Here is a 112355-nt window from a genome sequence, read left to right as displayed (position 1 = left end):
GCGCTGAAGAGCGCAGCAGCGGTAAGCGCCGCGGCCAGCGCAATGGAGGTTGGGGTCTTGGTCAGCATGAGCGTTCTGATTGGCTTGGGTCAGGAATGAGCATCAATGATGCGGCGCAGATCGTGGGCGATAACGTCCGGCGAATCGTGATCGGTCGCGAGCAGACGCGCATGGCCATCTGCATCGAATACATAGACGGCGGAGCTGTGGGTGACTTCGTAATTGCCCTTCGGGTCGCGCTTTTCCATCTGGTACGCGACACGATAGCGTTTTGCGAGCGCTTCGATCTGCCCGTCGCTGCCGGTCAGGCCGAACGCGTGTTTCGAATCGAAAGCGCCGATGTAATCGTGCAGTGCCTGAGCCGAGTCGCGGGCGGGATCGACGGTGATGAACAGGATGCGCACGTGCTGCGCATCCGGGCCGAGTGCGTCGACGACCTGCATCAGCCGGCCCATCGTCTCGGGACAGACATCCGGACAGTGCGTATAACCAAAGTACACAAGCGACGTGCGGCCTTTGAAGGTGTCGCCGGTGGCGGGTTTGCCGTCGTCGCCGGTGAGGGCGAACTGCAGATCGGGCAGGTGGCCGGTCACGTTCGTCAACTGCCACGGCGCGTCGTCGTGCGAGCAGGCGGTAAGCGCAGTTGCAGCGAACACGCCGGTTGTGATCACAGTGAGCAACGCCCGCAGGCCGCGCGACGCGATGCGTATCCTTCGCAGGCCGGTTGCGGCACCGAGCGACGAGTTACGCTGAGTCTTGCGGCTAGACGGGGCGGGCGGGAACAAATGCAATCTCGATGACTCGATTAAACAGGGGAGACGCGAGGGCAGACGCGACGGCAGGCGCTGTTGCAGATTCCGGTGAAACGGCTTGAATCCGGACACGGCGCGATGGCTGCGACTGTATCGCAATTTGTCCGACGATGTGCCCGCGCGCCAGGCCTGACGCGGCGACCGGGGCAAAATGTCACACGTGACTGAAAGCTGCATGAAGCCTGATTGTTCTGTTTTTGAACGAAATCCGGTTGGCCGACGTGCGTTGAAGCCAGGCCAGCCCATGCGCCAGCCTTACTTCCTCGAAAAATTGGCGGATGCGCGGTAAGATGCGCACACTTTTCCGGCTGCAAACGGCTGAAAGGCAAGACAAGACGATGCGAGCACTTCCGGCTGTTCTGTCTCCCAGCGAGACGGCTTTTTTCTTCGACTTCGACGGCACCCTCGTCGAGCTGGCGCCGACGCCCGATGGCGTGCTGGTGCAACCCCGGGTCATCGAACTGCTGACCGAGCTGCGGCGCCTCACGAATGGCGCGGTGGCGATCGTGTCCGGTCGCGGCATCGACAGCATCGATTCGTTTCTCGGCATGCCTGACATGCCGATCGCGGGCCTGCACGGCGCCGAGCGGCGCGATGCGAACGGCGACACGCAGCGCACGGGTTTCAACGACGACCGGCTGCTGCGTATGGAGCAGGACCTCGCGGAAATCGTGCGTACGAATCCGGGCATGTTGCTGGAGATCAAGGGCGCCGCGGTCGCACTGCACTATCGCAATGCGCCTGAGCGCGAACCGGTTGCCCGCGAAGCGACGAGCCGCCTTGTCGCTGAATATCCCGATGCGTACGTGTTGCAGCCCGGCAAGATGGTCTACGAAATCAAGCCGAAGGACGTCGACAAGGGCCGCGCGCTGCGCGCCTTCCTCGACGAGCCGCCGTTCACCGGCCGCACGCCCGTATTCGCCGGGGACGACCTCACCGACGAGAAAGGCTTCGCTGTCGTCAACGAGCGCGGCGGCGTGTCGATCAAGGTTGGCGGCGGAGATTCGGTCGCAAAAACGCGACTCGATTCGGTCGGCGCGCTGATCGACTGGCTGGCGTCTGTCGTCGCGGCTGCGGGCAAGGCGTGACATTCATGCGGCACTTCCGTCGCAGTGACAACTTCTTTCAGCGTGAGAATTGTGCTTCATGAGTCGACTGATCATCGTATCGAACCGGGTCGCGCCGATCTCGGAAGGCGGCCCCGCGGCGGGCGGGCTGGCAGTCGGCGTCTATGACGCACTGAAGGAAACCGGCGGCATGTGGTTCGGCTGGAGCGGCGATGTGCTGTCGTCCGGCCAGCCGCAGATCAGCGTCGAAGAGCGCGGCCCGGTGACTTTCGCGACCATCGGCCTCGTGCGGCGCGATTACGACCAGTATTACCGCGGCTTTTCGAACGCGACGCTGTGGCCCGCGTTCCACTATCGCGCGGACCTCGTTCAGTACGACCGGCACGATTTCGAAGGCTATTGCCGCGTGAATACCTGGCTCGCGCAGCAACTCGTGCCGCTGCTGCGCCCCGACGACGTCATCTGGGTTCACGACTATCACCTGATTCCGTTCGCGAAAGCGCTGCGCGCCGCGGGCGTGAAGAACCGTATCGGGTTTTTCCTGCACATTCCGTTTCCCGCTTCGCAGGTGCTGCTCGCGGTGCCGCCGCATCGCGAACTGGTCGAGGCGCTGTGTTCGTTCGATCTGATCGGCTTCCAGACGGAGCCCGACCTGCGTTCGTTCTGCGACTACATCGTGCATGAGGGCAACGGCTCGGTCGACGCACCCGTGAGCGGCCGCCCGACGACCGTTCGCGCGTTCGGCCGGACGCTGCATGCGGCGGCGTATCCGATCGGCGTGTATCCGGATGAAATCGCCGAACTCGCAAAAGCAGGCGAGGGCGGCAAGCCCGTGCGCACGATGCGGGCGACGCTGCATTCGCGCAAGCTGATCATGAGCGTCGACCGGCTCGATTATTCGAAGGGGTTGGTCGAGCGTTTTCGCGCGTTCGAGCGGCTGCTGGAGCATGCGCCGGCGCAACGCAACAAGGTGTCGTTCGTGCAGATTGCGCCGCCGACGCGCGCCGACATGCACGCCTATCAGGACATCCGTCTTCAGCTCGAGGGCGAATCGGGCCGCATCAACGGACGGTTCGCGGAGCTGGACTGGACACCGATCCGCTACATCCATCGTCAGTACGAGCGTCCGGTGCTGGCGGCGCTGTTTCGCGCGTCGCACGTCGGTTATGTGACGCCGCTGCGCGACGGCATGAACCTCGTCGCGAAGGAGTATGTGTCGGCGCAGGATCCGGACGATCCGGGCGTACTGGTGTTGTCGCGGTTCGCAGGCGCGGCGCAGGAGCTGAACGGCGCGCTGATCGTGAATCCGGTCGATATCGACGGCATGGCTGAAGCACTCGCCACCGCGCTCGCGATGCCACTTGCAGAGCGTCAGGCGCGCTATCGGGAGATGATGGCGCAGCTGCGCGAGAACAACGTCTCCGTGTGGCGCGACAATTTCATGCGCGATCTTCAGGCGGCCGGCCCTCTACAACGTACACGGAAGCGGGCAGGGGTTTCGTTCGCGGAATGAAGGCCCGGTCTGGCTGCTATCGACTCATCGCATTGCACGTAAAAAAGCCGCTTCGATTCAAAGCGGCTTTTTCTTTTAACGCTCGCGCAGCGCGGTTGAACGGCGGCGCGTTGCTCAGGCCACGTGCTGCTCGTCGACCTTTTTCCCGCCGACGTGCAGCGTCGTTCCCTTGCCATACTGCTTCGACAGTAGATCGCGATACAGCCCCGGCCGGTTGCGCAGTTCTTCCGGCGTGCCGTCGTCGATGACCTTGCCCGCGCTCATTACGATGATGCGATCGAAGTTGTGCAGCGTCGACAGACGGTGCGCAATCGCGATCACCGTACGGCCGACCATCAGCCGGTCGAGCGCCTTCTGGATCGCTTCTTCCGATGCGCTGTCCAGCGCCGACGTCGCTTCGTCGAGCAACAGGATCGGCGCGTTCTTGAGGATGGCCCGCGCGATCGCGATCCGCTGACGTTGTCCACCCGAAAGCTTCACGCCACGATCGCCGACGATCGTGTCATAGCCTTCCGGCATCGCCTCGATGAAATCCGAGCAGCGCGCTTCACGCGCAGCGGCCAGCACTTCGTCGCGTGTCGCTTCGGGGCGCCCGTACGCAATGTTCTCGTACACCGTGCGATGGAACAGCGAAATATCCTGCGGCACGAGCGCGATCGAATGGCGCAGGCTGTCCTGCGTGATGGCGCCGATGTCCTGCCCGTCGATCTTGATCTGGCCGCCCTGCGTGTCATAGAAACGCTGCAGCAGCGCGAGCACGGTGGATTTGCCCGCGCCTGACTTGCCGATCAGGCCCACGCGCTGACCCGCTTCGATATGCAGCTCGAAGTGGTCGAGAATCGGCCGGCGGCGCGGATACGCGAACGTGACGCTTTCGAAGTCGACGCGGCCGCCCTGCGGCACGAGTTCACCCGCGTCCTTGCGATCCGGCATGCCGTGCGGTTCCAGCAGCGTCTTGACGGCTTCAGCGAGCCGCGCCACGTGCTGCGTCACATCGACGAGCGCGACGGCCAGATCGCGCGTGCCGTGCAGGATCGTGAAACCGAGCGAGCTGACGAGAACGATGTCGCCGGATGTCGCGCGGCCCTGATCCCACAGCCACAACGCCCAGCCGAGCAGCCCGGCTGACAGCAGCGCGGTGATGACCGCGTGTAGCAGACGCAGTTTCTCGAGGTAGAGCAGACTTTGCTGGCGCGCGTCCATCTCGGCTTTCACCGTGTCGCCGAAGCGCTTCTGCTCGCGCAGCGTCATGCCGAAGGCGCGCACGAGGCCCATGTTGCTGATCACGTCGACGAGTTCGCCGTCGACGGAGGCGGCCTTCGATGCAAAGTGATGGTGACGCGCCGAGCCGCGGCCCGCGAGCTTGTAGAGCACGATCGACAGGATCGCGGAGCAGAGCATCAGGCCGCCGGCCATCAGCGGGTTGACCGCGGTGATCATCACGATCGCGCCCAGCACGGCGATGCACGGCGGCAGCACGTTCCAGGCGGTGGTGTTTTCGGCGGTATAGACCGCGTTCGACGTGGCCGTGATCCGGCTTGCCAGCATGCCCGGCTGCTTTTCCGAGTAATACGTGGGCGAATGGCCGCTCAGGTACTGGAACAGATCGCGCCTCAGGTCGCCCGTGACGGCGACGAACGTGTGCGCGGCGACCCAGCCGCCGATCCGCCACAGCAGGTTGTCGGCGGCAATCAGGCCGACCAGGATCGCAAAGGCGCCCCACAGCGGGCCTGGATGATGACGGCCTTCGCCAAGCACGTCGATGAGATGCTTGATCGCGTATTGCGACGCGAGCGCACACCCCACGGCCGCGAACACGCTGCACAGGACGATCGCATGCGCGAGCGGGTGGCGGCGAATGAAGCGGAAAAGGAACGCAAGCGGCCGGTGCGCATAGCTCGCAAGCTTTGCGTTGTGGGCATTACGCTGGGCGATGGTGAGATGTTCCAATGTGTTCGTGTGTTGGTGGTCGGTAAGTGACGGCGGGGTTGCAGGCCGTCGGTGCATGTCGCCGCATAGCGACAAAAAAGCGCACGTTCTCGCATTGTAAACATGCAAAGAACTTTCGGAGACTGCAAAAAAGGAAACGGCGGGCAATGACGGGCAACGAAGAGGCATCGCGTGCCCGCCTTCGCGCAATAAAGATTCGCCACCTATGTGTTGCGAGACCCGCCTGCGCAACGCTGGTTCATCCCGGCGGCGGAAAAATTTCGAGATATAATTACAAACTGCATTCAGTCGCGTCGCTGCGCGATGGCAGACGGTTCAAAGACCCGGTAAAACTGCGCTGAAAAAGCGTCGGCCCTGGCGTTGACCGTGCGTTCAAACGCAGCTGTCACCACGGGCCTTTCAATGTAAAACTGGCTTGTAAAACAAGGGTTTGCAAAGTGTTTCGCCTTTGTAACAACCTAAAGACTTTGAAAGGTTTTGCGTCGCGCGTGCCTCCCGGCACTGATAATGCATGCTCGGTTTGGCCCACTAAAATCTGACAGTTTGTCAACGAGTGCGCGGCCCGTGCGTTTTAAGCCGGATGCACAACCTGGTGACGATGACCAGTCTGGGCATTCCAACCAGCGTTCAATCGCAGAATTTCCCGAATGAAACAGGCCAGCGCCTCCGGTGCGAGCCGCACCGGGTGGGCGGGCGAGTCGCTTTTAACAAACTTGTAGTCTTGATCTTTACCAGGAGTTCACCATTATGCGAATCGCTCAAATCGCTCCGTTACACGAGGCGGTTCCTCCCAAGCTCTATGGCGGCACGGAACGCGTGGTTTCGTACCTGACCGAAGCACTGGTCGAGCTGGGACATGACGTCACGCTCTTCGCGAGCGGCGATTCGCAGACTTCGGCGAAACTCGAAGCCTTCTGGCCGCAGGCGCTGCGCCTCGACCCGACAATCCGCGACACGATGGCGCCGCACATGCTGCTGCTCGAAGAAGTGCGCCGCCGCGCGGACGAATTCGATGTGCTGCACTTCCACATCGACTACTACCCGTTCTCGCTGTTCTCGCGCCAGCCCACGCCGCATCTGACGACACTGCACGGCCGTCTCGACCTGCCGGAACTGCAACCGGTCTTCAACACGTTCAACGACGTGCCGGTCGTCTCGATTTCGGACAACCAGCGCTCGCCGCTGCAACAGGCGAACTGGCTATCGACGGTGTATCACGGCCTGCCGGAAAACCTGCTGAAGCCGATCCCCAATGTGAAGCCGGGCTATCTTGCGTTCCTCGGCCGCATTTCGCCGGAAAAGCGTCTCGACACGGCCATCCGCATCGCCGAACAGGCCGGCATGCCGATCAAGATTGCCGCGAAGCTCGACAAGGCTGACCGCGCGTACTACGAAGAAGTCATCAAGCCGCTGATGTCGCTGCCGCACGTCGAGTACATCGGCGAAATCAGCGAAGCTGAAAAGACCGAATTCCTCGGCAACGCGCACGCGCTGCTCTTCCCGATCGACTGGCCGGAGCCGTTTGGTCTCGTGATGATCGAAGCCATGGCATGCGGTACGCCGGTGATCGCGTTCAAGCGCGGCTCGGTGCCGGAAGTGATCGAAAACGGCGTGTCGGGCTTCGTCGTCGAAGACGAAATCAGCGCGGTCGCCGCCGTGAAGCGTCTGCACACGCTGCCGCGCGAAAACGTGCGCAAGGCGTTCGAGTCGCGCTTCTCGTCGAAAGTGATGGCGCAGAACTACCTCGCCTCGTATGAAGAGCTGCTTCGTGGCAAGCGCCGCACCGTGCTGCGCGAAGTCAACGCGAACTGAAACGGCTGAAGGCGGGTTTCACCAGTCCGTCATGGAGCCCGTCGGCAGGCGCGTCGCATAGCGCGTGTGACACCAGCAACGCCCCGCATGCAACCTGCATGCGGGGCGTTGTTGCATGTGCGCCGCGTCTGACGCCGCGAAGCACAGTTTCGGTGCTGTGAAGCGTGAGGCGCGGTAGCAATATCCCTATAATGGCCGTGCCGCAAAATTCCCCCGCGGCGCTGCCGACGACTGGAGGATGCCTTGGCGAGAACGAACGAAACGCGTGCGAACGCGGCGCCTGGCGCCGGGACGGTTTTCGCGCTGCGCGCCATCGGTCTCGTGATCCTGGCGCGCTGGCTGTTTTCGATGTCGGACATGGGTTTCAGCCTCGCCACGTTGACGGCGATGGCATCGTCGCCCTGGGTCTGCATCAACCTCGTTTTTCTGTTCCTGATCATTTTCCTGCCGGGCGCGCGCGCCCGCGCCGAGCGTCCGTTCCATCCGCTGCCGCAATGGCTGCGTCAGGCGCTGCGGCTCTTTGCGCTCCTCGGTTTTGTGTTTGCGGTCTGGTCGGTTGGCGCCTTCGTGTGGGCGGCCGGGTGGCGGCGCGCGGTTACCACCATCGCCGCGACGAACGGCTGGCTGGTGGCCGCGCCGGCGCTGTATGCCGCCGTGATGTGGATCTGCCGGCCGCGCGCGTTGTGGCGCACGAACACCGCCGCGCGACGCTATGCGATCGGGCGATACGCGGTTGCGCTCGATCTGGTGACGCGCACCGCCATCGTCTGGGCCGAAAGCCGGAAGCTCGGCCAGTACGATTCGCGCGAATTGTCAGTGCGCTGGCCCGATGTCCCGGCGATCCGTAGCGGCATGCCGAAGGCGGCGGCTGCAACGCTCGTGACCGAGCCGCCTGTTGCGGGCGTCACGCACGCTTCAGTGGCCGCTGCGGCGCCTCGCGCCAGCCTTGCGGCGTGGTGGCATCGTCCGAAAGTCGAGTTGCTATGGGATTCGCCTGCCGCAGCCGGACATAACCGGCAGACGGTGTTCCGCGCGCCGCTCGTTACCGAAGGCGATCGCGTCGCCGCCCGCGCGCTCGACGCAATGCTGCAGCAAGCCTGATCTCGCTGGAAACACGCCGCCTGGATCGAACGGGCGAGTCGCACGGAAGGAGTCGCCATGCTGTTTCGCTGGTTGCTTGCCGCTATCCACCTGCTCGCGTTCGGTTATGCACTCGCGTCCATTGTTGGGCGGTCGAGGTTGTTGCGCCGCTGCACGACGACAGCTGAATTGCCCGCCGTGTTTCGCGCCGACGCCGGCTGGGGTCTTTCGGCGCTGGTGCTCATCCTCACCGGCGGCATGCGCGCTTTCGGCGGCTTCGAAAAGGGCGGGGACTACTACCTTCACGCGTCGCTGTTTCACCTCAAGATGGGGGCGCTCATATTGATCCTGCTGCTCGAAATCGCGCCGATGATGGCGCTCATCCGCTGGCGTATCGCGCTGAGGGACGGTACGACGCCGGACCTGACCCGCGCAGCCCATTTCGCGCGTATCGGCACGCTGCAGACTGTCCTTCTGGTCGTGATGGTGTTCGCGGCGTCGGGCATGGCGAGGGGAATCGCGTTGGCCGCCGGAGCAGGGTAGGCGGTTTCTAACCGCACGGCGACTGGCGCTTTGGAAAATCAAGAAAACGATTAACTTCTTCGAGATGCGGTCGCGGTTGCCTCGTCATGAGGACACGTTAATGCCGGCTGCTCGCAGAAAGAGTCCGAGGTCGCGGGCTACATGAACACCAGGCTCTTCTGACCCCTTCTGTGCGTGCATTCGTGCACACTCACCTTACCAGCATCTCCCCGGAATTCCGCCCGCCGGATCGGTTGGTTCGCGCTCCTGGGGTTTTGCCTGGAATCCCGTTTTTTTTGCACACGAGGTGCCTGATTGAGCTATAAAATAGCCACCAAGGAAAACGTTTAACTCTTTCCGGAGCGCGACTTTTCCCGCTGCCCGCGTCATACGCGTCCGGGTCGGCGCCCGGTGCTCGTACTGGACATCAATTACACAAGCGCGGCATGGCGAGCCAGGTCGCGCAGGAGACAACCATGCAATCTGCCGTTATAGGCGTGGTGCGCGTCGCCAGCCGCTATCGCTGGACCGTGTGCGCGCTGCTCTTTTTCGCGACGGTCATCAACTACATGGACCGGCAGATTCTCGGCCTGCTCGCGCCGGTCCTGCAGCACGACATCGGCTGGAGCCAGGTGCAGTACGGTCGCATCGTGATCGCGTTTTCGGCCTTCTATGCGGTCGGGTTGCTGGGGTTCGGGCGCGTGGTCGACTGGATCGGCACACGCGTGTCGTATGCGGCGGCAATGCTGATCTGGAGCGTCGCGGCGATGCTGCATGCGGCCGTCGGCTCGGTCACGGGTTTCGCCGCGGTGCGCGCGCTGCTCGGCATTGGCGAAGGCGGCAATTTTCCGGCTGCTATCAAGGCCACAGCGGAATGGTTTCCGCGTCGTGAGCGGGCGCTCGCCACCGGCATCTTCAACTCAGGCGCGAACATCGGCGCGGTCTTCGCTCCCGCGATCATTCCGCCGCTCGCGATCGCGGTGGGGTGGCGCGCGGCATTTGTCGTCATCGGCGCGCTCGGTCTTGTCTGGATTGTCGTGTGGATGACGATCTACAAGCCGGCCGACCAGAACCGCGCGGAATCCCTCGACGGCGCCGATGCGCTCGAAGACGGAGAAGAAGCCGACACAGGCGCCGGCGCGCCGGGCTGGGGCTCGCTGCTGAAAATGCGCGAGACGTGGGCGTTCATCATCGGCAAGTTCCTGACTGATCCGGTGTGGTGGTTCTACCTGTTCTGGCTGCCGAAGTGGCTCAACGAAGCGCGCGGTATGGATCTGCAGCACATTGGACCGCCGCTCGTCTGCATCTATGCGCTGACGACGGTCGGTAGTATTGGCGGCGGCTGGATTTCGTCGGCGCTGCTGAAAGGCGGCTGGAGCGTGAACCGCGCCCGCAAGACCGCGATGCTGATCTGCGCATGCTGCGTCCTGCCGATCGCGTTCGTGTCGCAGGTGGACAATCTCTGGCTCGCGGTGCTGATCATTGGGCTCGCGGCGGCTGCGCATCAGGGCTGGTCGGCGAATCTTTTCACAACGGCGTCCGATATGTTCCCGCGACGCGCGGTGGGCGCGGTGGTCGGGATCGGCGGCATGGCGGGGTCGATCGGCGGCGTGCTGTTCTCTGAAGTCATTGGTCAGGTGTTGCAGCGGACCGGCCAGTACTGGGTGCTGTTCGCGATTGGCGCGTGCGGTTATCTGGTTGCGCTGGGCATCATGCATCTGCTCGTGCCGAATATGAAGACGGCGTCGCTTAAAGCCTGATTTCGCTTCGGACGCTCACGCAAAAAAGAGCCGATATCCGTTGAGGGGATATCGGCTCTTTTATATGCGGCGGAAAGCGTATGGCGGGGCGTGGTTACGGCGTGTCGCCGCGCCGGATCGTCGAGTCGCGCACAATAAGGCGCGGCTCGAGTGTGACATGACCCGTGTCGGGTTTGTCGGAGAGTGCGTCGATCAGCTTCAGCATCGCGGTCTCGCCCATTTTTTCGCTTTGCAGATCGACGGTGGTGAGCGCGGGAACCGCATATTCGCCGTAAGGCACGTTGTCGAAGCCCGTCACCGACAGGTCCTGCGGCAGCTTGAACCCGAGCGCCATGGCTTCCTTCATGAAGCCGAGCGCGATCAGGTCGTTGTAGCAGATCAGCGCTTCGGGGCGGCCCGGGCCCAGCATGATCGATGAGCAGGCGCTTTTCCCGGCCAGCGTCGACGGCGCGTGCGCATCGTGCACGTCGAGCGTCAAACCGGCTTCCGCGAGACACGTGCGCGCGCCGCGAATCCGCTCGGCGTCCCAGCGCGAGCCGGCGAAACCGAGGTAGCCGATACGCCGGTGCCCCTGGTTCAGCAGGTGTCGCGCCAGCATGTACCCTGCGAGATAGCTGTCGTTGCTGACGCTCGGAATGGGGAACTGCTGGTTGCGCCCAAGCAGGACAACGGGTTTATTCAGCTTCGTCATCCATTCCATTGAGTCTTCCTGCATCCGCGAACTGATGATGACGCCGTCCACACGCCGCGCCAGCGCCTCGATGAGCGGCTGCTCGCGCTCCTGGTTCTCTTCGGTATCGACCAGTAGCAGCGTGTAGTCGTGTCGCAGCGCGATGCGGTTCGCGCCCTTCACGATGTTGGTGAAGTACGGATTCCGGATATCGAGGATCGCAAGGCCGATGGTGCGCGTTTCCCCGGTGATCATCGAGCGGGCGAGTGGATTGGAGCGGTAGCCGAGCTGCGCGATCGCTTCTTTCAGACGGGCTTCGACGGGCGCGGAGAAACGCTGCGCGCCGTTCATGTACTTCGATACCGTTGCCACTGAGACACCCGCTGCAGCGGCGACATCGCGAATCGTAGGCGTATTTTTTTTCATTTTCTTGGAGTAAACGTTTTCTTTTTGTATGGTCTGGTCCGGATACCGGTCAAGTCAATTGACGCAAGCGTGCCTGAAAATATATAGTTAGGAAAACGTTTTCTCTCGCCGTTTTTTCGGCCTGACTACCGATCATACGCAATCAGGGACACTGCCACATGAGCAACGAAGCATCAGCATCACGCAAGCCCTTCCACCGTATTCTCCTGACGGGCGCCGCGGGCAATCTGGGCGCCCAGTTGCGTACTCGGCTCGCCGACTGGGCCGACATCGTGCGCGTCAGCGACATCGCGCCCCTGGGCGAGGCGGCGCCGCATGAAGAACTCGCGGTACTGGATCTCGCTGACCGGGCGGGCGTCGATGCCCTGGTCGAAGGCGTCGATGCCATCGTGCATCTGGGTGGCATTTCGGTCGACGCCCCGTTCGACGATCTGATCGAAGCCAATATCCGCGGACTCTACAACCTGTACTCGGCGGCGCACAAGCATCGCGTGAAGCGCATCGTGTTCGCGAGCTCGAATCACACGATCGGTTTTCACCCGACCACCTCGGTGATCGACGCCGATTCGCCGATGCGGCCTGACAGCCTCTACGGCGTGACGAAATGCTTCGGCGAATCGCTGTCGCGTTATTACTACGACCGTTTCGGGCTGGAAACCGTGTGCGTGCGGATCGGCTCGTCGTTCGAGGAACCGAAGAATCCGCGCATGCTCGTCACGTATCTCAGCTACCGCGATTTCATCGAACTGGTGCGCTGCTCGCTGTTCACGAACCGTGTCGGGCACGCGATCGTGTACGGCGCGTCGAACAATCCGGTGAAGTGGTGGGATAACACGAAGGCCGGGTTCCTCGGCTTTAACCCGCAGGACAGCTCGGCGAAGTTCGACGGTCTTTTTCCGCTGACTGCGCCGACCGACAATCGCGACGATCCCGCGCAGTTGTACCAGGGCGGCCCGTTCGTGCTGGGCGAGCCGATGGAGCGTAAGCGATGACCATGGGTGTATCTGTCGAGCGGATTGACGCGGCAGGGCAGGCGTCGGTCGGCGAGAGTCCGGTGTGGCGCGCAGCGGAAGAGGCGCTTTACTGGGTCGATATTCCCGCGCAGAAGATTGTGCGGCTCCATGTGGCTTCGGGCGCGCGGTCGGAATGGACGCTGCCGGAGAAGGTCGCGTGCATCGCGTTCAACCGGGCTGGCATCGTGCTCGCGGGGATGGAGACGGGGTTGTTCGCGGTGACCTTGCCGGAGCCTGAGAGTGCGACGGGCGGGAATCTGAGTCCATCGCAGATGCGGCAACTGGCGGCGCCGGTGTTTCCCTCGAAGGACATGCGTTTCAACGATGGCCGTTGCGATCGGCAGGGGCATTTCTGGTCGGGGACGATGGTGCAGGACATGTCGCTGGCCAGTCCGGCGGGTGCATTGTTCCGGTTCGACGCGCAGGGCGTGCTATCGGCGCCGGTGATCGACGGCCTGATCACGCAGAACGGTCTGGCGTGGTCGCCGGATGGCATGACGATGTACCTGTCGGACTCCCATCCATCGAAGCGCCTCGTGTGGGCGTTCGATTTCGATGTCGATAGCGGGACGCCTCGAAACCGTCGCGTGTTCGTCGATCTTCACCATCACGCAGGCCGTCCGGACGGCGCGGCCGTGGACGCCGACGGCTGCTACTGGACCTGTGCGAACGATGCCGGACTGCTTCTGCGTTTCACGCCACAAGGTGTTCTCGACCGGAAGATCGAGGTGCCGGCGGTGAAGCCATCGATGTGTGCCTTTGGCGGGCGCGATCTCGATACGCTGTTCGTCACGTCGATCCGTCCAGCCAGTGAGGCGACGGAGGATGACGGCGGCGTCTTCGCGATTCGGGCTGGCGTGCGGGGGTTGCCGGAGCCGGAGTATGCGGGCGCGTTGTGAACCTGGGCGCGGCTCACCGCGCCTTGTTGCAACCGATGCGGAAGCCGGGTTTTGCACGGTTAACGGAAAAAGCCCAGGTCGTGAGACCTGGGCTTTTCGCGCACATTCTGGTGGGTAGTACTGGGATCGAACCAGTGACCCCTGCCGTGTGAAGGCAGTGCTCTACCGCTGAGCTAACCACCCGAAGAGAGCCGAATTATGTCAGACGACTGAAGACCCGTAAAGCATTTTTTAAGCAGGCTGCGCATCGGCCGCGGTATCGGCCGCCGGCGCCGGTTCGAGACGCCAGATGCTCGTGCCCTTGACTGCCTTGTCGAGGCCATCGAGCACGGACTGATGCTCGGCGAGTTCTTCATCGCTGGCCGCCAGCACGACCAGTTCGAGCGAGTCGATTTTCACGCGCGGCGCGTGCGCATCGCCGCCGCCGGACGTTTCGCCCATCATGTCGATGACGAGGCTTTCCTGGCCGCGCGTCATCGCAAGAAACACTTCCGCGAGCAGTTCCGAGTCGAGCAATGCGCCGTGCAGTGTTCGGTGCGCGTTGCTGATGCCGAAGCGATCGCACAGCGCGTCGAGTGAATTTCGCTTGCCCGGGAAAATCGACTTCGCCCGCACCAGCGTGTCGATCACCTCGCCGCAGTGCTGGCTGAACGGCGGCAGCCCGAGCAACGCGAACTCGGCGTCAAGAAAACCGATGTCGAACGGTGCGTTGTGGATGATCAGTTCCGCGTCCTGTACGAAATCGCGCAGCGTATTGGCGATTTCAGCGAACTTCGGTTTGTCGCGGAGGAACTCGGTTGTCAGCCCGTGGACGGCAAGGGCGCCCGGATCGCTGTCGCGTTCCGGGTTGACGTAAAAGTGCAGGTTATTGCCCGTCAGCCGGCGGTTGACCAGTTCGACACAACCGATTTCGATGATGCGGTCGCCCGTGCGCGCATTGAGGCCAGTGGTTTCGGTGTCGAGAACAATTTGACGCATGTCGGATCAGCCTGCGTTGGAAAAAGCGATAAAAAAGGAGTGCGACCGTATTCAGATCGAAGCGAGCGAAGCGACGCCGCGATTCGCCAGCGCGTCGGCGCGTTCATTTTCAGGGTGCCCTGCGTGGCCTTTCACCCAGCGCCATTCGATCTCATGCTGCTGAACCAGTGCGTCTAACCGCTTCCACAGGTCGGCGTTCTTCACCGGCGTTTTTGCGGCCGTCATCCAGCCCTTCTTTTTCCAGCCGTGGATCCATTCGCTGATGCCTTTCTGCACATATTGCGAATCGGTGTGCACGACAACCTTGCATGGACGCTTCAACGCTTCGAGCGCTGCGATCACGCCCATCAGTTCCATGCGGTTGTTGGTGGTGAGCGCTTCACCGCCGAACAGTTCCTTTTCCTGCGTGCCGAAGCGCAGCAGCGCACCCCAGCCGCCGGGGCCGGGGTTACCTTTGCAGGCGCCGTCGGTGAAAATTTCGATGATGTCTTGGGTCATTTGCGGTGATTGCGGGTATTCGGGGTGGCGGCGGGCGCGAGCCCGGCGGCGAGAACGGGCTTTTTCACCTTCAATGGGCCGACGAGCCGCATGCCGCGCACGCGCTTGATCGCCGTCACCATGTAGGCCGCGCCGAAGATGGGCCACCAGCGGTCACCGGCGGCTTCCATGAAGGCATAGCGTGCGAGCCACTGATCGCTGACGAGGGGCGGACGATAGCAGCCGAAGCGTCCGCGTTCAAGGTCGAAGCCTAACAGCTTGATCCAGTCCTTCAGACGCGTGAAGGCGATCAGGTCATGCTGGGCGGGCACGAACGGCCTGCCGGTGACCTTGCCGAGCGACTGCCGCGCGCCCCACAGCGACAGCGAATTGAAGCCAAGAATGATCAGCTGGCCTTCCGGCATCAGCACGCGCTCGGCTTCACGCAACAGACGGTGTGGGTCGCTCGTGAATTCGAGCGTGTGCGGCATCACGATCAGGTCGACGCTCTGCGCTTCGAACGGCAGGTCGAGCAGATCGCACCAGACCGTGCTGCGTCCCGCAGGCGCGTGGCGCTCGGCGAGGCTGTGCACGGGGCCGGGCGTGGGTCCGCGCGGGAAGATGTAGGGCGCGCTGCTGCCGCTGGCGGCGTCCAGCACGAGGCCGCGGCAGGGCATGCGGTTCTCGCGCAGCGCGTCGAGCTGCGGCAGGCCAAGCTGCAGCGCGTGGTAGCCGAATATGTCCGACACCACGCGGTCGAGCTGTGCCTGCTCCCACTCGAGCACGTAGCGTCCGGGCGGCGAATCGGTCCAGGCGGGCCAGTCTATAATCGATCGGTCAGACATGTTAAAGAATGCGTCGCCCATGAATTCGCTTGAACTTGAATACGTCCCGGTCCCGGCGTTTGAAGACAATTACATCTGGCTCGTGTCGGACGGCCGCCATGCGGTGGTCGTCGATCCGGGTGAGGCCGAGCCCGTTCGCGCGTATCTGGCGAAACGGGGGTGGCAACTGAGCGCTATTTTACTCACGCACCATCATCGCGACCACGTCGGCGGAGTGGCCGATCTGCTGAACGGCCAGGCGCTGCCCGTCTACGGCCCGGCCGGCGAAGCGATCGAGCATCTCACGCATCGTCTGAAAAACGGTGATCGCGTGAGCATTGCCGAACCTGCACTCGAATTCGCCGTGCTCGACGTACCCGGCCACACGAGCGGCCACATCGCGTATTTCCAGGCCGCCGACCCGCGCGGCACGCCGCACGTATTCTGCGGCGACACGCTGTTTGCATGTGGCTGCGGCCGGCTTTTCGAAGGCACGCCCGCACAGATGCTCGACTCGCTCGATTCGCTTGCCGCGCTGCCCGGTTCAACTGAAGTGCACTGCGCGCACGAATATACGCTGTCGAACATCCGCTTTGCGCTCGCCTGCGACCCGGACAACCGCGCGCTGCAAGCCTGGCGCGACGAAGCGACCGGGCTGCGGGCCCGCAAGGTGCCTACGCTGCCTACGACGATTGCCCACGAAAAAGCTGTGAATCCGTTCCTGCGGGCCGGCGATCAGGCCATCCAGGCCACGCTCGCGGATCAATTGCACGAATCGGTGCCCGACCGGCTTGCAGCGTTCACATTGATGCGCGAATGGAAAAACCGGTTCCGTTGACCCGCCCCTCAGCACGGTTTTGCTCATGCCAAAAATAGAAAAAATTCGCCAAGCCTAGGATTTGCCAAGGTTTTCCTATATTTCTGATTGACGGAAACAATGCGGTTTCGTACTATCGGCTGCAAATTCCAGTCCTATGGAAGCCGAGATCTTCATGCGATTTATCCTAAGTGCGCTGTTGGTCCTGACGCTCGCCGCATGTGCGAGCTCGGGGCCAACAGCGAATAGCCCGACCACCGCAACGAACCCCGCCACGCAGCAGGCAGTAGCTGACGCCCTCCGCAAGACCGCATCCGCAAAGGAAATCATCAACGTCGATCAAGGCTCCGTCAATCAGTTGACGAGCGCCGATGCCGACCTGTGGGGCCGCATTCGTCGTGGTTATCAAATGCCCGACCTGCAGACCGATCTGGTCGATATGCAGGTCAACTGGTACGCACAGCGTCCCGACTACGTCGAACGCATGACCGTCCGGTCGCAAAAATACCTGTATCACATCGTCGAAGAGCTCGAAGCGCGTCACATGCCGACCGAGCTTGCACTGCTGCCGTTCATCGAATCCGCGTACAGCCCGCAGGCGCTGTCGGTCGCGAAGGCCGCGGGCATGTGGCAGTTCATGCCTGGCACGGGCCGCACGTACAACCTCAAGCAGAACATGTGGCAGGACGAGCGTCGCGACGTGCTCGCGTCGACGAGCGCCGCGCTCGACTATCTGTCGCGTCTGCACGACATGTTCGGCGACTGGTATCTCGCGCTCGCCGCGTACAACTGGGGCGAGGGCAACGTGCAGCGCGCGATTGCGCGCAACGAGGCGGCCGGTCTGCCGACCGACTACCAGAGCCTGCGCATGCCGAACGAGACGCGTAACTACGTGCCGAAGCTGCAGGCTGTGAAGAATATCGTCGCGAATCCGCAGATGTATGGCCTGTCGCTGCCGACCATTCCGAATCACCCGTACTTCGTGACGGTCACGACGTCGCACGACATCGACGTCGACACGGCGGCGAAGCTCGCGAACATGTCGACCGACGAGTTCCGCTCGCTGAATCCGTCGTTCAGAAAGCCGGTGATTCTCGGCGCGACGCAACCGCAGATCCTGCTGCCGTTCGATAACGCCAGCGCCTTCGAAACGAACCTCAAGTCGTACAGCGGCTCGCTGTCGTCGTGGACCACGTACACGGTCACCGAGCGCGCGGGCCCGGCTGCGATTGCGCAGAAGATCGGCGTTGACGCGGACACGCTGATGGAAGTCAACAAGATTCCGGCGGGCATGCGTCTGAAGCCGGGCTCGACAATCGTCGTGCCGCGCGGTAACGATGACGACGAAGACATCAGCGCCGACGTCGCCGAAAGCGCTGTGCTCGCGATGGAGCCGGACGTTCCCGATACGCGCAAGATGCTGATCCGGGTGCGCCGCTCGCAGTCGATGGCTTCGCTCGCAGACCGTTATGGCGTTTCCGTCGGGCAGCTGAAGGCCTGGAACCGTACGCACCGCAACCAGGTATCGCCTGGGCAGGTGATCGTGCTGCATGTGCCGGTTGGCAAGGCGCTGCCTGCTGAGCCGGGCCCTGTGCTGCGCGCCAGCGCATCCGCGGACGATAGCGGCGGGGTCCAGAAGATCGGCACCGGCGTCGCAGACACGAAGGCCGAATCGCGCTACGATAAGAAGAAGGGTCGTAGCCAGGGCAAGGTCGTCAAGGCTTCGGACCCGGTGAAGACCAGCGCGTCGACGGGAGCCAGCAGGAGCAAAACGTCGAAGGCGGCAGTTTCATCGGGTGCACCCAGCAAGGCGTCGAAGGCTGCGGGTAGCCGCCCGAAGGCCACAGCCAACGCGCAGAAAGTCAAGTAAATAACAGCGGCACCTGCAGGGGTGACCACATGCGCTGCGGGGGCAGCGCATGAATTGCGCTCCGATCACCTCCAGCTTTTAAAACGCCGTCACCCGTGGTGACGGCGTTTTCATTTCTGCAGACGTTTCAGCGCGCTTCGCCCGTTTGTCTTATCGTTCGGGTTCCTGCTTTCGCGGTTACTTCGTTGCGCGCCATGTCGTCGATCCAGTTTCGTGTGTTCCTCCTGTTCTCGCTCGGTTACTTCGTTTCCTATCTGTTTCGCGGCGTCAATCTCGGCTTTGCGCCGCTGATTACCCATGACCTCGGCCTCTCCGCCGCCGATCTCGGACTGCTGACGAGTCTCTATTTTCTCGGCTTCGCGGGCGCACAGATTCCCGCCGGCGTGCTGCTCGATCACTTCGGCCCACGACGTGTGACGGCCGCGCTGCTGCTGTTCGCGGCGGCGGGCATCTGGGTCTTCGGTGCGGCGCACAGCGTTGGCATGATGATGCTGGGGCGGCTGCTGATCGGCGTCGGTGTATCGGCGTGCCTCGGCGCCGCGTTCAAGGCGCTGACGCAACACTTCGTCGTGACACGGCTGCCGCTCGTCAACGGGCTCGTCATGGCGGTCGGCGGGCTGGGTGGCGTCGCGGTCGGCTCGCCACTCACGTGGGTGTTGGGTTTCGCGGGATGGCGGTCCGTTTGCGTCGCGCTCGGCTTGCTGACTGTCGCGGTCTCGACGGCGATCTGGACCATGGCGCCGGACAGGCGCGAAACGCATCATCAGGCCGGCCTTGTCAGCCAGTTCAAGGGCACATGGCACATCCTGAAGAGCGCCGCCTTCTGGAAGATTGCATCCTTCTCCGTGATGACGCAGGGCGTGTTTTACGCGATGCAGTCACTGTGGGTCGGCGCGTGGCTGCGTGATGTCGCCGGTTTGCAGCCAGGTTCGGCGGCGGCACTGGTATCGATTCTCGGCGTCGCGATGATGGCGGGCAGCGTGGGTTTCGGTGCGGCGGCGCGCACGCTGGAGAAGCGCGGCGTGTCGCTCTATGCGCTTAGTGGCATTGGCATGGCGCTCTTTGTTGTCACGCAGGTGCTGATCATGCTGCGCGTGCCGTTGCCCGCAGGGCTGTTGTGGGGCGCGTACGGGATATTTGGCGGAACGGGCATTCTCAGTTATGCCGTGCTCGCAAGGCATTTTCCGCCGCATATGACGGGCCGTTGCAATACCACGCTCACGCTGATCATTTTTCTGCTGATTTTCAGCTTCCAGATTGGCGTCGGCGCGGTTCTGTCGCGCTGGCCGGCAACCGAAGGTCACTATCCGACGGCGGCGCATCTCACCGCATGGGGCATCCTGGTCGCTCTGGAGATCGCGAGCGCGATCTGGTACGTGCTGCCGGGCCGCGTGCCCGCAAAACCGGCGCATCTTCAGGCCGAGCATCTGTCATAGCGCGCAACCATGCGAGCCGTCCCGATTTTCGCGGCACGGCGACTGCTGAACGGCCCCAAAGCCTTTGCCAGAAGGGCTCGCAGCGTGATGGCGAGTGCTCAGGCACGCGTCGGAAGCTATCCTGGATTTGAAGGGAAGGGTACTTTCGGGCTATAATTGCAAGGTTTGAGCTTATCAACCCGCACCCTAGCGCCTACCTCTCCCACACCGTTCATCCGCCGCGCCGCGAGCGTCCCGCCTCCAGCCGATCCGTCCACACAATGGACCCATCGCGCCCAACACGACGTGACGTCAGCCGCGATACGCGAGCGGGCCTGCGCGCGCATCCTGTCGATGCGCCTCGCCGCGGCCCGCACGGTCGGATAGACAGGTCGGCAACAGGGTGTTCCCCAAGGAGTCTCCCGTGTTGCCGTCTTTTTCTCCTGCTTTGCTCGCACTCGCCGACGGCACGGTCTTTCGTGGGTACTCGATCGGCGCGCCCGGTCATACGATCGGCGAAGTTGTCTTCAATACGGCCATCACGGGCTATCAGGAAATCCTGACTGACCCGAGCTACGCCCGCCAGATCGTCACCCTGACGTATCCGCATATCGGCAACGTCGGCGTCAACGCCGAAGACGTCGAAGCCACGAAAGTCCATGCCGCCGGCCTCATCATCCGCGATCTGCCCATCCTCGCGTCGAACTTCCGCATGGAGCGCACGCTCCCGCAGTATCTGCAGGACGAAGGCGTCGTCGCCATCGCCGGCATCGACACCCGCATGCTGACGCGCGTGTTGCGCGACAAGGGCGCTCAGAATGGCGCCATCCTCGCTGGTTCCGATGACGAAGTGAAGGCAATCGAACTTGCGCGTTCGTTTCCGGGCCTCGCCGGCATGGACCTCGCGAAGGTCGTGTCGACGAAGGAATCGTATGAATGGACGCAGCGCGAATGGCGTCTCGGCAGCGGCTACGGCACACAGGATGCGCCGAAGTACCGCGTCGTCGCATTCGACTACGGCGTGAAGTACAACATCCTGCGCATGCTGGCTGAGCGCGGCTGTCACGTCACCGTACTGCCGGCACAGGCCACCGCAGCCGAGGCGCTCGCGCTCAATCCGGACGGCGTGTTCCTGTCGAACGGCCCCGGCGACCCGGAACCGTGCGACTACGCGATCGCGGCCACGAAGGCATTCATCGAGCGCGGCATTCCGACGTTCGGTATCTGCCTCGGCCACCAGATCATGGGTCTCGCAGTCGGCGCGAAGACGATGAAGATGAAGACGGGCCACCACGGCGCGAATCATCCGGTGAAGGATCTCGAAGACGGCCGCGTGATCATCACGTCGCAGAACCACGGCTTTGCGGTCGACGCGGCCACGCTGCCGTCGAATGCGAAGGTCACGCACACGTCGCTCTTCGACGGCACGCTGCAAGGCTTCGCGCTGACCGACAAGCCCGCGTTCTGCTTCCAGGGCCACCCGGAAGCGTCGCCTGGCCCGCACGACATCGCTTACCTGTTCGACCGCTTCACTGCGTTGATGGACAAGCGGAAAGCGGGCAGCACGGCAACGGCCGCGATCGCGTAAGCGAAGCTCGCGCAAGGCGAAAGAGTAGAGCGCGCGCGAGGTGAAACGCGGCGGGCGAACAGCGCGAGCCGGAAAGGCTGGCGCGCAGTAGTCCAAAGCAGACGCCAGGACGCAGCGCGCCACGGCAAGAACACAGGAATACATTAGCGAGAGCGTTATGCCCAAGCGGACAGACATCAAGAGCATCCTCATCATCGGCGCGGGTCCGATCATCATCGGCCAGGCGTGCGAGTTCGATTACTCGGGCGCGCAGGCGTGCAAGGCGCTGCGTGAGGAAGGCTACAAGGTCATTCTCGTCAACAGCAATCCCGCGACGATCATGACCGACCCGAACACGGCCGACGTCACCTACATCGAGCCGATCACGTGGGAAGTGGTCGAGCGCATCATCGCGAAGGAGCGCCCGGACGCGATCCTGCCGACGATGGGCGGCCAGACCGCGCTCAACTGCGCGCTCGACCTGCATCACCACGGCGTGCTGGAAAAGTACAAGGTCGAGCTGATCGGCGCGTCGCCGGAAGCGATCGACAAGGCCGAAGACCGTCAGAAGTTCAAGGACGCGATGACGAAGATCGGCCTCGGCTCGGCCAAGTCGGGCACCGCGCATTCGATGGAAGAAGCGCTGACGGTGCAGGCGCAGATTGCCGCGGCAACGGGCAGCGGCGGCTATCCGGTCGTGATCCGTCCGTCGTTCACGCTCGGTGGTTCGGGCGGCGGCATCGCGTACAACCGCGACGAATTCGAAGAGATCTGCAAGCGTGGTCTCGACCTGTCGCCGACGCGCGAACTGCTGATCGAAGAATCGCTGCTCGGCTGGAAAGAGTATGAGATGGAAGTGGTCCGCGACACGAAGGACAACTGCATCATCGTCTGCTCGATCGAAAACCTGGACCCGATGGGCATCCACACCGGCGACTCGATCACCGTCGCGCCGGCGCAGACGCTCACCGACAAGGAATACCAGATCCTGCGTAACGCATCGCTTGCGGTGCTGCGCGAAATCGGCGTCGATACAGGCGGCTCGAACGTGCAGTTCTCGATCAATCCGAAAGACGGCCGGATGATCGTGATCGAAATGAATCCGCGTGTGTCGCGTTCGTCGGCGCTGGCTTCGAAGGCCACGGGCTTCCCGATCGCGAAGGTCGCAGCGAAGCTCGCTGTCGGCTACACGCTCGATGAGCTGAAGAACGAAATCACCGGCGGTCAGACGCCGGCCTCGTTTGAACCGACGATCGATTACGTCGTCACCAAGATTCCGCGTTTCGCGTTCGAAAAATTCCGCGAAGCCGATCCGCGCCTGACGACGCAGATGAAGTCGGTCGGCGAAGTGATGGCGATCGGCCGCACGTTCCAGGAATCGTTCCAGAAAGCGCTGCGCGGCCTCGAAGTGGGCGTCGACGGTCTCGATGAAAAGACCACGAGCCGCGACGAAATCATCCGCGAGATCGGCGAAGCCGGTCCGGACCGGATCTGGTACGTCGGCGACGCGTTCCGTGTGGGCATGACGCAGCAGGAAATCTTCGATGAGACGTCGATCGATCCGTGGTTCCTCGCGCAGATCGAACAGATCGTCCTGAAGGAAAAGGCGCTGGCCGGCCGCACGCTCGTGAGCCTCTCTAAGGAAGAACTGAAGTATCTGAAGCAGAGCGGTTTCTCGGACCGTCGTCTTGCGAAACTGCTTGGCGCCACGCAAACCGACGTGCGCCGCCGTCGTATCGAACTGAACGTGCGCCCGGTGTACAAGCGCGTCGATACGTGCGCGGCCGAGTTCGCGACGAAAACCGCGTACATGTACTCGACCTACGAGGAAGAGTGCGAAGCTCATCCTACGAACAACAGGAAGATCATGGTGCTGGGTGGCGGCCCGAACCGGATCGGCCAGGGCATCGAGTTCGACTACTGCTGCGTGCACGCCGCGCTCGCGATGCGCGAAGACGGCTACGAAACGATCATGGTCAACTGCAACCCTGAAACCGTTTCGACCGACTACGACACGTCCGACCGTCTGTACTTCGAATCATTGACGCTCGAAGACGTGCTCGAAATCGTCGACAAGGAAAAGCCGGTCGGCGTGATTGTCCAGTACGGCGGCCAGACGCCGCTGAAGCTTGCGCTCGACCTCGAAGCGAACGGTGTGCCGATCATCGGCACGTCGCCGGACATGATCGACGCCGCCGAAGACCGCGAGCGCTTCCAGAAGTTGCTGCAGGACCTCGGTCTGCGTCAGCCGCCGAACCGCACCGCACGCGCCGAAGACGAAGCGCTCAAGCTCGCCGACGAAATCGGCTATCCGCTCGTCGTGCGTCCGTCCTACGTGCTGGGCGGCCGCGCAATGGAAATCGTCCACGAGCCGCGCGATCTCGAGCGCTACATGCGCGAGGCCGTGAAGGTGTCGAACGATTCGCCGGTGCTGCTCGACCGCTTCCTGAACGACGCGATCGAATGCGACGTCGACTGCATTTCCGATGGCGAAGCCGTGTTCATCGGCGGCGTGATGGAGCACATCGAGCAGGCAGGCGTGCACTCGGGCGACTCGGCATGCTCGCTGCCGCCGTACTCGCTGTCGAAGGCAACGATCGCCGAACTGAAGCGCCAGACCGGCGCGATGGCGAAGGCGCTGAACGTGGTCGGCCTGATGAACGTGCAGTTCGCGATCCAGCAGGTGCCGCAGGCGGACGGCTCGAAAGAGGACGTGATCTACGTGCTCGAAGTGAACCCGCGTGCGTCGCGTACGGTGCCGTATGTGTCGAAGGCGACGAGCCTGCCGCTCGCGAAGATCGCCGCGCGCGCGATGGTCGGTCAGAAGCTGGCGGAGCAGGGCGTGACGAAGGAAATCGATCCACCGTACTTCAGCGTGAAGGAGGCGGTGTTCCCGTTCGTCAAGTTCCCGACCGTCGATCCGGTGCTCGGACCCGAAATGCGTTCGACCGGCGAGGTGATGGGCGTTGGCCAGACTTTCGGCGAAGCGCTGTTCAAATCGCAGCTCGCGGCAGGTTCGCGTCTGCCGGAGTCGGGCACGGTGCTGCTCACGGTGATGGACGCCGACAAGCCGAAGGCCGTCGAAGTCGCTCGCATGCTGCATGAACTCGGCTACCCAATCGTCGCCACGAAGGGCACGGCTGCCGCGATCGAAGCGGCCGGCGTGCCGGTGAAGGTCGTCAACAAGGTGAAGGACGGCCGTCCGCACATCGTCGACATGATCAAGAACGGCGAGATCGCACTCGTCTTCACGACCGTCGACGAAACGCGCGCCGCGATCGCCGATTCGCGCTCGATCCGCATGAGTGCGCAGGCGAACAAGGTCACGTACTACACGACGATGTCGGGTGCGCGGGCCGCGGTGGAAGGTTTGCGCTATCTTCGGAACCTGGAAGTCTATGATTTACAAGGACTCCATGCTCGCCTAAACTAAGGCTTCGATTCTGAGTCAAAGATGTAAGTGCCGCGGTTAAGCGGCGTCCCACTAGGCACCGGCCCCAGTTCCGGCCAGGTTCCTCCGGGATGCACTTAACCGCGGCGATTTTTTTACGGCCGTTTTTTGCCACTAGAGTTGTTTATGAGCACTATTCCATTGACGAAGCGCGGCGCAGAAATGTTGCGCGACGAACTGCAGCGCCTGAAATCGGTTGAACGTCCGGCGGTCATTAATTCGATCGCGGAAGCGCGTGCCCAAGGCGATCTGTCGGAAAACGCCGAGTACGACGCTGCAAAAGAAAAGCAGGGCTTTATTGAAGGCCGTATCGCCGACATCGAGTCGAAACTCGCTGGCGCACAGGTCATCGATCCGGCCGTCGTCGAGGCGGATGGCCGCATCGTGTTCGGCGCAACCGTCGAGCTCGAAGACCTGGATTCGAGCGCTACGGTCACTTACCAGATCGTCGGCGACGATGAGGCTGATATTGACCACGGCCTGATCTCGATCAGCTCGCCGATCGCGCGCGCGCTGATCGGCAAGTCGGAAGGCGACGTTGCGTCGGTGCAGGCACCGAGCGGCGTGCGCGAGTACGAAATCATTGTGGTTCGCTACGTTTGACGAAGGGCGCGTCGTGTCGCTAATGCCTCATCGCGTGTTCCGGTTGCTGACCGTTGCGTGGGTTGGCAGCCTCTTCACGATTGGCTATGCCGTCGCGCCGGTGCTGTTTGCATCGCTCGATCGCACGACGGCCGGCTCGGTCGCGGCGCAGCTGTTTCGCATTGAGGCGGTGCTGGGCGCGGTGTGCGGCGTGTTGCTGCTCGCGCTCGGCAATGTGCTGGTGCGCCGTGGTGGCGACGCATACCGTCGGCTGCGATGGTTAACCGCCGCGATGCTGGTCTGCGTGCTGGTGGGATATTTCGCGCTGCAACCGTTCATGGAGGCATTGCGTGTGGCCGCGTTGAACGCGGGCACGGATGTCGGGCACTCCGCGTATGCAGCGCGCTTCGGCATGTTGCACGGCGTGTCGAGCCTGTTCTATCTCGTCGAAAGCCTGCTTGGCCTCGCGCTTGTCTGGATGTTGCCGGTCGGCGCGGGTGTGTCGTCAGCGCAGGGCGGGCGCAGTGATGTGGGGGCAGGCAAGGTTGCGGGCTGATTTCAACCGCTGATTTCAAGCGCTGACTTCGACCCGGCAGGAACACCTGGAACGTTGGGTGCAGCCGTTGGGTGCAGTACGAATCCGGGACTCGGGCGAATGCCTTGGCGGACCGGCCTCGCTCACGCAACCGGTGAAGTCGCCGAAAGGAGACGCGCGTATTTCCGCGCGCCGTCACAAACTGTTACTTCGACGTCTGATGTTGCCGTTTCGCGCTGGTCTGGCGTTTCTTGGCGCGTTTGATATTGCCGCCCTGAGTCACGCGTTCGTTGCCGCGCACCACAACCGCCTTCGCCTTCGGCTTGCGCATCGGGATTTCAGAAGGCTTCACCACCTTCACGACGCGCGGGGCACGGCCCTTGCCCGGTTTCGCTTCTTCAGCGGCTTCGCGGGCGCTCGGCAGGGCGCCACGCTTCGCTTTCGCGGCCGGCTGGGTGGATTCGGGCTTCCAGATCACCAGCAGCTTGCCGATATGCTGGATCGGCGCGGCGTTCAGCTGGTCGCAGATCTGTTCGTAGATCGCGAGCCGCGCCTCGCGTTCGTCGCCGAACACGCGGATCTTGATCAGCTGGTGCGCCTTCAGGTGAACCTTGATCTCGGTCAGCACAGCGTCGGTCAGCCCTTCGGCGCCGACGAGCACGACCGGTTTGAGCGCGTGAGCCTGGGAGCGCAGTTCGGCGCGTTGGTCGGAGGAAACTTTGAGGGCGGGCATGGGAAGTGGGAGACTCGACTAAAATGACGGCGCCCGCATTCCCGATTGCTTCGGTTTTCGCGCAGGACAACGCGTCGTCAGAACAACATAGAAGCGCGGAACACTGCTCAACGAGCGGCAGCCGCGCGAATTAAACGCGTATTATCCGCTAAAAGCACCGCATCACGCAGCAAGAGATCAACGTTTAATGGCAAAAAACAAGTTCAACACGTCGTGGTTGCACGATCACATCAACGATCCGTACGTGAAAATGGCGCAGCGGGAGGGTTACCGTGCCCGCGCGGCCTACAAGCTGAAGGAAATCGATGAGCAGGACAAGCTGATCCGTCCCGGCCAGGTCATTGTCGACCTGGGCTCGGCGCCGGGCAGCTGGAGCCAGTACGCGCGCAACAAGCTTGCGAAGGGCGCGAAGCGCGACGAGGAGCGTCAGGGCGGCATCGACGGCACGATCATCGCGCTCGATCTGCTGCCGATGGAGCCCGTCTCCGACGTCCACTTCATTCAGGGCGATTTCCGCGAGGACAGCGTGCTCGCGCAACTCGAGGAAATGGTGGGCGCGCGCCAGGTGGACCTTGTAATTTCCGATATGGCGCCCAACCTGTCGGGAGTGGCGCTGGCGGACGCCGCGCGGATCGAGCATGTGTGCGATCTCGCGCTGGAATTCTCCCAGAACCATCTGAAGCCGGATGGCGCCCTTTTAGTCAAATGCTTTCACGGCAGTGGTTACAGCCAGATTGTTGAAAAGTTCAAGCAGCAGTTTAAAACCGTGGCTGCCCGCAAACCGAAGGCGTCCCGGGATAAATCATCCGAAACGTTTATTTTGGGTAAGCATCTGAAGCGTCCGAACTGACCGCCAGAAAGGGGAGTGCAGCGTGAGAGCGCCGTATCTTCCGGTGGCCGGAACCCGCCGCCGGCTTGCGCGATGCGCTATTTGTGCGGTAGTGAATGGTTATGGCAGGGGTCTGCGGACTGGATTAGAATGCCTTAGTGGTGCCGCAAGGCAAATGTAGGCGCCCGTCTATGAGTGAAGGAGTGGTGCTTTGAACAACAATATGTTTTCGAAGGCAGCAGTGTGGCTGGTTATCGCACTGGTGCTGTTTACGGTGTTCAAGCAGTTCGACAAGCCCCGTGTCCAGGAAGGCGTTTCCTATTCGCAGTTCATGGACGACGCAAAGAACGGCAAGGTCAAGAACGTCATTGTCCAGGGGCGGAACCTCACGGTCACTCCAGCAGACGGCCAGAAATACCAGATCGTGTCGCCCGGCGACATCTGGATGGTCGGCGATCTGATGAAGTACGGCGTTCAGGTGAGCGGCAAGGCTGACGAAGAACCGAACGCGCTCGTCTCGGCGCTGTATTACCTTGGGCCCACGATCCTCATCATCGGCTTCTGGTTCTACATGATGCGACAGATGCAGGGGGGCGGGAAAGGCGGTGCCTTCTCGTTCGGCAAATCCCGCGCGCGTCTGATCGACGAGAACAATAACGCCATCAATTTCACTGACGTCGCCGGTTGCGACGAAGCCAAGGAAGAAGTCTCCGAACTCGTCGACTTCCTGCGCGATCCGCAGAAGTTCCAGAAGCTGGGCGGGCGCATTCCGCGCGGCGTGCTGCTCGTCGGCCCTCCCGGCACGGGTAAGACGCTGCTGGCGCGCGCTATCGCCGGTGAGGCGAAAGTGCCGTTCTTCAGCATTTCGGGTTCTGACTTCGTCGAAATGTTCGTCGGCGTGGGCGCGGCCCGCGTGCGTGACATGTTCGAACAGGCGAAGAAGCACGCGCCGTGCATTGTGTTCATCGACGAAATCGACGCGGTCGGCCGTCATCGTGGCGCCGGCATGGGCGGCGGTAACGACGAACGCGAACAGACGCTGAACCAGATGCTCGTCGAGATGGACGGCTTCGAAGCGAATTCCGGCGTGATCGTCATTGCTGCGACGAACCGTTCGGACGTGCTCGACAAGGCGCTGCTGCGTCCGGGCCGTTTCGACCGTCAGGTGTACGTCGGTCTGCCGGACATCCGCGGTCGCGAACACATCATGAAGGTCCACCTGCGCAAGGTGCCGATCTCGAACGACGTTGACGCAGCGGTGATCGCGCGCGGCACGCCGGGTTTCTCGGGCGCCGATCTGGCGAACCTCGTGAACGAAGCGGCGTTGTTTGCTGCGCGTCGAGGCAAGCGCATCGTCGAAATGACCGACTTCGAGGACGCGAAGGACAAGATCTTCATGGGTCCGGAGCGCAAGTCGGCGGTGATTCGCGAAGAATCGAAGCGCGCCACGGCGTATCACGAGTCGGGTCACGCGGTGATCGCCAAGCTGTTGCCGAAGGCCGATCCGGTGCACAAGGTCACGATCATCCCGCGCGGCCGGGCGCTGGGCGTGACGTGGCAGTTGCCGGAGCACGACAACGAAACGTATTCGAAGGACTATCTGCTCGACCGTCTGGCCATTCTGTTCGGTGGCCGTGTCGCGGAAGAGCTGTTCCTGAACCTGATCAGCACCGGCGCATCGGACGACTTCAACAAGGCAACTGCCACCGCCCGTGCAATGGTCGCGCGTTTCGGTATGACGGATGCGCTTGGACCGATGGTCTACGTCGATGACGAGAACGACGCTTCGCCGTTTGGCCGCGGCTTCACGCGCACCATCTCCGAAGCGACGCAGCAGAAGGTCGACGCCGAAATCCGTCGCGTGCTGGACGAGCAGTACACCCTTGCGAAGCGTCTGCTCGGCGAGAATCGCGACAAGGTCGAAGCCATGACCGCCGCGCTGATGGAGTGGGAAACGATCGACGCCGATCAGATCAACGACATCATGGCCGGCCGTCCACCGCGCTCGCCGAAGAGCTCGACGCCGCCGGCAGGCGATGCGTCGGGTGGCAGCACGGGCACTGAAGTCAAGCCCGGCGCAACCGCACCGGCGTGATCGGAGCCGCAACACGCTACGGGCCGGTGTGATTCCACACCGGCCCGTTTTGCATTTTCTTTCCCCTTCCTGACCCGTTTCCGCAGTGTCGAATACCGATCTCCTGATGCATGCCGAACCCGAGCCGCTGCAATGTGGCAGGTTCACGCTGACCTTCGAGCGCCCGCTGGTCATGGGCATTCTGAACGTCACGCCTGATTCCTTTTCCGATGGCGGACTTTTCGTCGCGCACGCCGACGCATTGCGTCAGGCTGAGCGCATGCTGCTCGACGGAGCGGACATCATCGATATCGGCGGCGAATCGACGCGCCCGGGCGCACCGCCCGTGCCGCTCGATGAGGAACTCGAGCGCGTGATTCCTTTGATCGAGCAGTTGCGCGGCGCGAATGTGCCGCTGTCGGTGGATACGTACAAGCCTGAGGTCATGCGGCAAGCATTGGTGGCCGGTGCGGACCTGGTCAACGATGTATGGGGCTTTCGTATGCCCGGCGCTATCGACGCCGTACGCGACAGCCAGTGCGGTCTATGCGTGATGCATATGCTCGGTGCGCCGCAGACGATGCAAACGGGCGAGCCCACTTATGACGACGTGGTCCGCGAGGTGCGCGAGTTTCTCGAAGAGCGAGTCAGTGCGTTGACGGCGGCCGGGGTCGCAAAGGCGCGGATCAGCGTCGATCCGGGCTTTGGCTTTGGCAAGACAGTCGTGGAACACAACTACGCGCTGCTTGCGCACCTGCGCGATACGGCGCCGCGCAGCGAATCGCCGTTCCCGATTCTGGCCGGCATGTCGCGCAAGTCGATGCTCGGCGCAGTGACTGGCCGCGCCACGCGTGAGCGGGTCGTGGCGAGCGTCGCGGCGGCCGTCTGCGCAGCGGAGCGGGGCGCGGCGATCGTGCGGGTACACGATGTCGCTCCGACCGTCGACGCCTTGAAAGTATGGTCGGCCATGCGCGACGCCGCGCGTCGCAACTAACTGGCCGCGCGTCACAACTCACCACGCAACACACAGAGTACGAAGAGAGGGCATCAGGCAATGGCACGTCGCTATTTTGGGACTGACGGTATTCGAGGTAAGGTCGGCGACGCGCCGATCACGCCGGATTTTGTATTGCGGCTCGGTTATGCGGCCGGGAAAGTGCTCGCGGGTGCGGACCGCTGGGCGAAAACGGGTGCCCGGCCCACCGTGCTGATCGGCAAGGACACGCGTGTTTCCGGTTATATGCTCGAGGCGGCGCTCGAGGCGGGTTTTTCGGCTGCTGGCGTCGACGTGATGCTGGCCGGCCCGATGCCCACGCCGGGCATCGCCTACCTGACGCGGGCATTGCGTCTGGCTGCGGGCGTCGTGATCAGCGCCTCGCACAATCCGTATTACGACAACGGCATCAAGTTTTTCTCCGCCGACGGCAACAAGCTGCCGGACGAAGTCGAGTCGCAGATCGAGGAGCAACTCGACCAGCCGATGGACTGCGCGGCGTCCGAGCAGCTCGGCAAGGCACGCCGGCTGGATGACGCCGCCGGTCGCTACATCGAATTCTGCAAGAGCACGTTCCCGGCGGCGTACGACCTGCGCGGGATGAAGCTCGTCATCGACTGCGCGCACGGCGCCGCCTATGACGTCGCGCCGCACGTGTTCCATGAACTCGGCGCCGACGTGATCCCGATCGGCGTCGCGCCGAACGGCTTCAACATTAACGACGGCGTCGGCGCAACCGCACCGGACGCGCTGGTGCGCGCCGTGCGGGCGAATCGCGCCGACCTCGGCATCGCGCTCGACGGCGACGCTGACCGTCTGCAGGTGGTCGATGCGGCGGGTCGGCTCTACAACGGCGACGAACTGCTCTACGTGCTGGTGCAGGACCGGATCGCAACCGACGGCAAGGTCGAAGGCGCGGTCGGCACGCTGATGACCAACCTCGCGATCGAGGTTGCCTTGAAAAAGACGGGCGTCAGGTTTGTCCGCGCGGCGGTGGGCGACCGTTATGTGCTGGAGCAGTTGCGCGAGCACGGCTGGCAGCTTGGCGCGGAAGGGTCGGGGCACATCCTGTCGCTGGATCGCCATTCGACGGGCGACGGCATCGTGTCCGCGCTGCTCGTGCTGGCGGCGATGAAGCGCAGCGACAAGACGCTCGCCGAGTTGCTCGACGGCGTGAAGCTGTTCCCCCAGAAACTGATCAATGTGCGGATGAAGCCCGGCGCCGACTGGAAGGGCAACGAGGCGATCCAGCGCGCCATCCAGGAAGCGGAAGGCGCGCTGGACGGCACCGGCCGCGTGCTGATCCGTGCGTCCGGCACCGAGCCGGTACTACGTGTGATGGTCGAGGCGGCCCGGCAGCAGGACGCGGTCCAGCATGCCGAAGCCATCGCAGAAGTCGTGAGACAGGCGACAACCTGATCTGAACCATCGGCCCGACGTGTTCGGGCTGGCACCACAAAAGCGGGGAACGGCAAACCATGTCGTTTCCCCGCGCATCGAATCCGTCCGCAAGAGACGCGAAACGCGAACCGTCCCTGTTTCCGGCGTACGTTCCCTCCCCAAAATTTTCGGCGGTCCCGAGAAGCCGAAAACGGCCGACAGCCGCGCCGGCCTTACACCTTTCATCGCAGTAATGAGACTGTCACACGAGTTTCACGATCAGTCACGTTACTGTCACAAAGAGACCCTATTCTTCGCGGTGTCGTGTAATCCGCTCACACCACTGGAGGTCTCATGAAATTGATGCAAACCGCGTTTGCTGGCATGGCTGGCGCACTTTTCGCGATCGCAGCGCACGCCACAGACATCACCGGCGCGGGCAGCACCTTCGCAGCACCGATCTACACGAAGTGGGCTGACGCCTACGCGAAGACGGGCGGCGGCAAGGTCAACTATCAAGGTATCGGTTCGTCGGGCGGCGTGAAGCAGATCGTCGCGAAGACGGTCGATTTCGCCGGTTCGGACGCGCCGCTGAAGGACGAAGACCTCGCGAAGGAAGGCCTGTTCCAGTTTCCGACGGTGGTGGGCGGCGTGGTGCCGGTCATCAACGTGCCGGGCGTGAAGCCGTCTGAATTGACGCTGTCGGGCGAAGTGCTCGGCGACATCTACCTTGGCAAGATCAAGAAGTGGAACGATCCGGCCATCGTCGCGCTGAACCCGAAGGCAAAGCTGCCGGATACCGACATCGCCGTGGTTCGCCGCGCGGACGGTTCGGGCACGAGCTTCATCTGGACGAACTACCTGTCGAAGGTCAACGCAGACTGGAAGGCGAAGGTCGGCGAAGGTTCGACGGTCAACTGGCCGACGGGCACGGGTGGCAAGGGTAACGATGGCGTCGCAGCCTTCGTGCAACGTCTGCCGGGCGCAATCGGCTACGTGGAATGGGCGTACGCCAAGCAAAACCACATGACGTATGTCGCCCTGAAGAACTCGGCTGGCACGATCGTCGAGCCGCAAACGGAAACCTTCAAGGCCGCAGCCGCTGGCGCAGACTGGTCGAAGTCGTTCTACCAGATCCTGACGAACGAGCCGGGCAAGAACGCATGGCCGATCGTCGGCGCAACGTTCGTGCTGGTGCATACGACGCAGGAAAAGGCGCCGCAAGGCACCGAGACGCTGAAGTTCTTCGACTGGGCGTTCAAGAACGGCTCGCAGGCTGCGAACGATCTGGACTACATTACGTTGCCGGAATCGGTTGTGTCGGAAATCCGCACGCAGTGGAAGTCGAAGGTCAAGGACGCTTCGGGCAAGTCGCTCGCGGAGTAAGCTGTATCGTCTGACGATGTTGCCGCCCGGCCTCGCGTGAGGCCGGGCGGTTTGCAGTACCAGCTGTCGCGGCATCGTGCCGTGCAGCTTCAGGAATCACAGGCTCTCAAGGCTGACATGTCCGACCTTCCTATCGCACCTGGCGCGGCACCGGCCAGCCCGCCCCGTTCGAACCCGCCTGGCAGCGCAGGGCAGCAGAAAGCGCCCAGTCGCGTCGGCGATGTCATTTTTGGCGGCCTCACGCGTGCGGCCGCGATCGTTACCTTATTGCTGCTCGGTGGCATTATCGTGTCGCTGATCGTGGCCTCGATGCCCACGATCCAGAAGTTCGGCGTGAGCTTTCTCTGGACCTCCGAGTGGGATCCACCCAGCGAAAAGTTCGGCGCGCTCGTCCCCATTTACGGCACGATCGCCACGTCGATCATCGCCCTGATCATCGCGGTGCCTGTGAGCTTCGGCATCGCACTGTTCCTGACTGAACTCTCGCCCACGTGGCTGCGCCGGCCGCTCGGCGTCGCGATCGAACTGCTCGCTGCGATTCCGTCGATCGTGTACGGCATGTGGGGTCTGCTCGTTTTCTCACCGATCTTCGCGCAATATTTCGAGAAGCCGCTTGGTCATCTGCTGAGCGGCGTGCCGTATGTCGGTGCGCTCTTCAGCGGGCCGCCGATCGGCATCGGCATCCTGTGCGCCGGCGTGATTCTCGCGATCATGATCATCCCGTACATCGCTTCGGTGATGCGCGACGTATTCGAAGTCACGCCCGTGCTGCTGAAAGAATCCGCATACGGTATCGGCTGCACGACGTGGGAAGTGATGTGGAAGATCGTGCTGCCGTTCACGAAGAGTGGTGTGATCGGCGGCGTGATGCTCGGCCTCGGCCGCGCGCTCGGCGAAACGATGGCTGTCACGTTCGTGATCGGCAACACCAATCTGCTCGACAACGTCTCGCTCTTTTCGCCCGGGAACAGCATCACGTCGGCGCTCGCCAACGAGTTTGCGGAAGCGAGTCCGGGCCTGCACACGGCGGCGTTGATGGAACTCGGCCTCATTCTGTTCGTGATCACGTTCATCGTGCTCGCGATCTCGAAGCTGATGCTGCTTCGCCTCGAAAAAGCGGAGGGCGCAAAGTGAGCCAGCCTCTCATGAACATGCCCGGTTCGACCGACAGTGCTGTGCTCGAAGCGATGCGCAACCGTCTGCAGCGGCGCCGCCGCGCGACCAATGCGGTCGCGCTGACGCTTTCGCTGGCTGCGATGGCCTTCGGCCTGCTGTGGCTGATCTGGATTCTGTACACGACGCTGCATCTGGGCGTCGGTGGTCTTTCAGTCGAGCTGTTTACGCAGTCGACGCCGCCGCCGAACACCGATGGCGGCGGTCTCGCGAACGCGATCGTCGGCAGCCTGATGCTGGTGCTGCTCGCGACGTTTATCGGCACGCCGATCGGCATTCTCGCCGGCGTCTATCTCGCGGAATACGGCCAGAAGGGCTGGCTCGCCAGCATCACACGCTTTATCAACGACATCCTGCTGTCGGCGCCGTCGATCGTTGTGGGTCTGTTCGTCTACGCGCTGGTTGTCGCGAAGATGGGTCACTTCAGCGGCTGGGCGGGTGTGATCGGTCTCGCGCTGCTGCAGATTCCAATCGTGATCCGCACGACCGAAAACATGCTGAAGCTGGTGCCGAACGCGCTGCGTGAAGCCGCTTTTGCACTCGGTACGCCGAAGTGGAAGATGGTGATGTCGATCACGCTGAAGGCGTCGATTGCGGGCATCGTGACGGGCGTGCTGCTCGGCGTCGCGCGGATTGCCGGCGAAACGGCGCCGTTGCTGTTCACCGCGCTGTCGAACCAGTTCTTTACGTGGAACATGAACCAGCCGGTCGCCAACCTGCCCGTCACGATCTTCAAGTTCGCGATGAGTCCGTTTTCGCAATGGCAATCGCTCGCGTGGGCGGGCGTGTTCCTGATCACGCTCGGGGTGCTCGGTCTGAACATCCTCGCGCGCACGATCTTCTCGAACAAGTAATGAGTTACGGCGGAGTCATCCGATGAATATGGCAGAAAGTCACCTCAACACGGCCGCGCGTCCTGCGGCGCCCGCCGGTTTCGATCCCGCCCAGGGCGACAGCGCGCTCGCGCCGTCGGCGCCGAAGATCGAGGTCAACGACCTCAACTTCTTCTACGGCAAATATCACGCGCTGAAGAACATCAACCTGCGTATTCCCGAAGGCAAGGTGACCGCGTTCATCGGCCCGTCGGGTTGCGGCAAGTCCACGCTGCTGCGCACGTTCAACAGGATGTATGCCCTGTATCCGGAGCAGCGCGCCGAAGGCGAAATTCTGATGGACGGCGAAAACCTGCTGACGTCGAAGCGCGATATTTCGCTGCTGCGCGCACGTATCGGCATGGTGTTCCAGAAGCCGACGCCGTTCCCGATGTCGATCTACGACAACATCGCGTTCGGCGTGAAGATGTTCGAAACGCTGGCGCGCTCCGAAATGGACGACCGCGTCGAGTGGGCGTTGACGAAAGCCGCGCTGTGGAATGAGGTGAAGGACAAGCTGGGCCAGAGCGGCTACGGCCTGTCCGGCGGCCAGCAGCAGCGTCTGTGTATCGCGCGCGGTATTGCGATCCGCCCGGAAGTGCTGCTGCTCGACGAACCGTGCTCGGCGCTCGACCCGATTTCGACGGGCCGGATCGAAGAGCTGATCGCCGAATTGAAGAGCGACTACACGGTGGTGATCGTCACGCACAACATGCAACAGGCTGCGCGTTGTTCGGACTACACTGCCTATATGTACCTTGGCGAACTGATCGAATTCGGCGACACGGAAAAGATCTTCATCAAGCCGGTCCGCAAGGAAACGGAAGACTACATTACCGGTCGCTTCGGCTGATCGGCCGCGCGAGGCCAACGCTCACCTACAAGCGAAGCACAAAAGAGCAACGCAGAGAGCACCAGGAGCAAGACATGACCGACAAACACCTCTCCAGCCAGTTCGACGCCGACCTGAATCTTGTTTCATCGAAGGTCCTCGAAATGGGCGGCCTCGTTGAGTCGCAGATCGTCAAGGCGATGGAAGCGCTGAACAACTTCGACCTCGACATCGCCGAACAGGTGATCGCCGCCGAAGACCGTCTGAACCAGATGGAAGTCGATATCGACGAAGAATGCAGCAATATCATCGCGCGCCGTCAGCCGGCTGCGCGTGACCTGCGTCTGTTGATCGCGATTTCGAAGACGATCACGAATCTCGAACGCGCCGGCGACGAAGCCGAAAAGATCGCAAAGCGTACGAAGCGCCTGATGGAAGACGGCGCATCGCGCACGATCAATATCGCCGAGATCAAGCTGTCAGGCGAGATGGCCGTCACGATCTTGCGCCGCGCGCTCGATGCGTTCGCGCGTCTCGACACGGTGGCCGCCGCGCAGATCGTGCGCGACGACAAGGCGATCGACGAGGAATTCCGCGCGTTCGTGCGCAAGCTGATTTCGTACATGACGGAAGATCCGCGCTCGATTTCGGTCGGCCTCGATTTTCTGTTCATCGCGAAGGCCATCGAGCGGATCGGCGACCACGCGAAGAACATCGCCGAATTCATCATTTACATCGTGAAGGGCACGGACGTTCGGCACAAGTCGCGCGACGCGCTCGAACGCGAAGCACTTAGTTAACCCCGTCACAAGGATACAGAGGTGCCGATGCCCAGCAGCATTCTTGTCATTGAGGACGAGCCCGCTATTTCCGAGCTGATTTCGGTCAATCTTCAGCATGCGGGACATTGTCCGATTCGCGCGTACAACGCTGAGCAGGCGCAGAACCTGATCAGTGACGTGCTGCCCGATCTCGTTCTGCTCGACTGGATGTTGCCGGGCAAGTCGGGCATCGCCTTTGCCCGCGACCTGCGCAACAACGAGCGCACGAAGCACATCCCGATCATCATGTTGACTGCGCGTGGCGACGAGCAGGACAAGGTGCTCGGCCTCGAAATCGGCGCCGACGATTACGTGACGAAGCCGTTCTCGCCGAAAGAACTGATGGCGCGGATCAAGGCGGTGTTGCGCCGTCGCGCGCCGCAGTTGACCGAAGACCTCGTCGCGATCAACGGCCTGAAACTCGATCCGGCGACGCATCGTGTGGCCGCGCACGCGGAAGGCAGCGAGATCAAGCTCGATCTCGGTCCGACCGAGTTCCGTCTGCTGCATTTCTTCATGACGCATCCGGAGCGCGTGCATAGCCGCACGCAACTGCTCGATCAGGTGTGGGGCGATCACGTGTTTGTCGAAGAGCGTACGGTCGATGTCCACATCAAGCGTCTGCGTGCCGCTCTAAAGCCGGCAGGGTGCGATGCTATGATTGAAACGGTGCGTGGCAGCGGTTACCGGCTCGCGAAAAGCGCCTGACGTTTGCGCGCATGGTGCAACAACGGCAATGACCGCAGCGTGGCGATGGTCCCGTCCCGTCGCGGCGCGCATGAATCCCTCTTCGACCGATAGAACATGAACGTCATCTGGGCGCGGTCCATCGTGTCGCTCGTGCTGCTCGCGATCGCGTGTGCGGGCGTCGGCATACTTGTGAACGTCAAGGCTGCCCTCATCCTCGCGATCGTCGTGCTGGCCGCGCAGACCTGCTTCAGCACGTTCCACAAGCAGCGTCTGTGGCGTCTGCTCGACGCGCCTGTCTATGGCGAGGTGCCGAGCGCACCGGGCGTCTGGGGTGAAATCTACTATCGGTTGCACAAGCTCGCGAAGCGCTGGCACGCACAGGTGCGCCAGGTCGAGCAGCAGCACTCGCGTTTCATTCAGGCCATTCAGGCGTCGCCGAACGGCGTCGCGATGCTCGACGACCACGATCAGATCGAGTGGTGCAATGCGATCTCCGAAGTGCATTTCGGGCTCGACGCGAAGCGCGATCTGCGTCAGCACATCACCCATCTTGTCCGTCAGCCGGACTTCGTCAAATACCTGAACTCGCATCTCTATGACGAGATGCTGATCATGCGCGGCATGGGCGAAAAACGGCAGAACGTGCTCTCGGTGCAGGTGTTTCCTTACGGCGAAAATCGCAAGCTCGTGCTGTCGCAGGACATCACCGAACTCGAACGCACTGACGCAATGCGACGCGATTTCGTGGCCAACGTCTCGCACGAACTGAAGACGCCGCTCACGGTGCTGTCAGGTTTTCTCGAGACGATGCGCGAATTGCCGCTCTCTGAAGCGGAGCGCTCGCGATATCTCGAACTGATGGAGCAGCAGGCGGGGCGCATGCGGCATATCGTGAGCGACCTGCTGGTGCTGGCGACGCTCGAAGGCGACAACAAGCCGCCGAGCGAACAGATGGTCGATATGCGCGCGGTGATGCGCCATCTTAAGGACGACGCGGAAAATCTGTCAGGCGAGCGGCATGCCTTCACGTTCGATATCGATGAAGGTCTGACGGTGACGGGTGTCGAAACGGAGATACTGAGCGCGCTTGGCAATCTGGTGACGAACGCAATCCGCTACACGCCCGACGGCGGCAAGATTCACGTCGACTGGCATGCGAACGGCGGCAGTGCGCTGTTTTCGGTAACCGATAGCGGCCTTGGTATTCCGGCCGCCGATATTCCGCGTTTGACGGAGCGGTTCTATCGCGTGGACCGTAGCCGCTCGCGCGACACGGGCGGGACAGGTCTGGGGCTCGCAATCGTCAAGCACGTGTTGCAACGGCACGATGCGCAACTGGAAGTGAAAAGCGAAGTGGGGCGCGGCAGTACGTTCACTGTGCGGTTCCCGGCTTCGCGTACTGCAAGGCGGCAACCGGCACCGGCTTGAGCCGCCAGTGTGATCAGGACGGCGACACGATGATTGATGTCGCCGTCTGTACCGCCGGCATCAGGGACAGAACCGCGCCAGCAAACTCATCTGCGCATTGCGCGACGATTTCCCCGGCCGACGCCGACGATAATGCCCATCGCTCTGCATGAGCCACGCGGTCTGGTTGTCGCCGAGAAACGCCGATAGGCCCTCGGCAATCACACGCCGCTTCAACCGGCGGTTATTGACCGGAAACGCCACTTCGACACGGCGGAAGAAATTGCGGTCCATCCAGTCGGCGCTCGACAGATAGACCTGTTCCTCACCATTCGCGTAGAAATAATAGATGCGGTGATGTTCGAGAAAACGTCCGACGATTGAACGCACCGTGATGTTCTCCGACAGGCCCGGCACGCCCGGCTGCAAGGAACACACGCCACGCACGATCAGATCGATCTTCACGCCCGCCTGCGACGCTTCGTATAGCTCGGTGATAACGGTCGGCTCAAGCAGTGCATTCATCTTCGCGACGATGCGCGCCTTGCGTCCCGCGCGCGCATGATCGGCTTCAGCACGAATCGCTTCGACGAGCTTCGGATGCAGCGTGAAAGGCGACTGCCACAGCTCGTGCAGTGTCAGTTCGCCACCAATGCCCGTCAGTTGCTGGAACACGTGATGCACGTCTTCGCAGATTTTCTGGTCGGCGGTCATCAGGCCGAAGTCGGTATAAAGGCGCGCCGTGCGCGGGTGGTAGTTGCCCGTGCCAAGGTGAGCGTAGCGCTTGAGCATCGATTTACCGTTCACCGACACGCGCCGCACGATCAGCATCATCTTCGCGTGACACTTGTGGCCCACGACGCCATACACGACGTGCGCGCCAATCGCCTCGAGCTGGGACGCCCAGTTGATGTTGGTCTCTTCGTCGAAGCGCGCGAGCAGTTCGACCACCACCGTCACTTCCTTGCCGTTGCGCGCGGCCTGCATCAGCGCGTCCATCAGCGGCGAATCGGTGCCGGTGCGATAGATCGTCTGCTTGATCGCGACGACGTTCGGATCCTTCGCGGCCTGCAACAGCAGTTCGAGCACGGGCTGGAAGCTTTCGTATGGATGATGCAGCAGCACGTCGCCCTGATCGATCACATCGAACAGGCTCGCGCTGTTGGCGACCTGCTTCGGAATCGCGGGAATGTGCGGTACGAACTTGAGATCGGGCCGGTCGACCATCTCGGGCAACTGCATCAGCCGCACGAGATTGACCGGGCCGTCGACGTAGTAGCAGTCCTTCTCGGAGAGGCCGCTTTCGTCGAGCAACCGGCGCGCGAGATGCGCCGGCGTTTCCGCCGACACTTCGAGGCGCACCGCATTGCCCAGATGTCGCGCGGGCAGTTCGCCCTGCAGCGCGACACGCAGATTGGTGATTTCGTCTTCGTCGACGAACAGTTCGCTGTTACGCGTGATGCGAAACTGGTTGCAGCTGCGCACGACGAGGTTCGGAAACAGTTCGCCCACGAAGCGCTGCAGCAGCGAACTCAGCAGCACGAAGCCGTGCGGATAGCCCGACAGTTCCTGCGGCATGCGCACGAGGCGCGGCAGCGCGCGCGGTGCCTGCACGATGCCCATCATCGCCTGGCGGCCGAACGCATCCTTGCCTTCCAGTTCGACGACGAAGTTCAGGCTCTTGTTCAGGACGCGCGGAAACGGATGCGCCGGATCGAGTCCGATCGGCGTCAACACAGGCAGCAGTTCATCGAAGAAGTAGTTGCGCGCCCATTCGGTCTGCGCTTCGTTCCACACTTCGGTGCCGTGAAAATAGATGCCTTCTTCCTCGAGCGCGGTCAGCACGGTGTCATGCAGCATCGTGTACTGACGATGCACGAGCTTCTGCGCGCGTTCGACGACGAGGTCGTACACGTGCTGCAGCGACATGCCATCGGGCGAAAGCGCGCCCGGGTTGTCGCGCATCTGCTCATGCAGACCGGCCATTCGGACCTCGAAGAATTCGTCGAGGTTGCTACTGGTGATACAGATGAAGCGCAGGCGTTCCAGCAGCGGCACGGCGGGGTCCGCGGCTTGCGCCAGAACTCGCTCGTTGAAACCTAGAATGCCCAGTTCGCGATTCAGAAGAGGGTAGCGGATGGACATCGGCAGCGAGAAGGGATTGTCGGTGGATGACTCGAAAGGACGCTCGGAAATTCGCACAGTATGATGACGTTCTTATGACATTCACGAATGTCACAAATTCTACGCCGTATCGGGTATCTGTCGTTAATTCGACCCAGTGTATATGGGACCATAGCGCACCCACAACCGCGAGGGTGACACCGTGAGGACCAGTACGCTTAAAATGGCGTCTTTGAACAGCGCCGCGGCCAGCAAGGCCGCCGCGCTTGCGCGCATGGAGTCCGCTCAATCGATGGTCAATACCCCGCAACTCCTCGCCGCCGTGGACATGGGCTCGAACAGCTTCCGGCTGATCGTGGGCCGCGTCGAAGAAACCGAAGCAGGCAGCCAGATCTATCAGGTCGACGCCCTGCGTGAACCCGTGCGGCTTGCCGCCGGTCTGTCGCGCGACAAGATGCTCGATCGCGCATCGCAGGTGCGTGGCTGGGACGCGCTGAAGCGTTTCGGCGAACGTCTGCGCGATTTCCATCCTGATCATGTGCGCGCCGTCGCGACGAACACATTGCGCATCGCGAAGAACGCGGGCGAATTCCTCGGCGAAGCCGAAGCGGCGCTCGGGTTTCCGATCGAAGTCATTGCTGGCCGTGAAGAAGCGCGTCTCATCTACGCAGGCGCAGCACACTCCGTGCCTGCGAGCGCCGGCCAGCGGCTGGTCGTGGACATCGGCGGCGGCTCGACAGAATTCATCATCGGCTCGCACTACACGCCGATCCGCATGGAAAGCCTGTACATCGGTTGCGTGAGCCACAGCCGCACGTTCTTTCCGGCCGGCAACGTCGACGAATACACGATGCGTCAGGCCGAACTCGCCGCGACGCGCGAAATCCAGATCATTTCCAGCGACTACAAGCAGACGGGCTGGGATCAGGCGATCGGTTCGTCGGGCACGGCGCGCGCGCTGGCTGAACTCGTCGAGGCGAACGGCTTCAACGATCCCGGCGTCACGCATGGCATTTCGCGCGGCGGTCTGGAGAGGCTGAAACGTGCGTTGATCAAGGCGGAGAACGTCAACAGGCTGAAGCTCGTCGCGCTCAAGAGCGACCGCGTTCCGGTACTGGCGGGTGGCCTGTCGATCATGCTCGCCGTGTTCGATGAACTCGGCATCGATTATGTCGATACCACCGATGGCGCGTTGCGTCTTGGCGTGCTGTACGACCTGCTGGGGCGGTCGCAGCACGAGGACATGCGTACGGTGACCGCCGAGGGCTTCATGCGGCGCTATGGCGTCGATCGTGCGCAGGCGGGGCGTATCGGTGAGCTTGCCGTGCGCTTCTATGACCAGTTTGAAGAAGCCGACGATGAGCGTCGTGCGGAGAACCGCATGTTTCTCGGCTGGGCCGCGTCGCTCCATGAGATCGGCCTGTCGATTTCGCACAGCGCGTATCACAAGCATTCTGCCTACATCGCGAGCAACGCCGATATGCCGGGCTTTTCGCGTACCGATCAGGCGCGGCTGGCTGCACTCGTGCTCGGTCACGCGGGCAAGCTCGGCAAGCTGTCGCAGACGCGTGAAGTGGAATGGCCGTTGCTGTTCTGTCTGCGGCTTGCGTCGCTGCTATGCCGTCGACGCGCCGACGTCGGTTTGCCCGGCATTCTGGTCGCGCAGGCGAACGGCGGCTACGAGGTGCGTCTGCCCAATGAATGGGTCGCGAAGAATCCGCTGACCGACTACAGCCTGATCCAGGAAGCCGCGGAGTGGGAGAAGGTCGGCATTCCGTATCGCGTCGTTTATACGGACGATTGAGCCGGCCAGTTCACGGCTCGCGCTTCACGCCGCGCTGTTTCGATGTGAAAAACCCCGGCTGATCTTCATCGATCTGAACTGACCCCTCAAAGTTGGACAGTTAAAAGCTACGCGGCCACGGGCTGGGTCCTGAATTGCACAGGACTCAGCCCGTTTAGTTTGAGCCGGATGCGCTCGTGATTGTAGTAGTGGATGTAGTGGCGCAGTCCGGCCTGCAACTGCTCGATATTGGCGAAGCGGTTGAGCCGGAAGAACTCGGACTTCAGTGTACCGAAGAAGCTCTCCATGGCCGCGTTGTCCAGACAGTTCCCCTTGCGCGACATACTCTGCTGCAAGCCATAGCCGGCCAGCAGTTGTCGGTAAGCCGGCATCTGGTACTGCCAGCCCTGATCCGAATGCAGCAATGGCCTGTCGCTGCCACCCAGCCGGCTGATCGCCTTCTTCATCATGCCGCTAACCAGCTCGAAGCACGGCCGGCGGTCCATCTGGAACGCCACGATCTCGCCGTTATACAGGTCCATGACCGGCGACAGATACAGCTTCTGCCCGTTGACATTGAACTCCGTGACATCGGTGACCCACTTCTGGTTGGGCCGCTGCGCATCGAACTGCCGCCTGAGCAGGTTGGGCGCCACGCGTCCCACTGCGCCCCGGTATGAGCGGTACTTCTTTGGCCGTACCAGTGACTTCAGCTGCATTTGCCCCATCAGCCGTTGCACCGTCTTGTGATTGATGATCTGGCCAGCGTGCCGCAGCGTCGCGGTAATGCGCCGGTAGCCATAGCGGCCCTTGTGCCGCTCGAACACCGCGCGGATCTGCTCCTTGAGCTCAACATGCCGCTCGCCCACCTCCAGCAACTTGAGCTGGTAGTAAAACGTGCTGCGTGCCAGAACGGCGGCCGTCAGCAGTGCCGCTACCGGATGGTGTTGCCTGAGTTCGCGCACTATCTGTGTTTTTTCTTGAGCGCCGCCCGCTTCTTTGCCTCGAGCAGCGCATCGAACTTTTTTAGGTACGCCACCTCCGCGCGCAGATACTCGATCTCCTTGAGCAGGTCTTCGCGCGTGCGCGCATCCGGCGCAGTCTTTTCCGTGGGTTTTTCTGGCTGTGGGGCAGTCATCTTCCGGAGGCGTCTTCGTGAACGGGACGTCAGAGCGTCTATACCGCCCTCATCATACAGACGTGCCCATCGCGCCACGCTGGCCGGGTCGCGAATATCGAACAGCGCCGTCACCTGTCGACACGACAGGTCATCGCGCCACATGCGCTGTAACACCTCCAGCTTGAACCGTGCATCGTAGCGCGTGAATTTCTTGCGCAGCCCCGCGCTACCGTGGTTCTCGTAACGCGCAATCCATCCACGCAGCATCGAATAATCCACGCCGTGTCGTGCCGCCAGCCCTTCCAGGCCTATGCCGCCGGCCAGATATTCATCCACCAGTTGTTGCCGGAACTGCTCGTCGTACTTCGTCATGAAAAACACCCCAAAGGTTGGATCGGTGTCCAACTTTTGGGGTGCAGTTCATCATTTCAGGCGGGGTTTTTCGCCTGCCGTGCGTCGATCTGGCGATCAGCGCGACAACGAATCGCCGAGGAAATGCTTCGCGTAGCGCGCGTTGATTTCCGACAGACGGAAGAGCGTCAGAAAGTCAGCCGTGTTGAAGTCCGGATCCCATGCCGGTGCGCCGCAGATTTTCGCGCCGAGACGCAGATAGCCTTTGACGAGCGGCGGCGGCGCGACGTCGACGCCCGTCTGCAGTTCGTCGACCGGCAGCGGGGTGTGCGGGAACGCGCGATATTCGGGCGCCGTCAGCGCGCTGTCGCGCAGCGAGACGTACAGGTTCGACGCGTAGTGTCCGCCGTCGGCCATCGAGACGCTTGCGCAGCCGAGCATCGTCTCGTAGTCGTTCTGCATCATGTACGAAGCAAGGCCGGCCCACAGCGACATGATCACCGAGCCGCTGCGGTAATCCGGATGCACGCACGAGCGGCCGACCTCGACCATCTTCGAGCGCAGATGCGTGAGGCGCGACACGTCGAACTCGCTTTCCGCATACAGACGGCCAATGCGCGCCGCCTGGTGCGGCGGCAGCACGCGATAGGTGCCGACCACTTTCAGCGTATCGAGATCGCGCACCAGCAGATGGTCGCAATACGAATCGAACGAATCGACATCGAGTCCTGCGGGGCCGGTCAGGCGCGCGCCCATTTCGTCGGCGAAGACACGGTAGCGCAGACGCTGCGCCTCGCGCAGCTCTTCGTCGGTTCGGGCCCAGGTGACGCGGAGCCGGTGCTGCGCGGTGACCGTTTCTTCGGCGCGCGGCAGACGGCGGCGCGGTTCGGACAGGATCGAAGCGAAGGGCAGGGTAGGCGTCGGCAGTTCTCGCATGGGGCGTTCCTGGTGAAAAAGGGAGGAGTCCGTTTTTCCGCCAATGTAGTAACGCCAGGTGACGCTCGCATGGCAATGCGATGACGATTCCATGACGCGTCGTAAGGACCGCGCCGGAAGAATATAGGGATCAGACGAGATCCGGGCTCATCACCGCACGCAGGATGACCTGTTCGTCGCCGGCGCGCTCGCGGTTGGTGAGCCACCAGAGGCCGGCCTTTTTGATCGGCCAGCTCGTCGCATTGCCGGACAGCAGCAGCGCCGCGACCTGGCCGAGCGTGGGCTGATGACCGACGATGACGACCGTCGGCGCGATGCCGTCGGGCCAGCCGGCGGCGGCGAGCACGTCGGTGGCGCGTGCGCCCGGCGCGAGTTCCCGTACGACGCGATACTGGTCGGTCAAGGGCTCGACGGTCTGCACGGTGCGCACGGCGGGGCTGACGAGAATGACGGCGTCGTCGTCGAGCCGCGCGCGCAGCCATTTCGCCACGCCCTGCGCCTGCTTGCGGCCACGGACGGTGAGCTGCCGCGCGAGATCGCTCGATGCGACGTCTTCGGCTTCAGCGTGACGCCAGAGGATGAGGTTCATCGTCGTCTCCTTGTGATTCGGTGGTGCGCATGCGAAGCGATGCGTTTTGTGCCTGCTGGCACTGTCGCATGCCCGCGCGGGAACGGGCAAGGCGAACCTTTCTTGTGCCCGGCCCGATTAAAGATTGACGCGGACGTCAGCACCCAGATAGAATCTCGGATTCGTCGGAGCGTAGCGCAGCCTGGTAGCGCATCTGATTTGGGATCAGAGGGTCGTAGGTTCGAATCCTATCGCTCCGACCACGAATGAGCAGTAAGCGGAAACAGATAGAAGCAGCCAGAAACGCAGTAAGCAAAAACCCGCGAAGCCGGAAGGCGACGCGGGTTTTTGTTTTTCCGGCGCGAAGAAATTTCGTGGATCAGCGTACAGGCGTACAGGCCTGCACATCGCAGGCATCTGCGTCGCGATCCGTATGAAAGAAAACGATGCGCGCGGGAGACGCGCTCCCGCGCGAGGACTGGGGCTCAGCGTCTGTGACGCAGACGGTCGAACATGTGATGCCCGGCGTCGAACACGTGATGTCCGGCGAGCCAGTGATGCAGCATGCCTTCGCCGCCGTGTTCGCGTCGGTACGTTCGCGATTCGAAGACCGATAGCGCGACCAGCACGAGCAGACCGATGCCGAGGCCGATCAGCCCCGCGATTGATTCAGCATCCATGGCACCCTCCCTGGACGATTACAGTCATGCGTACATAGTAGGTCAGACATCGCGAAGCAGGGAAGTCATTGTGCGCTGCACACCTGCCGTCAGCGAAAACGCCTTGCAGGTAGACTGGCGGGCGTGCCCCACCGGGCGCGTCTCACGTTTATCCCCGCTTTCGAGAGTCTATGAATCGCGCCATTCTGATTGCCCTGCTGCTGACCGCCCTGACGGGCTGTGCCGACAACCCCAGCGCCCATCACAAGACACCACCAAAAGATCCGCAGGATTATCACGGCGTGCCGACCGACGACCGTCCGCCGTCGATGCTCGATACACCGACCGCTCCCGCTGCACCGGCCGCGCCGAAGTAAGTACGGTCCGTGTCGGGGCCGCCCGCCCGTTGCGTCACACGACGCCGGCGGGCGCGACGCTCGCCGCCGTGCGCGGCAGATAGCGCATCAACGTCGCGCCGCGCGCGAACATGAAGATGAGCAGCGCGAGCCACAGCCCGTGGTTGCCATACGGTCCCATCAGCGCCCACGAGGCAGCGACGAATACCGTCAGCGATGCCGCCATTGCTTTCATCAGGTCGTGCGTGCGCGTCGCGCCGATGAAGACGCCGTCGAGCAGAAAACCCCACACTGAAATCACAGGCGATAACGCGGCCCATGGAAGGTATGTTTCCGCCGCAGCGCGCACGGCGGCCTGATCGGTCAGTCGTTCGACGATCCACGCGCCGCCCGTCCAGTACGCGACCGAAAACCCGAGCGCGCCGAGCGCCGACCACAGCATCGTCACCTTGACGGCCTGACGGAACGCATTGCGGTCGCGCGCGCCGATCGCCGCGCCGACGAGCGCTTCGGCCGCGTGCGCGAAGCCGTCGAGGCCGTAGGCCATGAACGTCTGGAAATTGAGCAGCAGTGCGTTGGCTGCGAGCGTCGCGTCGCCTTGCCGCGCGCCGAGATGGGCGAACCAGCCGAACGCGCCGAGCAGACACAGTGTGCGCACGAAGATGTCGCGGTTGATCGCGACGAGCCGCCTGAGCGCCGTGGCATCGACGAGCGACGCGCGATCGGGCGTGGGCAGTCCACGCGGCCTCAAGTACCAAAGGATCGAAGCGCCGAGTACGAAGCCGAGCGCGTCGGCCGTGGCCGTCGCTGCGCCGATGCCGGCTATGCCCCAGTCGAACACGTACACGAAGAGGAGCACCGCGACGATGTTGACCGCGTTGATGAAGACCTGCGTCACGAGCGCAAGGCGCACGCGCTGGGTGCCGAGTAGCCAGCCGAGCACGACGTAGTTGGCGAGGGCGAGTGGCGCGGCCCAGATGCGCGCGTGGCAATACACGCGTGCGTGCAGTTGAACCGCTTCACTGCCGCCGATCGCGCGCAATGCATAGCCGATTAGCGGCGCCTGCAGCGCAAGCACTACCGCGCCGATCACGAACGCGAGCAGCAGCGCGCGCAGAACGTTCATCCGCAGGCCGGCTGCATCGTTTGCACCGAACGACTGCGCGACGAGCCCGGTCGTCCCCATTCGCAGGAAGCCGAAGCCCCAGAACACGAAGCTGAAAAACAGGCCGCCAAGCGCGACGCCGCCGAGATACGACGCGCTGTCCAGATGACCGGCGACGGCGGTGTCGACCGCGCCGAGAATCGGCTGCGTCAGATTCGCAATGACGATCGGAAAGGCGAGGGTGAGCACGCGGCGGTGCCAGCGAGCCGGAACGCCGACGACGGGTTCGACCGCTTCGGCGCGGGTTCCCGTGCCGGATTCGGGGCGTTCTGGCGCACGGCTCGATGTATCAGCCGGCGAGCCGTCCGGCGCCCCGTTCGCGCCGCTCAACCGCGTTCCTGCACGCAGACCCACGGCGATACGACGACTGCCCACAGGTCCGGGTCGCGTGCCGCGAAGTCGGCCGCTGTCTCCGCCTGCACCCGTTCGACGAGGCCCGCTGAAAGCCATTGGGCCACCTGCGCGGTATCGTCGCTGGCGATGGCTTCGGCGACACTTACGAGGTCGAGGTCACGGACGACGCGCAACAATATGCCGCGCGCGAAGAAGCGTTCGAGTTCGGACCAGCCGATCTTCGCGGTTTCAGCGAGGAGCTTAAGGTAAAGCGGGCTGTGGGTTGCGTCAGGGGAAGTCATGGGATATCGGGGAACTGGACAGGCGGTCGTCACTATAAACCATCGACGCGGCGTCGCTTCCGCGAGGACCGTCGCGAGGGGATTCCGCAAGGAAATTAGCGTCGCCATTTTAGCCGTGATTTAAACAATCGCTAAGACATCGGCATTTAATCTGATCAAAGCGCAATACCCGAAACCGGCAGCGGACGCGATTGCATTTAGCCATTAAATCGATAGAAGAGTGCGCTTGCGCACCAAGGTTCAAGCGTGCAGGTTATCGCAAAAAAAATGCAGCCACGCTGCTTGTGAGAGACGCTTTCGCAGCCCGCTGAAAGACCTGTTCCGTCAGGCGTAGAAGCAGGTCTGGCGCGGCTCTCAGGGGAGATGGAGAGGGCGAAAAAAGAAGCGAAATGCTCCGCTGCGTCGCAGCATTCCGGATACTTCGGTTTGCTAAATGGACGAGGCGCAGTTTGGTTGAGGGGCACTCCGTGCGCCGAGTAACATTATTTGCACAATTAATCGATTGCGTGGCTATAGGCGCGTTGCTAGATTTCGTTTCGGCGCATGGTGAACCGGTCCTTTGCCGATATGCGCCGAACCCCCGTTAGCCCGGCCTCGTGCCGGGCTCTTTTTTATTGCGCATCAGACAACGATCCGACCTAAGCGTCACTGCTTGCAGTGGATCACCATCGATCGGTTCTTCACGTTCGCGCCGAGAATTCCACCGATCGATCCGCCCGATGTCGCGCCGGTGTCGACATCCTTCGAGATCACGTCGTATCCATATGCGCCGCATGCTTCGCCGGCCTGCTTGTAGCATTCGCCCCAGCTTTCGCTGGCGTCGCTGCCGCTGCAGTTGATCGCGAAACCCGTCTCGCCGCTCGGCAGATAAGTGAGCTTCGATGTGCTCGAGCAGCCCGCGAGGCCTGCGAGTGTCAGGACGGCCAGTCCGGCCGCCATGGCGAGTGCGCTTTTCATCGCAGATTTCCTTTTAGCGGACGCAGCCGGTTGCCGCGCCCCTTGAGAAGAATGGATTGTCCGAAAGCACGCAGGGTTCCCCGCGTGCCAGATCGACGGGCGGCAAAGGGCGATGCAATCGATATTACATCGACCTTACATTGCGCCTTGCAACTCGCTTGATCTCAGTGGTCCAGCCCGGCCGCCACGTCTTAGCGAGGCGGCAGGGAGCGGGCCGGGTCGATCGAACGGCTCTGATAGCGCAATTCGAAGTGCAGCATCACGTGGTCGCTGTCCGTGTCGCCCATTTCGGCAATTTTCTGACCTTGCGAAACCGTCTGGCCTTCCTTCACGACGAGCGCGCGGTTGTGCGCGTAGGCGGTCAGATAATCGCTGTTGTGCTTGATGATGACGAGGTTGCCGTAGCCGCGCAGACCGTCGCCGGCGTACACCACGGAACCCGCCGCCGCCGCGACGACCGGCGTGCCGGGCGCGTTGACGATGTCGATGCCCTTCGAGTTCGCGCCGTCGAAGCGGCGTGTGACATTGCCCTGCGCAGGCCACACGAGCGCGATCGACGAAGCGGGCGCAGCCGATGGCGCAGGCGCCAGCGCGGTCGTACCGCGCGACGCTGTCGAACCCGCTGACGCCGTCGAGCCAGACGAAGCCTGCGCGCTGCCCGCACCCGCTGTCGTGGTATTGGCGGGCGGCGCGACACGCAGCACCTGGCCGGTTTCGATCGTGTCGGGATGGGTCAATCCGTTCCATCGCACGATGCTCTGTACCGAGGTCCGGTTGCTGCGCGCAATACCGGACAGCGTGTCGCCCCGCTCGACACGATAGAACCCTGGCCCCACCGGAGCCGCCCCACACGCGGCGAGCACTGCGATCATCGATACGCAGGCGAGCCGTCTGATTTTTGTTCGCAACCTGGACCTCGCAAAACGCTGTCGCGCGCCGATCCCCGATCACGCACGCCAGTAGCAAAACGACCGATTCTAACGGTTTTGGATTGCAGCACCCGAAATGCCGCGCATCTCACCTCACGTGTCTGCGGCAACGCTGATGCGCAGCGCTGCGGTTTCCGTCGCGCCCGGTGCGAGCCAGCGCAACCCGAAGCCGTTATGAATGGCATCGGGCAGTCCGAGCCAGGGCTCGACGCAGTAGAAGTCCGATTCCGGCGCCAGGGTCCACGTCGTCACGGCGTACCAGGGGATCGAACCCGGCCGCTGCAGATCGATCGTGATCGTGCGGTTCAGGCCCGGCGCGATGATTCGCACCGGCCTGTCAAGCGTGCCTTCGGGCAGATGGAAGCGGTCGAGGATACGCCCGTCGTCGAGCGTGTAACGCGTTTCGCCAGGCTCGGCGGCGCTGATCGACGCGTCGGCCAGCTGGTGACGGCGCTGCGTCGGCGGCAGTTCGAGCGTGGTTTCGCCGCGCTGCGTGTGCGGCAGCGCGAAGTAGAAGTGGTGGCCGGCGTAGTAAGGCAGCGGTGCGTCGCCGGTGTTGGTGGTGGTGAGCGCCACGTCGAGCGTGTGTGCGTCGGCGAGACGGTAGGTTGCCTCGAAGCGGAAGCCGAACGGATAAGCGGTGCGCGTGGCGTCGCTATCGGTGAGCGTCATGGTGACGCCGCCGCCTGCCGCATCGAGCTCTGCAGCGAACGGCAGATCGCGCGCGAAGCCGTGCATCGGCAGATCGCGCACGACGCCTTCTGCGTCGCGCCAGCGCCCGATCTGGCCGTCGACGAAATGCCGCGCAAGAAACGGAAACAGCAGCGGATTACCGCCGCGGACTTTGGCCGGCTGACTCCAGTCGGCGTCGTCGGGCCAGTAAATGACCTGTTCTTCGTCAATATCCCACGACAGCAACCGGCCGCCTGCCTGCGGCGCAATGCGGAGCAGGGAAGCGCCCTGCGTGATTTCGAGAATGTCCTGATTCTGGAATGTGGCCATGGTCGACGTTCAGAGTGAATTGGATGCGTTGCGTGAACAGGAAGCCGGCGCGTGAACTCCCGGTGGCCGATTTTGCGCTGGTTTGAGCTACGGGGAAACCCTTTCTCGGGAAATTGCGGGCGTGACCGCACGGACAGGCTTGCCGATAATCCGTACCAGCGCTGGTTGTTCGACCGGCGGGCCGACAGTTCAGAACGGAGGACGCATGGATCTCGCAATGGCAATGGGCGTGGCTTTGCTCGGTATGTTCGCTGGCAGCACCATTTACTTCTTCTACAAGGTCGAGCGCTAGACGCGCCGGTAGCCGCTCAAGGGAACGCCTTGCGCGTCGTATCCAACCTCCTTTGCCATTCGAAAAAGGCCCGCTTTTGCGGGCCTTTTGCTTTCGTTTTATTTACAGGTGTTTCAGGTTGTGACGCGGTGCGGCAAAAACCCGGTTATATGTGCGGTAAACCCTTGGCGGTGTCCGGAGCGCCAGGCATAATCGTGCGGCTCCTACGCACGGGAAGCGTTGTCCCGCGCGATGTTTATCACCTTGAGAGGACCGCCGCGTGAACTTGTGGTTTCTGATTTTTCTGAGTGTGTTGCAGGGCGTCACCGAGCTCTTTCCGGTGAGCAGTCTCGGCCATACCCTCCTCGTGCCGGCGCTGTTCGGCATGCACATCGACAAGCATGCGCCGCAGCTGCTGCCGTTCCTCGTCGCTTTGCATCTTGGCACCGCCGTCGCGTTGCTGTGGTATTTCCGCAAGCGATGGGTCGCGCTGATCAATGGCTTCGCCGGCGCGCTGCGCGGTCGTCGCAACGACGAAGGCCACATGATGTGGGCGCTCATCATCGGGACGATTCCGGCGGGTCTGGTCGGGCTGATTCTCGAAAAGGATCTCGAGCGCGTGTTTCACGATCTGCGGATCGTCGCGATCGCGCTGATCGTGAACGGCGTGCTGTTGTGGTTCGGCGATCGTCTGCAGCGCTCGCGTGAGCATCGCGCGCCGGAGAAGCTCACGTTCCGGCAGGCGTTTTTCGTCGGTCTGGCGCAGATCGGCGCGCTGATTCCGGGCTTTTCGCGCAGCGGTCTGACGATGATCGCGGGCAACGCGGCCGGGCTCACGGCCGAGAAAGCAGCGGAGTTTTCGTTCCTGCTTGGCACGCCGATCATTTTCGCCGCGGGTCTGCTCGAAGTGCCGAAGCTCTTTCACGCACCCGACCAGCTCGCCGACGCGCTGCTCGGCGGCGTGCTCACGGCGATTGCGGCGTATCTCAGCGTGCGCTTCCTGATGCGCTACTTCGAGGGACGCGGCAAGCTGGCATCGTTCGGCGTGTACTGCGCGATCGCAGGCGTGCTGTTCCTTGGCTGGTTCATGATGCATCCGCAGCCGGTTTAAGCCGGCGCAGGCTTGTCGTGCCACCGCTCACGCCGGCCCGTCGGGCGCGCCGCGGCGATGCGGTATAATTTGCGGCTCGGTCGACATCTCAGGCCGGGCGACCACTACGGTCTTTGCCTCCCCATAGTTCAACGGATAGAACACGGGTCTTCTAAACCTGAAATCGAGGTTCGATTCCTCGTGGGGGGGCCATAGGTATTCCCAACGTTTCCCAGGATCTACCAAAAAGTATGGTAAGTCAAGGTCCTGCGGCGCTTCGCTTGGCCAAGATTGCCCAAGTTTTCCAATTGACACCCGCGAATATCGGGGGCATCGTTGGGGGCAGTCAAGGCAAACCGGGGCACTTTCGATGCCCCCTCACAATCGAATGCCCCTTTCCGACGTAGCTGTGCGTTCTGCCAAACCGCGCGAGCGGGCGTATAAGCTGGCTGACGGCCAAGGCATGTACCTTGAGGTCATGCCGAACGGCTCCAAGTACTGGCGACTGAAATATCGAATCGACGGCAAGGAGAAGCGGGCAGCGCTGGGCGTGTACCCGGCGGTGTCGCTGCTCGCCGCTCGTAAAGCTCGAGACTCAGTCAAGGAAGCATTACGCGCGGGCCTCGATCCAACACACGAGAAACGACGCGAGAAGCTGGAACGCGGAATATCCCGAGCCAACTCGTTCGAGGCGGTCGCGCGCGAATGGCACACGAGCAAGGTCGAATCGTGGGCGGAAGGGTATGCAGCCAACGTGCTCAAGGTCTTCGAGCTGGACGTCTTTCCGTCGCTCGGCGCGCGCCCAATCAAGGACATCACGGCGCCTGAACTGCTCGACGTCATGCGGAAGATTGAAAGCCGGGGCGCGATCGAAATGGCACGCAAGGCGCTACAGACGTCCGGGCAGGTGTTTCGATACGCGATCGTTACAGGAAGGGCGGAGCGCGATCCGTCGACCGACCTCAAGGGCGCACTCAAAACCCGCAAGGTCAAGCACATGGCCCGCATCGGCGAGCCGGAACTTCCGGAACTGCTCCGCAAGATCGCGACGTATGACGGCGAGCCACAAACGAGGCTGGCGCTTCAGTTCATGGCGCTGACGTTCGTGCGCACCGGCGAGCTGCGCTTTGCGGAATGGACCGAGATCAACGAGGACCGCGCCGAGTGGCGCATCCCGGCAGACAAGATGAAGATGGAGTCGCCGCATATCGTGCCACTGTCGATGCAGGCGCTTGAAGTGGTCCGAAAACTCAAAGAGTTAAATGGCCGATGGCAGTGGGTGTTCCCGCAGCAGACCAACGCGAAGAAGCCGATCAGCGAGAACACGATCCTGTTCGCCCTGTATCGCATGGGGTATCACTCACGCATGACCGGCCACGGCTTTCGCGGCCTCGCGTCAACAATCCTGAATGAGCACGGCTTCAATCGCGACTGGATCGAACTGCAGCTGGCGCATAGCGAGCGCGATGACGTGCGGGCTGCATACAACCACGCGCAGTATCTACCGGAGCGCAGGAAGATGATGCAGTGGTGGGGCGATTATCTTGAGCGTGCTACTACGAGCAAGGCTAATGGATAGATTGGCCGTCGCATTGTCCCCAGAGCCTCAGGCCGCTTCTAGATGGCGTTGAACCTTGCGACTGATTTCGGATCTGTCATCGATTCCTGCGACCATATCATTGGCGGCATTCATCAAGCGCGCTAGGTCGGCTTTAGGGATGTCATCCAAGCTCGAGACTACAACTAGAGAATCAAAGTTTTTACCGACAGCCCTAAGGTGCTGCATGGTGATCGTCGACAGTCTAGCCTTATTGGAACTGTCGACCCCGAAGACGAGGAAATCTCGGCTTTGGGGAAGCGCTATCCTGTAATCAACCACGTATGAGGACGCCGCAGGCAAATCTCGATATGCAAAATCTCGATCGACTTGTCTCCCCGCTGCCGCATCCCGGATGATTTCCGCCAAGTCGTCCAAGAAAGTGTCCGCGATACGTTTTCTGTTCCACTGGGGAAGATCGAGCACACGAGCCACGGCTTGAGCGGTGTTGAACAACCCCTCTGCGAATTTGTTGGAGGGAACATCTGAGTACAGAGCGCCTTCCTCTGATTGGTTTACGCCGCAATCTCGAAGGATTTGTTCATACACTCGGCCGCGCGCGCTTTTCTCAAGGTCGGACAGGTCCATCTCATACGACAGGCGCATCCTTGTTGATCCGTGGTCGGTGAAACGGTAGCCTCCGGCGTTCGCGAGGGCGTACAGGGTAATATGATCGCCGTCCCGTCCAACCATAGGAAGTGCAAGCCTCAGACCGCTAGGTGTCTGTTGCTTACGTATTCCCGCGCACACTGCGGCGCATAGGGCATCGTCGACGGTTGTGGCTAGATCAGACATGCTTGACCTGAAACTGTGTCCGCTTCGACAACATTATAGTCTTGGAGAAGGGCCGTCAGGGCGCCGGCCAGGGTCGTATATCTGTCGGTCTCTTCTGCATATTTGTCTGGCTTGGAACTCGATCCATATCGTTCTGTGGCCGTGTGAATGTGACACACAAACGCGAACTCATTGCCTTCGATAGGATTCGAATGCGCGTGGTCGGAGCCGTTGTAACGAGCAAGCGGAACGGACGATCCGTCCTTCGCCAGCCACACGATGCCAGCTGAAAAATTGTCGGCAATAATCGTGCTCTGTCGGGTGTAGATGCGATAGACGTTTCCATCATCGTCTTCGGCCATTATCTCGGCCTGCGAGTGGCCTTTTGCCTTCGAGGATTCTTTCCATTTCGACGTCGCCGTTTTTTGGTGGGACCGGAGGGCGTCGAGAAGTTCTTCGGTTATGTTGGGCATGGTCTTTCGTTCCCGTCAGCGGGGCTCTCGATCTTCTTAACGGAAGAATAGGGCGAGACTCGATTGGGGTATTCCCGTAGTCCACGTGGGGGTTAAATGAAAATCCGTCTCGACGAATGGCTGAAACGCGAGTTCGATCCGCCGCCAGCAATCCGCACCGCACGTCTGTGGATCAAGGCTGGCAAGATCTATCCACCGCCGGTGAAAGTGGGCCGATCATACTATGTCGAGCAGAATGCAACGTTTGTGGATAGTCAAACCCGACCGACGCTGGCCGATCGTGTGATGGCAAGTCGGAAGGCAAGAGGTTACGACGAATGAACGAGGAACTTCGAATTGCGCTGCTCGCGGTGCAACTGTACGCCGAGCGGCACCCACGACCGTCTCAAGTCAACCAGAAGCAGGCGGCGGAGATGCTCGGTGTGAGCGCGCGGACAGTCGGCAAGATGGTTCGCTTTGGCACGTTCAAATTGAACAGATGCGGCATGATTCCGATTGAGCAGATAGACGCAGCGCTGCGGCCAGTGTGATGAACGCACTCAACATCAAGCAGGTGGCAGAGAAGGTGGCACTCGGTCAGTCTACGATTCATCGCCTCGTCGCGAATGGCGAGTTTCCGAAGCCATTCAAACTCGTCGGAAATCGAACGGCATGGCTCGAACGCGATATCGATAGCTGGATCTCGGAGAAGTCCGGAAGCGCTCCAAAAAGCGAAGCCTCAATGACATTCAAACTGCTTTCCCCTGAGGACTTGCAAGCAATCACAGGAGCGCAGCGTTATTCGATCCAGGCCAAATGGTTCGAGGAGAATTTTCACGTCAAAGTGGTCTGCCGCGCCGATGGATCGATAGTTTTGACACAGCAAGTCTTCGAAGCTCTTCTGGCGAAGCGCATGGGCGTCGCGCCCAAGGTCCAGACTCCGCCTGAGATTGAACGTCCCGCTCTTCGACCAGCGACTAATCGCGCGAATCGCAAGTCGGGATAAGCCGCGCAACGCCCAACGTTTACAAATTCCCGCTTGACCTGTATGCGGTAGCGAACTAATCTCGCAATGTGTCTTAGACAACAGACACCGGGTTTGGCGACCCGAACAATCGAAGCGCACAAACCGCGCTGAGCGGTTTTTTTGTGCGTGTCGCCTTCGCGCGCCTTCTTCTATGGGCGGGCCCTGGCGGGGAGACCTTCGGGTCTGCCGGTTCCTTCGGTTGCCGGTTCGCCAACCCCGCCTTGTGCCCGCTCACCCATTTGGCGATGGGGCTCGGGTTAACTCAAACCGAAGAGGCCGCATCATGTTGCGTCATATCCCCGCCCGTTCTGGGCAATCCCCCGTTCAGTTTCCGTCGTTCGTCCAAGCCGGTCGACACGCGGCCGATCTCTGGCTCGTTGCCGCGCCGCTCAGCGCTGGCGAGTTTCGCGATTTGCGCTACCGCAATCTCCTCTCCGGCATGCCCATGCTTGCTGATGAAGCGGAGCGCCGCGAGGCCTTCAACGATGCATATGCACGTCGCATTGCAGAGGCGATCGTCCGAGCGTCACTCGCGCCGAATGCGCGAACAGAGGTCGTTTCCCATCGCTGATCGCGACGCGATTCGCTCATTGGCGCGCTCAGACTAAAAAAGCAGAGCCCGCAGAGTGTCGGGCTTTCGAACAAGGACCGGAACTGCAACGAGAACCAAAATGGATAAGCCTTTCCAAACCCCGATCAATCTTGCGTCCCTGCAGAAAAAAGAAGCCCTTCAGCATGCCCGTATCGCCGGCCAATCGTTTCTCGACGATTCCGAGGCGCTTCAGCCGTTTATCGGCGAGATGGCTATGAAGTGGGTCGACGCAAATATGCCGATCGCAGATGGTCAGACCGACGATCAGTTCAGTGAGCTCGGCGATGCGCTGGAAGCGGAATTCTCTAGAGCGCTATCGGCTGGTTTGCAGAAGTCCCGGGCGCACCCGGGGTATGCGAACAGCGATCCATTGCTGAAGCGCCTCGATAAGCTCCTCGGCGAGAAAGCGCGCGCCGCGTGGAAGTTGCACAACGTGCTCGCCTTCATGGTGAATGCATTGCCCGAAGACACCCCAGATGGATTGCCCACACGCTGCACGGTGATCGATTTGCGGCGCGACATGGACCATCTCGCCAGCAGCCTAAGCGACCTGCAGGACGAGATCGCAGCGTTCGGGGAGACAAGCCATGAATGACGCAGAGATCCTGAAGCACCCGGCTTTTGACAGGTCACCCGTAGTAAATGCCAGACGTCGTGGGCCGACCCCGCGCGACATTCCTATGCTCAACCGCGAGCGTCGGCACCGTGAACTAAAAGCCCAGCAGGAGGCGCAGCGCACGCCGTCGCCTGAGGAGCGGATCGCCGAGTACGAGGCGGCCTTCCAAGAGGCGGCGCGTGGTCTGCTGGTCGCGGCGCGGGCGCTCAGTGCCGTCAAAGAGAAGCTTCGGAGCTCGTAGCGTGACTGATAACCGCTGGCATAACCGTCTGCAACCGCGCCTAATGAACACTGCGAGCTTAGTCTTCGAAATATCCGGTTGCCAGCGCCTCGTCGAAATCAGTGATCCAAGGGGCGAAGTGATCGGTGTCGTAGATCGCCATCTTTCCGTTGGTGATCCGCGTCACAGAGATTTGCCGAATGGCGCCGGCCCTGCTGCCTCCCGGGAAGGCGTCATCGTCCGTGATCTTGAACTCGCTCAGGTCGATTCCCCGGCTTGCGAGTACAGCCTTGACGTCCTCTTGTTCGTCCCAGGAAAACTCGGTGAAGTCACGGGCTGCCATGTTCGTCTCCTCGGCGCGGTGAGCAGAAAACATCCTAGCACTGAGGTACATTAGGGCACAGCATTCCCCCGTCGAGGACAAACAGGTTTCGCCGTTCCGAAACAGCAGCAGTAAGCTCGAAGTCAAGCCGCGCCTAGATCGGCCAATCGAAAACGGGTTCTCTCACCCGCTGGCGCGGCTCTCCTAGCGAGGGAATTGCGTGAGGGCGCAATGGAAAAAGACCAACTGGAAAGCATCTTACTGGAGAAGTTGGCACGACTTGCCGAAGAGTTTGTCGCTACGCTGACCATCGCAGAGGCCCGTTCGGAACGCGATATCGAGATTGCTATAAAAGCCATCGCCGACGATATAAGCGACGATGGACTTTCCGATGACGGACTTCTCACGGTGTGGGAAATGTTCCTGGATGACGCAGTAGCGTTCACGGATGATCCAGCGAAACTTGAGGCCGCGTTGCAGACCCGGCTGAATCCCCCGCTCGAAGTCGCGGAATACGCACTGCTTGTAGGACTGTATCTCGTGAGAGCGGGCATTAGTCGCGTAATCGACAACCTGCCGAAACAACACCTGCTTGCGGCGTTGCTGCTATCGGATGCGGTCGAGGCGCAATGCTATTGGAAGGCTCTTCGTGGGCCGATACGTTGCCGCAATCCCGATCCCAGGCTGATGAGGGCTGAAAGAACCCTGCAACGGCGTGAGGGCGAATTGTTGGTGCGCGGTGAGATCAGCGAGTCCGCGAGACGAGCTGCGAACGCGAGGCACGAGAAGCCGGGAGGCAGTCGAGAGAAGCGAGAAACGATCCGCACTATATGGGCGTCGGGTAAATACACGTCCCGCGATATCTGTGCCGAGCAAGAGTGCGGAGCCTTGGGCATGTCCTATTCCACCGCACGGCGGGCGCTTCGCAATACGCCCGATCCCATCTAGCCGCTGCGCGCTCTGACTAGCCGCTGCGCGCACCGGCCGTTACGTTTTGACTGGCAAATCCTTAGTCTGCGGACATGTTCTCCACTGTCTGCGAGGTTTCGCCAATGGCTGCAAATTCCCAACCCAAGTCGCCGTCCGCTGACGCACAATTCGAACACGCATTGCTCCCGCTTGACGGCTACACGCGTTGGAACGACCTCAAGCGGCTGGTCCCTCTGTGTCGCGAGAGCATTCGTCAACGCGAACTGGAGGGGCGCTTCCCGCGTCGCATTCACCTGTCTCAGCGCTGCGCCGTGTGGTCGAATCGCGAGCTGCACAAGTGGCTTGCTGACCCCGTCGGATATCGGGCGTAAGGGGCTCGCCATGGCCCAAAGACAAAAAACCGCGACTCCGAAAAGCGCGGCCAAAGAGATTCTCAAGCCGCAGTCTAGCGGAAACGATTCGGCGGCTCAACGCGGCCGAGTGCTCGAATTTCTGCGGCGCCATGGTTCGCTGTCAACGCTCGATGCTCGGCACCTCCTCGATTGCATGCATCCTGCAATGAGGGTGCTCGAGTTGCGCCGGCAGGGCCATGAAATTGTCACCGCCTGGTCGCACGAAGCTACGCCAGAGGGTGGCGAACATCGTGTAGCGCGGTATCACCTGGTGCGCGAGGTGGTCGCATGCTGAGCGACATCGACCGGGCGCGCTCCGCGCTCTTTTACATCGACGCTGGCTGTGACCGTGCGGAATGGATTCGCATCGGAATGGCGGCGAAGGCTGCGGGCCTCGATAGCGCCGACTGGATCGACTGGTGTGCGTCAGGCGCCAACTTTGGCGGCGAACGCGAAGCCCGCTCCGTCTGGCGCTCGTTCAAGCCGGCTGGCGGTATCGGCGCTGCGACGTTGTTCCGTGCCGCAATCGATGCCGGATGGTCGGAAGCATCGGCGACGCGCCGCCCGGCACCTGCTCCTGTTCACCAGATCCGACCCGAGCCCGAAATCCGCGCGACACTCGATCCGCGCTGGCTTGCGTACTGGAATTCGCTCGGCGCGATTCGGGATGCCGGTCGCGCGTATCTGGAAGCACGCCAATGCGCGGTACCGCCGCCCGATGGTGATCTTCGATTCGATCCGGCGGCGCGCCATCCTGCGGGTCACGTCGGGCCGTGCCTCGTGGCGCTCGTGACCGACGTTGCGGGCCGTGGACCGATCTCGCTCCACCGCACATGGATCAATGCCGACGGGACGAAAGCCGACATCGAGCCGCCGCGCATGTTGCTTGGCGGTCATCGCAAGGCCGGAGGCGTAATCCGCCTGTGGCCGGATGAAGCATTGACGCAAGGACTTGCGATCGCCGAGGGCATCGAGACGGCGCTCAGTCTTGCGCGAGTGTTTCAGCCCGTGTGGGCGCTGATCGACGCGGGCAACCTCGCGAAGCTGCCCGCACTGGCCGGCGTCGACGCTCTCACTATCGCAGTCGACGACGATCCTGCAGGCGTACAGGCGGCCCATTCGTGCGCCGAACGCTGGGCACTGACCGACCGCGACGTTACCGTGGTGGAGGTGAACCATGGGGCGTGATATCAACGACGTGGCGATCGAAGGCGGCGCAGATGCAGTTCGCCTCGCAGTCGCGAACGGGCGACGTGTTCCGAAGGCTTCAGAGCGCACCCATGCGGACGTGCTGTCCGACGATCTCCCACTGGACGTCGCGTTCGCTGACGAACTGCCGGATCAGTTCACGCCGCCCGACGAGCTGGTACAGGGTCTCCTGACGGTCGGCGGCGGCAGCGTCCTGTACGGCGATTCGAACAGCGGCAAGACGTTTCTCGTTATCGATCTCGCTGCGGCCGTCGCGCGCGGTGTCGAGTGGATGGGAAAACGCACAGAGCCGGGCATGGTGGTGTATCTGGCTGCCGAATCTCCGGCCTCGGTGCGCAGTCGTCTGCAGGCGTACCAGAAACATCACGGCGTGCGCGTGCCCAATTTCGCGATCGTGCAGAACCCGGTCAACCTGTTCGACAGCGATGCCGATGCGTCCGCGATCATTGCGACCATCCAGCGGCTCGAAGCGCAACGCGGGCAAAAGGCTCGGCTGATCGTCGGCGACACGCTGGCGCGGCTCAGTGCGGGCGCCAACGAGAATGCCGGGCAGGACATGGGCCGCGTCATCGAGCGCGTCGACCGCATCCGCACTGAGTGCAACGCCCACTTCCTGCTCATCCACCATTCGGGCAAAAACGCCGCCGCCGGCTCACGCGGGTGGTCTGGTGTTCGCGCCGCCGTCGACGCAGAGATCGAGATATCGGATTCGCCGACGGGCCGGTGCGCCGAGATCACGAAAGTGCGTGACCTGGGCACGAAGGGCGAGCGGATCGGGTTCCGGCTCGATGTCGTCGAGCTCGGCATGACGAAGTGGGGCGCGCCGGCGACAACTTGTGTCGTTGCGCCTGCCGATGCTCCCGAACGGCCAACGGGGAAGCGCCTCGGCGAAGTAGAGGGCGCCATTGTCGAGTTCCTGACGGCGCATAGGGTAGGCATCAAGAAATCCGATATGGCCGTGCATTTCGAGGATCGCTATCGGCGCACCTCAATCTATCGCGCTGTGAAAAAGCTGGTCGAAGCTGGCGCTGCTCACGAAGCCGCCGGGATGGTTTGCATCGCGAAGAAGGAGGCGCATTGAACGTGGCGAGACTCCCGCAAATCTCGCGTATTTCCTCGCGAGACAAAAATACGGGCCATATCGCCGTGTTGTCTCTCGTCTCCTTCGCGAGACACGCGAGACAAATCCTCCAGCGGGACCGGTCGATTTCCCTCTCTCGCTTGACTGGCGGGGCGGACAGGGTGTTCAAGATTCTCCCTTGCTTCGCGAGACATCCGCGAGACACGCGAGACAAGTGCATCCGTGGTTTGTCTCGTTTGTCTCTCCTCCCTTTAGGGGAGAGACACGCGAGACACGAGCACCGCATCGGACTCGTGGTGGGCGAATTTCAGGAGGCATGCAATGGAAACCGGAGAGAACCGGCACAAGGCGTGCATCGATGCGGAGCCGATCACCTCCACTACGCGCGTACGCGCGCGCGAGGGATCTGCACACATGAGCAAGGCTGATGAACGACTGAAGTCGTGGGGCGATTTCATGCGTGCGGTGCACGAGGCCAAGCGCGGTAACTACCGGTCGGCGCGCGAGATAGTCGAGCGAGTGCGGGCGAGATCTGGAGATGCGGCTGTGGCAATGCAGCGGCGAGAACTGTGGCGGGTCATTCAAGCGGGGAAAGCGAAATGAGCATCGATGCACTGGTGGCAGGCAAGTTGTGGAAGAACCCGGAGGAGCGACGCTCGAACGCCGGCAAGACATTCGTTACGGCGAACGTCCGCGCCGCCGACGGCGACGGGGAAGCGCTGTTCGTCAATGTGGTCGCGTTTAGCGACTCGGCAAAGGCGGCGCTGCTCGCACTGGAAGACGGCGACAGCGTGTCGCTGGCTGGGACGCTCAAGATCGGCACGTACGAGGCTCGCGACGGTTCGGTGAAGCCGAGCATCAGCATGGTCGCCGCGAAGGTTCTGACGGCCTATCACGTGACCCGCAAACGCAAGGCGATGGCAGATGCACCGAGCGGTGATGGTCGGGCGGCGCGTGAGCCGGCGCTGGCTGACGATCCTGTCGACTTTTAACGACGCAAGTTAACAAAGGAGGATTTGAAATGACGCTGCCCGCAAGCTTCACACTCTCGATGTCGCAGATCGCGGCAGAACTCGGGCTGTCGCTACCACTCTCGCTTAATCACGCGTGGGTCGAAGCGCTCGCGAACAAGTCCGGTCTTCCGGTGAGCTTCAGCGATCTTCTCGGCAAGACTGGGCGATTCGACGGGAACATCAGCATCAACGTCACCGGTTTCGGGCCGTTTCCGTCTGGAAGCACACTCTTCGGCGCGACCCTTTCCCAGATAACTGGGGGCTACAACGGGGCCACACTCCTGACGGTCGAAATTGATTTCAATAACGGGACGTGGCCGCCGAATTACACCGGCAATTTCAAGTTGACGAATAACTCGACAGGCGCGTCGTGTGTCCTTTCGCAACTGATCCCCGGCGCGTCCAATACATGGAGGAATTCTTCGCCGCCGCAAAACATCATCCGGAAAGGCCAGACGGACAGCTACAACATTGTGCCGTCGAGCTAATCTGCGGATGGCAGGCTCGCACCTCAATAGCCTCTAAAGTAGAGAAAAGTAGTGAAGCGCGCTGCCTGGTAACAGACCGAAAACAGACGGCGCGGTATGGCTGAGAACAACGAAAAAACAACGAAAAAGCGTCGTCGACGCACGCCAGCGTCATTACCGGGCCGCTAGCTCGCCGCCCTCTCCGACGTTAGAGAGGAGTCATGTAGCCGCCCAGAGCCGTCCGACGTCTCAGTCACTTCTTGATTGCGCTGGCGATGATGAGAGCCCCGACGATGATTGCGGCACTCACTGGCAATGCTGAAATGCCCGCCACGAGCGCCCAGATGATGGCTCCGACGAAGGCAATGAAGAGCACCCACCGGGACAGCTCTCGCGCGAAGATTGCGGCCAGCAATATTGCGGCCGCCGAATACCAGCCGCCGTTTTTGACATCCGACGTGCCGAAATAGTAGGCGCCGTACAGAAACAGTGCCGCGAGCGGGTATCGCACGAGCGGCGACTCGAGGAACGCATCCGTCGACGCCGACTGGCTGGCCCGGCGTTCGAGCTTGGCTTGCTGTTCGAGGCTGTCGGTGTGCACCTTGGCCTTGGTCGCCGCCGGCGTTAGCACGGCATCGCCCTTGAGCAAGTAGAGGCCGATACCGACGATGCAAACCGGCACTGCCGGCCAGGCGTACCACCAGTAATCGGCGAACCTCGCGCCTTCGGGCTGAACCCACCATATCAGGGCGCCAACTCCTATCGCCGCGCACCACCACTTGAGCGCGCGCTTGATTCGCTGCGTTCCCGTGTAGGGGACGCGAACGGTGGAGAATCGTCGCACGGTTGCTTTGCGGTAGGCTCGCGACGCGAAGACGAGTCCGATTGCGATGGGCGCAATGCCGAACCAGCCGCGCGTCAAATCGAGCACTCCATTGCTGTACTGGAGCGCCCACAGGCCAAGGCCAATCGCGAACCCGATGCCGGCCCGCCAAGCAAAAGCCCTACGCCGGTGCCGTTCCGGTATCACCTGGAGCCAAGTGGCGGGAGTTCCGTCTTCGTTGGTGAATGCGGCTTCAGTGCCGCTCTGGTTCCCCGCCCCATCTATCGTTTGTTGTTCGAGCAGCATGGTTGCCACCCCATTATTGTGGTGATTGGAGTGGAGTCTAGGCGAAATGCCGGCTCGCGGTTAGTAGTGACACAAAGCCTTCCGGCGGCGCGCTTCTCGCTGGTCTAACGCTCGCACGACACGCTCTGCGACGCGCTCGGCGAACAGATCCATTGCCCGAGATGAACTCAGTACGTGGTACAGCGTGTATTCCCGTACGAACTCTGACAGTTCGTGACGACTGGCTGTGGACGTCTCAGGGAGTCACCGAATCGCTGCAGGGCTTCGCTGATAGCTTCCAGCTTTCGACGCTTCTGATCCTCCTCGAATTGTTCCTGTTGCTGCTCCAGAGCTTCATTCGCGATGCGTTCCTGCGCCTCCTCCCGCTCCTTGGCCTGTTTGGCTGCTGCGGCTTGGGCCTGCACGCGAGCTTGCAGGGCGGTGTTGTAATTCAGGAAGGCTTGCAAGTTATCGGAATCCGTCGAAACGAACGTGGCGTAGTCGGTTTGACCTGAATAGAGGGATGCGCGGAGCTTTCTCGAATTCGAGACGAACAGGGCGAACGCACTTGCCGCCTCCCCGGTCAGCTGGGCGCCAAACTGCTGCTCGCAGAACGAACGGTCCTCGTCGTATGCAATGAGCGCCTGCTTCTCAGTCTTCGTTGGCTTCGAGTGATCGGCAAGCTGCTGCATGGTGGGCGACGTGATGACTTCGGGCAGCTTCGCCCGGATCGGATCTAGTCGTTTGTCTGCGTGCGCACGAGCCGTGCAGGCATCGTCTGCGAATGACTGGTCCGCTCCAACAAGAGAGGCCGCGACCAGCAACGTCGCCAAAATCCGCTTTTTCATTTCGCTTACCAATTTGCCCCGATCGATCGCGAGAGCGAGAAAAGTTTCACCACTCATCCTTGATATCGGCACTTGGCGCGGAAAGGTTTAAAAGCGACGCCTATCTATGTCCAAAAACGATCGATTACGTACAGGTATCCCCAGCTATGTCCAAAATATAGCTTGTAAACATTTCGGACATGCCCTAACATTCGTACATCACTTCCGTACATGTCGGGGCTCAAAATGTCACGTGTCTTTGCCTACTGCCGAGTTTCCACTGCCGACCAAACGACCGAGAACCAGCGGAGAGAGATCGAAGCCGCGGGCTTTGCAATTGACAAGCGACGCGTCATTGAAGAAGCCATCAGCGGTTCAGTGGCGGCAAGCGAACGCCCCGGCTTTGCGAGGCTCCTCGATCGGCTAGAGCCCGGAGATGTCCTCGTGGTGACCAAGCTCGATCGACTGGGCCGCAATGCGATGGATGTACGCGCGACAGTTGAGCAGTTGGCTGGTGGGGGTGTCCGGGTCCACTGCTTGGCGCTCGGCGGCGTGGATCTCACGAGTGCTGCTGGTCGTATGACGATGCAGGTGATTTCGGCGGTGGCTGAGTTCGAGCGCGATCTGCTCATCGAGCGAACCCAGTCAGGGCTGCGCCGGGCGAAAGCAGAGGGGAAAGAGTTCGGCCGTCCATCGGCATTGTCGGTGGAGCAACGCCAGGCCGTATTGGATCGGCTGGCCATGGGCGAAAGCGTCGCGTCGCTCGCAAAGACATTTTCCACCAGCAGGCAGACGATCATGCGGGTTCGGAGCGCGGGCGCGGAGACTGGGCAGCCCCGCCACTTGGGTTAGAGTCGGTTCTTGGACTTGTTACGCGGTCAAGCTGCCTGATAAACCATGGATGCATGTATTCATTGCAAGCTACAGCATGGCACTGCTAGCCAACGGCCTCCTCACGCTGCACTGCGTCCCGTAGAACCGGACAGCGGTGTCGAAGCAGCTTTGATCCGGCTGTGCCAGCCCGGCTGGGGCGCTTTCGCTTGCCAGAAATGCGGCTCTTTTTTTATCAGGCCTAGCCCCGCAGATCCTCGCCCGCTCTGGACGCGTTTTTCGCTGCCACGGCCAACTGCATGAGGCCGGTCATGCGCTAGAGCAGGTGGGAGATCTCGATTGGGATCGTACTGAACACGCTTCCGACGAGCAGCCACAGCGCACCGCACAGAGACAAATCGAGGCCGCCAGTGGCCGTCATCTCGAGCTGGCGATGGAGGAGTGCATCAGCCTCTGAGCGACTCGTCGATTCGGCATTAAGTAACGCGGTCTGTTCGCGCAGTTCTCCCCGGATCTCTGCCGTGTCGTTGGCCACTTTTGTGCCGAGTTCGTTGAGTCGCTGCTCGAGCGCGAACAGGCGCGCGTCAATGGTTTGCTCCGGAGCGACGCCTACGGTCACGAATCCTGTCGCTGTCATGGTGGCGTTTGCTTGCAGGCTGGCAGCCATGCCGCTTATGGGACGCGGGTACCGGGGCCAGTCACGAAGGAAAGCAAGCGTGCGGTCTGACATCGACGGGTGGCCAAATTGCTTCCGCGTGCTCGCCACGCCGAACGCGACGCTTAGAACCCCCGCCAGCTGCAACCCGAGCCCAGTCCATCGAACGTGCGGCTCTGTCCAACGCTCATGCCAAAGGTAGGCAAGAGATGCGGCCAAGGGTACGAGGGCGATGCCGAGCATACGAGCGCGCGAAAGCCAACTACTGACTTGTCTGAGCCAACTGACGGTCAATTTGACCTTGTTAACGTTTGCCATGGGGCGTTGCGTATTGTTTGCGTTGCTAGATCGTAACATCGCGTTTTCGCCACGCAGCTAGCGCGTCACTTTGCAAAATCCGCTGCCAAACCAACGCCATCGCGAAAGTAAGCTTGCGTCACTCTGTAATCGAGTCTGCCATCGTTCGATGCGTCTTCCCCTGAAGTCGGCCGCCATCAAAAGTTGTTGCCAAATCGGCATTCGTCCTATTAATCTGTGATGGCACTATCGCCCTGCGGGCATCGACAGTCAGCTGGCCAAGTGCCAGCCATTAAGTGAAAGCTCGCTATGCGGGCGCGGTGATTAGGTCACCGTTTTTAAATCGAAAGTTGGGCCCGACACCCAAAATCCGTCCGCAGTTTCTGGACGTCCTGTAAGCGCGCCGCCGCAAGGCTGCCGCATCTGCTTTCCGTGTTCTGCGGAAGGCCTACCCCGAAATCCGTCTATTCCGTAACCGTTGCATCAGCAACGTCAGCCATCGTCATGCGCTCTTGCAGCGCAATCGCCGAGCTTTCGCGCGTCCTGCTACATCGTCCAGCTTCGAGCGGGGCATCGTGGCGGCGCGTGGAGCGCTCGCGCCCGAAATCTCGGTGCCCCGTTGTGTCGGGCACCCGTCAACTGTGCGCGGTCGAGGCGTGGCGCCCTCGATCGATCGACAAAGCCAAATTCACGGAACAGACGGGGAGAAGTGTCCTCCCGCGCGCGGCGGCCTGCATGGCTGTCGTTCGTCGGGCTACGTCGGCTTGCTGGCGCAGAACACTCTCGATCTCACCTAAGGCCGAGGCTCGTGCCCCCGTTTGTTGTCTCCCTGGCGCATTGCGCTGGCCCACGTGGCCCACTGTGGGAGACGACCTGGGGTCGAGCCTCATGTCTTGGTCGACGGGGTAAGCATGTCCGAACAGTCTTTCACGGCCGACCTGTGCCGTGCTGCGCGCAAGGCGCGTGGCAAACAGGGCAACCTGACTTACAAAGGTCGGGAGCAAGCGCTCGCGCGTTTTGCTCACACCGTTTGGCGCGACGGGTACCAGATCCACACAACCGGTCAGGTGAAGGAAAAGCACATCGAGGCGTGGGCGAGGGATATGGCGGCGCGCGGCTGCTCGAAGCGCACCATCGCTAACAACCTCGCGCACCTGCGCACGGCATTGGAGGGAATCAAGCGCCGGCCTTTCGCCGACAAGGTGAGTAACGCGGCGCTTGGCATTGCCGGCGCCAGTCGGGCCGGGACGAAGCGGCCGATGACGCGAGACGAGCTTGAGCCATACCGCGCCGCCGTAGCTGCGATCGATCCGGGTGTCGCGCTCGTGCTCGACCTGCAACTGGAGTTCGGCTTGCGCGCGGAGGAGGCGATCCGAGCTGTCGATTCGCTGGCTGACTGGTATCGCGCGCTGGTTAATCCGGTCGGCGACGGCTTCGTGACTGTCATCCATGGCACGAAAGGCGGGAAGACCCGACGGTGCCCGCCACTCGATCGTGTGCGCGCCGCCGAGACCGCGAAGCGGGCCATCGCATTTTGCGACCAGCACCGCGGCAAGCTCGTCCGCAAGCCGGACCTGAAGAAGGCGATGGACCGCTACCACTACGTGGTGCGGAAGGTCGGCATGACCGGCGAACAAGCGCCACACAGCCTGCGATACGCATACGCCACCGAGCATCTGCGGCGGATGAAGGCGGCCGGCGTGTCGCGGCGTGAAGCTGCTGCAGGCGTGTCAACATGGCTGGGCCACGGCGATGGGCGAGGGACGTGGGTCGAGATGGTTTATGGCCGTGAAGAACTGGCTGCCGCCGAGGTGCAGCATGCATAAACATTTCGACACCTTGCCGCTTGTCGGACACTCGCGGTGGAAGCAGATAGAACCGTTCGTCGGTGTATCTCGGGAGACGTGGCGAAAGCTGTGCATCGAGGGGCGAGCGCCACGGCCAATACAGCTGTCGCAACGATGCACTGTATGGCGCAATGACCAGTTGCATGTGTACCTGGCGGACCCGCTTGGGTATAGAACGGAATGAGTCTCGGGCACGTCGGTTTTGCCGTCGACGTGCTAGCCTGAGACGAAAACAAAACCGATCAGGACCATGAAAATTACATCAGAGCAGATAAAGGCTGCATACGAAGTTGCGATCAACGTGTACGAAGGCAAACAACTGAGAGCGGACGGCGTACAGCGGCTTCACCAAGATCACGATATAGACCCAGGAAGCGCGGGCGATTTCATCGACGACCTCCGGCTGATGCTGATGGGAGAAGAGTTCCATCGCACACTGAGCATTGAAGCAACGGACTATTTTCTGGGACGGATTGCGATTGAACGAGACAGCGCCGATTTAGGTAAAGCGATCGCCGCGAACTACGCGCATTTAGACTACTACGCGAAGCTCCCGACGGGAGGACCTCAACAGACGAAGCGCCGGGTAGTCGACGCGTGGGCGGCAAAACGGGCGGCCCCTAAGGATCTCGGTGAGGTTCATGCGCGCTTTGAGCGGGCGGTTGAGCAGGCGCGCGCGGACTCGCCGACTGTGCGACAGGCCCGCTTAAGAAAAGCACCGAAAGTGCCCAAGAGAATCACGGTCATCTCGGAAGCATATGTCCGGAATCCGGATGTGGTCGCCGAGGTCTTGGAGCGAGCCAAGGGCGTATGCGAGCAGTGTGCGAAGCCGGCGCCGTTCATTCGGCGCAGCGATCATACTCCGTTCCTCGAGGTCCACCACCGCGTGCGGCTGGCCGACGGCGGCAGCGACAGTATCGAGAATGCGATCGCCTTGTGCCCGAATTGCCACCGCGAACTGCACTTTGGAATGGAGAAATAGACGAGTGACGATCCGCGCGGGCGGCTTCGGCTAGCTACCGACTCGGTGGACGAATTGCTCGATTGCCTGAAGGGCCGTGGGCCAATTCGCAAGCCCCGCGTCGACGCGCTTGAAGGTGAGATGTTTGATCGTCTCGCCCGGTAGTGACTTCAGTTGATCGAGCAGGCGATTCTTCTCTGACGCTGGCAGATCGGACTCTGCGATCCGATTCCCGATCAATTCCTTCAGCGTGTCCTCGTGAAGCTTGACCGTCACGACGCCGAGGATGGCTGAAAGGCCTCCGTCGTCAGCCAAGAAATCCATCCCTTTGGCTGTGATGCGAGGCAAGCCGCTCGACATGTGTCCGTCGAGTCCATACTGGATTGCGCTGTCGGCTAAGCCGTGCTCCTCGAGATACATCACGTTGGCGGCGTAGCGCTCGGTGGCTCCATCGTCCATGTCGCGAAATAGCTGCCGAATGTCATACGGCCTAGGATAGCTCTGGGCCAGCATTTCCAGCAGCTCCCGCTGGTAAGTACGATCGAGTTTCACACAGCCTCCTGCTGTCGGTGACGGAAACCGATAATAACGGTCGGCAAACGCTCGAAGCAACGTTCTATGCGTGCTAGATAAATTTTGCCAGCTCATCGGTCGGTCACTCGAACGACACTCGAAACGGAGTTGGAGTCTTGGTCACGCTTGCCCTTGTGCTGCGTTACTTCCGCCGTAATCGCCACTGTGGCGCCTGCTGGGAGAATGAATATCCGCATGTCGTCCATCTCAGCGCCAGGCAGGAATTCGTAGAGGTCACCGGTACCGGCCATCAAATCTGCCTTGGCCAAGATCGTTCCAGCGTCTTCATCGATCACGTCGTTGGCCCCCTTCTTCAGATCGACCTGACGGACGCGTAACTCGTATGCGTCGCCAGCCTTGCTATCTAGCTGGAATGTGACTGGTCGTGGGTTTTTCGCATGGACGTGAACGGCCACGAGGCGCAGGTCGTCCCGGTAAGGCAGGACGTTGGTGTCCATGGTCAGGTTCAGTTGCCAGTCTCGTGAGCCGCTCAAACCAAATATCCAAAGCGCCCACGCGCCCGCGACGATAATCGCCAGACACGATAGGAGCTTCAGCGAAAGATCGGCAATCTCTGTGGAGCGCTTCAAATTCATGGCGGCCACCGATATATCTTCAAGACTCTGTCAATTATTGATCGGCGGGGAATCACGCGCCTCGTGAAGGATCACCATGTCAAGCCTAGAAAGCGACACGGCCGAAAACGGCGACGCAGTTGTAACCTCGTTTCGCCGCTGGCGGGATGTAGGTCGCCTCGACCGATACTCGCCTGTAGGTCATCCCGACACTTGGCAGCGCGCCGGGGCCGTGCCAGCCAGAACCATTCAGATAGCCCGCACGGATCGCGGCAAAAGCGGACAGCTTATCGCTGATCGGCACCGTGAACTGATAGCCTGCGAATACCGTGTACGCCTGCTGCCGGAACGTGTCGCGGTAGGTCAGACCGCCCACCATCCATTGGCCGTGCCACGTCGGCGCACGGTATTCCAGACCGCCACCCCAGTTGTACTGGTTGACGTTGTAGCCGGTTTCGCCGACCGGAACCTGATGCCCGAAATGCCATGACTTGCCGAGCAGGACAAGATCGGTTTCGGCGCGCGCTGCCGGCGCGCCGCATAGGAGTAACCCCAGAAGCAAAGCAATTTTGTTTTTCACGACGGCCGTCCTCGACGAGTCGGGCCTCAGAACTCCCGGTCACGCTCCTGTTTTCCACGGAAAAGGAGCGGGGGCATTCGTGGGGGCATACGACTCTGATGAACCGGCTCTCACGTAGAGCCGACAACGGTCGGGAGTCGAAATATGCCTCCTCGTGGGGGGCCAACCAGGTTTCCTGCAATTCCCCAGTTTTCCCAGAAAGCCCCGCTAAGCCACAGCGGGGTTCAGGCTGCCAGCGCCATACGCAAAAAAGGGCAGCCGAAGCTGCCCTGTCAAAGTCCGGTACGAAGCGGACTGTGAAGCGGACTGTGAAGCGGACTGTGCTTACCCGGTGAATCCAGTCATCTGGTCAGTGCGCGATGTTGAGCGCGTTCGTCAGATCACCCATCGGCTTGCCGCCGTTTGCCATGAGCGCATTGTCGCGGGCGGTGAGACCCGGCAGCGCCGGCAACGCGAAACGTTTCGTGATGAAGCGCAGGATCGACGTCGTGTCGTACTGCGTATGGTCGACGAAACCCTGTTTCGCAAACGGCGAAATGATGATTGCCGGAATGCGCGTGCCCGGACCCCAGCGGTCGCCCTTCGGCGGCGCGACGTGATCCCAGAAGCCCCCGTTTTCGTCGTACGTGACGACCACGACCATGGTCTTCCACTGCGGGCTCTTCTGCAGATGCGAGATCACGTCGGCGATGTGCTGGTCACCCGACGCGACGTCCGTGTAGCCCGGATGTTCGTTCAGGTTGCCCTGCGGCTTGTAGAACGTGACCTGCGCCAGCTTGCCTGCATCGATATCCGCGATGAACGATGCGCCGTTCGTGCCGCCGTCCAGCAGGTGCGTCGTGCGGTTCGCGGTGCCCGGCGCGAGATCGGCGAAGTAATTGAACGGCTGATGATGCGGCTGGAAGTTCGGCGTCGACAGGTTCGCGCCGTAGACCACGCCCGACGTGCCGGCCTGCGTCGCCGACAGCGCCGCGCCCCATGCGCCGCCATACCACGCCCACGATACGCCCGCGTTGTTCAGCAGGTCACCGATGTTCTGCTGCGTCTGCGGCGGCAGCGTGGTGGCCACCGTCGGGTCGGCAAGGTTCGCATCGCCGCCGCTGGCCGCCTTGTTGCCGCTCGGCTGATACGCCGGCTGCATCGTGTTGACCGCGTAGAAATCAGGCGTCAGGTTGCCGGCGTTCGCGAACTTCGGCGGCCCGTTCAGCGCCGAAGCGGGATTGTTCCCCGCGAGCGTGAGCGTTACGCCATCCGCCTCGACCTTCGAAATCGAACCGGCCGCGGGACTCTTGTCCGCGTTCGGATAGACCGGCGTGCATGCGCAGATCAGCCACTGGTGGTTCAGGAACGAGCCGCCGAACGCACCCATGAAGAAGTTGTCGGCGAGCGTGTACTGCTGGGCGATCTTCCAGAGCGGCAGCTTATCCGCGTTCATCGTGTAGTGCCCCATCACGAGACCGCCGGCATCGGACCATGCGGCGAACCTGTCGTTCTTGCCGCCGTTGATCTGCATCTGGTTTTCATAGAAGCGGTGCACGAGGTCGCGTGTCGCTGAAGTGACCGGCGTGTTGAAGCCGTTCGGGTCATCGATCGCGAAAGCCGAATTCGGCAGGTTGGCCGTCATCGCCTGCGTCACGACCGGCGTGACGCCCGTCTGCGTAAGACCGTTCCAGACCTGCGGCAGCGTGGCGAGCACGGAGCCGTCGCGGTCGAGCTGCTGCGAGCTCGCGGCGGTCACGCCCTGGAGGCCGTTGGCGCCCGGGAACTGGCCGTACAGGTTGTCGAAGCTGCGGTTCTCTGCGTAGATCACCACGACGTTCTGCACAGCCTTGATGTCCGGCTGCGACACGCCGTTGCCGCCGCAGGCGTACAGGCCGATCGCTGCTGCGATCGCGATGGGCGTCGCGCAGATCAGTTTCTTGTTCATTGAGTTTTCTCTCTCGCGTTGGGGACCGGCGGTGTCCTTCGACCTGGCGCTGCGTCGAGGTTGGTATGGCCAGCGCGAAGAGTGTCGCAGCGCAATTTGACAGAACGATGTAAGCATTACGGACAGCTTAAAGTCCACGTAACGCTGTAGGCAGGATGTCATCGAAGTGACATGCACGTGACATACGCTCGCGCAGTTCAACAACGTCGAAGATGCTCATATGCTGCCTGGTCAGAAAGGGATGCTGAAGCAAACGGCTGCGGCCAGGAGGTTGCGGACGGGTTTCCTCACGGCCGTGTGGGTGTCGTTCGCGCTGACAGGTTGCGATGCGCATGGGCCAGGCGGCGGGGGGAATGCAACGACGGTTGCGTCAGCGGTAAGGGTTGCATCAGCGGCGGTTGTGCCGGTTGCGGCACACGGCGGCGGACAGACGCGCGCCGAAGTCTACGAGTCGGTCCGCAAGATGACCGCGCTCGGCAAGCAGCTCTTCTTCGATGCATCGCTATCGGGCTCGGGCAAGCTTGCGTGCGCGTCGTGTCACAGCCCCGACCACGGCTTCACGCCGGCGAATTCGCTTGCCGTGCAGCTCGGCGGCAGCGACATGCGGCAACAAGGTTTGCGCGCCGTTCCGACGCTCAAGTATCTGCAGTCCGTGCCGGCCTTCGCTGAGCACTTCCACGATTCCGAAGACGAAGGCGACGAGAGCGTCGACGCGGGCCCGACTGGCGGTTTGACGTGGGATGGCCGCGTCGACCGTGGATCGGATCAGGCGCGCATTCCGATCCTGTCGACCTTCGAGATGGGCAGCACGCCGGAGAAAGTGGCCGCAGCGGTGAAGGCCGCGCCGTACGCGAACGCGTTTCGCGCGGCATTCGGAGAGCACATTTTCGACGACACGGATGCCACATTCAAGGCCGTGCTTCAGTCGCTCGAAACATTCGAGCAGACACCTGAGACGTTTTATCCATACACGAGCAAGTACGACGCTGCACTCGCGGGCAAGGCGCAGCTCACAACCGCCGAACTGCACGGCCTGCAGCTTTTCAACGACGGGAAGAAGGGCAATTGCGCAAGCTGTCATCTGAGCCAGCGCGCCAACGACGGCTCGCCGCCGCAATTCAGCGATTTCGGTCTGATTGCGATTGGCGTGCCGCGTAACCGCGCACTGAAGGTCAATCGCGATCCGCACTTCTACGATCTTGGGGCATGCGGTCCCGAGCGAACCGACCTGAAGGGACACAACGAATATTGCGGAATCTTCCGCACACCGACGCTACGCAACGTCGCGTTGAAGAAGCGCTTCTTCCACAACGGCATCTACCATTCGCTCGACGAGGTGGTGCGCTTTTATGCAGAGCGCGATACGAATCCGGAGAAGTTCTATCCGGTCGTGAAGGGCAAGGTGCAGAAGTTCGACGATCTGCCGAAGCGTTACTGGGCAAACCTGAATACGGATCCGCCGTTTGATCGCAAGCCGGGCGGAGAGCCGGCGCTGAACGAGGCGGAAATCAAGGATGTGGTGGCGTTTCTGAATACGCTGACGGATGGCTACCAGCCCGCCGCGCACTGAACGCCGCGGTTATGACTTCAGCAGGAATGCGCAGATCATCAGCAGCATCACAAACGAAGCCAGCATGCAAACGAAGCCTGCGCGCGTGAGGATGGCGGGCCATTGAGGGCGTGGCAGCACGTTGATGCTCAGCACGCCGGCGACTGGCGCCGGATCGCGCCGCGCCGCGATCGGCACGAGCGCGATGCAGATGAGCGTGAGCATGATGACGAAGAAGCGCAGAGCGATTGAGTAGTCCATGGCGGCAAGTGATCGTAGATGCGCGTGCGGACGGATGAAGACGGGTGAAGCGCAAGCGCGTAGCAGAGATCGCCATGCTAGGGGTCCGGCCCGACCCTCGCTATCGGACCGGTCCGAAAAACGATGACGGTCCGGTTCTCGCACCGTCCGCCGGGCAGCGGCTGCGCGTAACGTCGTGCTATGCTTTTAAGGGTCAGCTTACGCGGTATCTGGCGCGTGGGCGTTCCAGTCAGCCTTCAAGGAGAACAATCAATGTCGATGCGAACCCGAGCCCTGTTGTGCTGGGCTGCAGGTGGACTGCTGCTAGCAGGCGCAGGCGGCGCGCAGGCAGCGAATCTCGGCTTCCTGAACGACACGCCGATCAGCTACATGAAGCCGCGCGACGTCGATTCGATCAAGAAGGCCGTCCTCGAGGCGCTCAACGACAAGCAGGACGGCGAGACCGCGAACTGGGTCAACGAGGGCACGGGCAATAGCGTCAAGATCGACGCCACGGTGACGCCCGATCAAACCACGAAGGAAGGCGACCGCACCTGCCGCTCGACAGCGGTGGTGCTGCAGTCGAAGGGCCAGTCGATGAATCTGCATCCGCTCTTTTGCAAGCAGGGCAGCGGCGCATGGCAACTGCAGAAACGTTGAGCACGGCGATTGTGCGCGGCGCGGGGGCGGGCTTTGCCTTCGCTGTCGCAGCAAAGGCGATAGTGGCATCGCGCCGCTCGATCTGGCGATGAGCGCGCGCGTCACCTCGTGCGGCGTCGTGTTGCTCGATGCCGATGGTCGCGTGCTGCTCGCGCACGCCACGGAAACCTCGCACTGGGATATTCCAAAAGGACATGGCGAAGAGGGTGAAGCGCCGCATGTCACCGCGTTGCGGGAAATGGTCGAGGAAACGGGCATCGAGCTCGCGCCCGAGCGGCTGAAAAACCTCGGTCTCTTTGTCTACCGCCGCGACAAGGATCTGCATCTATTCGCGGCGCGTGTGCGCGATGGCGAAATCGATCTCGCGAAGTGCACGTGCACGTCGATGTTCCCGCGACGCTCAGACGGCACGATGATTCCCGAAATGGATGCATACCGCTGGACCGCGCCCGACGAAGTCGAGCGCTATGCGAGCCGCAGTCTCACCCGGCTTTTTCAGACGACGCTCTCGCTCACCGAGCTGCACCGCACGCTATAAGCGCGGACACGCGGCTGGCGCGGCTTAATCGAGCGCTTTGTCGTTCGGATGGGCGAAGAGTTCGCGCATCTCGGCGGAGATCGGGAAGTTCAGGTTCGTGCCGTGTGGCGGAATCGGCTGGGTGAACCAGACGTTGTAGAGCCGCTCAGCTTCGCCGGACGTCTGCATCCGCGAAATGACCCCGTTGACGACGTCACGCATGGGCGCGTCGCCCTTGCGGAACATGCACGCGTACGCCTCGTAGCCGAGCGGCGTGCCGGTGATCACGTAGTCTTCGGGATGCGCTTCCGCGGCCTTCAGGCCGTGCAGCAGCGGCTCGTCCATCACGAACGCCACCGCGCGGTCAGCGCGCACGGCGGCGAACGCCTCCGGATGATCCCTGGTCGCCGTGATGCGCATGTTGAGCTGCTTCTCGCTGTTCAACTGGCGCAGCAGGCGTTCATCCGACGTGCCCGCCGTCGTCACCACGGACTTGCCCGCGAGATCCGCGAAGTCCGCAATGCCGGATTTTTTGCGCGCGATCATGCGCACCGCGTACTGGAAGAAGCTGTCCGAAAACGCGACCAGCGACTCGCGCTCCACCGTGTGCGTGGTTGAACCGCATTCGAGGTCGATCTGGTTGTTGAGCAGCATCGGAATGCGGTTGCTCGACGTCACGACGATCTCGCGCACCTTGAGATCGCGCACGCCCAGAGCTTTCTTGATCTCATCGACGATGCGCAACGCGATCGTGTACGAATAGCCGACTGTGTGGCCGCCATCGGAGTAGGCAAACGGAATCGACGCCTCACGCACGCCGAGCGTGATGACGCCGTCGTCGTGAATTTTCTTCAGCGTGCCGGTGAGTTCATCGGCATGAACGCCGAGTGCGAACGTAGCCGCGGCGGCGCATGCGATCAGCCGGATTCGGGCTGCGAACTTCATTGCTCCTCCGGGAAGGGCGCGCCTTTTCAAAAAAATCGGATCCCGCCGCAACGCCCTGTCGATGGTATGGAGCGCGCCGGCGCACGTTCCTGCCGGAAGCGATGCGCCGCGGACTGCATTCAAGTGCCCGACGGTCAGTGGAACACCCGGCTTACGCCGGCTTGCCCCAACTATCCCGCAAAGTCACGATACGGTTGAAGACGGGTTTTCCCGGCTTCGAATCGTAGCGATCGGCGACAAAATAACCATGTCGTTCGAACTGGAAACGTTGCTCCGGCTGCACGTCGTGCATGCCCGGTTCGAGGTACGCGCTGGCGATACGTTTCGAATCCGGGTTCAACGCTTCGAGGAAGTCCCGGCCGCCCGCATCGGGTTGTGGTTCGCGGAACAGGCGGTCGTAAATGCGCACTTCAGCTGGCAGCGCGTGCGCGGCGCTCACCCAATGGATGTTGCCCTTGACCTTGTAGGTGTTCGCGCCTTCCGTGCCCGACCTGCTGTCCGGGAAATAATTGCAGTGCACGGCGATCACGTTGCCGTTCGCGTCCTTCTCCGCGCCCGTGCATTCGATCACGTAGCCATAGCGCAGACGCACCTTGTTGCCCGGGAACAGCCGGAAATAACCCTTCGGCGGTGCTTCAGTGAAATCGTCACGCTCGATCCACAGTTCGCGCGAGATCGGGAACGTGCGCGTGCCCATTTCCGGATGATGCGGGTGAACTGGCGCACTGCATTCTTCCGTCGTGCCTTCCGGGAAGTTGTCGATGATCAGCTTCAGCGGATCGAGCACGGCGGCGGTACGCGGCGCCTTGTCGTCGAGATCGTCGCGCAGCGCGCCTTCGAACACGCTCATGTCGATCCACGAATCGACCTTGGTGATGCCGATGCGTTCACAGAACAGCTTGATGCTCCCCGGCGTGAAACCGCGCCGGCGGACGCCGACGATGGTCGGCATGCGCGGATCATCCCAGCCTTCGACGTGGCCTTCGGTCACCAGTTGCAGCAGCTTGCGCTTGCTGGTGATCGCATACGTGAGGTTCAGGCGCGAAAATTCGATTTGTTGCGGCAGCGGGCGTGTGAACACGCCGGCGTCGGCCAGTTCGTTCAGGATCCAGTCGTACAGTGGCCGGTGATCCTCGAATTCGAGCGTGCACAGCGAATGCGTGATGTTTTCGAGCGCGTCCGAAATGCAGTGCGTGTAGTCGTACATCGGATACACGCACCATTGATCGCCGGTGCGGTAGTGATGCGCAAAACGGATGCGATAGATGACCGGGTCGCGCATGTTGAAGTTCGGCGACGCCATATCGATCTTCGCGCGCAGCACGTGCTCGCCTTCCTTGAACTCGCCCGCTTTCATGCGGCGGAAGAGCTCGAGGTTCTCCTGTGCCGTGCGGTTGCGGAACGGCGACGGCGTGCCCGGCTCGCTCGCCGAGCCGCGGTTCGCACGCATTTCTTCGGCCGACTGGCTGTCCACATACGCCTTGCCGCGCTCGATCAGCAATTCGGCGAACGCATACAGCTTGTCGTAGTAATCGCTCGCGAAATACAGGTGTTCCTTTTCGTCCTTCGTCCAGTCGAAGCCGAGCCAGGTGACGGCATCGATGATCGAATCGACGTACTCGACGCTTTCCTTCTCCGGATTCGTATCGTCGAAACGCAGATGGCACACGCCGCCGTAGCTGCTGGCGATGCCGAAATTCAGGCAGATGCTCTTCGCGTGACCGATGTGCAGATAGCCGTTTGGCTCAGGCGGGAAGCGTGTTTCCACGCGCTGGCCCCACTTTCCGGAGCGGTTGTCGTCATCGATGATGTTGCGGATGAAATTGGATGCCGCGGGCGCTTCGTTGCGTTCGGTATTCATGCGTGATGGTGAAAGTCGTTCGGGGACGCGCGATGCGCCCGCTTATCTGTCAATTCTACCTGACCAGTCAAGGAGCGCCAGGGTTCACGCGGCACGCGGCCGGAGTGAGGACTTCGTCCGGACGCTGTTACAGCGTGCAACAGGAGGTAAAACGCGTTGTCCGCGTGCGCGCCGCCCGGCCAGAATGCGAGCGTCGCGGCACAGGCTGCCTCGCAACATGCAACGTATATGAAGACAATAACGACAGATTTCACCAGAAATGTACTGAAAGTTGCTGTCATGGGCCGCAGGCGGGCTGACTGGCACGGGACATTGAGCGGTTGGGGCGTTTAAAGCCCGTCGCGATTGAAGCGAACGGGTTGTTTTGCAGTCGCGGGCCCTGTTGAGCCACATCCGGTCCGGACCTTTTCGCCGCGCAAGCGGTATTTCACCATTCACGCGCACCGGCGCGGCCTGGCTGTGCCGGCCACGCGCCTTGCCCGAAGGCCGGCCGTTCGGCAACATGGCGCCTTCAGTTCCCGGAGTTTCACGGATGCCCGATCCCATGCACGATGCGCCCCGCGCGCCTTTCGCCTCACTGTCCCTGCGCCGCCATCTGGGCGCGGTCACGCTGGTCGCCGCATTGGCATGTAGTTTCGTGCCGGTCGCGCCCGCGCTCGCCAAAACTGCGCCGCCGCCGAAAACGGTACTCGACGCATCGGCTGTCGCAGTGCCCGATCGCTACAGTGCCGACACGGCTCAGCAGATCTTCGCCGCCGGCGGCAACGCGGTCGATGCGGCGGTCGCGATCGCGTTCACGCTGGCAGTCACCTATCCGGACGCCGGCAATATCGGCGGCGGAGGGTTCATGACGCTCTATATCGACGGCAAGCCCTACTTTCTCGACTATCGGGAACGCGCGCCGCAACGGGCGACCCGCGACATGTATCTGGACGACAAGGGCAACCCCGTGCCGGGCATGAGCCTCGTCGGATTCAGGGCGGTGGCCGTGCCGGGCACGGTCGACGGCATGTGGGAGGCGCAGCGCCGTTTCGGCAAGCTGAAGTGGAAGCAGGTGCTTGCCCCGGCGATCAAATATGCGACCGACGGTTTCGTCGTTGAGCCGTGGCTGCAGAAGCGCGCGGAATACGCGTCGAAGAATTTCGCGGGCAAGACCAACTTCAGCGTGTACTTCTCGGGGCTGAAGGCGGGCGCGAACTTCCGCCAGCCGGAGCTGGCGCAGACGCTGTCGCGTATCGCGAGCGACGGCGGCCGTGAGTTTTACGATGGCAAGACCGCCGATCTGATCAGTACCCAGATGTATGGTCACGGCCTGCTGTCGAAGGGTGATTTGACGCAATACAAAGCCGTCTGGCGCCAGCCGATGACAGCCGACTGGAACGGATATCAGATCGTCACGGCGCCGCCGCCGAGTTCAGGGGGCGTGGGCCTGATCCAGATGCTGAAGATGAAGGCCGATCTGAAGCCGGCATTCGCCGGGCTCGAGCTGAATTCGCCACCTTATATTCACCTGATCGCGCAGATCGAGGACCGCGTGTTCGCTGACCGCCAGCAGTACATGGGCGACCCGGATTCGTATCGCGTACCGGTCGACAGACTGATTGACGACGCCTACCTCGCGCAGCGTGCCGACGAGGTGTCGCCTGACGAAGTGCCGGGCGCCGCACCCGTGAAGCCGGGCCTCGGCGATTCGATGCCGGAGCGCGCCGAGACGACGCACTTTTCGGTCGTTGATAAATGGGGCAATGCAGTGTCGAACACGTATACGCTCAACGGACCGTTCGGGTCGGGTGTTGTTGTGGACAACGCCGGCTTCGCGCTGAACGACGAGATGGACGACTTCGTCACGAAGGCCGGCGCGCCAAACCAGTTCGGCGTGACGGGCGGCGATGTCAATACAGTCGCGCCGGGCCGCCGGCCGCTGTCGTCGATGACGCCGACCATCCTGCTCAAGGACGGCAAGGTTTCGCTCGTGATCGGCACACCCGGCGGCTCGCGGATTTTCACGTCGATCTTCCAGGTGATGACGAATCTTTACGATTTCGGTATGCCGCCTGCCGACGCGCTCGCCGCGATGCGCTTTCATCACCAACTGCTGCCGCCGAAGACAATCTACTGGGAGCCGTATCATCCGGTCACGGGTGAACTGGCCGAACAGTTGCAGGGTTTGGGCTACACGCTCGAAGGGCAGGTCTTCAACGGCGATGTCCAGTTAATCCGCGTGGACGGCACGACGCCGGAGCCTGCCGCTGATCCACGCGGCGTGGGCGTGGGCAGGGAGTTTCACTGAACATAACGACAAACCGGCGAGACGGAGAAAGGCGATGACGACGCATAAGGTTCTGGTGTTGCCCGGATATCAGAATTCCGGTGAAGGTCACTGGCAGACACGCTGGGAAGCGGCACATCCCGACTATTCGCGCGTCCGGATGCCAGACTGGGATCGCCCGGTGCGCGACGCGTGGTGCCGGACGCTGGATGAGGCCGTTGCCGCCGCCGACGTGCCGGTGGTGTTCGCCGCGCATAGCCTCGGCTGTCTGACGGTAGCCTTCTGGGCCGGGCAATACGCGACTGCGGCGCGTGCAGCGAAAGTGGCTGGCGCGCTGCTGGTTGCAGTGCCTGATCCGGCGGAAGCGCAGTTTCCGGCTGACGCGTCCGGCTTCGCGCCCGTGCCGCTCGAACCGCTACCGTTTCCGACGATCGTGGTGGCCAGTACTGACGATCCGCACGGCGGTCCCGCGTTCTCACAGACCTGCGCCAGGGCCTGGAAGAGTGCGTGGTTCGACATCGGCCCTCGCGGTCATATCAACGCCGCAAGCGGTCTGGGTGACTGGCCTGAAGGGATGTGCTGGCTGGAATCGCTGGCGCCAGTGTCCGGGCGTGACGGGCACGCGTAGCCAGCGGGGCTGGACGAAAGGCGGTGGCAGTGGGAGCGTTGGTGCTGAAGCCGAAGCCGAAGCCGAAGCTGAAGCCGAAGCCGAAGCCGAAGCCGAAGCCGAAGCCGAAGCCGAAGCCGAAGCCGACACCAGCAGCCGCCTTTAGCACCCACGTCAGCACGACGAGTCAGATCACAGACCGTGCCCTCAAATCCGCGATCCGCGCGTCATCCAGTCCGAGCACGCTCCGCAATATCTCGTCGGTATGCTCGCCGAGCATCGGCGGATGAGCGACCGCCTGTGGCGGCGTCACACTCATATTGACCGGATTGCGAACCAGCTTGACCATCCCGCCCGACGGATGCGGCAGGTCGACCTGCATACCCCGTGCGATCACCTGCTCATTCCTGAACACCTCGCCGAGATCGTTGATCGGCCCGCACGGCACGCCCGACGCCTCCAGCGCCGAGATCCACGCCTGCTTGCTTCTCAGCCGGACCATGTCGGCGAGCAGCGGCACGAGCGTTTCGCGGTTGCGCACGCGTGCCGGGTTGGTTGAGAAACGCTCGTCATCGGCGAGTTCCGCGCGGCCGCCTGCTTCGACAAACTTGCGGAACTGCCCATCATTGCCGACCGCGACGATGATCCAGCTGTCGCTCGTCTGGAACGTCTGGTAGGGAACGATGTTCGCATGTGCGTTACCCCAGCGCACCGGCGGATTGCCGCTCGCGAGGTAGTTCGAGTTCATGTTGGCAAGCATGGCGACCTGCACGTCGAGCAAGGCCATGTCGATGTACTGACCTTCGCCGGTCCGGTCGCGATGGGCGAGCGCGGTCAGTACGGCGATCGTCGAGTACATGCCAGTCATCAGGTCGGCAATGGCGACACCGGCCTTTTGCGGGCCGCCGCCGGGCAGCGCGTCGCGCTCACCGGTGATGCTCATAAAGCCGCCGATGCCCTGGATGATGAAGTCGTAGCCCGCGCGCTGCGCGTACGGGCCTGTCTGGCCGAAACCGGTGACCGAGCAGTAGACAATGTCCGGCTTCACTTCTTTCAGCGATGCATAGTCGAGCCCGTATTTCTTCAACTGCCCGACCTTGTAGTTCTCGAGCACGACGTCGCACCGCGCGGCAAGATCACGGATGATCTGCTGCCCTTCGGGCGTGGCGATATCGACGGTGACCGAGCGCTTGTTACGGTTCGCGGCAAGGTAATACGCGGCTTCGCGCGTGTCTTCGCCAGCAGGTGTTTTCAGGTACGGAGGGCCCCAATGGCGCGTATCGTCGCCCACTTCGGGACGTTCGATCTTGATGACGTCCGCGCCGAAGTCGGCGAGGGTCTGTGCACACCAGGGGCCGGCGAGCACGCGTGTGAGATCCAGCACGCGGATGTGACTGAGGGCGCCCATATTCTCTTTGTGTCTCCTTTAAGCGTGGCTGCAAGGCATGCGCACCGCGTGGTGCAGCTGCCGTATCGATGTCCTGAATCTTAAGCGATTCCCGTCAGACGACCCATCGGCCGGATGGCATAGGACGGATCTGAGGCCGCGAAGGCCCGCCCCGCACGGATCGGCGGGAAAAACCTGGCCGGATGGCTAACGTTGTGCGCAGACCGCCTCAAGCCGCTGCGCACGGGCGCCGATCCCGTATAATCAGCGGCTCAGGAAACAATCAGTTGGCGCATCCCAGGATGCAGCCGAAACAGTCAGGACCGTCCCCCGCACGCCATGAAAGCCTCCGAAATCCGCGAGAAGTTCCTCAAGTTCTTCGAATCGAAGGGCCACACGATTGTCCGTTCGTCGAGCCTCGTGCCCGGCAACGATCCGACGCTGCTCTTCACCAATTCGGGAATGGTGCAGTTCAAGGACGTGTTCCTCGGCGCGGAATCGCGTCCGTACTCGCGCGCCACAACCTCGCAGCGCAGCGTGCGCGCGGGCGGCAAGCACAATGATCTGGAAAATGTCGGCTACACCGCGCGTCACCATACGTTCTTCGAAATGCTCGGCAATTTTTCGTTTGGCGACTATTTCAAGCGGGACGCGATCCACTACGCGTGGGAACTGCTGACGGGCGTCTACGGGTTGCCGAAAGACAAGCTGTGGGTCACGGTCTATCACGAAGACGACGAAGCGCACGACATCTGGGCGAAGGAAGTCGGCGTACCGGTCGAGCGCATCATCCGCATCGGCGATAACAAGGGCGCGCGTTACGCGTCGGACAACTTCTGGCAGATGGCCGATACCGGCCCGTGCGGCCCGTGTTCGGAAATCTTCTACGACCACGGCCCGGACGTGTGGGGTGGCCCGCCGGGATCGCCTGAAGAAGATGGTGACCGCTATATCGAGATCTGGAATCTCGTGTTCATGCAGTTCAATCGTGATGCCCAGGGCAACATGACGCCGCTGCCAAAGCAGTGTGTCGATACCGGCATGGGTCTCGAGCGTATTGCCGCCGTGCTGCAGCACGTGCACAGCAACTACGAAATCGATCTGTTCCAGGCACTGATCAAGGCCGCTGGCCGCGAAACCGGCGTGACCGATCTGACGAACAACTCGCTGAAAGTGATCGCCGATCACATTCGCGCGTGCTCGTTCCTGATCGTCGATGGCGTCATTCCCGGCAATGAAGGCCGCGGCTACGTGCTGCGCCGGATCGTGCGTCGCGCGATCCGTCACGGCTACAAGCTGGGCCGCAAGGGTTCGTTCTTCCACCGTCTCGTCGCGGACCTCGTCGCGCAGATGGGCGGCGCATATCCGGAACTGAAGGACGCGGAACAGCGCGTGACCGACGTACTGCGTCAGGAAGAGGAACGCTTCTTCGAAACGATCGAGCACGGCATGTCGATCCTCGAGAGCGCACTGGCTGATCTCGACGCGAAGGGTGGCAAGACGCTCGATGGTGAACTCGCGTTCAAGCTGCATGACACGTACGGCTTCCCGCTGGATCTGACGGCAGACGTCTGCCGCGAGCGCGAAGTGACGGTCGACGAGCCCGCGTTCGACGAAGCAATGGCCCGTCAGCGCGAACAGGCGCGCGCGGCCGGCAAGTTCAAGATGGCGCAGGGGCTCGAATATTCCGGCGCGAAGACGACGTTCCACGGCTACGAAGAAATCGTCTTCGACGACGCGAAGATTATTGCGTTGTACGTCGAGGGCGCCTCCGTCAAGGAAGTCGCGAAGGGCCAGCAGGCGGTCGTCGTGCTCGATCACACGCCGTTCTACGCGGAGTCGGGCGGTCAGGTCGGCGACCAGGGTCTGCTTGCCAACGCGAGCGTGCGCTTTGCCGTCGCCGATACGCTGAAGGTGCAGGCCGATGTGGTCGGTCATCACGGCACCCTGGAACAAGGCACGCTGAAGGTCGGCGACATCGTGAAGGCGGAGATCGACGCGGTGCTCCGCGCGCGCACGGAACGCAATCACTCGGCCACCCACCTGATGCACAAGGCGCTGCGCGAAGTGCTGGGCTCCCACGTGCAGCAGAAGGGTTCGCTCGTCGATGCCGACAAGACCCGTTTCGACTTCGCGCACAACGCGCCGATGACCGACGAACAGATTCGCCAGGTCGAAGCGATCGTGAACGCCGAAGTGCTGGCGAATGCGCCGGGTATCGTGCGCGTGATGCCGTTCGATGAAGCAGTGAAGGGCGGCGCGATGGCGCTCTTCGGCGAAAAGTACGGCGACGAAGTACGTGTGCTCGATCTCGGCTTCTCGCGCGAACTGTGCGGGGGCACGCACGTGCGTCGTACGGGCGACATCGGCTTCTTCAAGATCGTGATGGAAGGCGGTGTGGCCGCGGGCATCCGTCGCGTGGAAGCCATTACGGGCGACAACGCAGTGCGCTTCGTGCAGGAACTCGACGCGCGTATCAACGCTGCCGCAGCCGCGCTGAAGGCGCAGCCGTCGGAACTGACGCAGCGTATCGCGCAGGTTCAGGATCAGGTCAAATCGCTGGAGAAGGAACTCGGCGCGCTGAAGTCGAAGCTTGCTTCCAGCCAGGGCGATGAACTCGCGGGTCAGGCGGTCGAAGTTGCGGGTGTCCACGTGCTGGCCGCGACGCTCGAGGGTGCGGACGTCAAGACGCTCCGCGAAACCGTCGACAAACTGAAGGACAAGCTGAAGAGCGCGGCAATCGTGCTGGCTTCGGTCGAAGGTAGCAAGGTGAGCCTGATCGCAGGTGTGACCGCGGATGCGAGCAAGAAGGTCAAGGCTGGCGAGCTCGTGAACTTTGTCGCGCAGCAGGTCGGCGGCAAGGGCGGCGGCCGTCCCGATATGGCTCAGGCTGGCGGCACGGAGCCGGCGAATCTGCCGGCGGCCCTCGCGGGTGTGAAGGGTTGGGTCGAAGCGCAGCTGTAATCGAAGGCGTGTAACGCGCATTGGCGGTCAGGTTGTCCCTGACCGCGAGATGTCGAATCAGAAAGCCGCGAGCGTTGAACTCGCGGCTTTCTGCTTTTCAGAACGACTGCTTCCCTCAGTTGTTGACGCGAGCCGCGTTCACACGGGCTGCGCGATCTCACGCTGTGGATGTTCATCCGTCGCCAGGTTACTCTCCGCCAGTAACTGCTCGCGCAGCGCGTTCAGGGCTGAAGAGAAGTGTCCGCGTCGCCAGATCAGCAGCGTATCGATCGCGCCGAGTTCGTCGAGCGGATGAACCACGATCTCGTCGACGTTCTGCTGCAAATCCAGCACCGAGCGCGGCGCGATCGCAACGCCCGCGCCTGCAGCAACGCACGCGACCATCGCGTGGTAAGAACCCAGTTCCAGCACGCGCGCCGGCCGGATGCCGTGCTCCAGATACCACTTCTCGATGTAGCTTCGATACGCGCAACCGCGCTCGAACGCGACGAGCGTCGATAGCGCGACATCACGCGCGTCGCGAATCGGCGGGTGACCGCGCGGCGTCAGCATGACCAGTTCTTCACGGAAGACCGGTACGTAATCGAAGACGTCGCACAGCGTGTCCGGATCGGGTGGCGTCGCGACCAGCGCGGCGTCCACCTCGAATTCGCGCACACGTTCGATAAGCCGTCCCGTCGTGCCGGTTTCGAGTTCCAGCGCGACCTCGGGCCAACGCTGGTGATACCGCGCGAGCAGCGCCGGCAGCCGGCTTGCCGCGACGCTTTCCATCGTCCCAAGCCGCAGTCGCCCGTTCGGCCGGTTTTCGCGCACGGCGTGGCGCGCTTCGTCCGCAAGCGCGAGCAGGCGCTCGGCGTACGGCAGCAGCGTTTCGCCGGCCGGCGTCAGCACGAGTCGACGACCATCGCGGATAAACAGGTCCGTGCCAAGCTGTACTTCCAGTTGCTTGATGCGGGTCGTGACATTTGACTGCACCCGGTTCAGCTTCGCGGCAGCGCGCGTCACCCCGTTTTCGCGCACTACAGCGCGAAAGATGGTCAAGGCGGCCAGGTCCATCGTTCTCTCCCGGAGATTCCTCCAATCATCATAATTCATTTTTTATGATGTGAAGAGCGGACTAGTATCAGAGAACGGGATGACCGACGCGCGCGTGTCGTCGGCTCCGGAAAACCTTCGTCGATACCCATGACCCTTCTCGCCGCTCCCGCCACCGTATCCTCCGCTCACTCCCACGACGCCCGGCGCGCCGCGCTCGCGTGCATGGTGGCGCTCGCTGTGGCGCTCGGAGTGGGGCGCTTCGCATTCACGCCGCTGCTGCCCCTGATGCTGCAAAGCGGCGCCATCGATATCCGGCATGGCGGCTTGCTCGCTTCCTTCAACTACGCGGGCTATTTCATCGGCGCGATTTCCTGCGCGGCGCTGCGGGTCGATCACGCGCGGATGGTGCGCGTCGGTCTCGCTGTCACTGTCGTGCTGACGCTCGTCATGGGTGTCACCGACCAGTTCTGGATCTGGGCGCTGGTGCGGCTGGTGGGCGGGGCCGTCAGCGCGTGGACGTTCGTGTTCGCATCGCAGTGGGGGCTGCGCCGGCTCACCGAGCTGGGCGCGCACGGCTGGAGTGGCGTGATCTATACAGGGCCGGGCGTCGGGATCGTCGGCACGGGCCTGCTGGTGAGCGCCGCGGGCGGTCTCGGCGCGACAGTGGGGTGGATCGGCTTCGGGCTCATCTCGGCGGTGCTGGCGGCGCTCGTATGGCATGTTTTTGGATCCGCTCCCCGGCGCTCCGCTTCGCCTGCGCCGGAAACCGGAACGGGAACAGGAACAGGAACGACACGGGCGACGCCAGCCGCTGGGCATCAAGCATCCGAAGCCGCTCAACGCGGCCAGGCCGCACAGCACGCACAGCATTCCGATCGCGCCACATCAGCTAGCGGCCCCCTTGCGTCCGGATCCACCCACCAGCCCCAGCCCCGACAACCCGCCCAACACGCGGACAACGCGCATCACACCCACCGCGCCGACGCCTTCTGGCTCGTCGTGCTGTATGGCGTCCCCGGCTTCGGCTACATCATTACCGCGACGTTTTTGCCGGTGATCGCGCGCGCCGCGTTGCCTGGCTCGGCCTGGCCCGATCTGTTCTGGCCGATGTTCGGTGTGGCGCTCATCGTCGGCGCGTTGCTCGGCGCGCGTCTGCCGCTCCACTGGGACAATCGCACGCTGCTGGCCGGCTGCTACGTGCTGCAGGCGGCGGGTATTGCCTCGGGCATCATCTGGCCGACTGCGGCGGGATTCGCGATCGGCAGTATGTTGATCGGGCTGCCGTTCACGGCGATCACGCTGTTCGCGATGCGTGAAGCGCGTCGTCTGCATGGCGATCACGCCGCGGGATTGATGGGCTATGCGACCGCCGCTTACGGCATCGGCCAGATTGTTGGCCCGCTCGTGGCCGCGCCGGTCGCCGCGCACACCGGCTCGTTTTCGCCGGCGTTGTGGCTGGCCGCCAGCGCACTGATGCTCGGCGCCTTCGGGCTCGTCGTCGTCACGCGCGTTTCACGGCGTGCGGCGCGGTAGTGGTCCCTTCGTCGTCCTGTCGGCGCTCTCGCCGCGCGTACGGGCAACCGTCCGGCCGCATGCCACGATAGCGTCCGCCCACGCCCCGAACCCTACGATTTCCCTCCAGCAAATTCGAACGACCGGACAATAATGGGACGGCGCACTAAAATGTCCGCTTCCCGTTACTTTCGCGTGCCTGTTGCCGGGCGCGCCGCCTGCCATGCAACATTTCGCGTCGGATAATTACGCCGGCATCTGCCCCGAAGCGCTCGCGGCGCTAGTCGAAGCCAACAACAGCGGTCACGAGCCGGCCTACGGCGACGATTCCTGGACCGAGCGCGTCTGCGACCGTCTGCGTGACCTGTTCCAGACCGACTGCGAAGCCTTCTTCGTTTTTAATGGCACGGCGGCGAACTCGCTGGCGCTGGCGTCGCTGTGTCAGTCGTATCACTCTGTGATCTGCCACGATCTCGCGCACATCGAGACCGACGAATGCGGCGGTCCCGAATTCTTCTCCGGCGGCTCGAAGCTCCTGACCGCGCCCGGCGTACACGGCAAGCTGACGCCCGATGCAATCGAGGCCGTCGTCACCCGTCGCGCCGACATTCACTATCCGAAGCCGAAGGTCGTGACGCTCACGCAGTCGACGGAAGTCGGCAGCGTCTACAGCGTCGAGGAAGTGCGCGCGATCGCCGCGATCGCAAAGCGCCGCCACCTGAAGGTCCACATGGACGGCGCCCGTTTCGCGAACGCGGTTGCAGCGCTCGGCGTGCATCCGTCGGAAATCACGTGGCGCGCGGGCGTCGATGTGCTGTGTTTCGGCGGCACGAAGAACGGCTTGCCGGTGGGCGAAGTGGTGGTGTTCTTCGACCGCGCGCTCGCCGACGATTTCGCGTACCGCCTGAAGCAGGCCGGCCAGCTGGCGTCGAAGATGCGCTTCATCTCGGCGCCGTGGCTGGGCCTGCTGGACGACGACGTGTGGCTGCGCAACGCACGCCACGCGAACGCGATGGCGCAACTCATGAAGACGCGTCTTGAAGCGATTCCTGGCGTGAGCATCATGTTCCCGGTCGAATCGAACGCGGTGTTCGCGCAGTTGCCGGCGCATGCGGCGAAAGCGATGCGGGCGAAAGGCTGGAAGTTCTATGAGTTCATCGGCGCGGGCGGTTGCCGTCTGATGTGCGCGTGGGATACGCAGCCCGAAACCGTCGAACGCTTCGCCGCCGAAGTTCGCGAACTGTGCGCAGCGTGAAGCCGCGCGGCGCGACCGTGCAATTCACCGCGCAGCACTGAAGCACGAGCGGACCCGAACCCGCATTCGACATTCACCCATCCTTAATCTGATCGAGCATGTCCGACTACCAATTCTGCCCGCGCTGTGCGACACCGCTCACCGAACGCAGCGACGCTAAACACGAAGGCGGCCGCGTGCGCCAGGTCTGTCCCGATGACACCTGTGGCTACGTTCACTGGAACAATCCGCTGCCGGTCGTCGCGGCCATCGTTGAATATGAAGGCAAGATTCTGCTCGCGCGCAACGCGGCCTGGCCTGAAGGGATGTTCGCGCTGATCACCGGCTTTCTGGAGAACGGCGAGACGCCGGAAGCGGGCATCGCGCGTGAAGTTCTCGAAGAGACGTCGCTGCACACGGAGTCGGTCGAACTGATCGGCGTCTACGAATTCATGCGCAAGAACGAGCTGATCATTGCGTATCACGTGAAGGCGCACGGCACCGTGGCGCTGTCGCCCGAGCTGCTCGAATACCGGCTGGTCGAGCCGGCGAAGCTGCGTCCGTGGCGTGCGGGCACGGGCCAGGCGCTCGGCGAATGGATGCGCCGGCGTGGGCTGCCGTTTGAATTCGTCGAGCGGCCGGGACAATAACTGCGGGCTCGATGGCGACGCCGGGCCGGCGCCTCGCTCGCTGCAATCACCTTAAGCCAGAAATAGACTGCGTGATACCTGGCCATCCGGCCGATGGCGAACATGTCGCGGGTATTGCTACAGTGTCTGCATGACCCCGGCGTCACGACATGAAACGCTGGAACGTAGAGCGGCCCGCGCCATTCATCACAATACAATCAGGAGACAGATTCGACATGGCCTACATCTACTATCTGACGCACATCCATCTTGGCTACGATGCGCTGGCGCAACTGCCCGCCGAATGCGCGCGGGTCGGCATCAAGCGGCCGCTCGTCATCACCGACAAGGGTGTCGTCGCAGTGGGCGTCGCGCAGCGCGCGATCGACGCGTTGAAGCTCGCCAGCGTACCGGTGTTCGACGACACGCCGTCGAACCCGACCGAAGCGATGGTGATGGCCGCCGCGGCACGTTATCGCGAGGAAGGGTGTGACGGGCTGGTCGCCGTGGGCGGAGGTTCGTCGATCGATCTTGCAAAGGGCGTCGCAATTGCCGCGACGCATCCGGGTACGCTGACTGAATACGCGACGATTGAAGGCGGCAGCGGCAGGATCACGGAAGCCGCCGCGCCCCTCATCGCCATTCCGACGACGTCCGGCACCGGCAGCGAAGTTGCGCGCGGTGCGATCGTGATCCTGAACGATGGCCGCAAGCTCGGCTTCCATTCCTGGCATCTGTTGCCGAAGTCGGCGATCTGCGATCCGGGTTTGACGCTCGGTTTGCCAGCAGGACTGACCGCCGCCACTGGCATGGATGCGATCGCGCACTGCATCGAGACGTTCCTCGCGCCGTCGTTCAACCCGCCGGCCGACGGCATCGCGCTTGACGGGCTGGAACGCGCATGGGCGAACATCGAACGCGCGACGCACAACGGCAGCGACCGCGATGCGCGTCTGAACATGATGAGCGCTTCGATGCAGGGCGCGATGGCGTTCCAGAAGGGCCTTGGCTGCGTGCATTCGCTGTCGCATCCGCTCGGCGGCATCGCGGTGAACGGGCGCACGTCGCTGCATCACGGCACGCTGAACGCGGTTGTGCTGCCTGCCGTGCTGCGCTTTAACGCATCCGCCGAAACGGTGGTGGCGAACAACCGGTACGCGCGCATGCGTCGCGTGATGAATCTGGCGGCAAACGCCGATCTCGCGCAGGCGCTGTTCGACATGACCGCGCGTCTCGGGTTGCCGACAGGCCTGAAAGAGATGGGCGTCGACGAAAGCGTGTTCGACAAGGTGATCAAGGGCGCGCTGGCCGACCATTGCCACAAGACCAATCCGCGCGAAGCGACGGCCGCCGACTACCGCCGCATGCTGACCGAATCGCTCTAAACCTGCTCCTACCACGACGCTTTGAAGAAGATGAGCAAACCGACTCCGACGCCGCGCGACGCCTACCGTCATTTCCTGCCGATCACGACGCGCTGGATGGACAACGACGTCTACGGTCACGTCAATAACACGGTCTACTACAGCTATTTCGATACGGTGGTGAACGAGTATCTGATCCGCACCGGCGCGCTCGATTTCGAGCACGGCGAGACGATCGGTCTCGTCGTCGAAACGCATTGCAACTACTTTGCGCCGTTCGTGTTTCCGGAGCGCGTCGAGGCGGGGCTGCGCGTCGCGCGCCTGGGTTCGACGAGCGTGCGCTATGAAGTCGGGCTCTTCAAGGAAGGCGAGACGCATGCGGCGGCGCAGGGGCACTTCGTGCATGTCTATGTCGACCGCGAGACGCGTCGGCCGGTCGCGCTGCCGGCTGTGCTGCACGCGGCGCTCGCGCCGCTTGTCGTAACCGCGGAATAGCGCGTGCAGTCGCTCGTCATCAACCTGCTGAACGGCGTCAGCTACGGATTGCTGCTGTTCATGCTGTCGGCAGGGCTGACGCTGATTTTCAGCATGCTCGGCGTGCTCAACTTCGCGCACGCGAGCTTCTACATGCTCGGCGCGTACGTGGGGGTTTCGGTCGCGGCGCGCGCGGGTTTCTGGAGTGCGCTCGTGATCGCGCCGGTTGTCGTCGGCATCGTGGGCGCGACGATGGAGCGCTGGCTGCTGCGTCGCGTGCGGCCGCACGGACATCTCGCCGAGTTGCTGCTGACGTTCGGCGCGGCGTACCTGATCGGTGAGGCGGTCAAGCTTGTGTGGGGTTTGCCGGCGCTCGCAGCGCCGGTGCCACATGCGCTGGATGGTTCGCTCTTCACACTATACGGCGCGGGTTTTTCGCGCTATCGCGCGTTCATGATGGCGGTTTCGATTGCGATGCTCGCCACGTTGTATCTGGTGCTGCGCACGTCGAAAACCGGCCTGATCGTGCGGGCAGCGCTGACGCACGCACGCGCCGTCGAGGCGCTCGGTCACAACGTGCCGCGCGTGTTCACGCTGGTGTTCGCGACGGGCACGGCGCTCGCCGCGCTCGCGGGTGTGATCGGCGCGCCGCTCTTCGTGATCGAACCGGCAATGGCGGAATCGGTTGGCTCGATCGTGTTTGTCGTCGTCGTGACCGGTGGACTGGGATCGCTCGGCGGCGCGCTGGTGGCTTCGCTGGTTGTTGGGTGTGTGCAGACGTTTGCTGTCGCCAGCGATACGTCGCTCGGAATGCTGGCCATGTGGATCGGGCAGCGCATGCCGGCTGCGTGGGCGTCGTTGAGCGTCGCGCAACTGGCGCCCCTTGTGCCGTATGTGCTGCTCGTCGCGATGCTCGCGTTGCGGCCGCGCGGCCTGTTTGGACAGCGCGACGATGAAACCTGATCCCCGGGCCACGCGTCAGGTGCAAGGCGATCTCGCGGGTGAGTCACGACCGCGTGCGTCTTCGTGGCGATCCTCCTTGCCATGGCTCGCGTTGATCGCGCTGTTTGCCGTGCCGCCTTTGCTGTCGTCGCAAAGCTGGTTGCTGGCGTATCTTGCGCAGACCGCGTCGATGATCGTCTTCGCGCTGTCGTACAACCTGCTGCTCGGCGAGACCGGTCTGCTGTCGTTCGGTCACGCGGCGTTTGCAGGGCTGGGTGCGCTTGGCGCTGCACATGTGTTCAACCGGTACGGGGTCGCATTGCCATTGCTGCCGCTCGTCGGCGGCATGGGTGGTGCGCTGGCTGGCGCGGTCGCGGGCGCCGTCGCGACGCGACGCGCGGGTACCGCGTTTGCGATGATCACGCTCGGTATCGGCGAACTCGTGGCCGCCGCGGCTTGGACGTTGCCCGACTGGTTCGGCGGCGAGGCCGGCGTGCCGATCGACCGCGCAGGCGGCCCGCCGTGGGGCGGCTTTACGTTTGGTCCGACCCGCGAGGCGTACACGGTGATCGCGTGCTGGTGCCTGCTCGCGACGTTTGTCATGGGGTCGTTGTCGCGCACACCGCTCGTGCGGCTCGCGAATGCCGTGCGCGATAACCCCGTGCGTGCGGCGTCGATCGGTTGCGATCCGCGGCGTCTGCGTTATCGGATGTTCGTGCTGTCGTCGTTCTTCGCGGGCGTCGCCGGGACACTCGGGCTCATCAATGTCGAACTGGTGTCGACTGAAAGCGTCGGCATGCTGCGCTCGGGCGCGGTGTTGATCGCGACGGTGACAGGCGGAGCGGGTTTGTTTTTTGGGCCGGTCGCGGGCGCGATTGTGCTGGTGTTCTTTAGCGTCGCGGTGGCGAGTGTCACGCGGGCGTGGCTGTTTTACCTTGGGCTCTTCTTCATTGTCGTCGTTGCGGGTTCGCCGGATGGGATCGCCGGGTTTGTCGCCCGTGCTGTTACGCGATCGCGGCGCTTCGGATGGCGGGCGTGCCGGCGCGCGTGGTTGTTCGATGTGTGCGCCGCTTTCATCTGGTCGCTTGCCGTTGTGCTCGCGGTGCAGTGGGCGTACGCGTTGCAGTCGGCGGACGAGGTGGCCGGACATGTCATGCTGTTCGGCGCGCTTGCGGTCGATGCGGCCGGATGGGTCGCTGGATTGCTGGCGTCGATTGCGGTGCTGGCGCTGGCTGGATGGTTCGCGCGTCGTCGTGCGCAACGTGGCTGGGCCCGACTGGATGGCATTCATGGTGAAGCGCGGGCCCACGCTGAGGCTGAAGCCAGCGCTAACTCCAACGCCCCAACCACAACTCGGCCTGGAGCCCCGCGATGACCGCCGCCCTCGCACTCTACGGCGTCGAGAAGCGCTTCGGCGGGACCGTCATCCTGCACGGCATCGACCTCACGATCGAAGCCGGGGAGCGCCACGCGCTGATCGGCCCGAACGGCGCCGGCAAGTCGACACTCTTCAACCTGATTGCGGGCGCGGGACGTGTCAGCGCGGGGCGCATCGAAATCAACGGTACCGACACCACACGTCTGACTCCGACCGCCATCAGTCGCCGCGGACTCGCGCGCAGCTTTCAGACGACGAGCGTTTTCGGCCGTCTGACGGTGCTCGACAATCTGCGCTGCGCCGTGCTCGCGGCGAACGGCGAAGGCGTGCGCTGGTGGCATCGATGGAAGCATGCGCGCGTGGTCGACGAAAGCGCCGGGCGCGTGCTCGATGCCGTGGGTCTCACACCGCGCCGGCATGCGCCCGCCGGTACGCTCAGCTACGCGGAACAGCGCGCGCTCGATCTTGGCATTGCGCTCGCGGGCGGCGCGCATACGCTGCTGCTCGACGAGCCCACTGCCGGCATGAATCGCGCCGAAGCCGCGCGCGCCATCGAGCTGATCCGCGAGACGACCCGAGGCCGCACGCTGCTGATGATCGAACACGACATGGACGCGGTTTTCAGCCTCGCTGACCGCGTCTCCGTGCTCGTGCAGGGCCGCGTGATCGCGACGGGCACGCCGGCCGCAATCCGCGCCGACGAAGCCGTGCGCGCGGCCTACCTCGGCGAGGATTTCGCACGATGACGGCATTGCTCGACATCGGCGGCCTGTGTGCTTGGCACGGCGCGAGTCAGGCGCTGTTCGGCGTCGACCTGCGCATCGACGCGGGTGAGGTCGTCGCGCTCGCGGGACGCAACGGTTCCGGTCGCTCGACGCTCGCAAAGGCGATCATGGGACTTGTGCGCACCCAGGGCCGGGTGCAGTTTGCCGGCCGGTCGCTGACGGATCTGCGCACCTTCGAGATCGCGCGGCTCGGCATTGGCTACGTGCCTGAACATCGCGACGTGTTTCCCGCGTTGACCGTGCATGAGAATCTCGAGCTTGGCGTGGCACCGCGTCAGGCGAAACGCACAACGCCGCGCTTCACTTTTGATGACGCCTACACGCTCTTTCCCGTACTCCACGAACGCCGGGCGACGCGTGCTGATGCGCTCTCCGGTGGCGAACAGCAGATGCTGACGCTCACCCGTGCACTCCTTGGCAATCCGGCGTTGCTGATCGTCGATGAACCGGCTGAAGGGCTCGCGGGCCAGGTTGTCGCGCAGGTGAGCGGCTGTCTGCGACAGCTGCGTGATCGCGGCGTCGCGGTGCTTCTGATCGAGCAGCGGCTCGTCATCGCGCATGACATCGCGAGCCGGATCGCCGTGATGGGCCACGGCGAGATTGTGTTCGACGGCACGCCCGACGCGTTTCGCGAGCGGGATGATGTCGTGCAGGAATGGCTGGGCGTCGGTTGATGCTGCGGTGTGTCGTTTTGCCCTTGCGCCAGGCGATGACGATGAGTGTTGCCACACGCAACACAACGCAACACAACACTCACCGGACGCGCAGCTATTTCCTAAGCCTTCGCATCCCGCTCGATGATCCATTCATGCGCCGGATCGTTCTTGAAGTGCCACACGCGCTGCTTCCCGGCCATCACGTTCAGATAGTACGAGTCGTAGCCATACGGCACGACGACCGGATGATAGCCACGCGGCACCATCACTACATCGTGATTCTCGACGGCGAGCGATTCGTCGATATCGCGCGAATCCGTATAGACGCGTTGAAACGCAAATCCTTGCGGCGGGTTCAGCCGATGGTAGTACGTCTCTTCGAGTGAGCTTTCCTGCGGCACGTTGTCGGTGTCGTGCTTGTGCGGCGGATAGCTCGACGCATGACCGCCGGGCGTGCGCACTTCGACCACCAGCAGTGATTCCGCCGGCTCGGTCTGCGGAAGAATGTCGCAGACGTAGCGCGTATTCTGGCCTTTACCGCGCGTCGAACGCTTCATCTGCGAAGGCTCGATCAGGCGCGCCGGCAGCGTGCCGGTAGCCGGTGCGCTGGCGACGCCGATCTCCGCACGTCGAGTCGCGCGGATCGTGGTGCGCACGCCGGGCGGGATGTAGACCGCGTAGGGTGCGGCGTCTTCGAAGACGCTGTCGCGCGAGCCGAGGCTCGTCCATTTCTGGTCGGCAGTTTCGATATCGACCGCGCCCGTCAGCACGACGATGCACGACTCGCGTCCCGCTTCCTGCACGTAGACAATTTCTTCCGCTTCCATCCTGTACGCGACAAAACCGACGTACCGCCACGCGGCGGACTGCGGCGTCACGCGCGCGATTGTCTGGCCCTCGCGCTGTGCCTTGACGAGCAGACTCATGCTGCCTCCCTTGACGGAACCAGCGGCGCATCGACGAGCGAGCGCAACGTCTGGTAACCCTTCTGCGCATACTTGTACGAAGCGGCGATCACCGGATCCTGCTCGGCTTCGACGACGAGCCATCCACGATATCCGTGCTGCTTCAGGCGACCGATGATCGAAGCGAAATCGACCGTACCGTCACCCGGGACGGTGAACGCGCCGTTGATCACCGCGTCGAGAAAACTCCAGTTGCGGTTGCGCGCGAGCTTGATGACCGAGGGCCGCACGTCCTTGCAATGCACGTGGCACACCCGCGCGACGTGTTTGTCGAGCACCGCGACCGGATCGCCACCCGCGAACGTGATGTGGCCCGCATCGAACAGCAGACCGACGGCATCGCTCGTGAGCGACATCAGACGGTCGACATCCGCAGGCGTTTCCACGTACGCGCCCATGTGATGGTGATACGCGACCCGCACGCCACGGCTTAGCGTATAGCGTGCGAATTCGTCGAGGCGGGCAGCGTACTGCTCCCACTGTGCGTCCGAGAAGAAGCGCGGCCTTTGATACAGCGGTTGCGGCGCACCCTGGATCGAATCCGCGACTTCGCCGTACACCATGACCGTCGCGCCGTTCTTCGCGAGCAGGTCGAGATGCGGACCGACCGACGCGATTTCCTCTTCGACACTGCGTTTCGCAAGCCTTCCCGAATACCAGCCGGATACCAGCGCAAGATCGTATTGCGCGAGCAGCGTCTTCAGCGCCTGCGGTTCACGCGGGAACTTGTTGCCGAGCTCGAACCCGTCATAGCCAATTTCGCGGCCTTCGGTCAGCGCCACGTCGAGCGGTGTCTCGCCGCCAAGCGACGGCAGATCGTCGTTCATCCACGAAAGCGGGTTGATGCCGATGCGTACTGCGAAGTCAGTCGTCATACAGATGTCCTCAATCGTTAGCCGTGTCGTCGCCGGATTCACCGGATTCACCGGATCCGTCCGTCGCGCCGCGTTCGCGCGCGGCGATCTGCGCCTCGTATTTCGCGCGCGCTTCGCGCACGGCAGGGCGGGTCGATACCTCGGGCACAGCGACTTCCCACCACCAGCCGCCGTCATCGGTGGTGCGGGCGGCGTCGGTATCGATGCTGATCACGTAGGTGCGGTCGGCCGCGCGCGCACGTTGCAGCGCGGCCTCCAGTTCGCCGATGTCCGCGACATGTTCCGCCAGCGCGCCGAGCGCGCGCGCGTGCGCGGCAAAATCGACGGCCGGCGCGCCGAGCGGACCTTGTGCGCAGTCGTCGAACATGTTGTTGAACGGCGCGCTGCCGCACGCCTGTTGCAGACGGTTGATGCAACCGTAGCCGCGATTGTCGAGCACGACGACGATCAGCTTCGCGCCGAGCATCACCGACGTCGCGATCTCGCTGTTGAGCATCAGATAACTGCCGTCGCCGACCATCACGATCACGTCACGTTCCGGTCGCGCGAGTTTCGCGCCGAGGCCGCCCGCGATCTCGTAGCCCATGCAAGAGTAGCCGTATTCGACGTGATAACCGCCCGGACGACCCGTGCGCCACAACTTGTGTAGCTCGGCGGGCAACGTGCCGGCCGCGCAGACGACGATATCGTCGGTGGTCGAACGCGCGCTGGAGCGCTGAACGGCGCCGATCACGTCGGCGTCGTAGGGCAGCACGCCTTCGCGTTGCGGTGCATGTGTGAGTTTGCCGAGCGTGTCTCGCCATTGTGAGGCGAGTTGATGTGCGCGCTGCGTCCAGCCTGCATCGGCGTGCCATTCACCGAGGCGCGTGGACAACGCTTCGAGTGCCAGACGCGCATCCGCCTCGACGATGATGGCGCGATGCTTCATGCCGTCGAACGCGTTCGCGTTGATGCCGATGACGTCCGCCTGCGTGAAGAGCGTGTTCGACCCGGTCGTGAAGTCCTGCAGACGCGTGCCGACGGCCAGCACGCAATCGGCGTGATGAGCGAGTTCGTTTGCAGCGGGCGAGCCGGTCACGCCGAGCGCGCCAGCGTTCAGCGGATCGTCCCATGCGAGCGAGCCTTTGCCTGCCTGCGTTTCAGCAACGGGAATGCCATGCGTCGTGGCGAATGCCTTGAGCGCACCGGTTGCGTGACCATAAAGCACGCCGCCGCCTGCGACGATCATCGGACGCTTTGCACACCGCAGACGTTCGAGCGCGGCATCGAGTTCATGTGCGACCGGCGCGGGCGAATGGAACGTTACGACGCGCGGTGCGAAGAAGTCAGCCGGGAAGTCGAATGCCGCGGCCTGCACGTCCTGCGGCAACGCGAGCGTGACGGGACCGCACAGCGCGGCGTCGGTCAGCACGCGGATCGCGCGGGGCAACGCGTTCAGCAACTGTGCCGGATGGACGATGCGATCGAAATAGCGCGACACGGGTTTGAACGCATCATTCGCGGAAATGCCGCCATCGTGGAAATCTTCGACCTGCTGTAGCACCGGATCGGGCGCACGCGAAATAAAGATATCGCCCGGCAGAAGCAACACCGGCAGGCGGTTCACGTGCGCAAGCGCCGCGGCCGTCAGCAGATTCGTCGCGCCGGGGCCGATGGATGTGGTGACGGCCATCATGCGTCGACGGAAATGGGCCTTCGCATACGCGATCGCGCTGTGCGCCATCGCCTGCTCGTTGTGCGCGCGTAGCGTCGGGAGCTCGTGACGATGCTGGTACAGCGCTTCGCCGAGACCCGCGACGTTGCCATGTCCAAAGATCGCGAACACGCCGCCGAAGAGCGGCTCGGTGCCCTTGCCGTCTTCCGTGACGACGCGCTGTGCCGCCAGATAGCGGACGATCGCCTGCGCGCCCGTCAGGCGGATCGTGCCGCCGGACGGCACCTGAGTCGCTTCGTTGGCCGGCGCCGTATCGTGATGCAACACACGTTGGTTCATGCCGCCTGCTCCTGATGGACTTTGCGCGTGCCGCCCGGCTGCGTCGAAGACTGGCTCCGCGCGGCGCGCCACGAAGCGATCAGTGTTTCGAACGTGCTGCGAACGCGCGCGATAAGTTCGTTGTCGTCGATCTGGCCAGCGAGCCACGCGTAGCTCGGTTCATGAAAGATCGTACGCCCAACCGTGAAACCGCGACACGTCGCCGATGTGGCCGCCGCGCGGAATCCTTCATTCAACTGTTCGACAGCCGCCGACAGGCCGAGCAGTACGACGCCCCGGCAATACGGATCACGTTCGGCGATCAGCGCATCGATGGCCTGCCACTGGCTCGCTTCCATCGGTTCGAGCTTCCACCATTCCGGATAGATGCCGATGTTGTACAGCCGCTTCAACGCGCGATAAACCGTATCGGATGCCATCGGCAGAGTCGCGTTCCTGGGCGGAATCACTTCGAGCAGCAGCTCGTGGCCGCTCGCCTGCGTTGCGTCGTACAGCGCGCGCAGTTGCGCTTCCTGTTCGAGCCGCTGTTCGATCGGTTCATCGGGATGAAACTGCACCAGGCATTTGGCGACGTGATCGCGCGGCCAGTTCATGAGTGTCGTGCCGATCGAGCGTCCGTGATCGAACACGAGCGGAACCGACCCGGGCAGTTCGACCGGACGGCCGATCCACCAGCCGCGTCCGGTTGCCGCGTTCAATGCATCCTGGCCGTAGCGATCGTCGATCAGCACGCCGATGCGGCCTTGCAGGCCGAGCGCGGTTTCCGTCTGCGCTACGGCTTCGACGAACAGGCCTTTGAGACTGGCGATACGCGATTCGTCGGCGCCGGTCTGCTGCGCGAGATCGAAGAACTGGTTGCGGTGATCGAACGCGAAGCCGAGCACTTCATCGCGCGCGGTGCGAGCGGGTGTGACGCGATGCAGACGCGCGAGCGTCGCGTCGCGATCGGGGCGGCGCATCCGCTGCGGGTCGGCTTTCGCTTCGCGCAGGAAGTATTCGAGTTCGGCGGGCGTTGGCATCGCCGGCGCGCAGCCGTGGCGCGACACGACCAGTGCGCCGCTCGCGTTCGCCGCACGCGCACACGCTTCGAGTGGTTCGTCGCGCAGCCAGCCGGACAGGAAGCCCGAAGCGAACGCATCGCCCGCGCCCAGCACGTTCAGCACTTCGACCTGGACGCCGCCTTGAACGGGCAGGTCATCGAGTGAGGCAGGCACGTCGCCGTCGATGATCTGGCAGCCCAGCGGGCCACGCTTCACGACCAGCGTCGCCGGAGTGAGCGCGCGCACGGCAGCGAGCGCCTTGACGAGATCCGTATCGCCGCCCGCGATGCTGAATTCCTCTTCGGTGCCGATGATCAGGTCGAAAAGCGGCAGGAAGCGTTGTAAATGCGCCGTCACGCCTTCGCTGGCGACAAAGCGTGTCTCGCCGTCGGCCTTGCCTGTCAAACCCCACAGCACCGGCCGGTAGTCGATATCGAGGACGGTGCGCACCTGGTTGCGTCGCGCGTAATCGAGCGCGCGGCGGCTCGTGCGGTTCACCTGTTCCGTCGAGAAATGCGTGCCGGTGATCAGCAGCGCCTTCGACGACGCGATATACGCTTCGTCGAAGTCGTTTTCATCGACGGCCATGTCCGCGCAGTTCTCGCGATAGAAGACGAGCGGGAACGTGTCGCGATCCTTCAGACCGAGCAGCACGAGCGCCGTCAGACGCTCCTGATCGATGCGCACGTGGCTGATGTCGCAGCCTTCGTTCGCGAGCGTTTCGGTGAGAAAGCGACCCATGTGATCGTTGCCGACCCGCGTGAGCATCGACGCTTCGAGACCGAGCCGCGCGCAGCCGAACGCAATATTGGCTGACGAGCCGCCGAGATACTTCGCGAATGTCGACACATCTTCGAGCCGCGCGCCGACCTGCTGCGCATACAGATCGACCGCGAGGCGGCCGAGGCAGATCACATCGCGGCTGCGGCCTGGCGCGAAGCGGCTTGCGGTCGAGAGACCGCTTGCGGTCGTTGAGCCTGAGTTACTGGAAATAGCCATGGAAATTCCTGATTGTCGATGCATCGAATGAACGTCAGGACGATCGCTCAGATCGTCGCGCCTTCGAGTTCGCCGATCATCTTCTGCATCTCGGCGCCGCCTGCCATCATGTCGAGCACTTGATCCTTGCTGATCGTTTCCTTCGTGTACGTACCGAGCGATTTGCCGCGATTGAGCAGCGTGAACGAATCGCCGATCGGATACGCGTGGTGCACGTTGTGCGTGATGAAGATCACAGAGATGCCTTTCGCACGCGCCGTGTGGATCAGCTTCAGCACGTTGAAACTCTGCTTCACGCCGAGCGCGGCGGTGGGTTCGTCGAGAATCAGCACGCGCGCGCCGAAGTGAATTGCACGGGCGATCGCGAGACACTGCTTTTCGCCGCCGGACATCGTGCCGATCGGCTGATGCGGATCGCGCACGTTGATGCCCATTTCAGCGAGCTTGCCGCGCGCGGTCGCCGCACTCGTTTCGAGGTCCATCACGTTGAAGAGGCCGAACAGCTTTTTCTGCGGCTCGCGTCCCATGAAGAAGTTGCGCGCCACCGACAGCAGCGGCACCAGCGCGAGATCCTGATACACGGTGGCGATACCGAGATCGAGCGCATCTTTCGGCGACTCGAACTGCACCGGCTTGCCGTCCACCAGATACTGGCCGGAGGAGGGCGCGTGCACGCCGGCGAGCGTCTTGATGAGCGTCGACTTGCCGGCGCCGTTGTCGCCGAGCAGGCAGTGCACTTCGCCGCGTTTCAGGCGCAGCGTCACGCCGCTGAGCGCGATGACCTTGCCGAAGTATTTGCTGACGTTCTCGAGCGCAAGGATGATGTCGCCATCGTTTGCGTTTGCCTGGTTGTTGAGATCGGACATGGTGTTCTCCCGTTCAGCCCTGCGATACGCGGCGGCGCACATAGTGATTAAAGAGCACGGCGAGCAGCAGCATCACGCCGAGGAACACGCGGAACCAGTCGGAACTGATGTTCGTGTAGGTGATGCCGATCTGCACGACGCCGAAGATCAGCGCGCCGAAACAGGCGCCGATCACGGAACCGTAACCGCCCGTCAGGAGCGTGCCGCCGATCACCGCGGCGATGATCGCCTCGAATTCCTTCTGCAGACCGCGGTCGGCCGCAGCAGAGCCGATGTCGCACACCTGCAGCACGGCGAACAGGCACGAGCAGAACGCGGTCAGCACGAAAAGCGAAATCTTCACGCGACGCACCGGCACGCCGACGTTCTTCGCCGCATTCGCGTCGCCACCGACAGCGAGAATCCAGTTACCGTAGCGCGTCTTTGCGAGGATGAATGCGCCGACTGCGGCAAGCGCGAACCACCAGAGAATGACCTTTGGAATGCCCGGCACGAGCGGTTCGCCGTTGTCGAGCAGCTTGCCGATGCCCATATGTGCGAGATTCGCGAAGAACCCGTGCAGCGCGACGCCATGAAACAGCGTGTTCGCGATCCAGTCGTTCTGCGCGAGGTCGCCGACGCCGGAGATGATCGTGCGGTCCGCGACCATGATCGACAGCGCGAGCGTCAGGCCGCGCAGGATGAACAGGAACGCGAGCGTGACGATGAACGACGGCAGCCGCGTGCGCATCACCAGATAGCCGTTCAGCGCGCCAAGCGCCATCGAGCCGGCGAACGCGAACAGGATCGAGAGCGAAAGCGGCCAGTGAAAATACACGGACGGAATCGCGACCATCATGCCCGCGAAGCCGATCATCGAACCGATCGACAGATCAAATTCGCCGGCGATCATCAACAGGCACGCGCCGACCGCGAGCAGCCCGAGATACGCGGACACCTGCGACCAGTTCATCACACCGTCGAGCGCGAACATGCCGGAGCCGCCCGCGGCGAACGCGAACACGGCGAAGACGAGTACAGCGCCGGAAATCGCGGCGAACTCCGGACGGTTCAGCAGATGCCCGAACCGGGACTCCTTGCGCACGCGTTCGTCCGATGGCTGCGGAACAGAAGGCGCATCCGTCTCCTCTTCAGGAGCTTTCTGAACATGCGAGGGGAAATGCTTGCCGGCTACGCCCATGATGTCTCCTTGATGCCCGGTCTCCGGGATGCGCATGGGGTTGCGTATCGGGGAAAGCCGGTAAATGTGCGGCAGTTGAGGACGAAGCAGGTCAGCAACGGCGGACTGGTGTCCGCCATCGCCTTCCTGGTCTTTGTCTTTTTTGCCGCGTGTGACTGACTAAACGCGAACCGCTGTCACTACGCGAATCGGGAAAGAATCAGCGGTACTGACCTGCGTACTTGAGAACCTTGTCGATGTTGTCCTTCGTGATGAAGCCCGGACCCGAACGGATGTTCTTCGGTCCATACGACGGTTCGAGCCCGTAAGTCGCCAGACGCGCCTTGAACTTCGGATTCGCTTCGAGGATCTGGCGGATCTTCGTCGTGTCCGTCGTGTGTTCCTTCTTCACGATTGCCAGCACCGCTACGGGGATATAACCCTGCAGATACGGCTGCTGGTCGATCGCGAACTGGATCGTGCCGGCCTGGATGGCCTTCGCGATGTCGTCCGAGAAGTCGAACGTGCAGAAGTAGATCTTGCCCGCAAGGCCCATCTGCGTGACGGCCTTGAGCGTTGCAGATGCCGGTGTCGGTCCAAGCGTCAGGATCGCGCCCGTGTTCGGATGGTTGCGCAGATATGCGCTCACCTTCGACTGGATTTCCGTCGGATCCTGGCCCGAGTCGATCGTCGACGTCTTGTAGTCGACGCCGATCGCTTCAGCGAAACCGCGGCAACGGTCGAACGAAACCGTGTTCGTTGCGATGTGGTTCACGCACAGGAACGATTTCACGCCTGCTGCCTTGGCTTTCTCGCCCGCGGCTTTACCCGCGACGTATTCCGGCTGGCCGACGTGCATGATCGCGCCCAGCTGCGCGCTTTGTTCCTCAGTACCGGAGTTGATCGTGACGAGCGGAATCTTCTTCGCCGTCACCTTGTTGATCGAGCTCTTGAGCACGTCGAAGTCGGCGATGGTGACGATCACGCCGTCATAGTTGCGCGCCGCAGCCTGTTCGACCAGACGCGCCATGTCGGCGATGTCGCCGTTCGGCGGATTGCGATAGTCGGTCTCGACGTTGAAGTCCTCGTCGGCCTGCTTGATCGCGTTCTTGATCGTGTTCCACCACGAGTCGGAATCTGGCGCGTGGCTGATCAGCACGAAGTGCGCATCCGCAGCCTGCGCGGACGACGCGGCGCCGAATCCTGCGGTGAGTGCCAGTGCCGCAGCCAGAATCCTGAGCGAAGCCTTGCCCTTGCAAAGTCTCATTGTCTCCACCTTTCTCGGTCTGTCGTTATTAAAGGGAGCGCGTTGCACCGCGATTCGTTGCCCGGTACATCGATGCTCACGACCAAGATTAGGCCAACTTCTTCCGTCTTGCAATGAAAATTTCATTGCAAAGTAAATTGGAAAATGTGTTCCATTTATGACTTTGCGTGCCTATAATCCGCACCATTAGCGAGCGTTGTTCAACGGCTGCAAGCCATTGATGCAGCGCGGAAAATGCACCGGGGAAGGCCCATGGCTGAAGAGAGCACGGAAGAGTTACCCAGCGTCGAAGAATTGATGCAGCGCATCGCGGAAAACTACGAATCACTGCCGCGTCAGCTGAAGAGTGTCGCGACGTATATCGAGCAGCACAAGTCGAGCGTGATGGTCGATCGCACGAGCGATATTGCCGCGAGTTGCGGCGTGCACCCTTCGGCGGTCGTGCGGTTTGCGCAGCGTTTTGGCTTTTCCGGCTTCTCCGATCTGCAGGCGGTGTTTCGGCAGGCTTATACGGGGCAGGGGACGTCGTCGCCGAGTTATCAGCAGCGGATTCGCAAGCTGATCGACGACAAGCCTGGCGCGTTGTCGGGCGGCGCGGTGGCGCGCGAGTTCGTAGCGGCGTGCCGGGGCGGTCTCGACGAGCTCGAAGAGAGTCTCGACGATACCCAGTTCGAAGCCGCCGTCAAAATGCTCCAGCAGGCAGAAAACATCTATGTGGTCGGCGTGCGCCGGTCGTTCCCGGTGGCGAGCTACATCGTGTACGCGTTGCAGCACACGCCGAAGCGCGTGCATCTGGTGTCGGGTTTTGGCGGCATGTATCGCGAACAGATCCGCAGCGTGAAGAAAGGCGACGTGGTGATCGCGATCAGCTTCGCGCCGTACGGCAAGGAAACGCAGTATTGCCTGCGCATCGCGCATCATCATCAGGCGAGGACGCTTGTCATTACCGACAGCCAGCTTTCGCCGCTGCTGCGCTATGCGAGCGCGCATCTCTACGTGAAGGAGGGGAGCGCGTTCGCGTTCCGTTCGCTCACGAGCACCATCTGTCTGTGCCAGGCGCTGTTTATCGCGCTTGCGTACCGGCTCGAACTGAACGTTGAAGAATCGAAAGATACTGGAGGCTACGATGACTGACGCGGTAAAGACGATTGATGTTGCGGTGTTTGGCGCGGGTCGCATTGGCCGGATTCATGCGGCTAATCTGGCGCGGCAGCCGGGTGTGCGGCTCAAGTATGTCGTCGATGTGAATCGTGAGGCGGCTGCGGCGCTCGCGGAGCAGCACGGCGCGAAGGTCGCGGATATCGATGGCGCGATGGGCGATGCGTCGGTGGGCGCCACCGTGATTTGCTCAAGTACGGATACGCACGCCGATCTGATCCTGCAATCGGCTGCGCAGAAGAAACATGTGTTTTGTGAAAAGCCCGTTGACCTGACGCTGGAGCGGGCACGGGCGTGCGCTTTAGCGGTTGAAAAGGCTGGCGTGGTCTGCATGATCGGTTTTCAGCGACGTTTCGATCCGACGTTTTCCGCGTTGAAGGCGCGCATCGATGCGGGTGAGATTGGCTCGCCGGAAATGCTTGTGGTGACGAGCCGCGATCCGGGCGCGCCGCCCGTGGAATACATCAAGCATTCGGGCGGCATCTTCAAGGACATGCTGATTCACGACTTCGATATCTTCCGCTGGATTCTCGACGACGAAGCCGAGACGTTGCATGCGACGGGGAGTTGTCTGTCCGATCCGGCGATCGCCGATGCGGGCGATATCGATTCGACCGCTGTCACGATTCGCACGAAGCGCGGCCGGCTGTGCCAGATCAATACGGCGCGTCGTGCGGCTTATGGCTACGACCAGCGTTTCGAGGTGCTCGGCAGCGATGGGATGTTGCAGGCGGGGAATGTGCGTCCGACGGAAGTGACTGCGTATTCAAAGACCGCGGTGTCGAGCGATGTGCCTGAGGCGTTTTTCCTGGAGCGGTATCGCGCGGCCTATGCGCTGGAAATCGCGCATTTCTTCGATGCGGTGACGAACGGCAAGCCCGTGCGCACGACCGTGGCCGACGGGATGAAGGCGCTGGAACTGGCCGAAGCCGCGACGCGTTCGTGGCGCGAAGGCAGGGCGGTGCGGATCGACGAGTGAGTGCATGGCGGGCTCTGCGATTGCGGTTTGCGATCGCGTTGTTGTTCGCGATTTTCCGCCGCGTTCGCGTTTGGGTTGGCGGACGCGCATGCGATGTAGAAACACATTGGAGACAGTTCGATGACGTCAGCGGTATCGAATGTGCGGGTCGGAGTGGTGGGTCTTGGCCGGTTAGGCAAGCGGCATGCGCAGAATCTGGCTTTTCGTGTGCCGGGCGCGTCGCTCGTGGCAGCGTGTAGCCCGGTGGAAGAAGAGCTGGAGTGGGCGCGCGATACGTTGCCGTCGACGCGCCTGTATCGCGACTACGCGGCGCTGCTCGCTGATCGCGAGGTCGACGCCGTGTGGCTCGTGACGCCTTCGTCGCTGCACGCACAGCAGATTCTCGACGCGTTGCGCGCCGGCAAGCATGTGTTCTGCGAGAAGCCGCTGTCGCTCGATGTCGCTGAATGCGAGCGTGTGATCGCCGAGGCTGCGCAATATCCGCAGCTTCGCGTGACGATCGGCTTCATGCGACGTTTCGATCCGAGCTATCGCGATGCCTTCGATCGTATCGAGTCGGGTTCGATCGGACGTCCGTTCATGGTGCGCTCGCAAACCTGTGACAAGAACGATCCCGAAGGGTTCTTCGTGCGGTTCGCGCCGACGTCGGGCGGAATCTTTCTCGACTGCAGCGTGCATGACATCGACGTCGCGCGCTGGTTGCTCGGCAATCCGCGTGCGACGCGTGTGTTCGCGAGCGGCATGATCGCGCTGCACGAAGGCCTGCGCGAATTCGGCGACGTCGATAACGGCGTAGCGATCTGCGAATTCGAAGGCGGCCGGCTCGCGATGTTCTACGCATCGCGGACGATGGCGCACGGCAACGACACCGGCAGCGAAGTCATCGGCACGGCAGGCGCGCTGGCGATCGGACGCAATCCGCGGGCGAATCGCGTGGAGATTGCCGATGCGCACGGCGTGCGGAACGAATGCACGCCGACGTTTTTCGAGCGTTTCGAAGACGCGTTTCTCTGCGAGGCGCAGGCGTTTGTCGCAGCGGTGCAGGGCGGGGCGCAGGCGGGCGCGAGTCTGGCCGATGCGCTCGAAGCGACGCGGATCGGTTGCGCGATGCGCGAATCGCTCGCGAGCGGGCAGCCGGTTGCGCTGTGACATTGGGTGTGACTTGCGCTGCGACTTCTGCTGCGATGCCGGCGGTTATGTCGCGGGGGCAGAGCGTCGCGGGGAAGGGTGCGGTAGAATTTGACGCTCTGATGGCGTCCTTCGGACGCCTCCTCCCGAAGGTCGATCCCCGATGCAGATCCAGATTCACAAGGAAGTCGATGCGCGCGGGCTGAACTGCCCGCTGCCCATTTTGCGCGCCAAGAAGGCGCTCGCCGATATGGAAAGCGGCCAGATTCTCAAGGTGCTGGCCACCGATCCCGGTTCCCAACGCGATTTCGCCGCGTTTGCGAAGCAGACAGGGAATGAAATCGTTGAAGTCTCGTCACAGGACAAGGTTTTTACGTTTCTGATGCGGCGGCGATGAGGTCGTGAGTCCGACCGGCACGGCGAGCGGTGTTCCGTCGATATGACCGGAGCGGAGAATGCTACAGATATGTGTCCCGCAGGTACCCGTCAAAAGACAAAGGCGCTGTGTCCGCTATATAAACGGATGCACAGCGGGATGCACAGCGCCTTCTGGAACGATCACTTCTGCAGGATATGCGGGGCGCCTTACCCTTCCAGTACCGGCGACCGCGTCCTGAGATACTCCTCAAAATCCGCCGCCACTTCCGGGTGACGTAGCGCAAACTCGACCGTCGCTTTCAGATACCCGAGCTTGCTACCGCAGTCAAAACGCGTGCCGTGATACTTGTACGCGAGCACCTGTTCATCGGCAAGCAGCGACTGAATCGCGTCCGTCAATTGAATCTCACCACCCGCACCCGGCTTGATTGCGCGGATGTGATGGAAGATGCGCGGCTTAAGCACATACCGGCCGACCACACCCAGGTTCGACGGCGCCACTTCCGGCGCCGGTTTTTCGATGATTCCCGACAGTTTGATGATCGAATCTTCCCATTCCTTGCCGTCGACGATGCCGTACGACTTCGTCTCTTCATGCGGGATTTCTTCGACGCCGATCACTGAGCTGTGATAGTGATCGAAGACCTCGATCATCTGCTGCATCACAGGCGGCTTGCCGTACAGCAGGTCGTCCGCGAGGATGACGGCGAACGGGTTGTCGCCCACCAGCTTCTCGGCGCACAGCACGGCGTGGCCGAGACCCAGCGCTTCCGGTTGGCGCACATAGAAGCAGTCAACGTGACTCGGCTTGATGCTGCGAACCAGTTCGAGCAGCTTCTGCTTGCCGCGTGCTTCGAGTTCAGCCTCGATCTCATACGATTTGTCGAAGTGATCTTCGATCGCCCGCTTGCTGCGCCCGGTCACGAAGATCATTTCCGTAATGCCCGCCGCCATCGCTTCTTCAACCGCATACTGGATCAGCGGCTTGTCGACGATGGGCAGCATTTCCTTCGGGCTCGCCTTGGTGGCAGGGAGGAACCGGGTGCCAAGACCAGCTACCGGAAAGACTGCTTTTGTAACTTTTAGCATGTGATTACCCTGGGTCCTCTGGTTTCAGTGCGTGCGAAATATCGGCTGCTATCGCGTGTCTGGGTGCGCGTTCTGGTCCGCGCTCCGGTCAACATCGCGCAACAGGTACGACGCTCAGGCCGGCAGACGCGCAAGTTGCGCAGTGAGCTTGCCAATTGTGGTCTGATATTCTGCCAGCCTTTTCTGCTCCTGCTCAACGACCGCAGGCGGCGCTTTTGCAACAAAACTCTCATTCTGAAGCTTGGCATTACATTTCGACACTTCTGCGGTCAATCTCGCAATTTCCTTCGACAGGCGTTCACTTTCCGCCGCGACATCGATCTCGACCTTCAGCACGAGCTTGTCATTGCCTACGATAGCAATTGGTGCGCCTGCTGCCTGCGCATCGAGCGTTGCTTCGTCGACGATGATCTGAACCTCCGACAGTCGGGCCAGCGCCTGAGCGTACGGCGCGAACGTGCGCAGCCGTTCCGCATTGCCGGTTGCGAGGAGCGGCACCTTCGTCGCGGGCGACAGGTTCATCTCGCCGCGCAGGTTACGCGCCGCGTCGATGATCGCCTTCAGGTCCGATACCCACCGCTCGGCGGCTTCGTCGATCTTCTTCGGCTCCGCGACCGGATAGCGCTGCACCATGATCGATGCTTCACCTTCAGCCTTCCCTTCCGGATAGCTTGCCGCAAGCGGCGCCACCTTTTGCCACAAAGCTTCGGTGATAAACGGAATCACCGGATGCGCGAGACGCAGGACGGTTTCGAGCACGCGTAGCAGCGTGCGGCGCGTTGCGCGCTGCTGCTCCGGCGTGCCGGTCTGGATCTGCACCTTCGCAAGTTCTAGATACCAGTCACAGTATTCGTCCCACACGAACTTGTATATGGCGTTTGCCACATTATCAAAACGATAGTCGGCAAAACCCCTGGCGACCTCAGCCTCGACGCGTTGAAGCAGTGACACGATCCAGCGGTCTGCCTGCGAAAAATCGGTGTAGCCGCCTGGGCCGCAATCACCCGGCTGGCAATCGCCCGGCTTGCTGAAGCCGCAGTCGTGACCTTCGCAGTTCATCAGCACGAAGCGCGTGGCGTTCCACAACTTGTTGCAGAAGTTGCGATAGCCCTCGCAGCGTGCAAGATCAAAATTGACGTTGCGCCCGAGCGTCGCCATCGATGCCATCGTGAAGCGCAATGCATCCGTGCCGAAGGCCGGAATGCCTTCCGGGAATTCCTTGCGCGTTTTCTTTTCGATCGACGTAGCCTGCTTCGGATTCATCAGGCCGGTCGTGCGTTTCGCGACCAGCGCGTCGAGTTCGATGCCATCGACGATATCGATCGGGTCGAGCGTGTTGCCCTTGCTCTTCGACATCTTCTGGCCTTCGGCGTCGCGCACGAGGCCGTGCACATAAAC

At 62.4% G+C, this 112355-nt stretch carries 109 protein-coding genes and 3 tRNA genes (2 of these 112 only partly in view); 69 read left to right on the top strand and 43 right to left on the bottom strand.

Going from position 1 to position 112355, the window contains the following annotated elements; translation table 11 throughout:
- Both P3T21_RS15400 and P3T21_RS15395 read right to left on the bottom strand, forming a co-directional pair.
- Positions 1-68, bottom strand: partial view of a copper chaperone PCu(A)C gene (locus P3T21_RS15400; protein ID WP_429256786.1) — the beginning only. 394 nt of this gene lie to the left of the window's left edge; only the first 68 of its 462 coding nucleotides appear in the window; the start codon lies at positions 66-68; its stop codon lies off the left edge, out of view.
- A 21-nt stretch (positions 69-89) separates the two neighbouring features.
- Positions 90-704, bottom strand: a complete 615-nt coding sequence (locus tag P3T21_RS15395) for an SCO family protein (RefSeq protein WP_429256941.1) — start codon at positions 702-704, stop codon at positions 90-92.
- Between the two features lie 446 nt (positions 705-1150).
- On the opposite strand from P3T21_RS15395, the gene otsB reads away from it, so the two are divergent.
- Positions 1151-1900, top strand: coding sequence for a trehalose-phosphatase (gene otsB, locus P3T21_RS15390; protein WP_429256785.1), 750 nt, complete (start codon positions 1151-1153; stop codon positions 1898-1900).
- A gap of 58 nt (positions 1901-1958) precedes the next feature.
- Positions 1959-3392: an alpha,alpha-trehalose-phosphate synthase (UDP-forming) gene (otsA, locus tag P3T21_RS15385; RefSeq protein ID WP_429256784.1), complete on the top strand. Its 1434-nt coding sequence runs from the start codon at positions 1959-1961 to the stop codon at positions 3390-3392.
- 114 nt (positions 3393-3506) lie between these two features.
- Here otsA and P3T21_RS15380 read toward each other — a convergent pair whose 3' ends face one another.
- The gene (locus P3T21_RS15380) at positions 3507-5399 is read right to left on the bottom strand and encodes an ABC transporter ATP-binding protein (protein ID WP_429256783.1); all 1893 of its coding nucleotides are present in this window, start codon (positions 5397-5399) and stop codon (positions 3507-3509) included.
- Positions 5400-6089: 690 nt separating this feature from the next.
- Between P3T21_RS15380 and P3T21_RS15375 the strand changes: the two genes are divergently transcribed.
- The 4 genes from P3T21_RS15375 (at position 6090) to P3T21_RS15360 (ending at position 10516) form a co-directional block, all read left to right on the top strand.
- The gene (locus P3T21_RS15375; protein ID WP_429256782.1) at positions 6090-7154 is read left to right on the top strand and encodes a glycosyltransferase family 4 protein; all 1065 of its coding nucleotides are present in this window, start codon (positions 6090-6092) and stop codon (positions 7152-7154) included.
- 243 nt (positions 7155-7397) lie between these two features.
- Positions 7398-8255 (top strand): hypothetical protein, encoded by an 858-nt coding sequence (locus P3T21_RS15370; protein ID WP_429256781.1) that lies wholly within the window; start codon positions 7398-7400, stop codon positions 8253-8255.
- 57 nt (positions 8256-8312) lie between these two features.
- On the top strand, positions 8313-8777 hold the full coding sequence (locus P3T21_RS15365) for a DUF2214 family protein (RefSeq protein ID WP_429256780.1): 465 nt from the start codon (positions 8313-8315) through the stop codon (positions 8775-8777).
- A gap of 455 nt (positions 8778-9232) precedes the next feature.
- Positions 9233-10516 carry an MFS transporter gene (locus P3T21_RS15360; protein WP_429256779.1) on the top strand — a complete coding sequence of 428 codons (1284 nt, stop codon included), beginning with the start codon at positions 9233-9235 and terminating at the stop codon, positions 10514-10516.
- A 94-nt stretch (positions 10517-10610) separates the two neighbouring features.
- Here P3T21_RS15360 and P3T21_RS15355 read toward each other — a convergent pair whose 3' ends face one another.
- On the bottom strand, positions 10611-11612 hold the full coding sequence (locus tag P3T21_RS15355; protein ID WP_429256778.1) for a LacI family DNA-binding transcriptional regulator: 1002 nt from the start codon (positions 11610-11612) through the stop codon (positions 10611-10613).
- A 158-nt stretch (positions 11613-11770) separates the two neighbouring features.
- Between P3T21_RS15355 and P3T21_RS15350 the strand changes: the two genes are divergently transcribed.
- Together P3T21_RS15350 and P3T21_RS15345 are read left to right on the top strand one after the other, a co-directional pair.
- Positions 11771-12604, top strand: a complete 834-nt coding sequence (locus P3T21_RS15350) for an NAD-dependent epimerase/dehydratase family protein (protein WP_429256777.1) — start codon at positions 11771-11773, stop codon at positions 12602-12604.
- Positions 12601-13524, top strand: a complete 924-nt coding sequence (locus P3T21_RS15345) for an SMP-30/gluconolactonase/LRE family protein (protein ID WP_429256776.1) — start codon at positions 12601-12603, stop codon at positions 13522-13524. The genes P3T21_RS15350 and P3T21_RS15345 overlap by 4 nt, the downstream gene beginning before the upstream one ends.
- A gap of 108 nt (positions 13525-13632) precedes the next feature.
- Here the strand turns inward: P3T21_RS15345 and P3T21_RS15340 are convergent.
- From P3T21_RS15340 to P3T21_RS15325, 4 genes are all read right to left on the bottom strand, one after another.
- Positions 13633-13707, bottom strand: a tRNA-Val gene (locus P3T21_RS15340).
- Positions 13708-13755: 48 nt separating this feature from the next.
- The gene (gene dnaQ, locus P3T21_RS15335; RefSeq protein ID WP_429256775.1) at positions 13756-14502 is read right to left on the bottom strand and encodes a DNA polymerase III subunit epsilon; all 747 of its coding nucleotides are present in this window, start codon (positions 14500-14502) and stop codon (positions 13756-13758) included.
- A gap of 51 nt (positions 14503-14553) precedes the next feature.
- A complete protein-coding gene (gene rnhA, locus P3T21_RS15330) occupies positions 14554-15000 on the bottom strand; it encodes a ribonuclease HI (RefSeq protein ID WP_429256774.1) in 447 nt (148 codons plus the stop codon).
- Positions 14997-15824: a class I SAM-dependent methyltransferase gene (locus tag P3T21_RS15325; RefSeq protein WP_429256773.1), complete on the bottom strand. Its 828-nt coding sequence runs from the start codon at positions 15822-15824 to the stop codon at positions 14997-14999. Before P3T21_RS15325 ends, rnhA begins: the two co-directional genes overlap by 4 nt.
- A gap of 19 nt (positions 15825-15843) precedes the next feature.
- On the opposite strand from P3T21_RS15325, the gene gloB reads away from it, so the two are divergent.
- From gloB to P3T21_RS15290, 7 genes are all read left to right on the top strand, one after another.
- Positions 15844-16641, top strand: a complete 798-nt coding sequence (gene gloB / locus P3T21_RS15320; protein ID WP_429256772.1) for a hydroxyacylglutathione hydrolase — start codon at positions 15844-15846, stop codon at positions 16639-16641.
- A 154-nt stretch (positions 16642-16795) separates the two neighbouring features.
- Complete coding sequence (locus P3T21_RS15315; protein ID WP_429256771.1) at positions 16796-18490, top strand: transglycosylase SLT domain-containing protein; 1695 nt, start codon at positions 16796-16798, stop codon at positions 18488-18490.
- Positions 18491-18684: 194 nt separating this feature from the next.
- Positions 18685-19926: an MFS transporter gene (locus P3T21_RS15310; protein WP_429256770.1), complete on the top strand. Its 1242-nt coding sequence runs from the start codon at positions 18685-18687 to the stop codon at positions 19924-19926.
- A 403-nt stretch (positions 19927-20329) separates the two neighbouring features.
- Positions 20330-21493 carry a glutamine-hydrolyzing carbamoyl-phosphate synthase small subunit gene (gene carA / locus P3T21_RS15305; protein WP_429256769.1) on the top strand — a complete coding sequence of 388 codons (1164 nt, stop codon included), beginning with the start codon at positions 20330-20332 and terminating at the stop codon, positions 21491-21493.
- A gap of 157 nt (positions 21494-21650) precedes the next feature.
- Positions 21651-24905 carry a carbamoyl-phosphate synthase large subunit gene (gene carB, locus P3T21_RS15300; RefSeq protein WP_429256768.1) on the top strand — a complete coding sequence of 1085 codons (3255 nt, stop codon included), beginning with the start codon at positions 21651-21653 and terminating at the stop codon, positions 24903-24905.
- A gap of 144 nt (positions 24906-25049) precedes the next feature.
- On the top strand, positions 25050-25526 hold the full coding sequence (gene greA, locus P3T21_RS15295) for a transcription elongation factor GreA (protein WP_429256767.1): 477 nt from the start codon (positions 25050-25052) through the stop codon (positions 25524-25526).
- A gap of 22 nt (positions 25527-25548) precedes the next feature.
- On the top strand, positions 25549-26061 hold the full coding sequence (locus P3T21_RS15290) for a DUF4149 domain-containing protein (RefSeq protein ID WP_429256940.1): 513 nt from the start codon (positions 25549-25551) through the stop codon (positions 26059-26061).
- Positions 26062-26245: 184 nt separating this feature from the next.
- On the opposite strand, the gene P3T21_RS15285 is transcribed toward P3T21_RS15290, so the two are convergent.
- Positions 26246-26773 carry a YhbY family RNA-binding protein gene (locus P3T21_RS15285; RefSeq protein ID WP_429256766.1) on the bottom strand — a complete coding sequence of 176 codons (528 nt, stop codon included), beginning with the start codon at positions 26771-26773 and terminating at the stop codon, positions 26246-26248.
- A gap of 187 nt (positions 26774-26960) precedes the next feature.
- Between P3T21_RS15285 and P3T21_RS15280 the strand changes: the two genes are divergently transcribed.
- From P3T21_RS15280 to phoR, 11 genes are all read left to right on the top strand, one after another.
- Entirely contained in the window at positions 26961-27623 is a 663-nt protein-coding gene (locus tag P3T21_RS15280) for an RlmE family RNA methyltransferase (RefSeq protein WP_429256765.1), read from the top strand.
- 190 nt (positions 27624-27813) lie between these two features.
- Entirely contained in the window at positions 27814-29697 is a 1884-nt protein-coding gene (gene ftsH, locus P3T21_RS15275) for an ATP-dependent zinc metalloprotease FtsH (RefSeq protein WP_429256764.1), read from the top strand.
- Between the two features lie 106 nt (positions 29698-29803).
- Positions 29804-30670, top strand: a complete 867-nt coding sequence (gene folP, locus P3T21_RS15270) for a dihydropteroate synthase (RefSeq protein WP_429256763.1) — start codon at positions 29804-29806, stop codon at positions 30668-30670.
- Between the two features lie 60 nt (positions 30671-30730).
- Positions 30731-32089 carry a phosphoglucosamine mutase gene (gene glmM, locus P3T21_RS15265; protein ID WP_429256762.1) on the top strand — a complete coding sequence of 453 codons (1359 nt, stop codon included), beginning with the start codon at positions 30731-30733 and terminating at the stop codon, positions 32087-32089.
- Positions 32090-32404: 315 nt separating this feature from the next.
- Positions 32405-33436 carry a phosphate ABC transporter substrate-binding protein PstS gene (pstS, locus tag P3T21_RS15260; RefSeq protein ID WP_429256761.1) on the top strand — a complete coding sequence of 344 codons (1032 nt, stop codon included), beginning with the start codon at positions 32405-32407 and terminating at the stop codon, positions 33434-33436.
- A gap of 117 nt (positions 33437-33553) precedes the next feature.
- Positions 33554-34570 carry a phosphate ABC transporter permease PstC gene (pstC, locus tag P3T21_RS15255; protein ID WP_429256760.1) on the top strand — a complete coding sequence of 339 codons (1017 nt, stop codon included), beginning with the start codon at positions 33554-33556 and terminating at the stop codon, positions 34568-34570.
- Complete coding sequence (gene pstA, locus P3T21_RS15250) at positions 34567-35463, top strand: phosphate ABC transporter permease PstA (protein WP_429256759.1); 897 nt, start codon at positions 34567-34569, stop codon at positions 35461-35463. The genes pstC and pstA overlap by 4 nt, the downstream gene beginning before the upstream one ends.
- Before the next feature lie 22 nt (positions 35464-35485).
- Complete coding sequence (pstB, locus tag P3T21_RS15245) at positions 35486-36334, top strand: phosphate ABC transporter ATP-binding protein PstB (RefSeq protein WP_429256758.1); 849 nt, start codon at positions 35486-35488, stop codon at positions 36332-36334.
- A gap of 74 nt (positions 36335-36408) precedes the next feature.
- Positions 36409-37113 (top strand): phosphate signaling complex protein PhoU, encoded by a 705-nt coding sequence (gene phoU / locus P3T21_RS15240; protein WP_429256757.1) that lies wholly within the window; start codon positions 36409-36411, stop codon positions 37111-37113.
- A gap of 27 nt (positions 37114-37140) precedes the next feature.
- Entirely contained in the window at positions 37141-37842 is a 702-nt protein-coding gene (gene phoB / locus P3T21_RS15235; protein WP_028199153.1) for a phosphate regulon transcriptional regulator PhoB, read from the top strand.
- A 96-nt stretch (positions 37843-37938) separates the two neighbouring features.
- A complete protein-coding gene (phoR, locus tag P3T21_RS15230) occupies positions 37939-39252 on the top strand; it encodes a phosphate regulon sensor histidine kinase PhoR (protein WP_429256756.1) in 1314 nt (437 codons plus the stop codon).
- Between the two features lie 60 nt (positions 39253-39312).
- On the opposite strand, the gene ppk1 is transcribed toward phoR, so the two are convergent.
- Positions 39313-41376 carry a polyphosphate kinase 1 gene (ppk1, locus tag P3T21_RS15225; RefSeq protein ID WP_429256755.1) on the bottom strand — a complete coding sequence of 688 codons (2064 nt, stop codon included), beginning with the start codon at positions 41374-41376 and terminating at the stop codon, positions 39313-39315.
- 202 nt (positions 41377-41578) lie between these two features.
- Here ppk1 and ppx point away from each other — a divergent pair, with 202 nt between their 5' ends.
- Positions 41579-43159, top strand: coding sequence for an exopolyphosphatase (gene ppx / locus P3T21_RS15220; protein ID WP_429256754.1), 1581 nt, complete (start codon positions 41579-41581; stop codon positions 43157-43159).
- Between the two features lie 107 nt (positions 43160-43266).
- Here ppx and P3T21_RS15215 read toward each other — a convergent pair.
- From P3T21_RS15215 to sixA, 3 genes are all read right to left on the bottom strand, one after another.
- Positions 43267-44630, bottom strand: a protein-coding gene (locus tag P3T21_RS15215) for an IS3 family transposase (RefSeq protein WP_429256753.1) whose coding sequence is annotated in 2 segments (ribosomal slippage) — positions 43267-44159 and positions 44159-44630 — 1365 coding nt in all. Because the reading frame shifts where the segments join, the coding sequence is not laid out codon by codon here.
- Between the two features lie 96 nt (positions 44631-44726).
- A complete protein-coding gene (locus P3T21_RS15210; RefSeq protein WP_429256752.1) occupies positions 44727-45545 on the bottom strand; it encodes a GNAT family N-acetyltransferase in 819 nt (272 codons plus the stop codon).
- A 130-nt stretch (positions 45546-45675) separates the two neighbouring features.
- On the bottom strand, positions 45676-46134 hold the full coding sequence (gene sixA, locus P3T21_RS15205) for a phosphohistidine phosphatase SixA (protein WP_429256751.1): 459 nt from the start codon (positions 46132-46134) through the stop codon (positions 45676-45678).
- Between the two features lie 165 nt (positions 46135-46299).
- Here sixA and P3T21_RS15200 point away from each other — a divergent pair.
- Positions 46300-46376: transfer RNA gene (locus P3T21_RS15200), tRNA-Pro, on the top strand.
- A gap of 222 nt (positions 46377-46598) precedes the next feature.
- On the opposite strand, the gene P3T21_RS15195 is transcribed toward P3T21_RS15200, so the two are convergent.
- Positions 46599-46793, bottom strand: a complete 195-nt coding sequence (locus tag P3T21_RS15195; RefSeq protein WP_429256750.1) for a hypothetical protein — start codon at positions 46791-46793, stop codon at positions 46599-46601.
- A 170-nt stretch (positions 46794-46963) separates the two neighbouring features.
- Between P3T21_RS15195 and P3T21_RS15190 the strand changes: the two genes are divergently transcribed.
- On the top strand, positions 46964-47149 hold the full coding sequence (locus P3T21_RS15190; protein ID WP_429256749.1) for a hypothetical protein: 186 nt from the start codon (positions 46964-46966) through the stop codon (positions 47147-47149).
- A 34-nt stretch (positions 47150-47183) separates the two neighbouring features.
- On the opposite strand, the gene P3T21_RS15185 is transcribed toward P3T21_RS15190, so the two are convergent.
- The 5 genes from P3T21_RS15185 to P3T21_RS15165 form a co-directional block, all read right to left on the bottom strand.
- A complete protein-coding gene (locus P3T21_RS15185) occupies positions 47184-48482 on the bottom strand; it encodes an MATE family efflux transporter (RefSeq protein ID WP_429256939.1) in 1299 nt (432 codons plus the stop codon).
- Between the two features lie 137 nt (positions 48483-48619).
- Positions 48620-48928, bottom strand: a complete 309-nt coding sequence (locus P3T21_RS15180; protein WP_429256748.1) for a DUF2288 domain-containing protein — start codon at positions 48926-48928, stop codon at positions 48620-48622.
- A 645-nt stretch (positions 48929-49573) separates the two neighbouring features.
- On the bottom strand, positions 49574-49885 hold the full coding sequence (locus tag P3T21_RS15175) for a hypothetical protein (protein WP_429256747.1): 312 nt from the start codon (positions 49883-49885) through the stop codon (positions 49574-49576).
- Between the two features lie 191 nt (positions 49886-50076).
- The gene (locus P3T21_RS15170) at positions 50077-50757 is read right to left on the bottom strand and encodes a peptidoglycan DD-metalloendopeptidase family protein (protein ID WP_429256938.1); all 681 of its coding nucleotides are present in this window, start codon (positions 50755-50757) and stop codon (positions 50077-50079) included.
- A 150-nt stretch (positions 50758-50907) separates the two neighbouring features.
- The gene (locus tag P3T21_RS15165; protein WP_429256746.1) at positions 50908-51816 is read right to left on the bottom strand and encodes an aldose epimerase; all 909 of its coding nucleotides are present in this window, start codon (positions 51814-51816) and stop codon (positions 50908-50910) included.
- 551 nt (positions 51817-52367) lie between these two features.
- Between P3T21_RS15165 and P3T21_RS15160 the strand changes: the two genes are divergently transcribed.
- The 3 genes from P3T21_RS15160 (at position 52368) to P3T21_RS15150 (ending at position 54756) form a co-directional block, all read left to right on the top strand.
- Positions 52368-53198: an undecaprenyl-diphosphate phosphatase gene (locus P3T21_RS15160; RefSeq protein WP_429256745.1), complete on the top strand. Its 831-nt coding sequence runs from the start codon at positions 52368-52370 to the stop codon at positions 53196-53198.
- Between the two features lie 117 nt (positions 53199-53315).
- A tRNA-Arg gene (locus P3T21_RS15155) sits at positions 53316-53390 on the top strand.
- Between the two features lie 175 nt (positions 53391-53565).
- Entirely contained in the window at positions 53566-54756 is a 1191-nt protein-coding gene (locus P3T21_RS15150) for a tyrosine-type recombinase/integrase (RefSeq protein ID WP_429256744.1), read from the top strand.
- A gap of 27 nt (positions 54757-54783) precedes the next feature.
- On the opposite strand, the gene P3T21_RS15145 is transcribed toward P3T21_RS15150, so the two are convergent.
- Together P3T21_RS15145 and P3T21_RS15140 are read right to left on the bottom strand one after the other, a co-directional pair.
- Positions 54784-55467 carry a DUF1828 domain-containing protein gene (locus P3T21_RS15145; RefSeq protein WP_429256937.1) on the bottom strand — a complete coding sequence of 228 codons (684 nt, stop codon included), beginning with the start codon at positions 55465-55467 and terminating at the stop codon, positions 54784-54786.
- 89 nt (positions 55468-55556) lie between these two features.
- Positions 55557-56021, bottom strand: coding sequence for a hypothetical protein (locus tag P3T21_RS15140; RefSeq protein WP_429256743.1), 465 nt, complete (start codon positions 56019-56021; stop codon positions 55557-55559).
- A gap of 96 nt (positions 56022-56117) precedes the next feature.
- On the opposite strand from P3T21_RS15140, the gene P3T21_RS15135 reads away from it, so the two are divergent.
- From P3T21_RS15135 to P3T21_RS15110, 6 genes are all read left to right on the top strand, one after another.
- The gene (locus P3T21_RS15135) at positions 56118-56342 is read left to right on the top strand and encodes an excisionase (RefSeq protein ID WP_429256742.1); all 225 of its coding nucleotides are present in this window, start codon (positions 56118-56120) and stop codon (positions 56340-56342) included.
- Positions 56339-56551 (top strand): DNA-binding protein, encoded by a 213-nt coding sequence (locus tag P3T21_RS15130; protein WP_429256741.1) that lies wholly within the window; start codon positions 56339-56341, stop codon positions 56549-56551. Before P3T21_RS15135 ends, P3T21_RS15130 begins: the two co-directional genes overlap by 4 nt.
- Entirely contained in the window at positions 56551-57006 is a 456-nt protein-coding gene (locus tag P3T21_RS15125) for an AlpA family phage regulatory protein (RefSeq protein ID WP_429256740.1), read from the top strand. The genes P3T21_RS15130 and P3T21_RS15125 overlap by 1 nt, the downstream gene beginning before the upstream one ends.
- Positions 57007-57310: 304 nt before the next feature.
- Positions 57311-57598, top strand: a complete 288-nt coding sequence (locus P3T21_RS15120; RefSeq protein WP_429256739.1) for a hypothetical protein — start codon at positions 57311-57313, stop codon at positions 57596-57598.
- A gap of 55 nt (positions 57599-57653) precedes the next feature.
- Positions 57654-58214, top strand: coding sequence for a hypothetical protein (locus P3T21_RS15115; protein ID WP_429256738.1), 561 nt, complete (start codon positions 57654-57656; stop codon positions 58212-58214).
- Positions 58207-58476, top strand: coding sequence for a hypothetical protein (locus tag P3T21_RS15110; RefSeq protein ID WP_429256737.1), 270 nt, complete (start codon positions 58207-58209; stop codon positions 58474-58476). The genes P3T21_RS15115 and P3T21_RS15110 overlap by 8 nt, the downstream gene beginning before the upstream one ends.
- A 58-nt stretch (positions 58477-58534) precedes the next feature.
- On the opposite strand, the gene P3T21_RS15105 is transcribed toward P3T21_RS15110, so the two are convergent.
- Positions 58535-58798: a hypothetical protein gene (locus tag P3T21_RS15105; protein ID WP_429256736.1), complete on the bottom strand. Its 264-nt coding sequence runs from the start codon at positions 58796-58798 to the stop codon at positions 58535-58537.
- A 210-nt stretch (positions 58799-59008) separates the two neighbouring features.
- Between P3T21_RS15105 and P3T21_RS15100 the strand changes: the two genes are divergently transcribed.
- The 8 genes from P3T21_RS15100 (at position 59009) to P3T21_RS15065 (ending at position 63890) form a co-directional block, all read left to right on the top strand.
- Positions 59009-59725: a hypothetical protein gene (locus P3T21_RS15100; protein WP_429256735.1), complete on the top strand. Its 717-nt coding sequence runs from the start codon at positions 59009-59011 to the stop codon at positions 59723-59725.
- Positions 59726-59829: 104 nt separating this feature from the next.
- Complete coding sequence (locus tag P3T21_RS15095) at positions 59830-60078, top strand: helix-turn-helix transcriptional regulator (protein WP_429256734.1); 249 nt, start codon at positions 59830-59832, stop codon at positions 60076-60078.
- Positions 60079-60088: 10 nt separating this feature from the next.
- Positions 60089-60394 carry a helix-turn-helix domain-containing protein gene (locus tag P3T21_RS15090; protein WP_429256936.1) on the top strand — a complete coding sequence of 102 codons (306 nt, stop codon included), beginning with the start codon at positions 60089-60091 and terminating at the stop codon, positions 60392-60394.
- On the top strand, positions 60388-61287 hold the full coding sequence (locus P3T21_RS15085; RefSeq protein WP_429256733.1) for a DUF7146 domain-containing protein: 900 nt from the start codon (positions 60388-60390) through the stop codon (positions 61285-61287). Before P3T21_RS15090 ends, P3T21_RS15085 begins: the two co-directional genes overlap by 7 nt.
- Positions 61277-62389 carry a helicase RepA family protein gene (locus P3T21_RS15080; RefSeq protein WP_429256732.1) on the top strand — a complete coding sequence of 371 codons (1113 nt, stop codon included), beginning with the start codon at positions 61277-61279 and terminating at the stop codon, positions 62387-62389. The genes P3T21_RS15085 and P3T21_RS15080 overlap by 11 nt, the downstream gene beginning before the upstream one ends.
- Before the next feature lie 321 nt (positions 62390-62710).
- Positions 62711-62992, top strand: coding sequence for a hypothetical protein (locus P3T21_RS15075; protein ID WP_429256731.1), 282 nt, complete (start codon positions 62711-62713; stop codon positions 62990-62992).
- Positions 62989-63381 (top strand): single-stranded DNA-binding protein, encoded by a 393-nt coding sequence (locus tag P3T21_RS15070; RefSeq protein ID WP_429256730.1) that lies wholly within the window; start codon positions 62989-62991, stop codon positions 63379-63381. Before P3T21_RS15075 ends, P3T21_RS15070 begins: the two co-directional genes overlap by 4 nt.
- 29 nt (positions 63382-63410) lie before the next feature.
- Entirely contained in the window at positions 63411-63890 is a 480-nt protein-coding gene (locus P3T21_RS15065; RefSeq protein ID WP_429256729.1) for a hypothetical protein, read from the top strand.
- A 232-nt stretch (positions 63891-64122) separates the two neighbouring features.
- On the opposite strand, the gene P3T21_RS15060 is transcribed toward P3T21_RS15065, so the two are convergent.
- Positions 64123-64998 (bottom strand): hypothetical protein, encoded by an 876-nt coding sequence (locus P3T21_RS15060; RefSeq protein WP_429256728.1) that lies wholly within the window; start codon positions 64996-64998, stop codon positions 64123-64125.
- Positions 64999-65165: 167 nt separating this feature from the next.
- Positions 65166-65882 (bottom strand): hypothetical protein, encoded by a 717-nt coding sequence (locus tag P3T21_RS15055; protein ID WP_429256727.1) that lies wholly within the window; start codon positions 65880-65882, stop codon positions 65166-65168.
- Positions 65883-66050: 168 nt separating this feature from the next.
- On the opposite strand from P3T21_RS15055, the gene P3T21_RS15050 reads away from it, so the two are divergent.
- On the top strand, positions 66051-66656 hold the full coding sequence (locus P3T21_RS15050) for a recombinase family protein (protein ID WP_429256726.1): 606 nt from the start codon (positions 66051-66053) through the stop codon (positions 66654-66656).
- Positions 66657-66951: 295 nt separating this feature from the next.
- On the opposite strand, the gene P3T21_RS15045 is transcribed toward P3T21_RS15050, so the two are convergent.
- Positions 66952-67302: a hypothetical protein gene (locus tag P3T21_RS15045; protein ID WP_429256725.1), complete on the bottom strand. Its 351-nt coding sequence runs from the start codon at positions 67300-67302 to the stop codon at positions 66952-66954.
- Positions 67303-68498: 1196 nt separating this feature from the next.
- Here P3T21_RS15045 and P3T21_RS15040 point away from each other — a divergent pair.
- Together P3T21_RS15040 and P3T21_RS15035 are read left to right on the top strand one after the other, a co-directional pair.
- On the top strand, positions 68499-69413 hold the full coding sequence (locus P3T21_RS15040; protein ID WP_429256724.1) for an integrase domain-containing protein: 915 nt from the start codon (positions 68499-68501) through the stop codon (positions 69411-69413).
- A gap of 271 nt (positions 69414-69684) precedes the next feature.
- A complete protein-coding gene (locus tag P3T21_RS15035; protein ID WP_429256723.1) occupies positions 69685-70416 on the top strand; it encodes an HNH endonuclease in 732 nt (243 codons plus the stop codon).
- Between the two features lie 30 nt (positions 70417-70446).
- Here P3T21_RS15035 and P3T21_RS15030 read toward each other — a convergent pair whose 3' ends face one another.
- The 4 genes from P3T21_RS15030 to P3T21_RS15015 form a co-directional block, all read right to left on the bottom strand.
- Positions 70447-70947, bottom strand: a complete 501-nt coding sequence (locus P3T21_RS15030) for a hypothetical protein (protein WP_429256722.1) — start codon at positions 70945-70947, stop codon at positions 70447-70449.
- A 92-nt stretch (positions 70948-71039) separates the two neighbouring features.
- Positions 71040-71564 (bottom strand): hypothetical protein, encoded by a 525-nt coding sequence (locus P3T21_RS15025; RefSeq protein ID WP_429256721.1) that lies wholly within the window; start codon positions 71562-71564, stop codon positions 71040-71042.
- A gap of 85 nt (positions 71565-71649) precedes the next feature.
- Positions 71650-72123, bottom strand: coding sequence for a hypothetical protein (locus P3T21_RS15020; RefSeq protein ID WP_429256720.1), 474 nt, complete (start codon positions 72121-72123; stop codon positions 71650-71652).
- Between the two features lie 349 nt (positions 72124-72472).
- Positions 72473-74050 carry an acid phosphatase gene (locus P3T21_RS15015; protein ID WP_429256719.1) on the bottom strand — a complete coding sequence of 526 codons (1578 nt, stop codon included), beginning with the start codon at positions 74048-74050 and terminating at the stop codon, positions 72473-72475.
- Between the two features lie 241 nt (positions 74051-74291).
- Between P3T21_RS15015 and P3T21_RS15010 the strand changes: the two genes are divergently transcribed.
- Positions 74292-75620: a cytochrome-c peroxidase gene (locus P3T21_RS15010; protein ID WP_429256718.1), complete on the top strand. Its 1329-nt coding sequence runs from the start codon at positions 74292-74294 to the stop codon at positions 75618-75620.
- 9 nt (positions 75621-75629) lie between these two features.
- On the opposite strand, the gene P3T21_RS15005 is transcribed toward P3T21_RS15010, so the two are convergent.
- The gene (locus P3T21_RS15005) at positions 75630-75860 is read right to left on the bottom strand and encodes a hypothetical protein (RefSeq protein ID WP_429256717.1); all 231 of its coding nucleotides are present in this window, start codon (positions 75858-75860) and stop codon (positions 75630-75632) included.
- A gap of 252 nt (positions 75861-76112) precedes the next feature.
- Here P3T21_RS15005 and P3T21_RS15000 point away from each other — a divergent pair, with 252 nt between their 5' ends.
- Together P3T21_RS15000 and P3T21_RS14995 are read left to right on the top strand one after the other, a co-directional pair.
- Positions 76113-76499, top strand: a complete 387-nt coding sequence (locus P3T21_RS15000) for a hypothetical protein (protein ID WP_429256716.1) — start codon at positions 76113-76115, stop codon at positions 76497-76499.
- An 88-nt stretch (positions 76500-76587) separates the two neighbouring features.
- Positions 76588-77037 carry an NUDIX hydrolase gene (locus P3T21_RS14995; protein WP_429256715.1) on the top strand — a complete coding sequence of 150 codons (450 nt, stop codon included), beginning with the start codon at positions 76588-76590 and terminating at the stop codon, positions 77035-77037.
- Between the two features lie 24 nt (positions 77038-77061).
- Here P3T21_RS14995 and P3T21_RS14990 read toward each other — a convergent pair whose 3' ends face one another.
- Positions 77062-77961, bottom strand: coding sequence for a transporter substrate-binding domain-containing protein (locus P3T21_RS14990; protein ID WP_429256714.1), 900 nt, complete (start codon positions 77959-77961; stop codon positions 77062-77064).
- Positions 77962-78112: 151 nt separating this feature from the next.
- Positions 78113-79822: a glutamine--tRNA ligase/YqeY domain fusion protein gene (locus P3T21_RS14985; protein ID WP_429256713.1), complete on the bottom strand. Its 1710-nt coding sequence runs from the start codon at positions 79820-79822 to the stop codon at positions 78113-78115.
- Positions 79823-80354: 532 nt separating this feature from the next.
- Between P3T21_RS14985 and ggt the strand changes: the two genes are divergently transcribed.
- Genes ggt through P3T21_RS14970 form a run of 3 tightly spaced genes read left to right on the top strand, consistent with a single transcriptional unit; the run spans position 80355 to position 82864 of the window.
- Positions 80355-82112 (top strand): gamma-glutamyltransferase, encoded by a 1758-nt coding sequence (ggt, locus tag P3T21_RS14980; RefSeq protein WP_429256712.1) that lies wholly within the window; start codon positions 80355-80357, stop codon positions 82110-82112.
- 34 nt (positions 82113-82146) lie between these two features.
- Complete coding sequence (locus P3T21_RS14975; RefSeq protein WP_429256711.1) at positions 82147-82719, top strand: RBBP9/YdeN family alpha/beta hydrolase; 573 nt, start codon at positions 82147-82149, stop codon at positions 82717-82719.
- On the top strand, positions 82703-82864 hold the full coding sequence (locus tag P3T21_RS14970; protein WP_429256710.1) for a hypothetical protein: 162 nt from the start codon (positions 82703-82705) through the stop codon (positions 82862-82864). Before P3T21_RS14975 ends, P3T21_RS14970 begins: the two co-directional genes overlap by 17 nt.
- A 21-nt stretch (positions 82865-82885) precedes the next feature.
- Here P3T21_RS14970 and P3T21_RS14965 read toward each other — a convergent pair whose 3' ends face one another.
- Complete coding sequence (locus P3T21_RS14965; RefSeq protein WP_429256709.1) at positions 82886-84106, bottom strand: CaiB/BaiF CoA transferase family protein; 1221 nt, start codon at positions 84104-84106, stop codon at positions 82886-82888.
- A 318-nt stretch (positions 84107-84424) separates the two neighbouring features.
- Here P3T21_RS14965 and alaS point away from each other — a divergent pair, with 318 nt between their 5' ends.
- Positions 84425-87049 carry an alanine--tRNA ligase gene (gene alaS, locus P3T21_RS14960; protein WP_429256708.1) on the top strand — a complete coding sequence of 875 codons (2625 nt, stop codon included), beginning with the start codon at positions 84425-84427 and terminating at the stop codon, positions 87047-87049.
- A 138-nt stretch (positions 87050-87187) separates the two neighbouring features.
- On the opposite strand, the gene P3T21_RS14955 is transcribed toward alaS, so the two are convergent.
- Positions 87188-88105, bottom strand: a complete 918-nt coding sequence (locus P3T21_RS14955; RefSeq protein ID WP_429256707.1) for a LysR substrate-binding domain-containing protein — start codon at positions 88103-88105, stop codon at positions 87188-87190.
- A 129-nt stretch (positions 88106-88234) separates the two neighbouring features.
- Here P3T21_RS14955 and P3T21_RS14950 point away from each other — a divergent pair, with 129 nt between their 5' ends.
- The 9 genes from P3T21_RS14950 to P3T21_RS14910 all read left to right on the top strand — a co-directional run bounded on the left by P3T21_RS14950 (position 88235) and on the right by P3T21_RS14910 (position 97079).
- Positions 88235-89620: a YbfB/YjiJ family MFS transporter gene (locus P3T21_RS14950; RefSeq protein ID WP_429256706.1), complete on the top strand. Its 1386-nt coding sequence runs from the start codon at positions 88235-88237 to the stop codon at positions 89618-89620.
- A 202-nt stretch (positions 89621-89822) separates the two neighbouring features.
- Positions 89823-90854 (top strand): threonine aldolase family protein, encoded by a 1032-nt coding sequence (locus tag P3T21_RS14945; RefSeq protein WP_429256705.1) that lies wholly within the window; start codon positions 89823-89825, stop codon positions 90852-90854.
- Positions 90855-90952: 98 nt separating this feature from the next.
- Positions 90953-91483, top strand: a complete 531-nt coding sequence (locus P3T21_RS14940; protein WP_429256704.1) for an NUDIX domain-containing protein — start codon at positions 90953-90955, stop codon at positions 91481-91483.
- A gap of 215 nt (positions 91484-91698) precedes the next feature.
- Positions 91699-92847 carry an iron-containing alcohol dehydrogenase gene (locus tag P3T21_RS14935; protein WP_429256703.1) on the top strand — a complete coding sequence of 383 codons (1149 nt, stop codon included), beginning with the start codon at positions 91699-91701 and terminating at the stop codon, positions 92845-92847.
- 30 nt (positions 92848-92877) lie between these two features.
- A complete protein-coding gene (locus P3T21_RS14930; RefSeq protein WP_429256702.1) occupies positions 92878-93321 on the top strand; it encodes an acyl-CoA thioesterase in 444 nt (147 codons plus the stop codon).
- Positions 93322-93324: 3 nt separating this feature from the next.
- Positions 93325-94263: a branched-chain amino acid ABC transporter permease gene (locus P3T21_RS14925; RefSeq protein WP_429256701.1), complete on the top strand. Its 939-nt coding sequence runs from the start codon at positions 93325-93327 to the stop codon at positions 94261-94263.
- Positions 94253-95617, top strand: a complete 1365-nt coding sequence (locus P3T21_RS14920; protein WP_429256700.1) for a branched-chain amino acid ABC transporter permease — start codon at positions 94253-94255, stop codon at positions 95615-95617. Before P3T21_RS14925 ends, P3T21_RS14920 begins: the two co-directional genes overlap by 11 nt.
- On the top strand, positions 95614-96366 hold the full coding sequence (locus P3T21_RS14915) for an ABC transporter ATP-binding protein (protein WP_429256699.1): 753 nt from the start codon (positions 95614-95616) through the stop codon (positions 96364-96366). Before P3T21_RS14920 ends, P3T21_RS14915 begins: the two co-directional genes overlap by 4 nt.
- Positions 96363-97079 carry an ABC transporter ATP-binding protein gene (locus P3T21_RS14910; protein WP_429256698.1) on the top strand — a complete coding sequence of 239 codons (717 nt, stop codon included), beginning with the start codon at positions 96363-96365 and terminating at the stop codon, positions 97077-97079. Before P3T21_RS14915 ends, P3T21_RS14910 begins: the two co-directional genes overlap by 4 nt.
- A 101-nt stretch (positions 97080-97180) precedes the next feature.
- Here P3T21_RS14910 and iolB read toward each other — a convergent pair whose 3' ends face one another.
- The 7 genes from iolB to P3T21_RS14875 all read right to left on the bottom strand — a co-directional run bounded on the left by iolB (position 97181) and on the right by P3T21_RS14875 (position 106225).
- On the bottom strand, positions 97181-97987 hold the full coding sequence (iolB, locus tag P3T21_RS14905) for a 5-deoxy-glucuronate isomerase (RefSeq protein ID WP_429256697.1): 807 nt from the start codon (positions 97985-97987) through the stop codon (positions 97181-97183).
- Complete coding sequence (gene iolE, locus P3T21_RS14900; RefSeq protein ID WP_429256696.1) at positions 97984-98901, bottom strand: myo-inosose-2 dehydratase; 918 nt, start codon at positions 98899-98901, stop codon at positions 97984-97986. The genes iolB and iolE overlap by 4 nt, the downstream gene beginning before the upstream one ends.
- Positions 98902-98911: 10 nt before the next feature.
- Positions 98912-100894: a 3D-(3,5/4)-trihydroxycyclohexane-1,2-dione acylhydrolase (decyclizing) gene (gene iolD / locus P3T21_RS14895; RefSeq protein WP_429256695.1), complete on the bottom strand. Its 1983-nt coding sequence runs from the start codon at positions 100892-100894 to the stop codon at positions 98912-98914.
- Entirely contained in the window at positions 100891-102933 is a 2043-nt protein-coding gene (locus tag P3T21_RS14890; protein WP_429256694.1) for a bifunctional 5-dehydro-2-deoxygluconokinase/5-dehydro-2-deoxyphosphogluconate aldolase, read from the bottom strand. The genes iolD and P3T21_RS14890 overlap by 4 nt, the downstream gene beginning before the upstream one ends.
- A 47-nt stretch (positions 102934-102980) precedes the next feature.
- Positions 102981-103799 carry an ATP-binding cassette domain-containing protein gene (locus P3T21_RS14885; protein ID WP_429256693.1) on the bottom strand — a complete coding sequence of 273 codons (819 nt, stop codon included), beginning with the start codon at positions 103797-103799 and terminating at the stop codon, positions 102981-102983.
- 13 nt (positions 103800-103812) lie between these two features.
- Positions 103813-104979 carry an ABC transporter permease gene (locus P3T21_RS14880; RefSeq protein WP_429256692.1) on the bottom strand — a complete coding sequence of 389 codons (1167 nt, stop codon included), beginning with the start codon at positions 104977-104979 and terminating at the stop codon, positions 103813-103815.
- A 199-nt stretch (positions 104980-105178) separates the two neighbouring features.
- Positions 105179-106225 (bottom strand): sugar ABC transporter substrate-binding protein, encoded by a 1047-nt coding sequence (locus P3T21_RS14875; protein ID WP_429256691.1) that lies wholly within the window; start codon positions 106223-106225, stop codon positions 105179-105181.
- A gap of 252 nt (positions 106226-106477) precedes the next feature.
- On the opposite strand from P3T21_RS14875, the gene P3T21_RS14870 reads away from it, so the two are divergent.
- The 4 genes from P3T21_RS14870 (at position 106478) to P3T21_RS14855 (ending at position 109887) form a co-directional block, all read left to right on the top strand.
- Positions 106478-107359, top strand: coding sequence for a MurR/RpiR family transcriptional regulator (locus P3T21_RS14870; protein WP_429256690.1), 882 nt, complete (start codon positions 106478-106480; stop codon positions 107357-107359).
- Complete coding sequence (iolG, locus tag P3T21_RS14865) at positions 107352-108362, top strand: inositol 2-dehydrogenase (RefSeq protein WP_429256689.1); 1011 nt, start codon at positions 107352-107354, stop codon at positions 108360-108362. The genes P3T21_RS14870 and iolG overlap by 8 nt, the downstream gene beginning before the upstream one ends.
- Positions 108363-108482: 120 nt before the next feature.
- Entirely contained in the window at positions 108483-109511 is a 1029-nt protein-coding gene (locus P3T21_RS14860; RefSeq protein WP_429256688.1) for a Gfo/Idh/MocA family oxidoreductase, read from the top strand.
- A gap of 148 nt (positions 109512-109659) precedes the next feature.
- Entirely contained in the window at positions 109660-109887 is a 228-nt protein-coding gene (locus P3T21_RS14855; protein WP_429256935.1) for a sulfurtransferase TusA family protein, read from the top strand.
- Positions 109888-110075: 188 nt separating this feature from the next.
- Here the strand turns inward: P3T21_RS14855 and galU are convergent, their stop codons facing one another.
- Both galU and P3T21_RS14845 read right to left on the bottom strand, forming a co-directional pair.
- A complete protein-coding gene (galU, locus tag P3T21_RS14850; protein ID WP_429256687.1) occupies positions 110076-110957 on the bottom strand; it encodes a UTP--glucose-1-phosphate uridylyltransferase GalU in 882 nt (293 codons plus the stop codon).
- Positions 110958-111071: 114 nt separating this feature from the next.
- Positions 111072-112355, bottom strand: partial view of a valine--tRNA ligase gene (locus P3T21_RS14845; RefSeq protein WP_429256686.1) — the final stretch only. 1584 nt of this gene lie beyond the right edge of the window; only the last 1284 of its 2868 coding nucleotides appear in the window; its start codon lies beyond the right edge, outside the window; its stop codon occupies positions 111072-111074.

Source organism: Paraburkholderia sp. GAS334, assembly GCF_050436625.1.
Taxonomy (GTDB): domain Bacteria; phylum Pseudomonadota; class Gammaproteobacteria; order Burkholderiales; family Burkholderiaceae; genus Paraburkholderia.
Note: the sequence above shows the minus strand (reverse complement) of the source record. Positions and strands in the feature narration are given on the sequence as shown.

Excerpts from the sequence above, each read along its gene's own strand:
- phoB (WP_028199153.1), top strand. The coding sequence starts at position 37,141 with ATGCCCAGCAGCATTCTTGTCATTGAGGACGAGCCCGCTATTTCCGAG.
- P3T21_RS15040 (WP_429256724.1), top strand. The coding sequence starts at position 68,499 with ATGTCCGAACAGTCTTTCACGGCCGACCTGTGCCGTGCTGCGCGCAAG.
- P3T21_RS15190 (WP_429256749.1), top strand. The coding sequence starts at position 46,964 with ATGAATCGCGCCATTCTGATTGCCCTGCTGCTGACCGCCCTGACGGGC.
- P3T21_RS15350 (WP_429256777.1), top strand. The coding sequence starts at position 11,771 with ATGAGCAACGAAGCATCAGCATCACGCAAGCCCTTCCACCGTATTCTC.
- phoU (WP_429256757.1), top strand. The coding sequence starts at position 36,409 with ATGACCGACAAACACCTCTCCAGCCAGTTCGACGCCGACCTGAATCTT.
- P3T21_RS15175 (WP_429256747.1), bottom strand. The coding sequence starts at position 49,885 with ATGAAAAGCGCACTCGCCATGGCGGCCGGACTGGCCGTCCTGACACTC.
- P3T21_RS15110 (WP_429256737.1), top strand. The coding sequence starts at position 58,207 with ATGAATGACGCAGAGATCCTGAAGCACCCGGCTTTTGACAGGTCACCC.
- P3T21_RS15360 (WP_429256779.1), top strand. The coding sequence starts at position 9,233 with ATGCAATCTGCCGTTATAGGCGTGGTGCGCGTCGCCAGCCGCTATCGC.
- P3T21_RS14995 (WP_429256715.1), top strand. The coding sequence starts at position 76,588 with ATGAGCGCGCGCGTCACCTCGTGCGGCGTCGTGTTGCTCGATGCCGAT.
- greA (WP_429256767.1), top strand. The coding sequence starts at position 25,050 with ATGAGCACTATTCCATTGACGAAGCGCGGCGCAGAAATGTTGCGCGAC.
- P3T21_RS15375 (WP_429256782.1), top strand. The coding sequence starts at position 6,090 with ATGCGAATCGCTCAAATCGCTCCGTTACACGAGGCGGTTCCTCCCAAG.
- P3T21_RS14915 (WP_429256699.1), top strand. The coding sequence starts at position 95,614 with ATGACCGCCGCCCTCGCACTCTACGGCGTCGAGAAGCGCTTCGGCGGG.
- P3T21_RS15165 (WP_429256746.1), bottom strand. The coding sequence starts at position 51,816 with ATGGCCACATTCCAGAATCAGGACATTCTCGAAATCACGCAGGGCGCT.
- P3T21_RS15065 (WP_429256729.1), top strand. The coding sequence starts at position 63,411 with ATGACGCTGCCCGCAAGCTTCACACTCTCGATGTCGCAGATCGCGGCA.
- P3T21_RS15100 (WP_429256735.1), top strand. The coding sequence starts at position 59,009 with ATGGAAAAAGACCAACTGGAAAGCATCTTACTGGAGAAGTTGGCACGA.
- glmM (WP_429256762.1), top strand. The coding sequence starts at position 30,731 with ATGGCACGTCGCTATTTTGGGACTGACGGTATTCGAGGTAAGGTCGGC.
- pstC (WP_429256760.1), top strand. The coding sequence starts at position 33,554 with ATGTCCGACCTTCCTATCGCACCTGGCGCGGCACCGGCCAGCCCGCCC.
- P3T21_RS14950 (WP_429256706.1), top strand. The coding sequence starts at position 88,235 with ATGACCCTTCTCGCCGCTCCCGCCACCGTATCCTCCGCTCACTCCCAC.
- P3T21_RS15090 (WP_429256936.1), top strand. The coding sequence starts at position 60,089 with ATGGCCCAAAGACAAAAAACCGCGACTCCGAAAAGCGCGGCCAAAGAG.
- P3T21_RS15025 (WP_429256721.1), bottom strand. The coding sequence starts at position 71,564 with ATGAATTTGAAGCGCTCCACAGAGATTGCCGATCTTTCGCTGAAGCTC.
- otsA (WP_429256784.1), top strand. The coding sequence starts at position 1,959 with ATGAGTCGACTGATCATCGTATCGAACCGGGTCGCGCCGATCTCGGAA.
- carB (WP_429256768.1), top strand. The coding sequence starts at position 21,651 with ATGCCCAAGCGGACAGACATCAAGAGCATCCTCATCATCGGCGCGGGT.
- dnaQ (WP_429256775.1), bottom strand. The coding sequence starts at position 14,502 with ATGCGTCAAATTGTTCTCGACACCGAAACCACTGGCCTCAATGCGCGC.
- sixA (WP_429256751.1), bottom strand. The coding sequence starts at position 46,134 with ATGAACCTCATCCTCTGGCGTCACGCTGAAGCCGAAGACGTCGCATCG.
- P3T21_RS14875 (WP_429256691.1), bottom strand. The coding sequence starts at position 106,225 with ATGAGACTTTGCAAGGGCAAGGCTTCGCTCAGGATTCTGGCTGCGGCA.
- P3T21_RS14965 (WP_429256709.1), bottom strand. The coding sequence starts at position 84,106 with ATGGGCGCCCTCAGTCACATCCGCGTGCTGGATCTCACACGCGTGCTC.
- folP (WP_429256763.1), top strand. The coding sequence starts at position 29,804 with ATGCATGCCGAACCCGAGCCGCTGCAATGTGGCAGGTTCACGCTGACC.
- pstS (WP_429256761.1), top strand. The coding sequence starts at position 32,405 with ATGAAATTGATGCAAACCGCGTTTGCTGGCATGGCTGGCGCACTTTTC.
- P3T21_RS15080 (WP_429256732.1), top strand. The coding sequence starts at position 61,277 with ATGGGGCGTGATATCAACGACGTGGCGATCGAAGGCGGCGCAGATGCA.
- P3T21_RS15325 (WP_429256773.1), bottom strand. The coding sequence starts at position 15,824 with ATGTCTGACCGATCGATTATAGACTGGCCCGCCTGGACCGATTCGCCG.
- iolG (WP_429256689.1), top strand. The coding sequence starts at position 107,352 with ATGACTGACGCGGTAAAGACGATTGATGTTGCGGTGTTTGGCGCGGGT.
- pstB (WP_429256758.1), top strand. The coding sequence starts at position 35,486 with ATGAATATGGCAGAAAGTCACCTCAACACGGCCGCGCGTCCTGCGGCG.
- P3T21_RS15095 (WP_429256734.1), top strand. The coding sequence starts at position 59,830 with ATGGCTGCAAATTCCCAACCCAAGTCGCCGTCCGCTGACGCACAATTC.
- P3T21_RS15035 (WP_429256723.1), top strand. The coding sequence starts at position 69,685 with ATGAAAATTACATCAGAGCAGATAAAGGCTGCATACGAAGTTGCGATC.
- P3T21_RS15070 (WP_429256730.1), top strand. The coding sequence starts at position 62,989 with ATGAGCATCGATGCACTGGTGGCAGGCAAGTTGTGGAAGAACCCGGAG.
- P3T21_RS14860 (WP_429256688.1), top strand. The coding sequence starts at position 108,483 with ATGACGTCAGCGGTATCGAATGTGCGGGTCGGAGTGGTGGGTCTTGGC.
- P3T21_RS15010 (WP_429256718.1), top strand. The coding sequence starts at position 74,292 with ATGCTGAAGCAAACGGCTGCGGCCAGGAGGTTGCGGACGGGTTTCCTC.
- iolB (WP_429256697.1), bottom strand. The coding sequence starts at position 97,987 with ATGAGTCTGCTCGTCAAGGCACAGCGCGAGGGCCAGACAATCGCGCGC.
- P3T21_RS14945 (WP_429256705.1), top strand. The coding sequence starts at position 89,823 with ATGCAACATTTCGCGTCGGATAATTACGCCGGCATCTGCCCCGAAGCG.
- P3T21_RS15210 (WP_429256752.1), bottom strand. The coding sequence starts at position 45,545 with ATGCGAGAACTGCCGACGCCTACCCTGCCCTTCGCTTCGATCCTGTCC.
- P3T21_RS14910 (WP_429256698.1), top strand. The coding sequence starts at position 96,363 with ATGACGGCATTGCTCGACATCGGCGGCCTGTGTGCTTGGCACGGCGCG.
- P3T21_RS15050 (WP_429256726.1), top strand. The coding sequence starts at position 66,051 with ATGTCACGTGTCTTTGCCTACTGCCGAGTTTCCACTGCCGACCAAACG.
- P3T21_RS14990 (WP_429256714.1), bottom strand. The coding sequence starts at position 77,961 with ATGAAGTTCGCAGCCCGAATCCGGCTGATCGCATGCGCCGCCGCGGCT.
- P3T21_RS15315 (WP_429256771.1), top strand. The coding sequence starts at position 16,796 with ATGCGATTTATCCTAAGTGCGCTGTTGGTCCTGACGCTCGCCGCATGT.
- P3T21_RS14955 (WP_429256707.1), bottom strand. The coding sequence starts at position 88,105 with ATGGACCTGGCCGCCTTGACCATCTTTCGCGCTGTAGTGCGCGAAAAC.
- P3T21_RS15355 (WP_429256778.1), bottom strand. The coding sequence starts at position 11,612 with ATGAAAAAAAATACGCCTACGATTCGCGATGTCGCCGCTGCAGCGGGT.
- P3T21_RS14880 (WP_429256692.1), bottom strand. The coding sequence starts at position 104,979 with ATGGGCGTAGCCGGCAAGCATTTCCCCTCGCATGTTCAGAAAGCTCCT.
- P3T21_RS15055 (WP_429256727.1), bottom strand. The coding sequence starts at position 65,882 with ATGAGTGGTGAAACTTTTCTCGCTCTCGCGATCGATCGGGGCAAATTG.
- P3T21_RS15015 (WP_429256719.1), bottom strand. The coding sequence starts at position 74,050 with ATGAACAAGAAACTGATCTGCGCGACGCCCATCGCGATCGCAGCAGCG.
- P3T21_RS15000 (WP_429256716.1), top strand. The coding sequence starts at position 76,113 with ATGTCGATGCGAACCCGAGCCCTGTTGTGCTGGGCTGCAGGTGGACTG.
- P3T21_RS14985 (WP_429256713.1), bottom strand. The coding sequence starts at position 79,822 with ATGAATACCGAACGCAACGAAGCGCCCGCGGCATCCAATTTCATCCGC.
- P3T21_RS15105 (WP_429256736.1), bottom strand. The coding sequence starts at position 58,798 with ATGGCAGCCCGTGACTTCACCGAGTTTTCCTGGGACGAACAAGAGGAC.
- ppk1 (WP_429256755.1), bottom strand. The coding sequence starts at position 41,376 with ATGTCCATCCGCTACCCTCTTCTGAATCGCGAACTGGGCATTCTAGGT.
- P3T21_RS14920 (WP_429256700.1), top strand. The coding sequence starts at position 94,253 with ATGAAACCTGATCCCCGGGCCACGCGTCAGGTGCAAGGCGATCTCGCG.
- galU (WP_429256687.1), bottom strand. The coding sequence starts at position 110,957 with ATGCTAAAAGTTACAAAAGCAGTCTTTCCGGTAGCTGGTCTTGGCACC.
- P3T21_RS15135 (WP_429256742.1), top strand. The coding sequence starts at position 56,118 with ATGAAAATCCGTCTCGACGAATGGCTGAAACGCGAGTTCGATCCGCCG.
- iolD (WP_429256695.1), bottom strand. The coding sequence starts at position 100,894 with ATGAACCAACGTGTGTTGCATCACGATACGGCGCCGGCCAACGAAGCG.
- P3T21_RS14930 (WP_429256702.1), top strand. The coding sequence starts at position 92,878 with ATGAGCAAACCGACTCCGACGCCGCGCGACGCCTACCGTCATTTCCTG.
- iolE (WP_429256696.1), bottom strand. The coding sequence starts at position 98,901 with ATGACGACTGACTTCGCAGTACGCATCGGCATCAACCCGCTTTCGTGG.
- ggt (WP_429256712.1), top strand. The coding sequence starts at position 80,355 with ATGCCCGATCCCATGCACGATGCGCCCCGCGCGCCTTTCGCCTCACTG.
- P3T21_RS14890 (WP_429256694.1), bottom strand. The coding sequence starts at position 102,933 with ATGGCTATTTCCAGTAACTCAGGCTCAACGACCGCAAGCGGTCTCTCG.
- gloB (WP_429256772.1), top strand. The coding sequence starts at position 15,844 with ATGAATTCGCTTGAACTTGAATACGTCCCGGTCCCGGCGTTTGAAGAC.
- phoR (WP_429256756.1), top strand. The coding sequence starts at position 37,939 with ATGAACGTCATCTGGGCGCGGTCCATCGTGTCGCTCGTGCTGCTCGCG.
- P3T21_RS15130 (WP_429256741.1), top strand. The coding sequence starts at position 56,339 with ATGAACGAGGAACTTCGAATTGCGCTGCTCGCGGTGCAACTGTACGCC.
- P3T21_RS15180 (WP_429256748.1), bottom strand. The coding sequence starts at position 48,928 with ATGACTTCCCCTGACGCAACCCACAGCCCGCTTTACCTTAAGCTCCTC.
- P3T21_RS15310 (WP_429256770.1), top strand. The coding sequence starts at position 18,685 with ATGTCGTCGATCCAGTTTCGTGTGTTCCTCCTGTTCTCGCTCGGTTAC.
- P3T21_RS14870 (WP_429256690.1), top strand. The coding sequence starts at position 106,478 with ATGGCTGAAGAGAGCACGGAAGAGTTACCCAGCGTCGAAGAATTGATG.
- P3T21_RS15140 (WP_429256743.1), bottom strand. The coding sequence starts at position 56,021 with ATGCCCAACATAACCGAAGAACTTCTCGACGCCCTCCGGTCCCACCAA.
- P3T21_RS15060 (WP_429256728.1), bottom strand. The coding sequence starts at position 64,998 with ATGCTGCTCGAACAACAAACGATAGATGGGGCGGGGAACCAGAGCGGC.
- P3T21_RS15145 (WP_429256937.1), bottom strand. The coding sequence starts at position 55,467 with ATGGTTGGACGGGACGGCGATCATATTACCCTGTACGCCCTCGCGAAC.
- P3T21_RS15170 (WP_429256938.1), bottom strand. The coding sequence starts at position 50,757 with ATGATCGCAGTGCTCGCCGCGTGTGGGGCGGCTCCGGTGGGGCCAGGG.
- P3T21_RS15085 (WP_429256733.1), top strand. The coding sequence starts at position 60,388 with ATGCTGAGCGACATCGACCGGGCGCGCTCCGCGCTCTTTTACATCGAC.
- P3T21_RS15120 (WP_429256739.1), top strand. The coding sequence starts at position 57,311 with ATGTTGCGTCATATCCCCGCCCGTTCTGGGCAATCCCCCGTTCAGTTT.
- P3T21_RS14885 (WP_429256693.1), bottom strand. The coding sequence starts at position 103,799 with ATGTCCGATCTCAACAACCAGGCAAACGCAAACGATGGCGACATCATC.
- P3T21_RS15285 (WP_429256766.1), bottom strand. The coding sequence starts at position 26,773 with ATGCCCGCCCTCAAAGTTTCCTCCGACCAACGCGCCGAACTGCGCTCC.
- P3T21_RS15345 (WP_429256776.1), top strand. The coding sequence starts at position 12,601 with ATGACCATGGGTGTATCTGTCGAGCGGATTGACGCGGCAGGGCAGGCG.
- P3T21_RS15280 (WP_429256765.1), top strand. The coding sequence starts at position 26,961 with ATGGCAAAAAACAAGTTCAACACGTCGTGGTTGCACGATCACATCAAC.
- ppx (WP_429256754.1), top strand. The coding sequence starts at position 41,579 with ATGGCGTCTTTGAACAGCGCCGCGGCCAGCAAGGCCGCCGCGCTTGCG.
- P3T21_RS15125 (WP_429256740.1), top strand. The coding sequence starts at position 56,551 with ATGAACGCACTCAACATCAAGCAGGTGGCAGAGAAGGTGGCACTCGGT.
- alaS (WP_429256708.1), top strand. The coding sequence starts at position 84,425 with ATGAAAGCCTCCGAAATCCGCGAGAAGTTCCTCAAGTTCTTCGAATCG.
- P3T21_RS15290 (WP_429256940.1), top strand. The coding sequence starts at position 25,549 with ATGCCTCATCGCGTGTTCCGGTTGCTGACCGTTGCGTGGGTTGGCAGC.
- P3T21_RS14975 (WP_429256711.1), top strand. The coding sequence starts at position 82,147 with ATGACGACGCATAAGGTTCTGGTGTTGCCCGGATATCAGAATTCCGGT.
- P3T21_RS15365 (WP_429256780.1), top strand. The coding sequence starts at position 8,313 with ATGCTGTTTCGCTGGTTGCTTGCCGCTATCCACCTGCTCGCGTTCGGT.
- otsB (WP_429256785.1), top strand. The coding sequence starts at position 1,151 with ATGCGAGCACTTCCGGCTGTTCTGTCTCCCAGCGAGACGGCTTTTTTC.
- P3T21_RS15005 (WP_429256717.1), bottom strand. The coding sequence starts at position 75,860 with ATGGACTACTCAATCGCTCTGCGCTTCTTCGTCATCATGCTCACGCTC.
- P3T21_RS15195 (WP_429256750.1), bottom strand. The coding sequence starts at position 46,793 with ATGGATGCTGAATCAATCGCGGGGCTGATCGGCCTCGGCATCGGTCTG.
- P3T21_RS15075 (WP_429256731.1), top strand. The coding sequence starts at position 62,711 with ATGGAAACCGGAGAGAACCGGCACAAGGCGTGCATCGATGCGGAGCCG.
- rnhA (WP_429256774.1), bottom strand. The coding sequence starts at position 15,000 with ATGACCCAAGACATCATCGAAATTTTCACCGACGGCGCCTGCAAAGGT.
- P3T21_RS15045 (WP_429256725.1), bottom strand. The coding sequence starts at position 67,302 with ATGGCTGCCAGCCTGCAAGCAAACGCCACCATGACAGCGACAGGATTC.
- P3T21_RS15380 (WP_429256783.1), bottom strand. The coding sequence starts at position 5,399 with ATGCACCGACGGCCTGCAACCCCGCCGTCACTTACCGACCACCAACAC.
- P3T21_RS14935 (WP_429256703.1), top strand. The coding sequence starts at position 91,699 with ATGGCCTACATCTACTATCTGACGCACATCCATCTTGGCTACGATGCG.
- P3T21_RS15150 (WP_429256744.1), top strand. The coding sequence starts at position 53,566 with ATGCCCCTTTCCGACGTAGCTGTGCGTTCTGCCAAACCGCGCGAGCGG.
- P3T21_RS14940 (WP_429256704.1), top strand. The coding sequence starts at position 90,953 with ATGTCCGACTACCAATTCTGCCCGCGCTGTGCGACACCGCTCACCGAA.